This window comes from Ulvibacter sp. 2305UL32-6, from assembly GCF_058148545.1.
Genome location: NZ_JBYVKA010000006.1, coordinates 1 through 110,586 on the forward strand (window position 1 = coordinate 1; position 110,586 = coordinate 110,586).

A 110,586-nucleotide genomic window follows, 5' to 3' on the forward strand; every position below is an offset into this window, starting at 1 on the left:
TTTGCAGTAAAGATCCATGTCTCAAGTACGTCTAATAATCCGTCGTTATTATCATCACCAGAAACAAAGTCGATTGAAACAACTGGGTTTGGTGCTAATAATAATGGATCGTTGATCAAAATTGTGCTTAGCGGCACATTACCTTCATTGGTTACTGTGAAAGTGTATTCGATAATTTCATCTACATCAGCACATTGATCATTATTCCCATCAATAAACAAGCCTTCCTTAACAATTGCAATTGCTGGATTCTGACATAATTCAATTAACGTTGGGTCATTTTCAACTACTGAAGATTCATCAGAAAGATCGCTTACGCCTGTTTCAGAAGTCTCACCATTGACAGTAGCTTGATTTGTAATAGTTCCTAGTGTGATATCGTCTTGAACAATAACATAACTAGCTGTATAAATCCATACCTCATCTACTTGTAAAATTGTATCTAAGTTAACATCACCAGAAACATAGTCAATTGAAACAACTGGATTTGGAGCTTCCAATAATGGATCACTCAACATCACATTGGTTATATCAACATTCCCTTCGTTTGTTACCGTAAATGTATATGTAATAGCCTCATCTACATTTGCACATTGATCATTGTTTGCATCAACAAAAACTCCTGTTTTCACCAAAGCGATACAACTATTAGCAATAAAGATTGAAATACTTTCAGTACAGCCATTCGCATCTGTAACAATGATCGTATAGTCACCTTCGGCTAAGTCTGTATATGTTCCTGATGCTTGAGGCATCCCGCCATCTAAACTATACAAGTAAGGTGTTGTTCCTCCAGCAGCTGCCACAGTAACTGAGCCTAAACCTGTACATTCAATGTTTGTTTGTGCTGTAATATTAAGTGACAATGCATCATCAGGTTGGTCAACAGTGATTGTTTCAGTTAGAGTACAACCATTAGCATCTGTTATGATTACTGTATAATCTCCCGCTAATAATCCACTAATATCTTGTGTTGTGGCACCATTGCTCCATGCATATGTATACGGACTTGTTCCGCCCAGAACCGATAAGTTGATTGCTCCTGTACTATTTCCGAAGCAATCCACATCTGTTACGGTGTGGGTTTCAGACAATGGGTTATCTGGTTCTTCAATTTCGAAACCTTCTATTTTAGTACATCCGTTTGCATCGGTTACCGTTACAGTATAAACACCAAATGACAAACCACTAATATCTTGAGTGATCGCACCGTTACTCCATAAGTAAGTATATCCCGGTGTACCTCCAACAACTGTAATGTCGATTGATCCTGTACTGTTTCCGAAGCAATCAACATCTGTCTCAATACCTGTGATATCAATTCCAGCAGCTGGTTGACCTACTTCAATAAGTACAGTGATCTCACAATCGTTAGCATCTATAATAGTTACAGCATATGTCCCCGCAGCTAAACCACTAATATCTTGGGTAGTTTCCTGCGTACTCCAATCATAGGTGTATGGTGGCGTTCCACCTGATGGTGTTAGATCGATCGCTCCATCGCTCCCACCATAACATGATGCAGGAGTTACAACGTTAGTTTGAGCAAGCCCACCCGCTGGTTGTCCAACAGTAATAGTTTCAATTAAAGTACAACCATTGGCATCCGTTATTGTTACCATATAATCACCTGCGGCAAGATTACCAATATCTTGAGTGGTTGCGCCGTTGCTCCATACATATGTATAGGCCGGGGTTCCTCCCATCACTGTTAGATCAATTGCACCTGTCCCACTTCCATAACAATCTGCGCTTGACACTACATTCGTTTGTGATAAACCTGCAGCAGGCTGCTCAACGGTAATAGTTTCAATCAACGTACATCCGCTAGCATCAGTAACTGTAACTGTATAATCTCCAGCTGCAAGTCCGTTGAGATCTTGAGTGGTTGCACCGTTACTCCAAGCATATGTATATGCTGGTGTTCCGCCTGAAACGGTTAAGTCGATCGCTCCCGTTGAAGTTCCGAAGCAATCTACATCGGTAACCAAATTCGTTTGTGATAAACCAGCTAGAGGTTGTTCAACTGTAATAGTTTCAATTAACGTACATCCGTTAGCATCAGTAACTGTAACTGTATAATCGCCAGCTGCAAGTCCGTTAAGATCTTCTGTTGTAGCACCGTTACTCCAAACATATGTATATGCTGGTGTTCCTCCTGAAATAGTTAAATCGATAGCTCCCGTTGAAGTTCCGAAGCAATCTACATCGGTAACCAAATTCGTTTGTGATAAACCAGCTGTAGGCTGGTCAACCGTAATGGTTTCAATCAACGTACATCCGTTAGCATCCGTTACGGTTACTGTATAATCACCAGCTGCAAGTCCGTTGAGATCTTCTGTTGTAGCGCCGTTACTCCAAGCATATGTATATGCTGGTGTTCCGCCTGAAATAGTTAAATCGATAGCTCCCGTTGAAGTTCCGAAGCAATCTACATCGGTAACCAAATTCGTTTGTGATAAACCAGCTGTAGGCTGCTCAACCGTAATGGTTTCAATTAGAGTACATCCGCTAGCATCAGTAACTGTAACTGTATAATCTCCAGCTGCAAGTCCGTTAAGATCTTGAGTGGTTGCGCCATTACTCCAAGCATATGTATATGCTGGTGTTCCGCCTGAAATAGTTAAATCAATCGCTCCTGTTGAAGTTCCGAAGCAATCTACATCGGTTACAACATTCGTTTGTGATAAACCAGCTAAAGGTTGCTCAACTGTAATAGTTTCAATTAAAGTACATCCGTTAGCATCAGTAACTGTAACGGTATAATCTCCAGCTGCAAGTCCGTTAAGATCTTGAGTGGTTGCACCGTTACTCCAAGCATATGTATATGCTGGTGTTCCTCCTGAAATAGTCAAGTCGATAGCTCCCGTTGAAGTTCCGAAGCAATCTACATCGGTAACCAAATTCGTTTGTGATAAACCAGATGTAGGCTGTTCAACCGTAATGGTTTCAATTAACGTACAATTGTTCGCATCGGTTACAGTAATTGTATAGTCACCTTGAGAAAGACCACTGATATCTTCTGTAGTAGCACCGTTACTCCATAAATAGCTATATGGAATTGTTCCGCCTGAAATAGTTAGGTCGATAGCTCCCGTTGTATTTCCGAAGCAATCTACATTGGTTACTACATGTGTTTCAGACAAAGCCGCTGCAGGTTGACCTACAGTTGCGCTGTCATTCGCAACACACCCATTGGCATCTGTAATGATAACACTATATGTTCCGGCCATGACACCGATCAAATCTTCTGTGGTCGCGCCATTACTCCAAGCGAAGGTATATGGCTGTGTTCCTCCTGTTACAGTTAGATCTAATGACCCTGTTGCGTCTCCAAAACAGCTAACGTCTGAAGTAGCAATTCCTGGATCTAAAACATTTGGCTCATTAACTGTTGTTGTTGACATTACAGTACAAGCTGTAACACCGTCGGTTACCGTTACGGAGTAACTTCCTCCTGGCAATCCTGAAATAAAAGCTGTTGTTGCGCCAGTATTCCATAAGTACGTAACATTTCCGGAACCTCCTGTTACAGTCACCGTTGCTGTACCATCACTATCGGCATTACAAGTAACTGGTGTTGAAGATGCAAAAGCGGATAGGTTAAGACATGTTCCCGGGTTTACCGTTACGGTTCCTTGTTTTACACAACCATTAGCATCGGTTACTGTTACGGTATATACACCTGCACTTAAACCTGTGATTGTTTCGGTTGTTTCTCCTCCTGGACTCCATAAGTACTGATATGGTGGTGTTCCGCCACTTGCGTTAGCAGTTGCCGTACCATCTCCTGTTGTTGGTCCGCTTTCATCTGTAGATGTCACAGAAACATTTAGTACATTTGCAGGTTCTGTAATCGTTACACTTTGTTCAACAGCTGAACAAACAGTTCCGTTGATAGTAACACTAACAGTATATACGCCCGCTTCAAGATCACTTAAAGTACTTGAAGTTCCAGTTGTAATTGTTGGTGGTGTGGTATCCCAGCTAAAAGTAAAAACAGCACCAGGATTGGCCACAGAGCTTGCGCTTACTGTTGCAGCTCCCGAATCATCTCCCGTACATAGAATATCAGTAATATTGTTAATTGCTATAATAGCATCACATGTTTCTGAACAGTTAATCACAACGCTTTGTACTGAAGTACAACCTAGTGAATCTGTAATTGTCACCTCATGTGTTCCCGTAGGTAAGTTCGTAGCAGTTGCCGTAGTTTGACTACCTGCGCTAGCACTCCAAGCATAACTGTATGGAGCGGTTCCGCCTGTAACTGTAGCGGTAGCTTCTCCATCTGAACATCCTTGACCTGAAGTTGCATTTTCTTTTGAAATCACAATATTGATGATCTCTGGTTCAGAAAGGGTTATTCCTGTTTGGAATGTTTTTGTACAGCCATTTGCATCGGTAACAGTAACATTATAAACACCTGCTGGCACTCCAGTAAGATCCTCAGTTGTTGCTCCATTACTCCAAGCATACGTATACGCTGGTGTTCCGCCTGAAACGGTTAAGTCGATCGATCCTGTTGACTGACCAAAACATTCAATGTCTGTTGATATTTGTGAAAGTGAAATAATAGTAGGTTGATGTACTGTAAAAGTTTCAGTTAAAGTACATCCGTTAGCATCAGTAACTGTAACTGTATAATCACCAACTGCAAGTCCGTTAAGATCTTGAGTGGTTGCACCGTTACTCCAAGCATATGTATATGCTGGTGTTCCTCCTGAAATAGTTAAATCGATCGCACCTGTTGAAGTTCCGAAGCAATCTACATCGGTAACCAAATTCGTTTGTGATAAACCTGCTAAAGGTTGCTCAACTGTAATAGTTTCAATTAACGTACATCCGTTAGCATCTGTAACTGTAACCGTATAATCGCCAGCTGCAAGTCCGTTAAGATCTTGAGTGGTTGCACCGTTACTCCAAGCATATGTATATACTGGTGTTCCTCCTGAAATAGTTAAATCGATCGCACCTGTTGAAGTTCCGAAGCAATCTACATCGGTAACCAAATTCGTTTGTGATAAACCAGCTAAAGGTTGTTCAACCGTAATGGTTTCAATTAGAGTACATCCGTTAGCATCAGTAACCGTAACTGTATAATCGCCAGCTGCAAGTCCGTTAAGATCTTGAGTTGTTGCACCGTTACTCCAAGCATATGTATATGCTGGTGTTCCGCCTGAAATAGTTAAATCGATAGCTCCTGTTAAAGTTCCGAAGCAATCTACATCGGTCACTACATTCGTTTGTGATAAACCAGCTAAAGGTTGTTCAACTGTAATAGTTTCAATCAACGTACATCCGTTAGCATCAGTAACTGTAACTGTATAATCGCCAGCTGCAAGTCCGTTAAGATCTTGAGTGGTTGCACCGTTACTCCATGCATATGTATATGCTGGTGTTCCTCCTGAAACGGTTAAGTCAATCGCACCTGTTGAAGTTCCGAAGCAATCTACATCGGTAGCCAAATTCGTTTGTGATAAACCAGCTAGAGGTTGTTCAACTGTAATAGTTTCAATTAACGTACATCCGTTAGCATCAGTAACTGTAACTGTATAATCGCCAGCTGCAAGTCCGCTGAGATCTTGAGTGGTTGCACCGTTACTCCAAGCATATGTATATGCTGGTGTTCCGCCTGAAATTGTTAAGTCAATAGCTCCTGTTGAAGTTCCGAAGCAATCTACATCGGTAACCAAATTCGTTTGTGATAAAGCTGCAGTAGGTTGTTCTATGGTTATAATTTCAGTCACTGTACAACTATTTGCATCTGTAACTGTAACTCTATATGTACCACTTGTAAGACCTGACTGATCTTGAGAAGTCGGATTTAAACCACTACCATTAATCGTTGTCCAAGCATAAGTATACTGTGGAACTCCCCCAGTAACTGTTAAATCAATTGAACCATCTGCTCCGTTAAAACACGAGACATTTTCCGAAGAATTACTTGAATCTAAATCTGAATTTGACAACACCAAGGTTGCAACTGGTGAAAAACAAGAATAGGTTGGATTGTAATAAAACGCATACCATGTTCCTGGAGGCGTTACTGTTGGATTTAATGGTAAATGCGCTGATGTTACCGTAGGATCTGGATCAGTACTCCAGGTTAGAACAGAACCTGTTGGAGGTGTTGTTGTTGCATAATCATCCAAGCTTACTGGACTATTAGTACAAAACGACTCATTATCGGTAGTTAAGACAGGTGCATTTGCATATCCCTCGAGACTCAATCTTAATCCGTCTACTAAAACCACAGATCTACCAGGATTTCCAGTTTTGTAAAATACATTAACGGTACCTGAATTATCTGTAAGAAATGTTATACATACATTTTCCCAAAAAGGATCAATTAACGTATATCCTCCTGGGTGTTGATCGCCGTTATTTCCGCTCGTTGCATTTGAGAGGCGGAAAGGAAAATCACCAACTGGATGAACGTTTAAATCGTTATGTGTATAAGTTAGAGGATCTGAAATTTGAATTCCTCCAGAACCAATCCCAAAGTTTAAGTTTGGATCAAATTCATCTACAGTTCCACTGTTACTACCATTACTTATATCTCTATAACGCGGTATTACGGCAATTTCAAAGCATACCTCGTATACCGTATTTGGCAATACGGTTATATTTTGACCAATAGCTTCGTTCTGATAAGAAAAAATTGCAAATCCACCGCCATCTAATGTAGATTGCTGAATTAAACCAGGAGTTCTAACGTTCGCTTGGCTATCTGAATATGAGATATATTGCCCTTCTGAATAGTCTACAGTACCACTATCAGTCCAACAATCATAAGCAACATTGGCACCATAGCGGCTTCCATCAACACCTATTTTAACCCCACCCCAAGATGATCCAGGAGAACTAAAAGTAACTTCGTCATATAAAAAAGACCCACAGCTAATAAGGTTACAAGACCCAATTGGCATCCTGCTATTTACAACGTTAGTTCGTAAAGCTTGACTTGCCTTATATGAAATAGCTCTTTTTTCTAATTTAGAATTATAAGCTTCAATATATTCTTTGCTATAATTATCTGAAGTAGACCAATAGTCAGACTCATCGATAACTCCATTTCCATTTCTATCAATTACCTCTTGTGAAGAAACATTCGTGCTGAATAAAAAGGACATCAATATTACAACCGAAAAGATTGCTCTCTTTAAAAGAGAAAAAAAAGTAATTCTATACATACCCCTATGATTTTTGACTGTTAGTGTATCTAAAATAAATTATACGCTTTTTTGAGTTTTATCATTTTAATACGAATCAAATATACTATGGTACGCTTGTTTAATTCCTACAAAAATCATGTTTTAGTTGAAACGTTATATAATCTCGCCCAACTGCAAGAATTCATGTGATTTCATTTATTTTTTTGTAGGAATAGTATGTACGTGTTTATACGTATATCCTTAGTTTTATTGACCTTACTGAAAAAAAATATGTAAGAACAAGTGAGTTTAATTGCTAAAAAAAATGAGTTTTTTAAATAAATTTTTTCTTTATATTTTGTTAAACAGGCATCAAATTTTATCGATAAAACACTCGTTTAACCGTGTGCGATTTCCAAAAATTCGAACGAATTTGTAGGAATTTTTTTGATCAATTGACAGCTCAAAACCCACTCGATAAGCACTTTCATTAAAATAAGTTGAAATTAAAAGCATCACACAGGTTTTTTTTCGCCTATTACAAGACGTATATTTGCATTTATATATTAGCAAGTCAATGTCATTACAATCTGAAATAAATCGTCGTAAAACCTTCGGAATTATCTCGCACCCAGATGCAGGAAAAACTACACTTACTGAAAAATTACTTCTTTTCGGAGGAGCAATTCAAGAAGCGGGTGCCGTTAAAAGCAATAAAATCAAAAAAGGAGCTACCTCAGATTTTATGGAGATCGAAAGACAACGTGGAATCTCCGTTGCTACATCGGTTTTAGCATTTGAGTATGAAGGAATTAAAATAAACATCTTGGATACTCCTGGACACAAGGATTTTGCTGAAGACACTTTTAGAACCCTCACCGCCGTAGATAGTGTAATTGTTGTTATTGACGTTGCAAAAGGGGTTGAAGAACAAACTGAAAAACTAGTTGAAGTATGTAGAATGCGAAACATCCCTATGATCGTTTTTATCAATAAATTAGATCGCGAAGGGAAAGATGCTTTCGAACTTTTGGATGAAGTTGAACAAAAGCTAAATTTACAGGTTACCCCATTAAGTTTTCCTATAGGAATGGGGTATGATTTTAAAGGTATCTATAATATCTGGGAAAAAAATATCAATCTATTTAGTGGCGATAGTAGAAAAAATATTGAAGAAACGATTGAAATTGACGATGTATCTAACCCTGAGTTAGACACTCTTGTGGGAAAGAAGGCGGCAGATGAGCTTCGGGAGGAACTTGAATTGGTGTATGAAGTTTACCCAGAATTCGATCGAGAAGCCTATTTAAAAGCCGAACTGCAACCCGTATTTTTTGGTTCTGCGTTGAATAATTTTGGTGTTCGTGAACTTTTAGACTGTTTTATTGAGATAGCACCCAAACCGAGACCGAAAGAAAGTAACACACGCCTCGTAAAACCTGAAGAAAAAGACTTTTCTGGATTTGTTTTTAAGATTCATGCAAATATGGATCCCAAACACCGTGATCGTCTTGCGTTTGTAAAGATCGTCTCTGGTACTTTTGAACGCAATGAAGCCTATCTTCATGTTCGGAATGGTAAAAAAATGAAGTTTTCTAGTCCGAATGCCTTTTTTGCCGAGAAAAAACAGATTGTTGACATCTCCTATCCTGGAGATATAGTAGGCCTTCACGATACGGGCAGTTTTAAAATTGGTGATACTCTTACGCAGGGAGAAGAAATGCAATATAAAGGTATTCCTAGCTTTTCACCTGAACATTTTAAATATATCAATAATGCAGACCCCATGAAAAGCAAGCAGCTTGAAAAAGGGATCGATCAGCTTATGGATGAAGGTGTTGCTCAATTATTTACTTTAGAATTGAACGGAAGAAAAGTAATTGGTACTGTTGGGGCGCTACAGTTTGAAGTAATACAATATCGTTTAGAACATGAATACGGAGCTAGTTGTCGATATGAGAACTTAAATGTTTATAAAGCTTGCTGGGTAGAAGCCAAAGACCGAAAAAGCGCAGAATTTGCTGATTTTAAACGTGTTAAATCAAAATTTTTAGCAAAAGACAAAAGAGATCAGTTGGTGTTTTTTGCTGATTCAGCTTTTACCTTACAAATGACTCAGTCTAAATATCCGAATGTAAAATTACATTTTGTAAGTGAATTTGAAAGTGCTAAATAAAGTAATTAAATAAGACTCTTATAAATAAATTACACTAACATCTAAGCGATCGGTATCTCCAAAAAGAACTCTAAATGCCGCGTCTGGTGTAATATTTCCTCCATACACAGCTCCATTCAAATGTATACTATGAGTCCCTGGCTCTAAAACGATGGTAGTAGACCTTGAGTTATAAACATAACCAGTGGCAGTATCACAATTCCAGTTAGAATATACCGAGCTTGTCATTCCGTAGGTTTTAGATGTATTAGCTGTGCTTCCGTCTCCTAAATAAAAATAATTATGAGCTACTTTGGCACGTCCATCGTCTAAGTTTGTTAATCCGTCGTAGCTTTTAAACTCCATAGATACATAATAAGTGACAACCACGAGGGCACGTTGTGTTAGCGTAAAATCCTTCGAATATAATTCGGCTGAATTCAAACCAGAGTTTGCAGTGGTTTGTATAGAAATTGCTGAAGCGATATTAGATTCCGATACAATTTCGCTAGATACATTTCCTAGAGTAAGATCTCCAGATGCATCTACCATGACATTATACATAGAACTTCCACCTAAGTTTTTGACATTATTGGCACTATTCAAACCGTCTACGCGAATTGTACTGCTGCTTCCAGCAATATGCAAAGCTGCTTCTGGCGACGTAGTTCCTATTCCCACCTGAGCGGTACTAATGATAGTAAACAAAAAACTGAAGACAAAAAAAGTAATTTTATTTTTCATGATAAATATTTATAGGTAAAATGAATTGTAAGGAGGATTTTTGGTTGTATTAATTTTGTAACATGGGGCCATCTGCGTTTCCGGAGGAGCAATCACAATCGGCAGAATAATCAAGCGTAACAGTTGCTGAATCACAAACTCCTGCATTTGGTGCTGGTAAACAAACTTCGTATTCAAACACCACATTACCATTATAACCTGGAGTAGGACGATAAATATAGCTTCCATCTGGATTAAAAGTAAAAGATTGACCTGCAGGAATAGGCCCTGAAACTAGAGAAAATGTTGAACCAACAGGAACATTATTGGTTCCACCAACGGTACCTTCATATTCTTTATCAATACATCCAATTTCAATTTTAGGCACTGCATATTCTTGTAAAATAAAGGCTTTACCATCTCCATGATCAACGGTTGCAGCCATAAGGTTTACCTGTGTAATTACAGAACCTATTGGCGCTAAAGCATCTAATACAAATAAAGCGATCCCTATTGTTCCGTTATTTTCAACTACACGACCCGAATTCCAATAGTCAACACCAGTAGGAGGAGCATTAAAAAGAGATCCCCACTGTGTGGTATTTGGGCGAACAAAAGTATCTCCCAAGAATTGTTCTGGACCTCCACCTGCGGGTGTTCCATATACAGAAATATAATAGCAGTTATTTGCATTACGTTCAGTGACCGCTAATAGACCACCATCATTAGACGGAATACCAGGATTATAATATAAAGACTGAACTTGGGCGAGACTTGAGCCTACAGCTCCAAAATCACCGCATTGACTAACTCCATTAAAATTTGATTCGAAATAATGATTTAGATTTTTATCCTTGAAAGCTCTAAGAGCATCCGTGTTCCAATCAGTGTTACTACTATTATTATTTACTGTGGTTCCGTTTTCAAGAATGGAATTTTTATCATGACCATTTGGTCCTACTTGCGTCATAGCATAGGAGGTAGGAACAGCAAACGCTCTATAGATTTTACTATCAACGGTAACTGAGCGAATCGTAGCGGGATCACTATTGTTTGTTTGAGTATTCTCCCATTGAAATGTAACTCCTGTATTTATAGATGGAGCTTGTGTTTGTGCCGAAAGAGCACTGGGAAAGCATAAAATAACAAAGGTCAATACATTTAAGAACACGACACTTTGTTTCCAAGTAGGTTTGGATAATTGCATAAGTTCAATTTGGTTAGTAACGTAAGAATTAAAGTTAATTAATTGGGACACTTACGATTGGCACAAAGATATATGGATTGAAGATTTTTCTTACACGTATTGTAAACTATTCGATATTATGCTGTTTTTTTACGTTCAAATGCTTAAAATCGAGAAAACCCATGAGGTTTATAGTCAATCTATTTTCGGTTTTGAGCCCAAAAATTGAACATTTTACATTAGGTAGCTATTCTGCAGTAAGGTCTTATTTCTTAAGGTACTAAATAAAAAATCCAGCGATTTGCTGGATTTTTATTTTATTATGCTTCTCCTGTTGGACCAAAATTAATTGGAATTGGAGGTTGCTGATAATCTTTGATCTCCCCATGAGCCTTCTCAAAACGATTTACATTATCATGTAAGGCTTTTAAAAATCTTTTAGCGTGCTGTGGAGTCAAAATAATTCTAGACTTAACCTTACTCTTCGGAACTCCAGGCATTATAGTGACAAAGTCTACTACAAATTCTGACTTAGAGTGATTTATTATTGCCAGATTACTATATATCCCTTCAGCTACAGTAGCATCGAGCTCTATGTTTATCTGACCTTGTTTCGGTTTTTTTTCTTCTGCCATAGCAAATTTATTTACGCTTCCGTAAGTACGAAAACTTGTTAATACTAATTTCTAATAAAACAAAATCCCATGAAAGATGTCACGGGATTTTGCTGTAATAATTAGGTTATGACTGCCTTTAACAGACAAGATAAATTAAATTACCTCGTTGACTGTTAATTGTAGTTTACCTCTTGTTTCTCTTGGGTCATTTCCTCAAGTTCTTCCTTAGAGCCAACAATGATAGTATCATATTTACGCATACCGGTACCGGCTGGGATTCTATGACCTACAATTACATTCTCTTTAAGACCTTCTAATGTATCAACCTTACCAGCTACTGCCGCTTCGTTCAATACTTTTGTAGTCTCTTGGAAGGAAGCCGCTGAGATAAACGATTTGGTCTGTAATGACGCTCTCGTGATTCCTTGTAGTATAGGTGTTGCGGTCGCATTGATCGCTTCACGTCCTTCTACTAGGGTTTTGTCAGCTCTTCGTAAGATAGAGTTTTCATCACGTAGCTCACGCGCCGTAACAATTTGTCCTTCTTTTAAGTTCTGACTCTCACCTGCATTTACAACTACTTTCATTCCGAAGATCTTATCGTTTTCTTCAATAAAATCGTCTTTATGAACCAATTGATTTTCTAGGAAGGTTGTATCACCACTATCAACAATACGTACTTTACGCATCATTTGACGAACAACTACTTCAAAATGCTTATCGTTAATCTTCACCCCTTGCAGACGGTATACTTCTTGAACTTCGTTCACAAGATATTGCTGTACTGCTGAAGGCCCTTTGATACGTAAGATATCTTCTGGCGTAATAGAACCATCAGAAAGTGGCATTCCAGCACGAACATAATCGTTTTCCTGAACAAGAATCTGGTTACTTAATTTCACCAAGTACTTTTTCACTTCGCCTAATTTAGACTCAACAATGATCTCGCGGTTACCACGTTTGATTTTTCCGAAGGAAACAACACCGTCAATCTCGCTTACAACAGCTGGATTAGAAGGGTTACGCGCTTCAAATAATTCAGTTACACGTGGAAGACCCCCTGTAATATCACCCGCTTTCGCAGATTTACGAGGAATCTTTACCAGAATTTTACCAATTTTGATCTTATCACCATCATCTACTGAGATCAAAGCTCCTACTGGTAAGTTATACGAACGAATTACTTCGTCCTTCTTCCCAATAATTTGAAGTGTAGGAATTTTTTTCTTATCTCTCGATTCAGTAATTACTTTCTCTTGGAAACCAGTCTGCTCATCAATCTCAACTGCATATGTGATCCCTTGTTCGATATTCTCGTACTTGATCTTACCAGCAAATTCTGAAATAATAACTCCGTTATATGGATCCCAAGAACAAACCACATCACCAGCTTTTAGTTCATCACCATCTTTTACAAAGATGCTTGAACCGTAAGGAATGTTGTTTGTACTTAACGTAATTCCGGTCTTTTTATCGATTAATTTGATTTCCGAAGTACGTGAGATCACGATATCGGTAGTTTTACCTTCAGCATCTTCACCTTTTACAGTTTTAAGATCCTCAATTTCGGCTTTACCATCAAATTTAACGCTTAATTTGTTTTCTTCGGAAATGTTACCTGCAATACCACCCACGTGGAATGTACGCAACGTAAGCTGTGTACCTGGTTCCCCAATAGATTGTGCTGCAACAACACCAACGGCCTCACCTCGCTGAACCATTTTATTGGTCGCTAAGTTTCTTCCGTAACACTGTGAACAAATACCTTTCTTCGCCTCACATGTCAATGCCGAACGAACTTCAACACTTTCAATAGGTGAAGCTTCAATTATCGCTGCCTGATTTTCATAAATATGCTCACCAGACTTTACTAAGACTTCCTTAGTAAGCGGGTTAACAATATCATTTAATGAAGTTCTACCAACAATACGAGCACCAAGAGTTTCTACAACTTCTTCGTTCTTCTTTAAAGCAGAAACTTCAATTCCTCGAAGGGTTCCACAGTCTTCAGTATTTACAATAACATCTTGTGAAACATCCACCAAACGACGTGTAAGGTATCCTGCATCGGCCGTTTTCAAGGCTGTATCTGCAAGTCCTTTACGTGCACCGTGTGTGGAGATAAAGTATTCAAGAATTGAAAGACCTTCCTTAAAGTTAGAAAGAATTGGGTTTTCAATAATTTCACCTCCACCACTATTCGATTTCTTCGGCTTTGCCATCAAACCACGCATCCCTGTAAGCTGGCGAATCTGTTCTTTAGATCCACGTGCTCCAGAATCAAGCATCATATACACTGAGTTAAACCCTTGTTGATCCTCACGGATACGTTTCATGGATAATTCAGTTAATTCAGCATTCGTAGCAGTCCAAATATCAATTACTTGGTTATAACGTTCGTTATTTGTAATAAGACCCATGTTATAGTTTCCTACAATGGCGTCTACTTGCCTGTTTGCGCTATCGATCATTCCTTGCTTTTCAGCTGGAATAATAATATCTCCCAAACTAAAAGACAATCCACCTTCAAAGGCAAACTTATACCCTAAGGTTTTGATCTCGTCTAAGAATGCAGCAGTTGTTGGCACACTCGTTTTAGCTAAAATACCACCAATAATATCACGTAATGACTTTTTAGTAAGTACTTCGTTAATATATCCTGCAGCTTCTGGTACTTGTTCGTTAAAGATCACTCTACCTAGGGTAGTTGTAATGATCTGTAACTTCAATTCACCATTCTCATCAAAATCTTTTGTGCGGATCTTGATCTCAGCATTTAAATCTACTTGCTTTTCGTTGTAAGCAATGATAGCCTCTTCAGCAGAATAGAAGGTTAATCCTTCACCAATAACTTTTACATCTTTTGTTGACTTGCGCAACTTGGTCATATAGTACAGACCCAATACCATATCCTGAGATGGTACCGCCACTGGCGAACCGTTTGCAGGGTTTAAGATATTGTGAGAAGCAAGCATCAACAATTGTGATTCTAAGATTGCTTCCGGTCCTAATGGAAGGTGTACCGCCATCTGGTCACCATCGAAATCGGCGTTAAATGCCGTACATACCAATGGGTGTAACTGGATCGCTTTCCCTTCAATTAATTTCGGTTGAAATGCCTGAATACCAAGTCTGTGCAAGGTAGGCGCACGGTTTAGCAATACTGGATGTCCTTTAAGAACGTTTTCCAAAATATCCCAAACTACAGGCTCCTTCTTGTCTATGATCTTTTTCGCAGACTTTACAGTCTTAACGATACCTCTTTCGATCAACTTACGGATCACGAACGGCTTATATAGTTCGGCTGCCATTCCCTTCGGAATACCACATTCGAACAATTTCAATTCTGGTCCAACAACAATTACCGAACGTGCTGAATAATCTACACGCTTACCAAGTAAGTTTTGACGGAAACGTCCTTGCTTACCTTTCAATGAATCTGAAAGCGATTTCAACGGACGGTTACTATCGGTTTTTACTGCAGAAGATTTACGGGTATTGTCAAAAAGTGAATCTACAGATTCCTGTAGCATACGCTTTTCGTTACGTAAAATTACCTCAGGAGCTTTAATTTCCATCAATCGCTTTAAACGATTGTTTCTGATAATTACTCTTCGGTATAAGTCATTTAAATCTGAAGTCGCAAAACGACCACCATCCAACGGCACTAACGGACGTAATTCTGGTGGGATCACAGGTACCACTTTCATGATCATCCAAGAAGCACGGTTTTCACGATTCTTGTTTGCATCACGTAAAGCCTCTACAACTTGAAGACGCTTTAAAGCTTCCGTTTTACGTTGTTTAGACGTCTCGTTATTTGCTTTGTGACGTAATTCAAAAGATAGCGCGTTTAAGTCGATACGATCTAAAAGATCGATCAAACATTCAGCACCCATCTTTGCGATGAATTTATTTGGATCTGTATCATCTAGATATAAATTTTCCTGCGGAAGGGTATCTAGAATATTTAAGTATTCTTCTTCCGTAAGGAAATCCATTTTCTGTAATGGTTCACCTTCTTCGTTATTTGCAATACCTGGTTGGATCACTACATAACGTTCGTAATAAATGATCATATCTAACTTCTTAGAAGGTAATCCTAAGAGGTATCCAATTTTATTTGGTAAGCTACGGAAGTACCAAATGTGTGCAACAGGAACTACCAAATTGATATGCCCTACGCGATCACGACGTACTTTTTTCTCTGTAACTTCAACACCACATCGGTCACATACGATCCCTTTGTAGCGAATTCTTTTATATTTACCACAGGCACATTCATAATCCTTGACAGGACCAAAAATACGCTCACAGAAAAGCCCGTCACGCTCTGGTTTGTGCGTACGGTAGTTAATTGTTTCTGGTTTTAGCACTTCCCCGCGAGACTCTCCTAAGATAGATTCTGGTGAGGCTAAACCAATAGAAATCTTGTTAAATTTCTGAACTGTGTTTTCTTTATTTCTTGCCATAATGCTTTAAAATAATCTATGTTGTTTTTGAAATGACCGAATAAATCGGCCCGAGAAAAATCTTGAATTCCCCCGCCGAAGCGGGGATCTTCACTATTCTTCTAATCTGATGTCAAGTCCAAGACCTTTCAATTCGTGCATTAACACGTTGAACGATTCTGGCAATCCTGGTTCTGGCATACTTTCACCTTTTACGATACTCTCGTAGGTTTTAGCACGACCAATAACATCATCAGACTTTACCGTCAAAATTTCACGAAGCGTCGCTGAAGCACCATATGCTTCTAACGCCCAAACTTCCATCTCTCCAAAACGCTGACCACCAAACTGAGCTTTACCACCCAATGGTTGTTGTGTAATTAATGAGTATGGTCCTATAGAACGTGCGTGCATCTTATCATCAACCATGTGTCCTAGTTTCAGCATATAAATCACCCCAACTGTTGCTGGTTGATCGAAACGCTGTCCTGTTCCACCATCGTATAGATATGTATGCCCATAACGTGGAATACCTGCTTCATCGGTATATTCATTGATCTGGTCAATGGTTGCTCCATCAAAAATAGGTGTAGCGTACTTGCGACCTAATTTTTGACCAGCCCAACCAAGAACTGTTTCATATATCTGTCCAATATTCATACGTGATGGCACCCCAAGTGGGTTCAACACGATATCAACTGGAGTTCCATCTTCTAAGAAAGGCATATCTTCCTCACGTACAATACGTGCAACAATACCTTTGTTTCCGTGACGTCCCGCCATTTTATCCCCAACTTTCAGTTTACGTTTTTTAGCAACATAAATTTTAGCAAGTTTTAAAATACCAGAAGGAAGTTCATCTCCAACGGAGATCGTAAACTTCTCACGACGCAAGTTTCCTTGAAGATCGTTTTCTTTGATCTTGTAGTTGTGCATTAAATCGGCAACCATAACATTGGTTTCGTCATCAGTTGTCCATGTACCCGTTGTCAAGTGCGTATAGTCATCTACAGCATTTAACATTTTAAGGGTATACTTTTTACCTTTCGGAAATACAATCTCACCCAAGTCGTTAGAAACACCTTGAGCTGTTTTACCACCAACAATAGCAAATAGTTTTTCAATTAAAACTTCTTGTAATGCATCAAATTTAGCATCATATTTCACTTCAAGTTCGGCGATATCTTCTTTGTCTTTTGCTCTTTTACGCTTGTCTTTAATAGCGCGTGCAAACAACTTTTTATCGATAACTACACCGTGAAGTGATGGAGAAGCTTTTAAAGAAGCATCTTTTACATCACCCGCTTTGTCTCCAAAGATGGCGCGTAATAATTTTTCTTCTGGTGTAGGATCACTTTCTCCTTTCGGAGTGATCTTACCAATAAGAATATCTCCTGGCTTTACTTCTGCACCAACGCGAATCATTCCGTGTTCATCAAGGTCTTTAGTAGCCTCTTCAGAAACGTTTGGAATGTCATTGGTTAATTCTTCGTTACCTAATTTGGTATCTCGAACTTCCAATGAATATTCGTCAATATGAATTGAAGTAAAAATATCTTCTCGCACTACTTTTTCAGAAATCACGATCGCATCCTCAAAGTTATACCCTTTCCAAGGCATAAAGGCTACTTTCATGTTACGTCCCAGTGCGAGCTCCCCTTTTTCGGTAGCATACCCTTGACATAAAACCTGTCCCTTTTTAACACGGTCGCCTTTTTTAACAATAGGCTTTAAGTTAATAGAAGTACTCTGGTTTGTTTTTCTGAATTTTACAAGCTGATATGTTTTGTTGTCTCCATCAAAACTTACCATACGCTCATTCTCAGTACGGTCGTATTTAATTGTGATCTCACGAGCATCAACATACTCTACAACACCATCTCCTTCTGCGTTAATCAATACACGAGAATCTGAAGCTACTTGTTGCTCTAATCCTGTTCCTACAATAGGAGAATCTGCAATCAATAAAGGTACCGCCTGACGCATCATGTTAGATCCCATCAATGCACGGTTTGCATCATCATGTTCTAGGAAAGGAATTAATGAAGCCGAAATAGAAGCAATCTGGTTTGGTGCAACATCGGCATAATTTACCATGCTTGGATCCACAACTGGGAAGTCACCTTCCATACGTGCAATTACCTTATCGCTATCAATAGTTCCATCTTTTTTCAACGGAATATTGGCTTGAGCAATTAATTTTGCCTCTTCTTCTTCCGCAGAAAGATAAATAGGTTCATTTTTAAAATCGATCTTTCCGTTCTCTACCTTTCGGTACGGTGTCTCAATAAACCCAAGATTATTCACTTTTGCATAAACAGAAAGTGAAGAGATCAAACCAATGTTTGGTCCTTCAGGAGTTTCAATAGGACAAAGTCTTCCGTAGTGTGTATAGTGAACATCACGAACCTCAAAACCTGCTCTTTCACGTGATAAACCTCCTGGCCCAAGTGCAGAAAGACGACGCTTATGCGTGATCTCTGCCAGTGGGTTGGTCTGGTCCATAAATTGCGATAATTGGTTTGTTCCGAAGAAAGAATTAATCACCGAAGAAAGTGTCTTGGCGTTAATTAGATCTATAGGAGTAAACACTTCATTATCACGTACATTCATACGCTCACGAATAGTTCTTGCCATACGCGCAAGACCTACACCAAACTGAGAAGACAGTTGCTCACCAACAGTACGTACACGACGATTTGATAAGTGATCAATATCATCAATCTCAGCTTTCGAGTTAATCAACTCGATCAAGTATTTAACGATGGTAATGATATCTTCTTTGGTAAGCACTTGCTTGTCCATTGCGATATCAAGACCTAATTTTTTATTCATTCTATAACGACCTACTTCACCAAGGTTATAACGTTGGTCTGAAAAGAACAACTTGTTGATGATACCACGAGCCGTTTCCTCATCTGGCGGTTCGGCGTTACGTAATTGTCTATAGATATGCTCTACCGCTTCCTTTTCAGAGTTGGTAGGATCCTTTTGTAATGTATTGTGGATAATGGCATAATCGGCCAAGTGGTTATCCTCTTTGTGCAACAAAATGGTTTTAGAACCAGATTCCATGATCTCTTCAATGTGCTCTTTTTCAAGAACCGTATCACGATCAAGAACGATCTCATTACGTTCAATAGATACAACTTCACCTGTATCTTCATCTACGAAATCTTCATGCCATGTTTTCAATACACGAGCGGCCAATTTACGACCTAAAAATTTCTTTAATCCTGTTTTAGACGCCTTTACTTCTTCAGCAAGGTCGAAGATCTCAAGAATATCTTTATCTCTTTCAAAACCGATTGCACGGAATAAGGTTGTTACAGGTAATTTTTTCTTTCTATCGATATAGGCGTACATAACGCTGTTAATATCGGTAGCGAATTCAATCCATGAACCTTTAAAAGGAATTACACGGGCTGAATAAAGTTTAGTACCATTTGCGTGAAATGACTGACCGAAGAAAACACCAGGTGAACGGTGCAATTGTGAAACAACAACACGTTCAGCACCGTTGATACAGAACGTACCACTTGGTGTCATGTAAGGAATAGTACCTAAGTACACATCCTGAACGATAGTTTCGAAATCTTCGTGTTCTGCATCTGTACAGTATAACTTAAGACGTGCCTTTAAAGGTACGCTATAGGTTAAACCGCGCTCAATACACTCTTGGATAGAGTATCTTGGTGGATCTACGAAATAGTCTAAAAATTCTAATACAAACTGGTTGCGTGTATCGGTAATAGGAAAGTTCTCGAGGAAGGTCTTATATAGCCCTTCTTGACCTCTTTCATCTGATTTTGTTTCCAACTGGAAAAAATCCTGGAAGGATTTGATCTGAATATCCAAAAAATCCGGGTATTCCGGTTTATTTTGAACAGAGGAAAAATTCAATCTTTCAGTTTTTGTTGCTGACATCTATGGACGGAATTTGAATTAAAAAAACTGTGTGTGCGTACACTATAATTTGCTAACCTTTATATACGCAAAATGGTTTAGGCCTTTCCGCGGGATGCGGAAGACCTAAACCTTAAGGTTTGAAGTAGTGTGAGCTTACTTAAGCTCAACCTCTGCTCCGGCTTCTTCTAACTGAGCTTTTAATGCTTCAGCTTCATCTTTAGCGATACCTTCTTTAATTGGAGAAGGAGCATTATCAACTAATTCTTTTGCGTCTTTAAGACCAGCTCCGGTTAATTCTTTTACCAGTTTTACAACTGCTAATTTAGAAGCACCAGCTGCTTTAAGGATAACATCGAATTCTGATTGCTCTTCAGCAGCGTCACCACCACCTGCAGCACCACCAGCAGCAACAGCAACAGCTGCAGCAGCAGGCTCGATACCATACTCGTCTTTTAATATTGTAGCCAACTCATTTACTTCTTTAACAGTAAGGTTAACCAATTGTTCTGCGAAATCTTTTAAATCTGCCATTTTCTATCGTTTTAAAATTGTAATTTATTATTGTAATTTAATTAGTGCTATGTGTATTATCCTTCTCTTTCAGAAAGTGTTTTTACAAGACCTGAAAGCGTATTTCCTCCACTCTTAAGTGCAGAGATAACATTCTTAGCAGGTGATTGAAGTAAGCCGATGATATCACCGATAACCTCTTCTTTAGATTTGATACTAACCAGATTATCTAGTTGATCATCTCCTACGTAGACCGCTTCTTCAATATATGCTCCTTTAAGCAAAGGCTTATCAGATTTTTTTCTGAATTCCTTAATTACTTTTGCAGGCGCATTTCCTGTTTCTGAAAATAATAAAGATGTATTTCCTTTCAAGGTTCCGGCTAAAGCGCCAAATTCCTTGTCTGAATTTTCCATTGCTTTTGCGAGCAATGTATTTTTAACTACAGCCAACTTGATTCCTGCTTTGTGACATGCACGACGCAAATTTGAAGTTGCCCCAGCATTAAGTCCTGAGATATCCGCTAAATAAATAATAGGGTTCTCGGTAAGCTGCGTAGTTAAATTTTCAATTACTTGTGATTTTTCTTCTCTTGTCATAATTTCTAAATTTTACTACTCAGTGAAACGCTTCGTGTCAATCTGCACGCTTGGGCTCATTGTTGAAGACATAAAAATGCTCTTCATATAAACTCCTTTAGCAGCCTGAGGCTTCAACTTCATGAGGGTAGTTAATAATTCTCTTGCGTTTCCAGCAATTTTTTCAGCATCAAAAGACGCTTTTCCAATTGCAGCATGTACGATACCAGTTTTATCAACTTTAAAGTCGATCTTACCAGCTTTAACATCAGAAACAGCTTTAGCAACATCCATTGTTACAGTACCTGTCTTTGGGTTAGGCATTAATCCACGAGGTCCTAAAACACGTCCTAGAGGCCCTAATTTACCCATTACACTCGGCATTGTTACAATTACGTCAACATCTGTCCAACCTCCTTTAATCTTATCGAGGTACTCGTCTAATCCAACGTAATCTGCACCGGCTTCTTTCGCTTCAGCTTCCTTGTCTGGAGTAACTAAAGCCAACACCTTTACATCTTTACCTGTACCGTGAGGTAAGGTAACAACACCTCTAACCATTTGGTTTGCTTTACGTGGATCCACGTTAAGACGAACCGCTAGGTCTACTGAGGGGTCAAAATTTACATTGGAGATTTCTTTTATTAAAGCAGAAGCTTCAGCAACAGTATAGGTTCTATCCTCTACTTTAGCCGTCGTTTCCTTTTGCTTTTTTGTTAATCTTGCCATTTTATAGATTCTTTTTGATTAAAAAGGTGCAGCACCTTTTATTTTCACTCCCATTGATCTTGCAGTACCTGCTACCATTTTCATAGCAGACTCTACGGTAAATGCATTAAGATCGGGCATTTTGTCTTCTGCAATCGCTCTAACTTGATCCCAAGAGATCGTAGCTACCTTTTTGATGTGCGGCTCACCAGACCCTTTTTTGGTCTTAGCAGCTTCTAAGATCTGTACTGCAGCAGGTGGGGTTTTAATAACAAAGTCGAAAGACTTGTCCTTATAAACCGTAATCTGCACAGGCAATACTTTTCCTTGCTTATCTTGAGTTCTAGCATTAAACTGCTTACAGAACTCCATGATGTTCACACCGGCAGCACCTAAAGCGGGTCCAACTGGTGGAGACGGGTTAGCGGCTCCTCCACGAACTTGCAATTTTACTACTTTACTGACTTCTTTTGCCATTCTCTAAATTTTAAAAATTTGATTTTTTCCGAAGTGGAAGCCTAAGAAAAAATCTATTATATAGCGTGTAACAATTATACTTTTTCAACTTGCATATAGCTCAGTTCTAGTGGTGTTTTTCTTCCGAAAATCTTTACCATAACCTCAAGCTTACGCTTTTCTTCATTAATCTTTTCAACCGTACCGTTAAATCCGTTAAACGGCCCGTCAATCACTTTTACAGTCTCTCCAATCACGTAAGGAATATTCACATTATCGTCCTTAATAGACAATTCATCAACCTTACCTAGCATCCTATTCACTTCAGACTGTCTCAACGGCACAGGATCACCGCCTTTAGTTTCACCCAAAAACCCGATAACTCCGTTGATAGACTTAATAATGTGAGGTACTTCGCCAGCCAAACTTGCTTGAATCATAATATATCCCGGAAAGTAAACACGTTCTTTGTTTATTTTCTTTCCGTTGCGAATTTGAATTACCTTTTCAGTAGGAACTAAGACTTGTTCAATATAGTCTTCCAAGTTCAAGCGCGTAATTTCAGATTCGATATACGCTTTGATCTTGTTTTCCTGTCCACTTACTGAACGGACAACGTACCATTTTTTTGTGCTTTTCGTTTCAGTCATGTTTACGACTTGATCCATTTAAAATATTGCTCTATAACTCCGCTAAAAACGGTGTCTACGCCAAATACAGCTAAGGCAAGTATCACAGAAAACACAGCAACAATAACAGTAAGACGTTGCGCCTCACTCCATGGTGTCCATGTTACGTGATTCTTTAGTTCGTTATATGACTCTTTAAGATAATTTACCATGTTACTTGGTGTTAATTGTATTTTCTTCGGAAAAGCCTTTTCAAACTTTTCAACTTGCACGGGTTGAGAGACTCGAACTCACGACACCTGGTTTTGGAGACCAGTGCTCTACCAACTGAGCTAAACCCGTATTTGGTTTACTCGATCATCTCGACAACTATCGAAATAAGCTAAACCCGTTATAAAAGTCAAGGCGTCCCGCATTTAGCGAGACACCTTTCCTTATTATTTTCTGACTAATAATTAGTCTAAAATCTCAGTAACCTGACCTGCACCTACTGTTCTACCACCTTCACGGATAGCAAAACGTAAACCTAGGTTCAATGCGATAGGCTGAATAAGATCAACTGTAATAGTTAAGTTATCACCTGGCATTACCATCTCAACGCCATCAGGAAGATTAATGTTTCCTGTTACGTCAGTTGTACGTACGTAAAACTGTGGACGGTAGTTATTATGGAATGGAGTGTGACGTCCACCTTCTTCTTTTTTCAATACGTAAACCTCAGCTTTAAACTTAGCGTGTGGAGTTACAGATCCTGGCTTAGTAATTACCATACCTCTTGAGATCTGAGATTTTTCAATACCTCTTAATAAGATACCTGCATTATCTCCAGCCTCACCTCTATCAAGGATCTGACGGAACATCTCAATACCAGTAATAGTAGAAGTCAATTTCTGAGCTCCCATACCAATGATCTCTACAGGATCTCCAGTGTTAGCGATACCAGTCTCAATACGACCAGTTGCTACAGTACCACGACCTGTAATAGAGAATACATCTTCGATTGGCATCAAGAAAGGCTTATCAACCTCACGTAATGGCTCTTCGATCCAAGTATCAACAGCTTCCATAAGCTCCAATACAGTATCAACCCATTTCTGCTCACCATTTAAGGCACCCAATGCAGAACCAGCAATTACAGGACCATTATCACCATCATACTCGTAGAAAGAAAGAAGATCTCTTACTTCCATTTCAACTAATTCTAATAATTCTTCATCATCAACCATATCCACTTTATTCATGAATACAACGATACGAGGAATACCTACCTGACGTCCTAAAAGGATGTGCTCACGTGTTTGTGGCATTGGACCATCTGTAGCAGCAACTACCAAGATAGCACCATCCATCTGAGCAGCACCAGTAACCATGTTCTTTACATAATCGGCGTGACCTGGACAGTCAACGTGTGCATAGTGACGGTTAGCTGTTGCGTATTCAACGTGTGAAGAGTTGATAGTAATACCTCTTTCTTTTTCTTCAGGGGCATTATCAATTTGATCAAAAGCAGAAGCTTCTGAATAACCAGCATCTGCCAATACTTTTGTAATTGCAGCAGTCAATGTTGTTTTACCGTGATCTACGTGTCCAATAGTACCTACGTTTAGGTGGGGTTTCGAACGATCATATGTTTCTTTTGCCATCTTGTATTAATTTAATCTTAGTTATATAATAGTGTTTAATCGTAATATGTTTTTGAGCCAATGACGAGAATTGAACTCGTGACCTCTTCCTTACCAAGGAAACGCTCTACCCCTGAGCTACACCGGCGTAAAGTTTTTAATCTTCTCCTTAGCGACAAGGAAAGAGATTCCTGCCTTCACAGGAACATTATAGAGCGGGAGACCAGGTTCGAACTGGCGACATTCAGCTTGGAAGGCTGACGCTCTACCAACTGAGCTACTCCCGCTTTTCATTCTGAATAAAATCAAAATGCAATTCAATATTTCAAATCAAGCTATTTCAAACTTGCAATTTAGAAATCCCTGCCTTTGCAAAGATTTTTGTGGGGAGAGCAGGATTCGAACCTGCGAAGACGTAGTCAGCAGATTTACAGTCTGCCCTCGTTGGCCGCTTGAGTATCTCCCCGAGCTAATTTTGAATCTAAAAAATCAAATTCAAAATTATTGCAATTTCAAAATTTCAAGAGCCGATGGAGGGACTCGAACCCACGACCTGCTGATTACAAATCAGCTGCTCTAGCCAGCTGAGCTACATCGGCTTTTAAGCCTTTTTTACACCTCAAAATGAAACATAAAAAAGTCCGCTATTTCTAACGGACTGCAAATGTATATAAATAATTATCTTTTAAAAAACTTTTTTCAAAAAAAAATGCTACAAATGTGCTCTTTGTTTTTGTTTTCTTTTTTTAAGCTGCCTCTCTAACGATCGGAGACACTCGTCTGTCGCTTCCTCAAATGTTTTTGCATCCTTTTTAACCATTAAATCTCCTCCAGGGATACTCAGTAATATTTCTACATTCTTATTCTGCTTCTCACTCGTCTTTTGAACTTTCAGAAACACGTCAGCAAAAATAATCTTATCGTAAAACTGCTCTAATTTATCTAAACGTCTCTCAATAAAATCAATGAGTTCAGCATCAGCTGCAAAATTAGGGGCTTGCACATTAACTCTCATACGCGTTTCAATTATTAAGTAATGCTATTTTCTTTAAACGAATTATCTTTCTTGAAAGATCGTAATTCAGATAGCTTAAGCATCGCTGGTTAGTATTAATCTTTTTTATTTCGAGGATGTGAGCTTAAATAGACCTGCTTTAATTGCGCAATACTATTATGGGTGTAAACTTGTGTTGAAGCCAAACTCGAATGTCCTAACAATTCTTTCACCGCATTTAAATCAGCACCCTCATTTAAGAGATGTGTTGCAAAAGAGTGACGTAAAATATGCGGACTCTTCTTTACTTTCGCAGATGTCTTACTAAAATATGAATTTATCACGCGGTAAACAAGCGTATCATAAACTTTAACGCCTCTAGCGCTTAACAGAAGATACTCCTTATCCTGAATAAACTGTAAACTATCTCGTTCTGCAAAATAAATTGTTAGTGTTTTAATCACACTAGGAAGCAGTGGAATTATCCTTTCTTTATTTCTTTTCCCCAACACCTTGATCGTTTGTTGTGACCTAGAAACATCTTTTATCTTAAGATTGATCAGTTCGGCTCTACGCATTCCCGTTGAATAAAAAAGCTCAACAATCAATTTATTGCGCACCGCTTCAAATCCTTCTGCGTCCTCCATTAGCCCCAATACCTCAACTATTTCTTTTTCTGAAAAAGGCACTTGTAATTTTTTACTGGTCTTTAAAGCCTTGTGCTTGGCCAATGGGTTCTCTTCAATTTGCTTGGTCTTTAGAAGAAATTTGTAATAGGTCTTTAATGAAGAGATTTTACGATTGACACTTCGATTAGATATATCAGCCTCTACGAGAGAAACTATCCAGCTTCGAATAATACTGTACGGAACGTTCTCAACACTTTTATAGTCATATTCTAGCTCGGCAAAATCGTGAAAGGATTGTAAATCATTACGATATGCCTTTACGGTGTGGTTTGAGTAATTTTTCTCTAACACCAGGTAGTCGATAAACTTAGAGAACGGCATATAGGAACTAACTTTGTGGATTGATGAATACTTAACACATAAAGATACGAAACATGAGGAGAACCTAAGTAATCCATAAATACATCCTTCCGAAGTAAAACAAAAAAATCCGCTATTCAATTAAATGAACAGCGGATCTATATATTTCTAAGGATTTAACTACTAAATTTCTTCAGCGTCTCTAAGTCCTTGAATGTATTCTGCTTTTTGGATCTGTGCTCTACGCACTACCGACGGCTTTGAAAAAGCTTGTCTTTTTCGTAGCTGACGCATTGTCCCTGTACGATCGAACTTACGCTTGAAACGCTTTAATGCTCTATCGATATTTTCTCCGTCTTTAACTGGTATAATTAACATAGTGTCTTAACCTCCTCTCTTTAGGTCGGCAAAATTATGAAATAGTTTTGATTTATCAGGAATCAATCACGATTTTTTTTAAGGAAATATTTATTCCTCTCAAACCTGCTTTCTTTTTGGCCTTTTACTGCTGAAACAAAGACGCTCTCTTACTTAGATCTCTAATAAGCTGCTCCTCTTCTTCGCTCTCCAATAACACATTGTAGTTCTTCCAGAATGCTTCGTTATATGGGCGGATTTTAAAAATATCTTCAGACCATTCCTGCTGCAAAGCATCATTCACCAACTCAGGGTCCTGAATGATTTCCGTAAAGATAATTTCTTGTACGGTATTGTAATAGAAATCGTTTTTATCTTGTGTAGCCTTTCCGTCTTTATCGGTTTGGTCTGATGATCGGTCACCAGCATTCACCAATTTTGGCGTTTCATAATAGATATAATTAGGATACATTTTGTCTTGATACTCCTTATAAGTGATCACAAGCTTATGATTGACTTGTGTTCCGAAGAGACTCTTACTCCGTCTTTTTTGGGCATCAGAAGCCGCCACCAATTCGTATTCAAGTTTTTTAACCGCATAGTTGTCCCAATAGATATACATCCATCCACGCGCTTCATAACCTTCGTTATAAACATTTTTGGTATCGAGACCTACAAAGTCTTTGCTCTTGGTAATTTCAATTTTGTATAATTTTCGGTCGTTATCAACCAAAACAGTATCGAGTCTAAACTGATGCGTATTCAGCATATTCTCTCCTAATAAAGCTTTAGACGCATTTGCATTACGCATCATATTGAGCTTCCCTTTAAATAAGTTCTCTAACCCATTAACTCGGCTATCATTCCATTTTATCGCTTTAATAAGCGAAGCCGTCGCTATGGTATCCCGTCGTAGATTTTTAGAACGCAGCGCCTTATTGTTTGTTCGATTTTTAAGATACGCCGTATATGCAAATAGACTGTCAACATCACGTAAATCATAACTTTTACGATTTTCGTCAACATTGATCTTTAAATTCTTTTTTGCTGCGGAAGCATAACTGGAATCATACAATGTAATTGCGCTCTCAATAAGCCATTTGTATTCTTTCGTATTGCGTTCTTTGTGACGTAAAAATCCTTTTTGCAGATAAGGTTCTTCAGGCATATTTCTTGGTAAACGCTCTAATGCACGTAATACAATATCATTACCTGTCTTGGGTCGCGGATCACCCACCAAGACGATCTCATCGAGGGAGGCAATATCTTCTTCAAGAAAAATATCTGCTGTACCATCAAATTCACCTACAGTTGTTTTAAAACTACGGAAACCTATAGACGAAATAACCAAGGTGTCATTTTTAAACTTCTCAGGAACTAAAAGAACAAACTTTCCATCGGCATTAGTTACTGTACCCACCGTAGTTTTATCTACATAAATACTAGCACTCTCAATGGGACCAAAGGTTGCAAAATCAACCACTTTTCCTTTTAGTTCGGTTTGACCAAAGGCGTTGAAACTAAATAAAATAACTACTAGTCTGAGCAGGGATTTAAAAAATTGATATTTCATACGAATTATATAATGATTACACCATAATCGATGCAAATACAAGACCAAAAATTAATCTCAGTATTAAACCGTTAGGTGGCAGGCTTATATTCAATTTGGTCAATAGTCATTTTCGCAATTATTTCACGAAGTATCTCTGAAGTTCCTCCACCAATAGGTCCTAATCTGCTATCGCGAAAAAGACGCGCCAACGGATAGTCTTCCATATAACCATAACCTCCTAAAAGCTGTAAACACTCATAAGCCACCTCATCGGCAACTTTAGTAGCTATTAGCTTAGACATGGTCGCCTCTTTAACCACATATTCACCATCATTTAAGCGCTTAGCTGTAACATAATTAAAGGTTTTTACAACCTCCACTTCACTACTTAACTGTGCTACTTTATGTCGTAAGGCCTGAAACTTCGAAATTGACTTTCCAAAGGCCATACGGTCTTTCATATATTGTATTGTATATTCTAATGCAAACTCGCTTCGCGCATGTGCATTTACACCCATAATTAGTCGCTCTAGAGCAAAGTGCTGCATAATATAAGGAAACCCTTTGTTTTCTTCACCCATAAGATTGGCAGCTGGAATAACAACGTTATCAAAAGCAATCTCACCAGTATCACTAGCTCGCCAACCCAATTTATCGAGTTTGGTTGCCGAAATACCAGGCATATCGCGATCTAAGACAAAAATACTAATACCTTTATTCCCAAGTTCGGGCGCTGTTTTTGCAGCAACCACCAAGTAATCACTATAAACACCATTAGTTATAAAGGTTTTTGAGCCGTTGATCACATAGGTATCTCCTTTTTTTACGGCGGTAGTACGCATTCCTCCAACATCACTTCCACCAAAAGGTTCGGTAATACAAAGGCATCCAATTTTTTCACCGGTAATACTTGGAGCTAGATACTTTTCTCGTTGTTCGTGATTTCCTTCTTTATTGATATGCGTCATAGCCAGATACGCATGCGCCCACATAGCCGCTGCAAATCCGCCGGAGTTCAATTTTTGGAGCTCCTCTAAAAAGATCACTGTATAAAACAGATCCAGATTCATACCACCATATTGCTCTGGGTAGTTAATGCCAAAGTATCCCATTTCTCCAAATTTTTCCCAAATAAAACGCTCTATATGGCCTGTTTCTTCCCACTTATTTATATGGGGAGCAACTTCTTTTTGTAAGAAATCACTAAAACTCTTTCTAAAAAAATCATGCTCTTCTGTAAAATACATACTCATAAAATCTGGAATATAATGGTTTGTTTTGATTCTGAAAAAAAGTGCAGCTAGCGAGAATTCAAGCTATTAAAACCGCACTATTCAGTGGTCAAATATACGCTAATTAGCTGTAATTTGGTAGCGCTGAGGGCTTCTATTTTATTCAAGTCTGAAAGGGATTCGATCTGCTCGCGAAGCACTCTAAACTCCCAAATTGATTTTGCCAACTCAAAAGAGACCCCTGGAATGGTGGCTATATCTGAGGCAGAAGCGGTATTTATATTTATTTTCTGAATTTCCTTTGGCGTTTTTACTGTAAATTGTTTTAACAACCTATCTACAACCGATGCATTAAGCCCCCAAACACCGTACAATTGCACGTCATTTGTAAAACCTCCAAGCTTTTCACGGTATGCCACAATTCGCTTACTAAAAGCTTCGCCAATACCATAGACTGCTCGTAGTTGTTCTTCGGAAGCGGTATTAAGATCTATTTTTTCTGAAAAGCTTTTTTCTGAATCAAAAGTAGCATACTGCTTCTTTTTTGGTTTCGGGTTTGTGACCCAATCTGGAAATTTGAACCACGGACTTAAGTCAGCTAGTAGCGAATCTGAAACACCCGTGACCCGTTTAAAGTCGGTTGCCGAATTGATCCATTTTCCGTCATCCCGAAAATTCTTTAAACGATCGTAGGCTTCGGGAGACATTCCGAGCGCATAAGCTTTATAATCGGTTATGAAATTTGGATTAAAAGGATACCGTTTCGGTTTGCGGCGTTCTAGTTCCGAAGCCCGCGACGAATCTAATTGGTTTTGCAGTAATACGACTTCCGCAGAAGAAATATCAAAGCGTTCCGTTTCCGAAGGCTCCACAAAGAAATAGAGACTCAGTAGCGTTGTGATTATGATCAACAAAGATAAAATCCCAAATCGTTGTTGCGCATTGAACAGGAGTTGGGATTTTATAAAATGCATAACTTTAGGCTTTAGCCGGGGAGTTAAGCACTTTTAAATATATAAAAAATTATTCTATTTTTCGTCTTTAAGGGCTTTAATTGCACTCAAGTATTTATTGAGCTCATCACGCACTTTCGGCGCTAAGATTACCAGACCGATCATGTTGGGAACCATCATAGCAAAGATCATGGCATCAGAGAAGCCGATCACCGATCCGAGACTTGCCGCAGCACCAATTACCACGAAAATACAGAATAGGATCTTATAAGTATACTCCATCTTCTTTGTTCTTCCGAAGAGATATGCCCAACCTTGAAAACCGTAATAAGACCATGAGATCATAGTACTAAAAGCAAATAGGATCACTGCTATAGTTAACACATAAGGGAACCAAGAAATAACAGATTCAAATGCTCCAGAAGTCAATAAGATAGCCTGTGCATCATTTAAACTAGCATTTTCTGCCGTAACATTTCCTGTGATAATTAACACAAGAGCTGTCATTGTACAAACGATCACCGTATCGATAAAAGGCTCTAGCAAAGCAACCATACCTTCGGAAGCCGCATATTTTGTTTTTACCGCTGAGTGCGCAATCGATGCTGAACCAACACCCGCCTCATTTGAAAAAGCTGCACGTCTAAATCCTTGAACCAATACACCAACAGCACCACCGGCAACACCCATCGGACTAAAAGCTCCATTGATAATTTGCATAAACGCATCACCGATCATATCGTACTTAGCGATTAAAACAAACAAAGACGCTCCAACATAGATCACTACCATAAAAGGAACGATCTTGTCGGTCACTTTCGCAATCTTTTTAATCCCACCAATAATTACAATACCAACAAAGACAGCCATGACTATACCAAATAACCATCCTTTTTCGTGTAAGAAAGAATTTTCTCCACCTGTGATATTTTCAACGAGTTGAAAAGCTTGATTCACTTGAAACATGTTTCCACCACCAAATGACCCACCAATTACGAATATGGCAAATAGCGCAGCTAAAACTTTACCAAGCCCGCCCATACCTTTTGATTTCAATCCTTTGGTCAAATAATACATCGGACCACCATACACGGTGCCATCTGCGGCGATGTCACGATATTTTACCCCTAAGGTACATTCTACAAATTTTGATGCCATTCCTATTAGTCCGGCAACGATCATCCAAAATGTTGCTCCTGCACCACCAATAGAGACTGCAATAGCAACACCAGCTATGTTTCCAAGCCCTACCGTTGCCGATAAAGCCGCTGTTAACGCTTGAAAGTGTGAAACTTCTCCTTCATGACCTTCCACACGTATTGTGTCTGGATTATCACCCTCTCCGGTTTTGTGAACACCTTCTGAAACTTCGATCGCATGATGACCTTTCCCTTCTACATCATCATATTTACCTCGAACAATATTGAGTGATTTCCCAAAGGCCGTAAAATTGATAAATTTGAAATAAAACGTAAAATAGAGCGCTCCTAATATTAACGGAAATAAAACCCAATAGACACTTACCTCGTCTGTAAATGGGATCTGATAAAAAATAAAGCTCACAAACCACCCCGTTGCATTTCCAAACGCCTTGTCGATTTGTTCGTCGAGACCCATTTCGGTCGCTGTTTGCGCGAAGGTTAATAATGGTGTTAGTACTGCAAGTACGGAAAGAAGAAATTTCTTCATGGATAGGTTTTTTAGTGAAACTTTTGTTTTTTCAGCTAAGCAAGATGCTAAAAAAAAAGACCGAATTCAAATTTTTGCTCGGGAATTTATTAAACAACGACTATACGTCATAAACTTCTTTAAGCCGCTCTATTTGATTAGGCCGACCAATAAGAATAAGCTTTGATTCTTTTTGAAGGATCAAAGAAGGTTCAGGATTAACGATGTATTCTCCTTGGGGAGATTTGTAACCAATTATAGAACAGCCTGTTTTCTTCCGAACATCAAGGTCTTTGATGGCTCGAGGTTCCCCTGAAGTACAGATCTTATCAAATGGAATTTGCTCCACATTCATACTGTCTTCCTCGCCAGAAACAGATAAATTGTCTAAAAATTCTACAAGATCGGGAACGACAACTAAAGACGCCATATGATCTCCACCAATCTTATCTGGCATAATTACGTGGTCTGCGCCTGCTAATTTTAACTTTGAATAACTTGTTTCTTCGGTGGCCCGACTAATAATTTTAAGGTCTTTGTTCATTTGTCTTGCAGAAAGAACAATGAATAAATTATCAGCATCGCTTGGCAAAGCGCAAATAAGGGTGCTTGCTTTATGTATTCCCGCTTGTTCTAAATATTCGTCTTCAATAGCATTTCCGTGCACAAAAAGAATACCTTCTTCAGCAAAACGCTCTACTACTTCGTCGCTATGTTCTACAACAACATATGGCTTGTGGTATGCCTTTAGTTTTTGAACCGCCTGTTTTCCGTTTCTTCCGAAGCCACAAACGATCACGTGGTCTTGCAAGGATTTGATTGTATTTTCCACTTTTTTCTGTCTTAAATTTCCAATATTATTCTTGCTTAAAATATATTCTGAAATTACCTTAATAGCATAACCCGCAATAAAAACGCTTGTTAGTATTAGAATCGAGGTAAAGATCTTCTCCGCTGGGTTCATGGGGTGAATAGCTCCAAACCCAACCGTAGATACCGTAATGACCGTCATATAAACAGCATCAACCAAAGTATAGTCAAAGAATAAGGCATATCCTATAACCCCCGCTAAAAAAACCAATAGCAATAGTAGTAAGGCACCCGCGATCTTTGATTGTAATAGCCTGATCATAAGTCAAATACCGACGTTCGTTTAGTGTACACCAGATCCTTTAGCTTTAACCAAAAGGCCAGAGTCAAATAAATAGCAAACCACAGCCCTAAAGTTGCGAATGAAACATAGATAAAGAACAAACGCACACTTTTAGCGCGCATCCCGAGCCGATCTGCCAGCCGGGAGCTTACGTAAAAACCACGCTTTTCTAAATAATGCCGTATTTTATAAACTACTTGTAGCACGCGTCTAAATTACACTTTTTAGTTGGAAATTTTAGTTTCAAGTTCTGTTTAAGACGGTATTTCCTATCATACATTGTAAGCACTTTTGTTTATTACAGTATTGATTCTTTAATTGTAGCAACCCCTGCGAATCCATAGCATTTTGAGCCGTAGGTTGTAAGGTGTCGAATTTTGAGATCACATTATTCCTTTCTTTAGGAATCGACGAAGCTAGTTCTATTAGTGATTCGGAAATTTTTATACCCCGATATTTTGCATAGCAGAATTTAATAGGGATCACAGTATTGACCAATAATAAATCTATAAAGGTTGGAGTGATGGTCTTCTTTCTATTTGCCGATATTACTCCAAAATTATAATGCGTATCCCAATATGTACTCGCTGAAGCTTTAAATAGCTCATGCAGCTCTTCCCTACTTTCGGCCTTGATCATTTTAGAGAATAAATGTGTATGCCCTGTCCATACCGCCGCAAATTGCGAGAGTCTGATCGTTGGGAAATTTGGCGGACGCAATCTAAAATATTTCGGTGCGATCACGCCTGTCTGGGTTAAGTGATGCTTTCGTTTTAAATAAGCGTAATCTTCCTTTAACTGTACATAGTAATGATCATGGTTTACGCCATCCAAAAAACCTGCTTGTCCGAAAAGAATACATTCTAATTCCTTTACCTGTTGAGAATACTTTGAGATTACTCTAAAATCGACACTTTCAGCAATACTTTTAAATGCCTCCACGTTCACTTTGAGTCCGAAGTTAGCTCCCAAAGTCACAAAAAACAATGCCTCCCAATGATTATTTAGAATCTCTAAACGTTCTAATATTTGCTTGCTCCTTTCTTCCAAGCGCTCAAAAAAGAGCCGGCCAAGCCAGTGCTTTAATAGAAAGGGATCCACCAAAGGATAATAAGACTCACAAGGAATCCATTGAATTGGATTTGCAAATAGCTTTCGGTAAGAACGGGTTAGTGCAGGAAACACTCGATCTTTAAGCTCTAACGTGGGGATTTGTTCCTCGTTTTTTCGAAATATTGGAATATCGTACTCCCAAACTACATGGAGTATCACCGAGTCGTAGGCTGGGTCTACTTCGTGATGATGCGCATACCAATGGGATGACTTTATATGAATTTCTACATTTCCAGCCCAATGCTGTTTATTGATTCTAAGTTGTGCGTTAAAAAAGTCCGGCCCCGAATTAACGTTTTGTTGTCCCGCAGAAACCACCTCAACCACTTCCCCTGCTATCGTTTTTAAATGCTGTGTGTCAAGTTTTTGAAACTTCCACACATAATGCAGAAAATCTTCTTTCATCACTTTTTTCTTAGCGAGGGAGCTATGCAAAAAGAGTACTAAAGGTATTAAAAAGAACACAAGTTTCAAATTATCCCATTCAAAAAGACCCTACACGGCCTTATTGATTTTAATAGAATCAAAAAAAAAGCGTTCTTTGAGGTTTTCAATTAGAATCGCGCTATCCTTTGCCCAAAAAATTAACATACATATTCCTCTTCGTTATTAGCAGTATGTTCGCGCAGCAGCCCGATGATGTCGCTCCGTTTTCTCGCTTTATTCGTACTGAATATCTCTACGGAAATCCAATTCCACCCACAGAGTTTTTCCCTGAAACCCAACCCGGTAAGGCATATTTTCTCCATTTGGGTAGGTTTTACGACACAAACGATCCAGAATGGGCTTATCGCACAGGTTTTACTAGAACAGGTATAAGCTTGGGTTTTACAGATTTCGGAAATCCTGAAAAAGTTGGGTTTGCATATACCCTGATGCCTTTTATGGAATTTAATCTCTTCGGAACAAAGAGGTTAAAAGCACACGCTGGAATTGGTGGATCCTATTTTACGGAAAAATATGAACCCCTCAAGAACCCCCATAATGACGCCATATCAACGCAGTATACCTGGTCATTTCGCTTATTCTTACAAGCTTCAGTATTGCGAAGCGAAGGTTTTGAATGGGCAATAGGTGCTGGATATTTTCATCATTCAAACGGACATACAAAATTGCCCAATTTAGGACTCAACTCTTTACTTGCAAGCACTACCCTTCAATTCAACTATCGAAAAAATGAGCCCGCAGCTGTATTGCTCGCAGGTGATCCCGCTCCTGAAAAGAAAACATATAAACGTACCGTTGAAAATTATTTCTCTTTTCGACAAGGATTCGGGCTCAATGCTTTATCAGAAGAATTTAACGGCAAAAAATTGATCTCGACCACACATATTAACTTCGGAAAGATCTACAACCGAACGTATAAATTTGGTGTGGGATTCTTTTATCGAAATTACGATCACTATTACGACTATATTGTTAACAACGAAGCGCTAATTCGTGAGTTGTATCCATATTTTTTAGAAAATCCGAAGGCTTACGCTAAAAACTACGGAGTTTCTTTCCATGCTGAAATTCTAATGAATCATATAGGCATAGAATGTAACGTCGGTTTCAACATATACAAACCATTTTATAAGATTGATAAAATGGTAAGTAGCTCGTATACCTATTATATTGAAACACCCGAAGGCTTTGTGCCTATTTTTGAATATGGTAAACTAGATGGTGAATATGAATTGAAACGAAGTATCGCAACGCGACTCGGACTTAAATACTATCTCTTACCAACCAAAGAAATGCCTAAATACAATATGTTCTTTGCGTCGACCATCAACGCGAACGCCGGACAAGCAGATTTTAGTGAATTTAGTGTTGGTTTTGTTTACAATTATAATTTTAAGGAAAGACCTGATCCTGAAATTGAATGATGTATAAAATGCGAATGATTATGGTTAATGGAAACTGTATATTAGCTAGATTAAACTTCCTTTATTTAAACTCAATTCATGAAAAGCTTTAAATATATCCCTATTGGTTTACTTTTTTTTAATTCATGTATAAGTGAGCAATCTTCCGAAGAACACATAGCACAAACCCCTACTAAGGATTACACCCAGTATGTAAATCCGTTTATTGGTACAAGTAAAATGGGTCATGTCTTTCCGGGTGCCACGGCACCTTTTGGTATGGTTCAACTAAGTCCGCAAACCAATTTTGAGGTAATGTTTGATCCTGACGGAACTTACAATAGTGAAACCTATGCATACTGTGCAGGATATCAGCATAAGGATTCTACCATAATTGGCTTTGCTCACACTAATTTTAGCGGTACTGGGCATTCAGATCTGGGCGATTTTTTAGTAATGCCAACAACTGGCAATTTGAAACTTGAACCTTTAGAAACAAAAGATGGGGAGAAAGGTTTTTACTCTTCGTTCTCTCACGATACTGAAGAAGCCTCTCCAGGCTATTACAAGGTAGATCTAGATAGTTATACTATAAAGGCAGAATTAACTGCGAGCGAACGTGTTGGTTTTCATCAATATACTTTTCCAGAATCAAGCGAAGCTCACATCATTCTAGATATGGTTTACAATGTCTATCATCACGAAAATAAAAACGTTTGGACATTTATTCGGGTGGAAAATGATTCACTGATAACAGGATATAGACAAACAAAGGGTTGGGCTAGAACAAAAAAGGTGTTTTTCGCTATGCAGTTTTCAAAACCATTCAAAAGTTATGGACATAAGAAGTATGACGAAGTAATTTACGATGGATTTTACAGACGTTTTGATCAGGAAAAGAACTTCCCTGAAATGGCCGGAAAAGATATAAGAGCCTATTTCAACTTTGATACCAAAAGCGATGAACAAATCAAAATTAAATTTGCACTATCTCCCGTAAGCACAGCTGGTGCGCTTAATAATTTAAATGTAGAAGTTCCGCATTGGGACTTTGACCAAGTAAAAAATGAAACAAAGGCTAAGTGGAATAAAGAACTCGCTAAAATAGAGATCACACCGCTTTCCCAGGAGGATCAAATCAACTTCTATACAGCTATGTATCACACAAACTTGTCCCCCATTCTATATGAAGATGTTGACGGACAATATCGAGGTTTAGATCAAAACATACATCAGTCTGAAGGTTTCACCAACTATAGTATCTTTTCCCTCTGGGATACTTATCGAGCCTTACATCCTTTATTTAATATCACACAGCCACAACGCAACAATGACATGATCAAATCGATGCTTGCACATCATGATGAAAGTGTACACAACATGCTCCCTATTTGGTCGCATTATGCAAATGAAAATTGGTGTATGATAGGGTATCACGCCACATCGGTTATAGCAGATGCGATGGCCAAAGACGTTGGTGATTTTGACCGAAGCCGAGCGCTCGATGCCTCAGTGAACACTGCAAACGTGCGATACTTTGATGGTATCGGCGATTATATAGATTACAAATATGTACCAGATGATAAAAGTCATTCTTCGGTTTCTAAAACCCTAGAATATGCCTATAACGATTGGTGTATTTCACAAATTGCTAAGGAAGTCGGAAATTCTTCGGAAGAGGCAACTTTTACAGAACGCGCTGGATATTATAAGAATGTATATGATGAAAAAATTGGCTATATGCGTCCAAAACTAGCTAATGGTACTTTTAGAAAAGATTTTGACCCCATGGACACTCATGGCCAAGGTTTTATTGAAGGAAACGCATGGAATTACGGACTCTACGTGCCTCACGATATTGAACAAATGGTGAGCATGATGGGCGGCAAAGAGCGCTTTTCGCAACATTTAGATTCTCTTTTTACTATGGAAATAGATGAAAAATTTATCGCAAAGCATGAAGATATTACCCGTGATGGTATCATTGGAAATTATGTCCACGGAAATGAGCCCGGACATCATATCCCCTATTTATACAATTGGACGGGGCATCCTGAAAAAACACAAGAACGCGTTCGAATGATCATGGAGACCATGTATGCTCCAACCGTAGAGGGCCTCTGCGGAAATGATGATGCCGGCCAAATGAGTGCTTGGTACGTTTTTAGTAGTCTCGGGTTTTATCCGGTAACACCAGGATCAACAGACTATGCGCTTGGCAGTCCATTGGTAAAAGAGGCGATTTTACATCTTGAAAATGGCAAAACGCTCACCATTAAGGCAAATAATCAAAGCAAAGAAAATGTATATGTCAAAAGTGTTACCGTTAATGGCGGATTACTAGAGGGTAACCTATTATCTCATAAGGACATTATGGGTGGCGGCGAAATCGTATTTGAAATGTCTAGTGTATATATAAAATAGTTAACCCCTAAATACATATAGGCTTAGAACCTAAAGCTTATTAATCAATATAACCCATCTTTCGCATCCAGTCATCGTTGTACATTTTACCAACATATCTGCTTCCATGATCATGAAAAAGTACTACAACCACATCATCTTTGGTAAAATGTTCCTTTAGCTGAATAAGTCCCTTCATTGCTGCACCGGCTGAATTCCCTAAGAACATCCCTTCGGTTTTGGAAAGCTTTTGTGTCCAAACCGCCGCATCTTTGTCGGTTACCTTAGTAAAACCATCAATAACGCTGAAATCTACATTCTTTGGAAGAATATCTTCGCCGATACCTTCAGTAACATAAGGATAGATCTCCTTTTCGTCAAAGATACCTGTCTCATGATATTTCTTAAAAACACTTCCGTAGGTATCGATTCCCCAGATCTTAATATTTGGGTTTTGCTCTTTTAAATATTTCCCTACGCCACTTATGGTTCCGCCAGTACCCACACCTGCTACAAAATGCGTCACTTTGCCATCGGTTTGTTTCCAGATCTCTGGTCCGGTACTTTCGTAGTGCGCTTTGGCGTTACTTGGGTTATCATACTGATTAACATACCAGCTATTTGGCGTTTCTTCAGCAAGTCGTTTTGAGGTAGAATAATACGAGCGAGGGTCTGTGGGTTCAACATCTGTTGGACAAACCACTACTTCACTGCCAACGGCACGTAAGATGTCCATTTTTTCTTTGGATTGTTTGTCGCTGATCACGCAGATCATTTTATAGCCTTTTATGATCGCAGCTAGGGCTAGACCCATGCCAGTATTGCCTGAGGTACCTTCAATAATGGTCCCACCTGGTTTTAATTTACCTTCGGCTTCTGCATCTTCGATCATCTTAACCGCCATTCGGTCTTTTGCCGAGTTGCCTGGGTTAAACGTTTCGTATTTAGCAAGCACCAATGCTGGAATTTCTTCAGCCAGTTTGTTGATCTTTACTAGTGGTGTATTGCCAATAGTTCCTAATATATTTTCTGCGTATTCCATCTATTCTTTTCGTGTTTCTGAAAGTTCAAAACCATTTTACTTTCGGGCTGCAAAGGTATGAATTTTAGTCGGTAGAAAGCACTTAGCAACAACATTCACATAACTGTAACATTTGAAACGCAGCCATGTCTATACTGTAACACCATAAAAACTAACCTAATGAAAAACTATTTTGCTTCTATACTATTCTTGTTCCTCTTAATTTCATGTAATCAACAAAATATAAAACCCGAATTAACATCCCCAACACCAACGGCGATAAACACTTTTGAATACGCAGATGAATTTATAGGAGATAAAAAAGCCAAGGCAATGATACTCGGTGTTTTTCATTTTTCAAGTCCGAATCTAGACGCCTACAAAGAAAAATTCAACATCGATATCTTTTCAAAAGAAAAGCAGAACGAACTAGATCACCTTATATCAGACTTGGCTAAATTTAAACCTACTAAGATTTTAGTAGAGCGCAATCGGAATACAATGGACAGTACCATAAACGATAAATTTCAAAAGTATTTAAAAGGGGAATTTAATATCGATGATAAGAGCAACGAGGTCTATCAAATTGGTTTTCGACTTGCAAAAAAATTAGGACATCAAAGAATATATGCATCTGACGCTACTTCCGATTGGTTTGGAGCCGATTTAGACTAGGAAAATTATAATGAGGATGACTATATGAAATCCAGAGATCAATACGATAAAGCAACAAGATATGATTATAATGCGCTTTGGGCCATCGAAGATTCATTAAAGACTGTGCAAACCTTGACGGAACACTTTCGTTTCCTGAACAATCCAAAGAGCACATTAAAATCTCATCAGCAATATTTAACGAATAATGCTCTAACGGGAGCAGGAGATCTATATCTTGGTGCGGATGGAGTAGCACGATGGTACCGAAGAAATTTAAGGATTTTTTCTAATGCTTATGACATTACTGACTTTTCAAGTGAAGACCGCATACTTTTAATTTACGGCCAAGGCCACGTTTGGCAATTGAGACAATTTTTTACCGATTCTCCAGACTACGATTATATAGAAGTAAATGACGTTCTAACCGAATAGAAACGACTGTCATTGCCAATTTTTATGCTAGGTTGTATTGAGTGTACTGAGCCCGCGTTAGGGATTGAGGCGAGCATCCCCCGCCCAAGGAACGAGCGGCGGGGATAAAGCCGAAAGCACGACCGCGCCGATGGCGTGGTAACGCCTAAAAAATTATTCGTAACGAATAGCTTTGACCGGTGAAATTTTTGAAATAATATAGGAAGGGATTAAAAGCATCAACAAACACAGTAGAAAAGTACCTACATTTAAGATCAAGATATAGCCAATATTTAAATAAACGGGCGCTTCGGTCACATAATAGGTATCGGGATTAAGCGGAAAGATCTTCCCATATTTTTGCAGTAATAGGAGTCCGATGCCAATAAGGTTACCCCAAAAGAGCCCAACACCAATAAGATACATGGCATTGTACAAAAATACTTTACGTACACTCCAATCACTGCTTCCAAGCGCTTTAAGAATACCGATCATCTGGCTCCTTTCGAGGATAAGCACAAGTAGCGCGGTGATCATATTGATACCTGCAACGAGGATCATAATTCCGATAATAAGCGCAATGTTGAAATCGAATAAATCTAGCCATTCGAAGATGGAATAATATTTTTCACGAACCGTCTGGGTATCAAGCGTGCTTCCTGTTTCGTTGTAAATTGCGAGTCCGGTAGCCCCTACTTGGTCAAAATCGGTTACAAAGACCTCAAAGGCACCAATTTCATCGTCATTCCATTTGTTGAGACGTTGAATATGGCGAATATCGGCCAGAACATATTGTTCATCGAATTGTTGAAAGCCACTGTTATAGATCCCTTTGATGACAAACGGACGCACTCTTGGTGCCTTGGAACTGTCGTTATTTAAGAAAAATGTTTCAACTTTATCGCCCAGTGTAAGTCCCAAACGATTTGCCAAATACGATGATAATAAAATATCTGTATTGAGTTTTGAGGTATAGTCTGGCAGTTCCCCTTCGAGCAAGAAATCCTGAAAGGCCGTCCAATCATAATCGTTACCTACGCCTTTTACAATAACCCCTTCAAAATCGGTTGGAGTTCTGATCACGCCTCCCTTAGTTGCAGTTACCTGAATATGGCGAATTCCTTCAACGGTTTTAAATTTCGGGTAAAAATCTTGATCTTTTGAAATAGGAATCTGTGAATCGTTGGAAGCATTGGTGTCGAAGTTGGTAATAATGATGTCACCATTAAATGCCGAGACCTTTTCACGTACTTTTTTTTGGAGTCCGACGCCCGTGGCTATTGAGATCAGCATCATAATAATTCCGAGGGCGATAGCAGTAATGGCGATTTTTATTATTGGTGCCGAAATACTACTTTTATAATCCTTGGAGGCAATGATGCGCCGGGCGATAAAAAATTCGAAATTCACGTGTTTTAATGCAATTGATCAGTTTCAAAAATACAATAATAATCGCGCTTTTGACTTGTTTTTCTTGTGGAAATACTACGGAAAGCCAAAGTCAGATTACAGGTAATAGCACTGTGGCAGTTGCGTCAGAAACGCCGATTATAGCAGAAGGTGCAAGGAAGATCATTGTAGGTGCAAACCGTCTACAGAAATACCTTCCGCTTCTCAAAGGTAAAAGTGTAGGTGTTGTTGCAAACCAGACCTCAGTGATCCAATCAAATACGGTTTATTATAAAGACGGACAAGAAGTCTTTGCCTTTACCGAAGATCACCTTGTTGATAACTTGCTGTCAAATAAAATTAACGTTACAAAGGTATTTGCACCAGAACACGGATTTCGCGGTACCGCCGATGCAGGTGAACTTGTCAAAGACGGGATCGACACCAAGACTGGCGTAGCTATTACTTCGCTTTATGGAAAGAACAAAAAACCATCACCCGAACAACTACACGGGCTAGATATAGTTGTTTTTGACATTCAAGATGTGGGCGCTCGTTTTTACACCTATATTTCGAGTCTGCATTATGTGATGGAAGCCTGTGCCGAAGCTGGAATTCCTGTGATGGTTCTAGATCGTCCAAACCCAAATGGCCATTATATTGACGGACCAATTCTGGAACCTGAGCACAAAAGTTTTGTTGGCATGCATCCCATACCCGTTGTTCACGGTATGACCATGGGAGAATATGCCCAAATGATCAATGGTGAAAAATGGTTGACAAGTGGCATACAATGTGAACTCACAGTGATTCCTATGGAAAATTACACTCATGACATGCCCTACTCAGTGCCTATAAAACCGTCACCCAATATGCCGAACGACATAGCGATTAATCTATACCCAAGTTTGTGTTTTTTTGAAGGTACCCCAATAAGTGCTGGACGTGGAACCGGCAAGCAATTTCAAATTTTTGGAGCGCCTAGTTTGCCTTCGGAGATGTACTCGTATACCTTTACTCCGCAATCAAACGAAGGCGCAAAGTACCCTAAATTTAAAGGAGAAAAATGCTACGGAAAAGACCTTTCAGCTATTAAAAGATTAAGTGAAATAAATTTAGAATGGCTTATTGAAGGCTATACTGCTTACGGTAAAAAAACATCATATTTCACCGATTTCTTTACTACTCTAGCAGGAACCAGAAAGCTACAAGCACAAATAATTCAAGGCCTTAGCCCTGATGAGATTAGAGAGTCCTGGCAAGACGGATTGAAACAATTTAACGCTATGCGTTCAAAATATTTGCTCTATAAATAATTAGGGTCGCTTGGGCGGTTGGTACTTTAATGCAACACGATCCTTCATGGCTTCCACGATATTAAATGCCGCTGGACAAATTTCCACATTTTTTAAAGTAAGATTTCCGTAGCGCTCAAAACGCTTAGCGTTTGTGTGTGGATATTCGGCGCAGGCTTTAGGTCGAACGTCATAAATACTACAGTAATTATCGGCTCCCAGAAACGGGCATGGCAAACTATTTACTACAAAATCATTATCTTCATCTATACGTAAATAGGTTTCGATAAATTTTTGTTCTTTCATTCTAAAATGCTTCGAAATACGCGCAATATCCTTATCGGTAATTAATGGACCCGTCGTTTTACAACAGTTAGCACAGCTTAGGCAGTCGGTTTTGGCAAATTCTTTATCGTGCAGGTCTTGCATGATCACATCTAGATCTTTCGGCGTTTTCTTCCGAAGATTAAAGAAGAATTTTTTATTCTCTTTATACTTATCTTTGGCGGCGGCTGGCAGATTTTTAAGTATTTCATCCATGGCGCGAAGGTAGGAAAAAGGGATTATAGTAAATAGTGATTGGTGATTGGTGAATCGTGAACAGTCAACATTGTTTTATTTATCCAAAATACTAAAACACCACTATTCAAAAATACGAATAGACCATCATTGCGTTATAATTGCCTTAGAGAGTTAATAATTCATTCAAACACTAATTCATTGAACAATCTTGATATCCTCGGAAATGCATTATTAGATTATCACTTCGGAAAATACACCGAAGATATTATTACGGAGACTAATATCAGTGATGCCGATGAACTACCGCTCCCCTATCTTTTCCGCAGTTATTCTGAAATGCCCAAATTAGAGCAAACCGCTCTAAAGCTTTGCCATGGAACTATTCTGGACGTGGGGTGTGGCGCTGGAAGTCACGCCTTATATCTACAAGAAAAAGGTTTAAATGTTACAGCTATTGACACTTCCGAAGGTGCGGTAAAGGTGGCGAAATTACGCGGACTGCATCATGTTTTTACGGAAGCATTCCTAAACTATAAAGCAGGAAAGTATGACACCATTTTATTACTTATGAATGGTACGGGTATTTTTGAACGGGTTTCGGCTGTGCCTGATTATCTTCAGCATTTAAAAACCTTATTAAATGAAAACGGACAAATACTGATTGATTCTAGCGATCTACAGTATATGTATCCCGAAAACGAAGATGGAAGTATTTGGGTGCCAGCGAACCATTACTATGGCGAATTACAGTTTACTATGTCTTACAAAGGAGAAAAAACCACCGAATTTTCTTGGCTATATCTAGGTGAAAGTCTTTTTGAGGAACTCGCTACTAGCAACGGATTTCAATTTGAAGTTATAACCCGAGGTCAAAATTTTGATTATTTAGCCCGCCTTACTGTTGCGGAACATAACCCGCTTTAACCAATTGACCCATTTTCTTAGCGAAAAGATCCCGACTCCAATACTCAGAGATCTGAGAAATGTCGGCACTTAGGACGTCAGATTTGGATTTAATTTTAAGCCCTAATTCACTCGAATAAAAAGCATTAACCGCATCAATTGATTCTTGATTAGGTTTTACCGTATCATCAATGAGTTGTTTTCCCGCATCCGATTGATAAAAAGCGGCCATTTTACTAATGTCATCTGCCGTAAAATGATTGCGATATGCAAAAGAGAGATTAGTAACGATCTCTTCAAGGTCTTCTTTTTTATCTGCTTTTAGCTCTTCCCAGAAACTTTCTGGAACATTTGCCGTTTGAAATTGCTGGCGAATCACCTGAAACATTTCCTCATAAGCAAAACTATATTGATCACTTGTTCCGTTACTATTTAGATAAGATACGATCTCTTCTTGAAATTTATCGGTTTGTGAAATACCCGAAAAACAAATTAAAGAAAAAACCGTTAAAAAAAAGATTCTCATTTTCATAATGCTCATTTATACGTTATGTTTGTTAAAAGTACAAAAATATGCTATTGAAACTTCCGTACACTAAATTATTCATTTTTTTCCTTGCGATCTCCGTTTTAACAAGCTGTAAAAAGGATGACGACAAAGATTCAGTAGATCAAAGCAAAGCAGAAAACCTGAAACAACTGGGGCTTTCGGCCGAAGATTTACTATCAGAAGATATATATCAAAAACTGCGCCTAGAAATTCTTTACGTTGCAGGATACCAACCTTTACCTGCCAGTATTACCAGTTTAGAGAACTTTTTAAACGCACGTTTAAACAAACCCGGTGGAATTGTTATTACGCAGCGCGCCATTCAAAGTCCGGGAAATTCACCCCTAGACACCGATGAAATTAGAGACATCGAGGACGAATTTAGAGCAGAATATACAGAAGGTGATGACATAGCTGTATATATTTTGTTTGTAGATGGAAAATCATCAAACGACACAAATTCTTCTGTAACTTTGGGTACGGCCTATAGAAATACTTCTATGGTTATCTACGAAGAAACCTTAAGAAACCTCAGTGCTATGAATAACGGACCAGATCTATTTTTGTTGGAAGCTACAACACTGCACCACGAATTTGGTCATCTTTTGGGCTTAGTTGGCATTCAAGATGATGATATCCACACAGATCATGTTGATGTAAATCATGCAAAACATTGTAAAGTAGAAGAGTGTTTAATGTATTTTGAAAGTAGTTTACCAACCCGTATCATGACGCGCAGCATCAATAATGAAGTGACAACATTGGACCCGCTCTGTATCGCCGATCTACAGGCGAAAGGTGGAAAATAAAATCTACTAGCTGAACTAAATATTTTCTGTATTTTATTCTTGCGAGTAAACCTCCTCACCATTCACAAACGTTGAAATAACTTTCACGTTAGGAATACTATCGGCTGGAATGGTCATAATATCTTGATCTAGTATGGTGAAATCGGCAAACTTTCCAACTTCAATACTGCCTTTTTCAGCTTCTTCAAAGTTTGAGTATGCAGCCCAAATGGTCATTCCTTTTAGCGCTTCCTCCCGTGTCAATGCTTCTTCCATTCTGTAGCCATCTTCAGGGAAATTTTTGAGATCTTTTCTCGCTACCGCTGCATAAAAAGTATACATTGGATTTACCTTTTCAACAGGAAAATCAGTTCCCAAAGCGATTATTCCAGCTTGATCTAAAAGAGTTTTATAGGCATACGCACCTTTTATTCTTTCTGAACCTACTCGGTCTTCAGCCCAATACATGTCGCTGGTAGCATGCGTTGGCTGCACCGACGGGATGATATTCTTTGAAAATTTGTCGAATTCCGAAACACTTAAAATTTGAGCATGTTCTACCTTCCAACGTGCATCTGTCTTACCTTTCAAGGCCTCCTGATACGCACGAATCACTGCAACATTCGCAGAATCTCCAATCGCATGGGTATTCATTTGATAGCCAGCCGCAGCAATACGCTTAGCAAGCTTCATTAATGAGTCTTGCGGGGTGATCATTGCACCAAAATGATTTTCTTGATCTGAATACGGAGCACGCAATGCGGCTCCGCGCGAGCCAAGAGCACCATCGGCGTACACTTTTACCGAACGCACATTAAGACGATCTGTTTTTATAATTCCTTTTTTGAGGTAATAATCTAAGTTGTTTTTTGAATTACTTACCATCGCATATACCCGAATTGCTAAAGAACCATCGGCTTGCATTGTATCAATCAACTCAATGGTCTTTTTGCCTAGCCCGGCGTCATTAACCGTTGTTAATCCTAATTCAAAACAAATTTTTTGGGCATCGATAAGCGCTTGTCGTGCTACTTCGGGGGTCATATTCGGGATAACATTCCACACTAAGCTCATGGGTGTATCCACGAGCAATCCCGTAGGTTCACCATTGCTTACAATTACTTCTCCTCCATCCATTTTCGTTTCCGAAGTAATTCCAGCCATTTCAAGGGCTTTACTATTCGTGATCATGGCATGACCATCAATTCGGGTGAGCGCCACTGGGGTTTCGGGAAAAAGTGAGTCAAGTTCTTTTTTCGTTGGAAATTCCTTGATCTCCCAATCGTTCTGATCCCAACCCCGTCCAAGAATAAATGCTACATTTTTTTCTTTCTGAAAGTCACTCACTCTTTCTAATACCTCAGCATAACTCTGCGTATCAACGAGATCAACATTTTGAAGTTTGGCGCCCAGGTTAAACAAATGAGCATGTGCGTCTATAAGTCCGGGAATCACTGTTCTACCCTTTGCATCATAGGTTTTTGCAATGTTGTATTTAAGTTCTAATTCAGGTTTGAGTCCGATTTCCAGAATTTTTCCATCTTTTATGACCAGCGCATCTGCGGTATCAAAGTCTTTATTTACCGTATAAATAGTGCCATTTTTAATAAGCAGATCTGCGGGTTGCTTTTCTGGTGCACAAGAAATAATAAAAAGTAATAGAAAGAGACTTAAAATAGATTTCATCGGATTGGCGTTTCAGTAAAAATAAAAAAAGCATTCCACAAAACCGGAATGCTCTTTAATTATTCTTTTTCCACTAAAAAACTACCGCGCTAGCGTGTACAGATAGCCATCATTTCCACCTCCCGTGGGAAGTTTATTGGTATCTATAAAAAGTTGGTCATTAGCAAGTGAAAATTTCCCGAAATCCTGACCATTCATTGTAAGATATGTTAAGCCCTGAACGGTTACTACCTCATACGAATGTGTCACTGGATCACCTGGCGACCCCAAAAAGGCATCAATTATGGTGACTTCATCTTGTGTAAAGATCCATACAATTTCATCGCGTTCTGGATATTCATCAACACCACCAATCCCTCCCGTAAGATGAACTACGTGCCATTCTCCAATCAATGAGGATTCTTGAGCATTCTTGTCATCATCAGAACTACAACTCATTGTTACCGTCAATATTCCTAAAAGTATTGCTATAATTTGTTTTTTCATCATGCTTGTTTCTAGTATGACCTACAAATTATTAAAGGTTGCGTCTCTACCAATCAAATTTATAGGTAGCTCCTGCCAAACCTTGAATTGACTGGACTGGGAAGCCATACCATTTCTCATAATTATCACCAATCAAGTTACTTCCTTTTACAAAGAAAGAAAGTCTATCGCTAAATCGATAACCTAAATGCGCGTTTGCATCTACGTAACCATCTAAGGTTACCGTTGTAGGAAACGGATCTATTGAAGAGCCTACAGCGATCTCTTGATCTTTGCGTTCGCCAACATAAAATAGTGAAGCCCCTCCGTATAGCTTTTCAGTAATATTAAAGTTGGAAAACAAGGTAGCTTTCAACTCGGGCTTATTCCAAGCTTCCGTTTGAAAGTCGGTGTTATAACTAAAGAAACTAGCATTGGCTCCTATGCTGAAATTTTCTGAAATCGCAGCCGTAAGCTCTCCGAATATTTCTAGCGTATTCAGATCGTCATAAACGACACCGAAAGAATTGCCGTATTCATAAACTTCAGTTACTTCCGAAGGATCCACAAAGACGTTATTTCTGAAAAATGCGTGATTATCATCTTTTCCGTAGGAACCGCGAACATTATACCCGATTTCGTTAGACAATTTTCCTTTAATTCCTCCAAAGCCTTCGTAAACATGACTTGTTGGCGCCACAAAAAGTGTTGGAGAAACAAACGGATTTTCACTTTTAAAACCGTAATAACTATTTTGATCTAAACCGCCATCAGCTCCACCATATACAATTAGTAATTCATCTACCAAACGATATGAAACGTTGATCTTCGGGTAGATAAAGATATCTGACTGGCTATTTTTTGTGTCCAAGCCAACATAGGCCGCTGCTCCAAGCGAAAGCGTTAGATCTTCGTTTACATAAACAATGGAAGGCGCTATTCCTGCATTGAGATAACTGTATTCAAAACCGGGTCCGTCGAGAAAAGCACGATCAAAAGAACCATTTAAGAAATCGATGTCACCATCAATCTTTAGCGTTAGGTCATTCAGCGGAAAAGAAAATTCTGGCTTTGCAAGCACATTAATTTCCGAAGATCCAAAGGCGTCACCTGTATAGCGTAATTTAGCCGAAAGTTTTTCAAAAAGCGATTCATCAAAAGTCATATTACCCCCTACATATCCACTAAAATAGGTCTGTTGAATATCTTCAGCTTGCTGATTCGCTTCAAAAGTTTCAAAATATTGATCGTCAATTCCGTACCAATTAAAAACCTGATGTTCTACACCAGCCTCTAAACGATACGATGCGTCTCGTTGTCTACTTGCGTAATGTGCATCTAGTTGCGTATCATAAAATTTGTTATCGCCATTGGCATTGTCAAAATCTGTTCCTTGCGACAAATTATGTCTAAAAAAGAAGCCTGCATTATCGGTTCTACTTATTTGAAAATTGCTGAACAATTCTCCAAGAATACTCGTATAATTTCCGAAGCCAAGCGTTGCATAATTATCGTACAATTTAACGGGCTTCGCTTTTTCAACTGTAGCCGCTTTCCCTTTAGCGGGAGTAAATGTAGAAGCTACGGGCACCGAAAAGATATTGTATTCAACAGGTTGCTTTTGGGTTGAAACAGAATCGTTAAGCACAGGTGTTTCTTTCACTTTAAAAGCATCGGAGATCGTTGGTGTGTAGGGTTTCACAATATTAACCACTTCGGTGCCAAGGTCGTCATCTTGGGCAAAAGCATGTGTGGTACAAAAAGTGAACAAGAGTAGCAACACACTAGAAACGAAAGTGGATTTAAAATATAAATTTGCTATGATTTTCATAGATAGATTTTTTTGTTTTGAGAGATTTGGAGACTAGTTTCCGTCTGTTTCAACAGACGAGTTTGTTTTCGATTCGGCAGCTTTGATCTTAGCCAGCTCAACTTTGGCTTCTTCAACCACATCGGGGTAATCGGTAAAATTGGTGATCACGCTTTCAAGAATATAAGTCGCCTGGTACGCGTCTTTTAGCGCATAAAAATTCTTCGCCATAAGCAGTAAGCCTTTGGCTCCATAGAATTTAAAGCCACTAAAATCTTTTGCTAATTTCTGTATCGCTGCGTTTGAACTTTCAAAACTTCCAGCCTTGTGTTTAAAGTATGCGTCGTAGTAAAGTGCTTCGGCAGCCAGTGCTCCTGTTGCAATTTTTGACACCTCAGCATAGGCTGTTTTGGCTTTGCCTTCGTCGCCGGTTTTCATAGCAGAACGCGCAATGATCACTTGTGCATCGCTTTTTATATTGTTGTCTATTTTTGAATTCTGAAGGACTTTTTCAGCAAAATTAACGGCTTTAGCGTAGTTTTTCAATTCGTAGCTCGCCTTCATTAAGTTTGTTTGCGCAAAGATGATATTCTGCGGGAAGTCGGCTTCCAACTCCAATCGGGCGAGATAGGTATACGCATTTTGATATTCTTTTTTAGTAAGATACAATTCAGAAATACGTGCTAGCGCTTGTTCGGTAAACTCGCTGCGCTCTTTGTCAACCACGAATTTAAAATGGCCAATCGCCTTTTCCGAAGCATTCTTCGCAAAATATAATTGTCCGAGATAAAAATGAGCCTGTAAAGCATGCTGCCCATTTGGAAACTGCTGTAAATAGGCTTCAAAACGTGTTGTTGCTTGTTCGGTCTTATTTTCCAAATACGGTTGTTCAGCAGCCTGATAAGTTGCATCGTCTAATTCGGCGTCAGCCACATCGACAAAATCTAAGGTATTTACCCAATTGGCATATTCATCAACACGCCCTTGATCGATATAGATCAGCTTTGCAGAAGATACGGCTTGCATTGCTTCAGGTGTAGAAGGGTAATCATTTGCAACACGCTTAAACAAGCTTAGCGCATCATTACTTTTTCCGGCATTGTCAAAAAGCAGTGCTTTTTTCAATAACGCTTTAGACACATAACTACTTGTTGGCACTTCGCGAATTAAGCGATCATAGGTTTTTAGTGCCTCGGCCGAATTATTCTGAGAAACATAGGTATTTCCCAATTCGTATAAAGCGTCATCTTTGTAAACCGATTTAGGATACTTTCTTGAAAATGCATTGAGCTCTTCCAGTTTCGTTTCGGTTCTATCTACAAAGCCGTAACTGATTGCCTTCTGAAAAGCGGCATAATCGGCATCTGGCGTACCAAGTTCAATGGCCTTGTTATAATTTTCCATGGCTGGCCAGTATTTGCTTGTTACAAAATGACTATCGCCTAAGCGTAAATAAGCATCTTTTTTACGTGCCGCTTCGCTATTAGTCGCCGAAACATAGGTAGTAAAGTTGGAAATTGCATCTTCATATTGCTTGAGCTTAAATTGGTTGTAGGCCAAGTTATAGCTGCTGTTTGCATATTCTGGGGTTGTAGTAGATGCAGGTAATTGTTTAAACTGCTTATAACCAATAAGTGCTTCCTCAAAATTTGACAACTGATAATCGCTTTCTGCTTTCCAATAGGTGGCTCGAGCAGTAAAACTAGCATCACGAGGCTCTTTTAAGGATTTATTGAATAACGAAATGGCTTCTTGATAGTTACCTTCATTGTATAATTCAACCCCTCTAAAGAAAGCCACTTTTTGATACGCCAGCTTGTTTTCAAACGATTTATTGTTTTCCAACAATTCCATCGCAGCTTTGTAATTTTTGGAGGTGATATACGAATCGATCAAAAGATCCTTTAGGGCGGCTCCATTTTTATTCTTCGGGTATTTTTCTATAAAATTTAAGATCACTTGCGGAACACTTTGGTAGCTATTCCCTATCTCGTAGCTCAATTTGGCATAATTAAGCGTTGCATCTTCTTGAATTTCCAAAGAAAAATCCATTTCCGAAGCATTTTTAAAAGCATTCAGTGCTTGTTGCTTTTGATCTAGTTTCAAATAGCTTTCGGCCAAATGATAATACGCATTTTGCGCTACACTGTTGCGGCCGTCAATAATTTTATTAAACTCCCCAATGGCGTTTTCATACTGTCCTTGCTTGTAATAAGCATACCCAAGTTGGTAGTAATCTGTGTTATTCCAACGGCCACTTTTTCCTTTGTATTCTTTAAGAAATGGAATTGCCTGGTCGTATTGCTCTAAATTAAAATAGCTTTCGCCAATGATCTTTGCTAGTTCACTGCGTTCCTTTGGGTTTGAGCTGTCGTATTTCTCGGTTCCCATATCGATCGCTTTCTGAAACTTCCCGAGTTTAAAGTTCATATCGGCTTGATAATAGCTTAATCCTTCTGCGTAGCGCTCTTCATCTTTCACCTCTTCAAAAAGTTCGTTGGCTTCGGTATAGTCATCACCTTCATAAGCGATAAAGCCCAGATAATATTTTGCCTGCGAGCCATATTTAGCCGATGTACTTACGCGATTAAAATATTTTTTAGCTTCGTTGTAGCGCTTGCTTTTAAAATAGGCATATCCTTTATTAAAGTTATAGCGGTCATTTTCGCTACGCGGAATACTAGCATCATCCACTTTATCATACCATTTTAAGGCATAGGAATATTTTCCATTTTCAAAATAGTAATTAGCCACATTGATATAGGCGTCATTTCGCTTGATGCTTGTGGGATAATCACTTACAAAGGATTCCATCAATTGATCGGCATCCTGCTGATTTAAGCGTACAGCACAATTTGCGATATAATAGGCGCAATCACCTTGAATTGATTCGTCTGCCACTTGCTCTTTTACATTCGTAAAAAGATTCTGTGCGGCTAGAAATTGATTGTTCTTGTAAAGTTCAATCGCCTTGTTGAAATCAGCTAGTTCATTTGTAAAAACAGCTGTTTGTTGGGTATAGGCTGTAAGGAAAAAGCACGCGAATAGCATGCTTAACATGAGGTTTTTTGTCATTGCACTGTAGGTTTATTTTGAACGTATAAAGATACATTTTGTGCTAGAAGTCTAAATAGTTGACAGGTGAAATTTTTAACATTTAACCAAACAGGCTTAAACCTTTGTATTAAAGCTCTTTATTTAAATCTTTCTGAATTCTGTCATATGCTACGAACTTCTAACATCTCTAATAACGGCGGAAACGATCGATAATTATATTCACGCTAAGTTTATTGAACAAATAAAAACCGAGACTAAAGAGTCCCGGTTTTTCAATATAGCTAGTTTTAGGAAACCTAAGGTTAATTCTTGATAACCTTTTTTGTAAAAATTTCTTGATCATTAAGATCGTAGCCTTTTATTAGGTAAACACCTGTAGAGAATCTTGACAGGTCAACTTCAACTTGATATTCATTTATATTTTCAATGGTTAACATTTCAATTCCTATCATATTAAATACTCTTATCGAAACAATTTTATCTCCATCCTTATTTTCTTTGGAAATAGTTGTTAAATCATAAACGATGTTAGGTGCTAAAATATAGGTTTCTAATTCTTCTACTTTCTCACTATTTTTTTCGTCAGAAGTTAAAGGAGAGGTAGCACAACCAGTTGTATCAATAACCAAGGTGGAGTCTATTTCGAAAATTGCAAAGCCATTTGAGTTTGGTTCTAAAAAAGTTCCGTCTTCCAAAATAATTTCATTCTTAGCAGTAACAGTTACGGTTGATTCATCTGTAAACTCCTGATCTTCCATAACTATACTTTCAGAAACCCCATTAAAGATAAAATCCCACCGAGAAAACCTTTGGTTTCTTAAATACGCTATTGAGTCTGACCTCAATAAATTATTAGTTAATTGAACGGCACGGCCAGTATGTAGCGTTCCAGAACCATAATAGCCTGCAGCAATTTGATTTGCTGGGATATCATCAATGTTAGTAGAAGTTATTTTCAATATGGAAACAACTTCATTAAAAGGCAAACAATCATTTAGTGCCTTCATTAACCCAACGGTTCCCGTCACCAAAGGCGCTGTAGGAGACGTCCATAAATCTGTGTCTGATATATATTCGATTGTACCATTCATTACCGATTGATAATGCCGATAGTGACCAGAACCAGGGGCTACAATATCAACTTTGGCATTTAAAGTTGGTGTTTTGCCTAAATCGAGACTAACTTGGTTTTCAAGAGGCTGATTACAGTCATAATTTGCCACAAGCCTTGTTCTTCCTGTTAAATAATTTTTCACATTTGGAATATAACTACCTGAGCCATCACTAGCAATATTATTGCAATCCAAGTCGTTTCCACTTCCAACTGCCGAGACTGAAATAACATTGTCAAATGATGCGGGATAAAGCTCGTTTCTGGGCAAACTTCCAGTTTTTTGATTCCCCGCTGCTGCAATAATTACTATGCCATATTCAGTCAATTCATCTATAGCATGTTGACGGCTCTCTGAATAGCCCAGACCTACCCAGCTACAATTTATTACTCTAGCACCAGCCTCAGCTAACTCTATAATCCGTTCAAAACTACTCCCAGGAAATCCAGGCACAGATCTGTAGCCATTTTTGAGAACGCTACAATCAAAACATACTCCTGTACCAGAATACGCATTGTCACCTTGCGCAGCGGCGATTGCAGTAACATTATTTCCATGGGAAGTACCGTTAGGGTCAGTGTCTTCTGTGGCTAACACCGTAGTTTTATTAGCAAATTCGAGATCCGTGGCATCCAAAGGCCCACCGTCTGATATCCCAATATCTATATCTAAGCTACCCGTGGTATAATCCCATGCTTGAGGCATTCCAATAAAGTCCAAATATCTTAAATTGGCATTAGCTCCTTGATTTGAACCACCTGTGATTCCATAATCATTCGGAAAATACAGCAATTCTGGATCCTCGATCCCTAAATACTCTCCATATTCAAAGATTGAAGGTGCTTTTTGAAGAAATTCTTTAAGGGAGGTAGCAGAATTTGTTTGAACATAAAAAGTTCTTTGCAAATCTGATCGCTTAGAAAAGTTAAATTCCTTCTCAAAAACATAAATTGTGTTATTATTAAAAAGGGCTTGTAAAGCCAAATCCCTACCTGAATATTTTAGAGATGTACCGTCAAAATATAGTGACGGATTAAAGTCGTGACTACTTGCACGTACATAGTAGCCATAAACTTGCGCTTCAGTATATGTTGTACTAGCCAACAAAAACACTATGAAGAGCAAGATAAGTTGCATATTTTTCATAGTTCCTCTATTTATCATTGTTAATAGCTTCGAGTCTTTCTACCGCTAAATTCAATTTTTCCATTTGCTTGTCTTTCTCTATAAGATATAAAGTAAGCTCTTCAATCTTTTGCAATAGCAATTTGTTCATTTCTCCTAACTCGATTCCATTTTTTTCAACTTCTTTCGCACTAGGAATATTTTCCAAATGCCCAAAAGCGTTTATATGCTCTTCTACTTCCTTTAATGTTGGTAATTTGTAGTCATCTTCAAAAACGAAATCGGCCCAAGTAGTATAGACCTTAACAGAGTGGGCGCGTACTTTTCCATCGACAGAAAGTTTATAAAGATCACTCCCGTCCTGATAGGATGCTGTTCCAATTGAAACATAAGAATTTGCCTTTGGTAAATTTAAAAATACATTTCCTGCGCCGTCTTCACTCAGACTGTAAAATACCGTTTGATTTTTATCATAGTACAGTTGCTCGCTCGATCCTCCAGTATTCGCAAAAAATCTAAATCTGCTCTTGTAGTTTCGATCTTCGATACCCAAAAAAGATTGCGCTTGAGGGTTTAAATTTGATTGAGGGAAATCAAGGAAATTAAATAGGCTCCCTGTGCTGGACAAGGTTGTTCCAGCTCTCAAAACATTACACGCTAAATTTCGAGCCTCTCCATTGACGTAAAACCCACCATTGGGAAGATTTGAAACAAATTTTCCTTTTTGCCCAAGTATATTTCCTGTTACATCAAGTTTCTCAGTTGGAGCAGTATTGCCAATTCCAACATTTCCGTCTCTATACAAATCACCAACATATTGAGTAGAACCACCCCAAGGATGAGCAGGCGTGGGCCCCACGTCTTGTGCAATTAGAAAATTTACAAAAAGAACACTACAAATAAATAGAATATTTTTTTTCATAATAAAAGAGTTTAGATGAATATTAAATACAATGAAAACGATCTGAAAAACACCATGGACTTGTCTTCAAAACACTTAAATCTATAGATTAATAAACTGTGTATCAATACTAAATACATAAGTGCATTTGTCTAATGTATAAGCGTGACCTAATAAATGAAATGTGTAAATCGTTTAACCTATTTTCACTTCTGCTAAAGAAAAATCTGTACTTTTAAAGCTGAAACATTACAGCACAATCATGAAATACATCCTCTTATTTTGTTTTGCACTAGTTGTTACAACCAATGGGTTTTCGCAAAAACTCAAAAATGTAACTGAAAAGAATGGAAAGATCGGAATTGGCACCAAGCAACCCGATGAAATGCTAACGGTTAAAGGGAAAATTCATACTCAGGAAGTTTTGGTCGATCTTAACGGCGCGGTTGCACCAGATTATGTATTTGAAACCTATTTTACAGGCACCTCGCAATTAAATCCTACTTATACAATGCCTAGCTTGAAAGAAGTTTCGGCGTATATAGAAACAAATCATCATTTACCAGGTATACCTTCGGCAGCTGAAATGACTTCGGAAGGACTTTCGCTAAAAGCTATGAATCTTATCTTGCTCCAAAAAATAGAAGAGCTTACCCTCTATACACTTCAGCAGCAACAAGAACTAGATAACTTAAAAGAAAAACTTTCTGAAATCGAAGATTAAGGCTACTTTTGAGGACGCATTCAGAAACAATTAAAAGCAACCCTATTCATGTCGCAACCTGTTTTATTTTTAAAGAACGCCTCTATATTTCAACGCGAGAATCTCATCCTTTCGGATGTAACGGTCTCGGTTGAAAAAGGTGAATTTGTATACCTAATTGGGAAAACAGGAACAGGGAAAAGTAGTTTTATGAAAACCTTGTACGGCGACCTCCCCTTAAATAAGGGCGAAGGTGAAATTGTAGGTTACGATCTTGCTACGCTTCAAGAAAAAGACATTCCTTTTCTACGCAGAAAACTTGGAGTTGTGTTTCAAGATTTTAAACTGCTCAATGATCGCACGGTTAAAGACAATTTAATGTTTGTTTTAAATGCAACCGGCTGGAAAGAAAAACCCGCCATGGAAACGCGAATAGATAAAGTTTTAGATAAGGTAGATATGAAAACCAAAGCGTTTAAATATCCTTATCAACTTTCTGGCGGCGAACAACAACGGGTGGCTATTGCACGAGCTCTTCTCAATGACCCCGAGCTTATTTTAGCCGATGAACCTACAGGAAATCTTGATCCGCAAACAAGCGTCGAAGTGATGGAAGTACTCCAAGAGATCAATAAAAACGGAAATACTATTTTAATGGCAACACATGATTATGCTCTGCTTCTTAAATATCCTTCTAAAACCTTAAAATGTGATGAAAATCAGATCTTTGAGGTGGTTCAAAAAACGGTCTAACGACACTATCAACCAAACTATAGCTTAGCAAATGAGTTCCAGAAATTCCAAGCGAATCGATATTGTTTTTCAGGGACTGTTCTATCTGTTATGTGTATTCTATCTCGTTTTCTATATGCCGTATGGCTTTGAAGATACCGATACCGGATATATTTTTGGATCTTCTTGGAACGTTTATAACGGTCAAATACCACATCGTGATTTTATTTATACACGCCCAGCCATTCCGGCGTTTCTGCACACTATTTTTTTGTTTATTTCTGAAACCTATGGGTACTTATTAGACCGATCATTTTTCTACATTCAAATATTTCTCTATTCCCTATTAGGAACTAAATTGCTCTTTGAGCATTTTGAAATACGATCAAAAACCAGCTTGTATTTTATTGCATCATTGGCCGCGATCACCACAATTCACAACTACCCACCAATGGGCTGGAATACAATTGATGGCGTCTTATTCTGTGTTTTGGCTTTTTATTTTATTCTGAAGAAAAACACTTCGGTACTTTATATCTTGTTAGGATCCTTCTGCTTGATGCTAGGAGTCTTCTCTAAACAATCTTTCTATTTTATTCCTATCTTTTTATTTGCCTATTTGGTGTTGCAAAAAGATTGGTTCCGACTTAAATATTTTGTGATCTTCGGATTTTTATCGTTGATAAGCTACCTTGGTTTTAAATTGACCAATGGTTCCTTAGCTCCTTTCTGGGAACAAACCTTCCAACGTACATCAAGTTCGGCTCTTGTTGAGGCCGGTATCAAAACATATTATTTAGCAGTAAAGTTTCACTTTTTACATGTTCTGGGAGTTTTGGCTTTGGCTATACTCGCCGTGAAATTCAGAAAAAATACTTTGGGCTACCTAATAACCAATTTGATCATCATTGGCTATATAGCTGTATCATTTTGGAATAACTCGGGAGATTGGTCGGTGATCAAGATTGTAATGCAGTTTTTATTTATGGCTGCTACAGCCTATGCCTTCTGGATGGTATTAAAAGACAGACGATACCTCCTTCTTTTACTATTGCTCACCTTAAGTTGGAGTGCCTCCATTAGCAATGGGTTTAGAACCCCAATTCATTTTGCTCTGCCTATGGTTTTTACGCTGTATTTTTTCTTTTATCACAATAGAAATCAATCCTTATCTATTCCCGTGGCGACCATCGTACTTGTTGGATATCTAATCACCTTCGGAATTGGATATCAATACATTTATCGTGACTCTCCACGAAAAGAACTTACGTACAACATGGGCGAGGTATTTCCTCAATTAGCTACGATCAAAAGTGATAAATCAACCTATGAAAAATATACAGAACTAAAACAACTTTCTACCAAATACCCTAAGTTTACAGCCATACCTTCTATGCCCTTGGCAAATTATCTTACTAGAACAGTAAATCCTATTGGAACCGATTGGCCACTTGACGTTGAAATTAATGATGAAGCGTTATTACTCGTTCAACAACTTTCAGAAAAAAACACAACTGTGCTTTTAGAAAAGTTAACGCTTACTCCTTACGAAGCAGACGGATATGATATCATTCCGTTGATAAAAAATACGTGGACTCTAATAGAGGAAGGAAGATACTTTGATGTATATCAATCGAAATGATCACTGCGGAATGCTAGGATCACGCAAAACAAGGTCGCAAGGCTTTTGAAGTGTTGGATCAATCTTTAACGAGATACTCCCCTTCTTATTTGGACGTAATACCGTATTCTGACCAATAACAATTTGGTGCTTAGCCTTCAGATCAAAACGTGCAGCTTCAGTGAATTTCTGATTTTTTATTGTAACCTGATTTGAGTAGGATGTTAGTTTTAAATTCCAGCGGGAAAATTGCTGATTTTCTATCATTACATTCCCTTGTTTAGCAAACATATTATAAACCATTTTAACAGCTCTTCCCGTATTTAACATTCCTGCACCATAATTTCCAGCATACGGCTTGTTTGCTTCAATATGGTCAATATTGGTAGCAGTTAATTTAATCACAGTTTCTACTTCTTCAGCAGGAAAACAAGGCGCCATCGAAAAAATAAGACCCACAGTACCTGAAACAAATGGAGAGGCGCCAGATGTTGTTGAAAAATGATTGTACTCGAGGTCTCCTGTAAAAGTATATGGGGCAAAATTAACAATATCGACTGTTGGCGTAAGTATATCTATCATCGGGTTTAGGGTGCGTACGCTAACAGGATAAATCTTGGGTGCTTTGGTAGTATCATTATCAACAAATCCACCCGTTCGCCCCACGTAGCCACGAATATTGGCAAAGGCCGGTGAGTTGTCTTTTGGGATAATCACAGTATTTTCAGAGACATCTGCATATTTATGCATGACCGACGATACAGCGATCACCTTATCATAACCTGCGGGATACATGGTTACCTTCCCTTTGGTGTCTTCCCACTTTTTATTTCCTCCAGAAGCCACGACCACAGTTCCGTTTTTTAAAAGCTCTTCTATCACTGCCTTCCCAGAATCGTGATACGCATTTGCAGCCCAACTACAATTCACTACGCGAGCACCAAGCTCGGCCAAGCCTTGAACTTCCGAGTAGTTTTTAACATCACCATAGATAGTTCCATAAACACTGCAATCATAACAAACCCCCGCGATTCCATAACCATTGTCTCCTTGGGCCGCAGCATTGGCAGAGATCGCTATCCCGTGGCCTTTTGAAAGCGTCGATCCTCTAATTTGTTTCGACTTACCTGCAAATTCAGGATTCAAGGTATCTAAACGACCATCTGAGATCCCAATAATCGTATTTCTATCGCCCGTTGTGTAATACCATGCTTCGGGCAAACCGAGTACATCTAAGTAATCTAAATTTGCCTGCAAACCTATATTCGCACCAATAGTGCTAGTTAATCCGTAATCATTGGGTTCGTATATTTTTTTGTCTTCGGAAGGAATCACATCTCCAGATTCGAACATATCGGGCACATTAGCCAACAGATCAGGCAAGAGTTGCTCGCTATTTGCCATAACAAAAAAAGTGCGTTTGAGATACTTTCTACGCGCCTTCCGATAGGTTTTTTTGAATTCGTAGATCTCGTATGTGTCAAGAACCTGCTTTAGCTTACTATCATTGCCTGTATATTTTAATTGATCCTTTACTTTTTTAAACTGCGGCAGGATCAAAGTATCTGTGGCCCGAAGGTAAAACCAAGCTTTTTCTTGCGCCTGAAGTTCTTTGGGTGCAATCACAAATAATAATAACAAGAAAAGGCAGTTCTTCATTTTATAAAGCTACATAATTTTTCGGTTCCCTATTAAAACTTAGGTTCGCAAAAACTAAAAACCTTCTTCAGATATTGTAAATTAGCCTCGTACAACCATGCTTTCCATCCTTATCCCAACATACAACGTAAGTTCGCTGTCTTTGGTTACCGCCATTCACAGTCAGGCAGAACAAACTCAAATTCCGTTTGAGATCCTTGTTTTTGATGATGGGTCGCCAAACCCTTCCGAAGAAAACAAACAGATCAATGAACTAAAGTTTGCTAGCTATACCAAAAGAACCAAAAATATTGGTCGAAGTGCAATTAGGAACCTGCTAGCGGAAAAAGCACGCTTTAAAACATTGTTGTTTTTAGATGCCGACGTGCTCCCCAAACGACACGATTTTATTCAAAATTATGTCTCACGCCTCCAAGAAGCTGTTGATGTAATAGCAGGAGGAATTGTTTATGCGGAAGAAAAACCACCTAAAAAAAGCATGCTTCGCTATTGCTACGGAAAAGCCCGTGAATCGCGATCTGTTGCACAACGGAACCAGCAAGCCCATATCGTAGTTTCTGCTAATTTATGTATTAAAAAGACCTTATTTCTGAAGATCAACACACTCGAAGAAAATAGTTACGGCGATGATCTTGTGCTTTCGCAACAATTAAAAAACCTCCAAATTAATGTATTGCATATCGATAATCCTGTGATCCATCTAGGCTTAGAAACTTCCGAAGTATTTATAAATAAATCCTTTGAAGCACTTGAAACAATTGTCCATCTTGAGGAAAAAGGAGAACTCGAAAATAATACAACCACACTACAACAGGCATATCTCAGAGCCAAGAAAAAAGGAGTATTACCATTGATTCGTGTACTTGTATTTTTAATAAACCCTATCATTAAAGTCAACTTGGGCAGTGCACATCCTTCATTGTTTTTATTCGACCTGTACCGTTTAAATCACTATATCAAACTTAAAAAACATGCCTAAATTTTCGGTTGTCATAGCGGTTTATAACAAAGCGAAGTATCTCAAAAAGACACTCGATAGTGTCTTAAGTCAGAGCTATAACAATTTTGAGATCATCATTGTCAATGATGGGTCTACTGACGAGAGTGAAAGCATCATTAAAGAGTATGCAGACTCTCGCATCTCCTACTTTAAACAAACCAATCAAGGTGCTGCAGCGGCCCGAAATACAGCCATAAAACATGCCAATGAACCATGGATCGCTTTGTTGGATGCAGATGATTATTGGTATGATAAGCATTTGGAAGAATTAAACCGATTGATTGAACAATATCCAAAAGAACAGGTATTTACAACAGCTTCGGAAGTGGAGCGCAATGGAACCATCTTTCCATCGCATTACCAACTTACAATGGACGAAAACGAGCAAGATGCTCTTCTCGATTATTTTCCGAATAGCTACAGCAGCTCCTTACTGCATAGTTCAACTACAGTTTTACACAAAGATGTTTTTGAAAAAGTAGGTTATTACGACAATAATATAAAAAGCGGACAAGACACAGATCTATACATACGAATCGCCTTAAAGTATCGAGTAGTTTTCAGCAAAAAAATAACGGCGCGATATATTTTACTTGCTGATGGTTTGTTTAGCACTACTACAAACACGAGTCATAAGGCCAACCTAGACCGTTATGATCCATTTATAAATACTCACAAGGGGCTTCGGAAGTTTTTAAGTCTGAATCGCTACTCGATCGCCCTATTTGCTAGACTAAATGGCGATACAGAAAGTTTCCGAAGGCTTCGATCAAAAATTCACCTTGACGATCTAAACAACAAACAGCGGTTTCTTCTGAAAGCACCATTATTTTTGGTCAAAATTCTTCTGTGGTTTAAAAAAAGTATGGAAAAAAGAGGTCGGTATTTATCGGCTTACAAATGATTTAAAGTCGTTATAATCACGAATATAATCTTCTTCATCGTAAACCTCACTTACTAACGAAAGGCACACAGCTCCAGCCGAAAAATTTTCTAGCTCACGCCATATTCCACAAGGGATCAAGACGCCTTTATTTGGACGATTAAGTGTGATAGTACGGCGTTCAACACCATCATCGAGCACCACGTCAAAACTTCCACTTAAAGCAATTAAAAATTGTTGTAACTGCTTATGCGCATGACCTCCACGCGTAGAATCGCTGGGCACATCGTATAAATAGTACACCCGCTTGATATCATAAGGAAGCAGCTCTTTTTCAATAACAGAAAGATTACCGCGACCGTCTTCGGCCGATATTTTGGGAATATCGCGCAATACTATTTTTTGAAGTTCCGTTTTACTCATGATTAATTACTTCTTGCCATTGTTTGGCTATTTCTCTTGGAGCAAAACGCTCCACCGAAGTCTTTGCATTGGTCTTACATCGCTCATATAGCGTATTATCATCATACATACGCACAAGACTTTCGGAAAATAAAGGTACTTCTCTTTTTGCGATTAGCAAACCATTTTCGCCATGGACCACAATTTCACTTGGACCCGAAACAATATCAAGCGAAACAACTGGTGTCCCCAATGATAATGATTCAACCAACACCATAGGAAAACCTTCATATTGACTGGTTAAGGTAACATAACGCGCATTCTTAATGATCCCAAAAGGTTCACTTGTAAATGGTAAAAAAAGGATCTGTGCGCCCCCAGAAAGTGTTTTTGCCTTTTCCTGAAGCATTTCCTTATCTATGCCATCTCCCATGATGATCAAATGAATTCCACGCTCCCAAAGTTTTGAAGCAGAAAACGACTGCATCAGAAATTGAAAATCTTTTATAGAATCGTTTAATCTACCGTATGACAACAGATAATCTATATTTCTAAGTTCTTCTGGAAGAGAGTCGCTTTGCTTTTCCCAGGCAGGATCAAAAGTATTGTAGATCGTCTTGGTATTTTGAACGCCCGCCGTTTGCAAAATATTTTGTTCAATGTAATGAGAGACAGCGACATTCGCTTTATTTTTATTACACAGCTTGACAAATTTCTTCGGATTTTCAGTGAGATAGGTTGCTAGCTTCGAACTATGCGTCACATAGATCTTCGCAATATCTTTATAAATATAATGGTCATAAAAAAGCTCCCGAAAGTATTGGTTTTTCGGTCTGTGATCAATTATTAGATTGATGTTGTTCTTCTGAAGATACTTACGAAAATGACGAAATCGAGAATAGCGATTCATAAGTGAATCTTCTTCTTTTTTTAAGGTTCCTAAATTGAGAAGCGTTCCTGCGTAAGGAAAATCTATCTCATCGTTTAGGATTGCGAGATGAACTTCATAGCCAAGCTCATCCAACATTTGAGAGAGCATAGCCGCAGATCGTTCAGCACCACCTTTTCCCAATGAAATAGCGGTAATACAAATTTTATTATTGTTATTTTGCAAGTCAGAAGTTTGCCTAAAAGTAGGACAAATAATTTACAGCATGAAAATTTTATTGGTAGGCGAATATAGCAACCTCCATAAATCACTCAAAGAGGGGTTGGTTCATTTAGGTCATGAAGTGACCGTCGTAGGCTTGGGCGATGGTTTTAAGCAGATCACGACCGATATAAACCTAAGCGAACGCTATACTTCTGGTTTTCCTTTATTTATTAAAAAGGTCATCTACAAACTTTTTAAAACAGATATCACTTCACTTTCGATCAGGAAACAATTTTTTGCGCAGCAGAATAATTTTACAAACTATGATGTTGTTCAGCTGATCAATGAAAATGCTTTTAAATGTATTCCGAAGATAGAAAAACAGTTATTGCAATTTATATTCGATCACAATAAAAATGTATTTCTTCTTTCCTGCGGAACCGATCATTTAAGCGTTAAATACGCGTTTGAAAAGAAATTTCGATACTCCATTCTTACACCCTATTTTGAAAAGAAAGGAAGCGAAAAACTTTTTATGCCAGCAACCAAATATCTTACGCCAGCATACGAAGAGCTACATAAATTTATCTACCAACAGATTCGAGGAATTATTGCTTCAGATCTTGATTATCATATTCCTCTTATTGGCAATGATAAATATCTGGGCATGATACCCAACCCTGTAAATGCGACAAAAATTCCGTTTATTCCAATGACTTCCGAAGAGAAGATCGTCATCTTCCACGGAATTAATACAAATAATTATTACAAAAAAGGGAACGATATTTTTGAAGATGCGCTCGCCATTGTACAAGAAAAATTTCCGAAGAAGGTAGAAGTCATCACAACCCGAAGTGTTCCATATGCTGTTTATATCGAATCGTACAATCGCGCACATATTTTGCTTGATCAGATATTTGCGTATGATCAAGGTTTTAATGCCTTAGAAGCTATGAGTAAAGGAAAAGTAGTCTTTACAGGTGCCGAAAAAGAATGGTGCGATTACTATGGTTTAACCGAAGACACGGTCGCTATAAATGCCCTTCCCGACGCAAATGCTATTGCCGAAAAGATCATTTGGCTCATTGAAAATCCGTCAAAAATTATAGAAATTGGTAAAGCAGCTCGCGCTTTTGTTGAAAAAGAACACGATTATATAAAATCTGCAAAATCGTATGTTGCAAAATGGACATCAGAGATACAAACCGACTCAGATATTGAAATTACAGATTAGGATCTTCAAGCTTCTCTCTGGTGTTTCTTCGATTAGCAAAATAGCGCCAAATTAAGAAAGTAACCACCGCTGCGTAAATCACATACCGAATAAAATGGGCAATTACTACACCTTCCACCCCATAATCTTGAACGAGAAAGTATGAGAGTCCGGAGAAAAGTGATAACGAAAGAATTTCAGTAAAGATAAAATTACGCACCATCTTTTTAGCCAAAAACTGATGCGCTAGCACCAAACTCGCCAAGCGAATAAAATCTCCAAATAGTTGCCATTTAAAGAGCGGCTCCATCTCAACAAGGCCTGGATACAACAATTCTATGATGACATTCCGAAGTAAATAAACAAGGATCATACCTACTCCAAAAATGGGTAGTAATGTTTTATAGATGGAGAAAACTTCCTTTTTAAATGCTGAACCCGTATAGATTCCAGCGAATTTTGGAATCACGTAGAGTGTAAACAACGAACTAGCAAACACCATATAATTACTTGAAATAAAAGAAACATTGGTCCAAACTCCTGCATCTTTTTCGGTCATTTTTTCAGCAAGCATAGAACGAACGTCGATCTCCACAAAATGTAATAAGACCGTTGAAACAAACGACATCAGTGCAAAGGCCAATAATCCTTTGGCGAAGGGAGCTTTAAAAGAAAGTTTAGAAAACTGAATATACTCGCGCAAGATCTTAAAAAAGATAATGAGCATTACGCTCACTTGAATCACCGGAGCAAGCACAATGGCGATAAGCGCACCATCTATATTGTACTGGAACAGAAAAAATACTAATAAAGCTGCGCTCACAATGTAACTCGCTAGTTCAATTTTTGCAAATTGTTTATATTCAGATAGACCGTTAACAACACCATTAAAGACACGCTGTACGCCAATAAAAGGAACCAAGACCGCGATTAATTTTACTAAATAGGCAAAATGAATTGTTTTGAACAGATATTCACTTATTGGTTCGGCAAATAGAAATAATGCAAGCCCAGAAGCGAGTGATCCAAAAACAATAAATACAAAAACAGAGGAAAATAATTTCTGCAACTGCTCTTTGTCTTCTTTGTATTCGGCTAAATATTTTACTACTCCGTTAAAGACGCCCAAAGAGGCTATTGAAGTTAGTAGTTGTGTTAAACTTCGTAATTGACCAATTTTAAAAAGCCCTTCTGCTCCAATATGATCGAACAACAAACGCTGAATAACCGCAGAGATAACCAACCGAATACTCACAACCACCGCATTGAGCGAGGTCATCTTAAGAAGCAAATTGGATTGTATAAAGGCAGGTAATTTCAAAAATAGTTTTTGGTTTTTATTCGTTTGTCAAACTTAAAAATATATAGTTCTAATAAAGATTGAGAACCCGAATTACTTCGTCAACTTCTTCATCGCTCATTACAGGACTCATAGGAATACTAACCACATGCTCATGAATTTTTTCTGAAATAGGAAAATGCAACTCAGCGTACTCTTTTAATGCTTGCTGTTGGTGTGGAGCAATAGGATAATGTTGTAGCGAACCTATATTATTTTCAACTAGGTAGGCCGTAAAATTTGGTCGGTCCTCAGCCTGAATCACAAACAAATGGAATACGTGATGTTTACCACCATCATATGTAGGTAGTCTCAATTTTGAATTCTGAATTTCAGCTATATAGCGCATTGCGATCTCCCTTCGTTTTTGATTATCAGCATCCAACAAGGGCAACTTAACAGCTAAGAACGCAGCTTGAATTTCATCGAGACGAGAATTAAACCCCACTACTTCATTTACGTATTTTGAACTCGTTCCATAATTTCTAAGTTTCCTAATGGCTTCGGCAAGGGCGTCATCATTAGTAGTAACCGCTCCTGCATCACCAAGAGCTCCTAAATTTTTAGTTGGATAAAAACTAAAACCGGCGGCATCGCCTAAATTTCCAGCGAGTTTACCGTCACTACCTTTTGCGCCGTGGGCTTGCGCAGCATCCTCAATAATTAATAGGTCGTGTTTCTTCGCTATTTCAGCAAGAGAAGCCATAGGCGCTAACTGCCCATAAAGATGAACTGGCATAATGGCTTTTGTCCTTGAAGTAATCGATTTTTTAAGCGCGTCCAAGTCAAAATTAAAGGAACTAGCTTCCGCTTCAACCAAAACTGGCGTTAAACCAGCCTGCTTGATGGCTAGAATGGTCGCGATAAAGGTATTCGACGCGACAAGCACCTCATCGCCTTGTTTTAGCTTCTTTAAAAGCTTATAGCCCTCTATGATCATCCGAAGTGCATCAAGACCATTACCGGTGCCTATACAATGTTTGGTTCCGCAATAATCTGCAAAAGCCGACTCAAACTGTGTCACCTGGTTTCCCAAAATATAATAGCCCGAATCTAAAAATGCCTGAAACTGCGCTTTAAACTGCGATTCAAATCGGGCGTTTATCTTGTGAATATCTAAAAAAGAGATCATATAAAAACGGAATCTAATTGGCTGTGATGCGCTGTTTGTACGGTATAAAAAGACTGCGCAATGCTGCGCGCTCCAAAGCATTCTTTCCAATAAAGGAGTCCTTTATTTACATTTCGGCCTGCATTTTCATTAGACACACCGAAATCAAAATAGCGCTTATTAGCATATTTTTCAGTGATCAACTGATGAAATAAGAAATCAAGACTTCCCAATTGCTGTTTGTTGGCATTCGCCGAAATATACTGTACATGAGCAAGATGTTCGGTTTCAAAAATGGTTGCTCCTGCTACTATGGTTTCGCCTTGGTATACATTGTATTGTTTGATGTTCTTCGGAAAGGATCGTGCTAACTGTGTGATCTCATCAATAGAATGAACAGGTTTCGCGGCGTGCTGTTTTTTTAGATTGGGAACTAATATTTCTTCCCAGAAAGAATGAAATTCAGTTACTTCGGAAATAATCAGGTTTTGCTTTATTGCTTTTTTAACGCCTTCGGTTCTATTACTTTGAATCTTTAACGGGTTGCCAAGATCAATCGTACTTGAAAGATCTACCCGTGTCTGTTGCGCTTCGGTTAAAAAAAGTAAATAATCGATCTCGTCTGATGGCTGCGAACAATATATTTTTGGAATAGGCTTGAGATGTAATTTGTTGATGCCTTCCGAAGATAAAAAAACAAGGACTGCTTTATAAGAATTCAAAACCTCTGTAAATTTTGTTTTCGGACTCAATACAAAACCACCATACGTAAGACCTTGATGTGAAAACACTTCGTTTTCAACAACATTGGCTGGCAAGATGCTAATTAATTTTCCCTTATTGAACACAAGCAAAGAAAAATCCTTAAACCTATCGCTGTGATACTCCATAAAATCACGTTCAAACAAAAAGGTCGCGTTCTTTGCCTGCTTGACAAAGGTGTCCCAAAGATGCTTGTGTGATGCACTGTATTTTTCAACGGTGAGCTTGGTATCCATACGGTTGATTGGTTCAATAACGAACCATTTTAAGTTCGCTGCTGTAAAACTAAAATTATTTTTACTTTTAACACGCGTTTTATAACGCTTAAAAAAAGGTAAAATTGGGTATAAAATCAGCTTTCAGCGGTAAAAACAGATCAGAAAATTCAATATTACTTGCCATTTTTGCGATCGTTTTCGTCATTTTTATCTTGCAACCTCCGCTCTACTCACCAGACACCTATAGTTACCTACGTGCCGATATATCACGCTTTCCTGGCTATATTTTGTTTTTGCGCAGTCTTCAATTTCTGTTTAAAAGCTCTTTTGATGTTGTAGCAGTAGCTGTCCATTTGATCTTCTCATTTATTGCCATCATTGTCTTTTATAAAAAAATGGTTGGTTTATTATTTCTGAAGGTCTTTTCTAAAATAGCGTTGCTTGCGGTCTTGATCCTTCCTTTTTTTCCGCCTTTTGAAATTGCAAATAATCTAACTTCTGAAGGTTTAGCATATCCGTTATATCTCTTGCTCATCGCTTTTGCCAGCGAATTGATCTTTATTGGGGATCGAAAAAAAGTACTACACGTCTCACTAATCTTTTTTGCTTTGGCGCTTACACGCGGACAATTTATTGTAGTGGGTCCTATCATTGCTTTTATGCTCCTCCTAAAACTAAAGAAAGCTACTTTCCGCAGAGGAAACATCCTACTAATCGCTCTGCTTTTATTGCTTCCTGTGTTTTCTGGGCTATTAGATAGTAGTTACCGCAAATTATTTTACGGCCATTTTATCAAAACGCCCTACAGTTATGTCAATGCTATTACATTGCCCTTGTTTGTTTCTGAAGCAGACAACATCAATTTGATCGCTTCCAAAGCACATAAAGACATCTTTAAAATGTCTTATGAGCGCATTGACAGCCTTAAACTCTTAAGCAGTAAGGTAAATGGGAGTTATAACGCAAAATATATGGTATTTCACGAGCATTTTCCGCAGATCTGCAATCAGAATATTCATGCGCAGGGAAAGGCCTATTATTACGCCTTAGACCAAACACCACATCTCAACTCCATAAGAACCGAAGAAGCCTGTAAGGCGATGTTTCCTGTGTTACTGAAGGCCAATTTTAAGGAATGGGCAGCCATTTATTTTGCTGGAATAGTCCACGGGTTTCAGTCGGTTTTTGTGCTGTTCTTTATGATCGTGTTGGCTATTCTCAGTCTTTGGAAGGTACTTCGAAAGTTTTCAAGGAATAATGGGTTTATTCTATTTTCAACATTACTTTTACTTTCAAATGCAATGATCGTAGCAGTAGCGTCGCACTCAATACAGCGCTATTTATTTTACAATTATGCACTCGCATTGCTTATAATATTGATACTTTTGAAAAAACTAAAATCGCGCTATGAATCCTGAGTTATCTGTTGTAATGCCTTGCCTTAATGAAGCCGAAACGCTCGCTATTTGTATTCAAAAAGCACAGTCGTTTTTTGAACGGGAGCACATTAATGGAGAAGTGGTTATAGCCGATAATGGTAGTACCGACGGATCTCAGAAGATCGCAACAGATCTTAACGCCCGTGTGATCGATGTGCCTCAAAAGGGCTATGGAAATGCATTGATGGGTGGCTTTAATGCCGCACACGGAAAGTATATCATTATGGGTGACGCAGATGATAGTTACGATTTTAGTAACATGATGCCTTATGTTGATAAATTGAGAGAAGGCTATGATCTTGTAATGGGAAATCGTTTTAAAGGCGGTATCAAAAAAGGAGCTATGCCTTTTTTACATCGTTATTTAGGAAATCCTGTTTTATCTTTTATTGGCCGTTTATTTTTTAATTCAAAGATCGGTGACTTTCACTGCGGATTACGCGGGTTTAGCAAAGAGGCCTTTTATAAAATGGATCTAAAGACCACGGGGATGGAATTTGCGAGTGAGATGATCGTAAAATCATCGCTCAAAAACTTAAGCATTGCTGAAGTTCCTACCATTCTTTCTCCCGACGGCCGTACACGGCCACCACACCTCAATACTTGGAGCGACGGTTGGAGACATTTACGCTTTTTAATGCTTTATAGTCCGAAGTGGCTATTCCTTATTCCAGGGCTTATTTTAATGATCTTTGGGATGATAACTTCAGGGATTCTGATCGCTGGTCCGTTGAAACTTGGGGACATCACTTTTGACGTACACACTTTGCTTTTTACGTCAGTTTTAGTACTTATTGGGTTTCAATTCTTGCTTTTTTACGGTTTAACAAAGGTATATACTGTAGAAAATGAACTCCTTCCGAAGTCCAAAAAATATGATTCGCTTTTCAAGTTTATCAATCTTGAAAAAGGACTCATTGTAGGATTTCTTTTAGTAATTCTAGGAATTGTATTAAGCTTTATAGCCTATCATAATTGGCAGGAGCTTCACTTCGGAAATATTAATGGCTCCAATATATTGCGCGTTGTCATTCCGGCGGTTACCACCCTTCTTTTGGGCGTACAAATTATACTATTCAGTTTATTCTTTAGTATTCTTGGCTTAAAGAAGTAGTTTATTTTAGTTGTCTTTTATAGAAGAAACTGGCTTACATGAGATATTTCCGAAGTTATCAATATACTGGTAGATTCCGTGTTCAACCCCTTCCTTTAAGATAATATAACTGCTATTGTCTTGCAGATGATCAAGGTATTTTGGCTCTTCAGAAAGATAACTGATAAGCATTCTAAAAAGATTGACCGAAGAACCAGTTTCCGTCGCAAAGCTCGGGTTGTCGTCATTGGGCCAATGAATTGCTAAAACGTTACTGAAGATACTGTGTACCAAGTCTCGATCTGTTGATTTTGTATAGGCCATTTGTCCGTGATCCATGCCTACGTAGCCACCATGATCTGCCATCATCACAATTAATGCTTCCTTATCATTCTCCAAAATTATGTCTATGATCTGCTGCATTTTAGCATTCGAATCATAGAGTCGGTCGCGATACATCTCTCGTTCCTTCTCTTTTCCGGCAGAACCAATCTCTCGGGTGTGAATATGCCAAGGTTCGAGGTATTGTATAAAGAAAAACGAAGGGCGCTCGTCATTGGTTATTCGCAATCTTTTAAAATCTTCTAGTACATTGGCGCGTTGGTCGCGAATTCCATTATCAATAAAGGAGACATCCCAGAAGCCATAATTAGTTGCATCATACTTCATCTTTGGTCTATTAGAAAGGAGGTATGGCGTATCAGTTATATAGTTGGTGGTGTAATTGTTCTTTTTAAGTATTTCTAAAACAGGGTTTGTGTTAAAAATAATATCGCGGGCAAATTGCACCTCTTCACTTTTCAGATCTTTATTAAAAAAATGGTGCTTCATAGAAAAAAAAGATGCGTTTGAAGCCAAAGTAGTAGGATAATTACTTCGGAAATTAGGATAAGCAACAAACCCTCGCTGATCGAGATATTGTTCAAATTCTTTATTTTCAATTTTGTAGAATCCTTTGTTTAGCTCTGAAAAATTTACATACCCATCAGGCTCAATAAAGTAAATATTAGGTTTCTTTTTAAAGACAGCATCTTCGATGTTATCTTCTTGTTGCATCCATGTTGTTGAATATGAATTTCGCAACTGTACCGCTTTGTAAATTAGCGGAAGTGTAAGTATCGCCAATATAAGTTGTAAAAGAATGATCTTCGCAATATGTTTCCAAAGAAAATGGGCAATTATAAAGCCCAATACGATTGCCAGTAATGTTAGCTTTTTATGATGTTGCGTAAAAAGTATTAATTGTAAAAAGAAAAAAAACAATGAGACACTAAAGAACGTATGAATTTTGTCTTTAACCAATGATTTTTTAAACGGAATCCATTTCTGGATCACCAAAAAGATAATTATCGGAATGGCAATAAATGTAACGCCAAAAAAAGCATAATGACTCCATGATGTTAAAATATCGGGCTTCCTAGAAAAAAAATAAAGTGTTGGATAAAGACCTACTCCTAATCCCGAGAGCAGGATCTTGAGGACTTGATTATCGTTTATTTGGCTTACCAAATTTTTATTGTTTTTGTCTTTCATCACTCAAATCTCTCAAAGGTGACATCTCCTTTGCCGTCAATTACTTTATACACACCTTTGGGGGCGCCGTTTTTAATGATAGTAAAGCTACCATCATCTTGTAAATTTTCCAAATATTGTGTGTTCTCACCCAAATATGAAAACAGAATCCTAAACACATTGACGCCGCTTTTAAAATTGTGATCAAAGTTTGGAGGTTCATGGCCCGGCCAATGTATTGCTAAATTGGTACTAAAAGCCGAGTAAAGCTTATCTCGATCCTGTGATTTCGAACGAATTTCCATCATATGATCCCAACCTAAGTAACCACCATGATCGGCCATGATCATGATCAATGCATTGGGATCATACACCAAAATTGTGTCAATTATTTCTTCTTGTTGTTTGTTCGATATTTCTAAATTTTGTAACCATCGTTTTTTATTGGCAACTTCTCCTTTAGATTCCTCGGGCATTGATGGCACATGGCCTGGCTTAAAGATCTGGATAAAGAAGAATTTCTTTTTATTGGGATCTTCTTTTAAATAGCGCTGTAATGAATCAAGAACATTTTGTTTTCTGTCGAAGCCTTTTGTAATATAATTTATATTTCTTTTATTGAAGTTACTTCGGTCGTAACCAATCTTAGGCTTGTTGGCCATTAAATAAGGTGTTTCACTAACAAAATGAGTTTTATAGCCATTCTTTTTAAAAATATCGATCACTGGGTTTTCTCCCATCACGATTTGCCGACCATTAGTGATTTCAGTAAAATTAAAACCATAGTTATAATAATGGTGCTTCATCATAAACGTAGCAGCATTTGATATGACCGTAGATGTGTAATTACTTCGTATGTTTGGGTAGTGTGTAAATTCGTTTTCCTCCAAATAAGATTGTAAGGGATTTGGCTCCAAATTATAATATCCTTTATACTGTTCCGAAAAATTTAAATATCCATCGGGCTGAATATAATATACGTTAGGGGTCTTTTTAAAAACAACAGATTCAATATCGTCTGGTTGTTGTGTCCATGAATCATTGTAATTAAGCTGCTCAAAGATGGTAGGCACCAACCAAAATAAATTAACTGCTGCTAAGACTAATTGCAAAAGCACAATTTTTTTTAGGAATTTACTTAGAAACAAAGCTGCAAGTACACCTACCGCCACGGCACCAAAAACAAGGCCCCACTTAATATCGGCATATAAACAAAGCGCTATAAAGTTTAAAAAAGCGGTAATATTAAAAAAAGTAAAGACCTTCTCACGCACTGACCTCAGTTTTTCTATTCTGAATATAAAATGACAGATCAGAAAAAACACCACAGGTGATACTAAAAAGAACACGATAAAAAATCCTAGATGATTCCAAGAATTGATGAGCGCATAATTGTTGGAATAGTAAAAAAACAACGGATACAATCCTGCGCCAAGACCTGTTATTACAGCAGATTTAGCAGTAATTTCCTTGATATTACTTTCCATAAGGTCTTGTGATTATTTTTTCTGAAATAAATATAGCACCCTTTGGGTTCCAGGAACCATTTCCTTCTTTTCAAGCGTAAAATATTGAAGATAACCCGTCTCAAAATTGGCTTCATTGTAAAAATCGAAGTGATTAATAAATTCGCGTTTTCTTACTAGTAGTGATTCAGCCCAAGAATCTTGGCGTTTAGGGAACTCAATGATGAGACGTTTTGAAAAGGTAGCGAAAAATTCAGCCGACTTCTCAAAAGGGACGTTGCCAGAAAGTGTGATATGATGAATAAGTGCTAATGCCATTGTTACATCGGGTGCATATTCTTTTAAACGATCTATCAGCGAACTTCTTTCCGTATTGTTAAAGCCAATTCCTGGAGCAGGTTGCAATACATCGCAAACAAAACCAAGCATATTGGTCTCCTTGTTTTCTTTGATCTGTTTATAGTTATGATCAACGGCATTGGCATCAATGTCAGTCGCAATCACATGCGGCACTAGATCGATGATGGTTCGCACAAAGGTTCCATCGTTTCCTCCAACATCTATAAGTCTTTGAGCCTTTAGAGGTTCAACCCAATTGCGTATTAATTTTTTCTTGCCTTCAAAAGCCGCCGCTTCATAATTAGTTTTGCTGTAATAATCACCCCATTCGGTAGCTTCGTTAAGCTCTAAATTTTTAATATAATTAAAGAGACTCTCTAAAATATTGTTTTGCGCCTTTTTTGAAAGTTTTGCAACCTTGGTTTCAGCTTTATAGTCTTCACTGTGCTTACTCTCCATTTTAGCGAGTAAGTGAATATTGGTATAAAGCGTAGAACTCAATTTTGTTTTGCTTGGCAGCATTGAAGCGATCATCTTTACCGGAATCCCGTCTATATGCGTCTGCATCATTTTAAAGACATCGGTGCCGTGGTATTTGGCAAGGATCAACGGACCAAAGAAATGCGTTATAAACTGTTTGTAAGCACGCCAAGGTGTGTTTTCTTCGTAGAAATCGAATGAAAGCGTATCGATAAACACTGGTTTCCCTTTATAAAAGGTCACATTGTAAGCCGAGGCATCTTTCAAAATAAAGCCTTTAGACAAGGCGTATTTCTGGATCATTAATGTATGTAGCGCAGCATGTCTATACTGCTCGAAACTCCATTCATACGGATTTGTAATAAATGGTATAGGCTCAGGAGTGATAACGATCTTTTCTTCGGAAACTGAAGTCTCGGTATGCCCTATTAACAGTCCTTTTTTGATCAAGGTGGCAAAAAAACCACTTTCGGTCAATTTCTTATATTGTGGAAAATAAATAGGATTGATGGCGCGACGTAGCGTCACACCATCATAAAACATATATCCAGAAGGATCACGAAAGGAAGCTTCGTGTATATTAGTTTTTGTTGCCATCGGTTTCGGTGTCTTTGTCATCAATGTCAATTGAATCATACGTATCATCTTCCTCCTTTAAGAGACCGAAAAACGCCTTCACCTTATACCATGCATTTTTGGAAAACAATAGGATCCCAGCTGCCGCAGCAACTAGCCCCTGTACAATCATGGCTCCCAATCCCGGGTCGAAATACAAAAAATTCATTCGCTATACTGCTTTATTTGTAAATTAACTTAGAATTTACAATGAGTTAACAAAGAAACTAAAAAACATAGAGTTTAAGTAACATCTACGCCCTTTTTTTAACTCGATCCCTGTTTTTTTCAGAAACAGAAAATCCGCTAACTTACATGCGCTATGCGTTGTAAACTGCGGATTCTTTGTTTATTCACTTCGGAAATTGAACTGGTCCATTCCGAAGTTATTTTTAGATCTTAGATCTTATTGCGCTTTCTGTCTACTTCTTTTAGGTAGATCTTACGTAATCGAAGGTGATTTGGCGTCACCTCAACATACTCGTCTTTCTGAATATATTCTAACGCTTCTTCCAACGAAAACTTGATCGCAGGAACAATCTTTGCTTTATCATCTGCTCCAGAAGAACGTACGTTACTCATCTTTTTAGTTTTGGTGATATTCACAGTCATATCATCCTGACGTGTATTCTCACCAATTACTTGTCCTTCGTAAATATTCTCATTCGGATTTACAAAGAAACGTCCTCTATCTTGTAATTTATCGATTGAGTAAGGAATCGCAGAACCATTTTCCATAGAAACTAAACTTCCGTTTTGACGTTCTGGAATACCTCCTTTAAGCGGTTGATATTCTAAGAAGCGGTGTGTCATGATCGCTTCACCAGCCGTAGCCGTTAGCAATTGGTTACGCATCCCAATAATACCACGTGATGGAATGATAAACTTACAGATCATACGATCTCCTTTAGCTTCCATACTCACCATCTCACCTTTTCTAATAGTAACCATATTTACAGCAGTACCGCTCACATGCTCAGGTAAATCGATAGTCATTTCTTCCATTGGTTCGCATTTAACACCATCAATCTCTCTAATGATCACTTGCGGCTGTCCAATTTGTAGTTCATAACCTTCACGACGCATTGTCTCAATTAAAACCGATAAATGCAGTACCCCACGACCAAATACCATAAACTTATCGGCACTATCTGTAGGTTCCATGCGTAAGGCAAGGTTCTTTTCCAATTCGCGCTCTAAACGCTCTTTAATATGACGTGAGGTTACAAATTTTCCATCTTTTCCGAAGAAAGGAGAATCATTAATTGTAAACAACATGCTCATTGTAGGTTCATCGATGGCGATGGTTTTCATCCCCTCTGGGTTTTCAAGATCGGCAACGGTGTCGCCAATTTCAAAACCATCTAATCCAACAATAGCACAAATATCACCGGCTTGCACCGAATCCACTTTTTTACGGCCTAAACCTTCAAAAGTGTGTACTTCTTTAATTTTTGTCTTCTGTATTGAACCATCACGTTTTACCAAACTCACTTGCATATTTGGCTTTAACTCGCCACGCATAAGGCGTCCAATAGCGATACGTCCTGTAAACGATGAAAAATCGAGTGATGTGATCAACAATTGTGTTGTACCTTCTTGAATTTTTGGTGTTGGAATATGTTCCAAAACCATATCGAGAAGTGGTTCGATGTTTTCAGTTTCGTTTTTCCAATCATCGCTCATCCAGTTGTTCTTCGCACTTCCGTAAACGGTAGGAAAATCAAGCTGCCATTCTTCGGCGCCTAATTCAAACATTAAGTCAAAAACCGACTCGTGAACTTCGTCTGGAGTACAGTTTTCTTTATCTACTTTATTGATCACCACACATGGTTTTAAACCAAGGTCGATCGCTTTCTGTAATACAAAACGTGTTTGTGGCATAGGCCCTTCAAAGGCATCTACCAACAATAAAACGCCGTCTGCCATATTTAATACACGCTCTACTTCACCACCGAAATCGGCGTGACCAGGGGTATCAATGATATTGATCTTGGTATCTTTATAGACAACCGAAACATTCTTTGAAGTGATCGTGATACCGCGTTCTCTCTCAAGATCGTTGTTATCGAGAATAAGCTCTCCTGTGTTTTCGTTTTCACGAAACAGACTACAGTGGTGCATGATCTTATCAACAAGAGTCGTTTTACCGTGGTCAACGTGGGCAATAATAGCTATGTTTTTAGTATTCATTTTCAAAATCCGATACGACGGATAACTATTTAATTAATAGAATTTTACAGTATACAAAAGCATCCTATAAAGTAGCTTTTATTTACAGGCTGCAAAAGTACTGTTATTTAATGAATTATTTTATGGTTCATGGATATATTTAACATGTGGGTTTTTGGGCGCTTCCCAGACCCTCCTTTCTTTCGGGCTGGGTCGGGTCATTCGCTATATTCCCGCCACTCGTTCCTCTGGCGTGAGATGCCGCTACTACCCCTAGCGCGGTCTTAGACTAAAACGCAGCCTAGCTTGGTTGAATAATAAACACGTCATTCATGAAATACGATATCATAATATACACTACATCATTTCCTTAAAAGAAAATCACTATATTTAATCAACCAACCCTGTAAACCATTATGAAAGCTATTATTCTTGTTCTTCTTAGTTGTTTTTTAACAATACCCCTTGCAGCTCAGTTTGGTCCACAACATATTATTACTACCGAACTGGATCTGGCAGATTCTTCTATTGCAACCGACATCAATGATAATGGTTTTATGGATGTTATAGCTTTTGGCTACTACGGAGAAAAAATTGTATGGTTTCAAAACATGGATGGGTTGGGAAATTTTGGGGCTGAACAACTAATTCAAGACGGAATCATTGGTTGTACAGGTGTTCAACTTTTCGATCTCGATGGAGACGGTGATGATGATGTTATATATTCCTCTAATGGTGATGGTATTCGTTGGTTAGAAAACCTTAGTGGTCCAGCGAACTATAGCACGCCTAAGATAATTGATGAAAGCTCAGTCCCATATGCTATGACCGCTGGAGACTTAGATAATGATGGTGATCTAGAGGTGATAGCCGATCTGTATAATCTAGGACTGGTCTGGTTTGAAAATTTAAATGGCACTGATGATTTTAGCACTGCGCATCTGTTGGATAATAATTTTTTGACTGATTTCTCAGCCCTTAGAATTTTAGACTTTGATAATGATGGTGACAATGATATTTTAACTGCTTCTTGGGATCTCTCACCTGGGAAAATTATTTGGTATGAAAATAACCAAGGTGCCTTTGAGTCTCAACAAACGGTCTACCAATTTCAATTTCTTTCAGATGCAACGAGCATCGATGATATTTTTCTTTCTGATCTTAATGGTGATGACATGGTAGATTTACTTATAAGAACACAACATGATGAACTTAATGATTATATTTATTGGCTTGAGCGTTTAGACGCAATGGGTAATTTCAGTGAGCCAAAATTTGTTTATTTTGATACAAATTTCTCTGGTTCGCTTCAAAGTCACGATGTTGATAATGACGGAGATAAAGATATCCTCATGTCAATCTACGATGAAAATGAAATTGTTTGGTTTGAGAATTTGGACGGTCAAGGTAATTTTAGCTCAAAGAAAATAATTTCGAGCGAAGTAGATAGACCAAGAGGAGCCACAGCAGCCGACCTAAATGGAGATGGCGACCTAGATATAATTTCTACATCTTCCTTTGATAATACTATAGCTTGGTATGAATTTGATGAAATCTTTGGTGTTGATGAAAATAAGGCTAATCTGGTAACCATCTACCCAAACCCGGTTACAAATGTGATCAACATTCAAAGTGCAGCACCTATTGCTCAACTCTCACTTTTAAATTCTCTTGGGCAAATCATACCGTGTGAAAGAATTGACAATGCCATAAATATTTCAACAATAGCTGCCGGTATTTATTATCTGAAGATTGAAGGCACAAATGGCGCTTTTGAAACTTTCCGAGTAATCAAGAAATAAGGTAAATGACTTAACTGCTTCTTCCGAAGTCAGGCTTGTTCTTTAAACGTTCGACCAACGATTTTAATTAAGCCGAGATCGCTAGACAAAGACAATGGTAGCCGCACAATTTATAAGGCGTTAAAATTTCCAAAGCACAAAAAAAAACTATTACACATAGTTAGAACATGGTGTAGATCGTTGTCACGATCCTCCCTTTAAAATTATTTGAAGTAATAGACAACACTTCGTTAGCGTCTTTCACCTTTAAGTGAAAGGGAGGAGCCAACAAGTCTAAACCACTTTGTTTTTTGAGTCGAGTTCCTTGTCCGGAAATAATATCTTTATTAGGAATAAAATCGCCTTCTGGAAGATGCTCGGTCAAGACAACATATTTAAAATTAGGCAACTTCGCTACAAGGCGTTGAATTTCGGCATTCGATAAATGTTGTAGTACTTGTCTTAGAATAGCGCAATTGGCAGAGGGTAGTTGATCTGAGGTGATATCCAGACAATGAAATTCTAAATTTTCTTCAACATACTGTGCTTTATTATGCGCTATAAGATCTGTGACAATGTCTAGAGCGATATATTTCTCAGCAAATTTCACTAATTGCTTTCCTACGTTGAAATCCCCACAGCCCAGGTCGCATACAACAAGCGGGGTTTTAAAAGTAGTCAAAAATGATTTTAGAGCAGCTATATAAGGATTTATGATCTCAGGATGATGCGAACCTATACCCGAATAAAAGGTTGATTTAGTATCTCCCCAAAGTTTTAGGGCATAAACCTGTTCCATGGCATCTTTTGTTGGCCAAGGTCTTTTAGATATATCGTCTTTCTTCGGGTTCTTCATAATTCGCTTTGGCAAAGTTTAAAATATAATATGAAAGTTAAAAGACTAAGAAGAACTTCTTATTTTAAAAGAATAAGGCTTTCTAAGAATTTTAGTTCAATTTGTTTATTACCTATCTTTGCGCTTCAAATTAGCACTACAATGAACTTAGAACTTATACCGAATTTAAAACATATACAAAGCAATAATTTTTTTCTATTAGCTGGGCCGTGCGCTATCGAAGGAGAAGAAATGGCTATGCATATTGCGGAGAAGATTTTGACGATCACGAATGCTTTAGAAATTCCGTTTATTTTTAAAGGAAGTTTTAAAAAGGCGAATCGGAGTCGGATAGACAGTTTTACAGGTATTGGTGACATTCAAGCGCTTGAAATTCTCAAAAAAGTTTCTGAACGATTTGATGTACCTACGGTAACAGACATTCATGAAGTTAGCGATGCGGCTATGGCTGCAAAGTATGTAGATGTGCTTCAAATTCCGGCATTTTTGGTGCGTCAAACCGATTTGGTGGTTGCTGCGGCAAAAACGGGTAAGGTTGTTAATTTGAAGAAAGGCCAGTTTATGAGTCCGGAAAGCATGCAACACGCCGCTAAAAAAGTCACTGATTCTGGTAACGAACAAGTACTGATCACCGACCGAGGAACCATGTTTGGATATCAGGATATGATTGTTGATTTTAGAGGAATTCCTACCATGAAACAATATGCGCCAGTGGTTTTGGATGTCACGCATAGTTTACAACAACCCAATCAAAGTATTGGTGTAACAGGAGGTCGTCCGGAAATGATTTCAACAATTGCAAGAGCTGGGATTGCTTCAGGGGTTGACGGAATTTTTATTGAAACCCATTTTGATCCTGCCAATGCGAAAAGCGATGGTGCTAATATGTTGGATCTAAAAAATCTTGAAAAATTGTTAACCGATTTGGTTGCGATTCGGAAGACGATCAATCAACTATAAAATTTTATATCTCTTAGCGAGTACGCTTCTTCGAGTACCGCTTTTAGGATCTTATCATTGATGTCTTCAAGCTTGAAGTAGCGAAGTGATCTTATTTTCTTTCTTTTTTCTGAAACGAGGAGCTCGGTGTGTTTTGTAAAGTGAGAAGCATTCCAAAAACCTATGTCAACGTAGTCTTTCGACTGATTAAAATAGCAAAACATTTTTTTGCCGTTTAAATAATAGCACGGTAATCGCCACTTATAAACTAATTGAGCTTCAGGTATGGTTTGTTCGATAACTATTTGAAGATGCAACAAGATGGAACGAAAAGGTTCCTTTTGACTTAGTATATAGTTTTCGGCGGGATTCATTAAAACGAAGATAAAAAAAAGGATCGCCTCCTCAAACGATCCTTTTAAACTAAAAAGCTAAATCAATTCCCCAATTAATTTATTACTACAAAGATGGGCTCAAAGTGGTTCCTACACAAGAGGTAAATACCTGTTTTTTAGTTGGGGGTTTTTCCGATAGAACAAAAAAAAGCCGCCCTAAAAAGGACGGCCATTAACGAAATCATTAGTATCAACTCCCCAATCGATACCAAGATGATTAAGAGTCAGGGACTTACAAACCTAAGAATGTAATCCTGATATTATCAAAGAGGCGATGAAAGGATACACCGAACAAGAGGGTTTTTCCCCTATTTAATAAAGGGGTTTTTCCTTATTTGTTAAATATTTTAAAAAAACTCCCTCTAACTTAAAATAATACATTTACTTTGTTTTTCAAAGTACTTTAGCTATGAGTGAACAAGATTATTTAAAAGACATTAGTGAAATAAAGAACATGATGAATCGTTCGTCCCGATTTATCTCTTTAAGTGGTCTCTCTGGAATTTTTGCCGGTATGTATGCCCTAATTGGCGCAGCAATTGCGTATTTTTTTTTACTGCCTTCAGGCGAATATGTAGTACTGCATAGTTGGAATTTTAAAATGTTAATCGGACTCCTTATAGGAGTGGCCGTTTTAAGCGTTATAACTGCCTATTTACTTACCACTCAAAAAGCAAAACGTCATAACGTAAAGATATGGGACACAACCACTAAAAGACTACTTCTTAACTTTCTGATCCCTTTGGTTACTGGAGGAATTTATATTCTTATTAAACTAAACAGTCAGCATTATGGATTAACGGCCTCCCTTATGCTTATTTTTTATGGCTTAGCGCTGGTAAACGCTTCTAAATATACTATTGGAAATGTAAAGTATCTAGGGTATATTGAGATCATTGCAGGGCTAATATGCGCAGCGCTTCCTGGCTACGGATTTTGGTTTTGGATCTTAGGATTTGGAGTCATGCATATCATTTATGGAAGCCTAATGTATATGCAAGAGAAAAAATAAGAACGGTGGGCATAATAGACAACATAAATAAAATATTCGATCATCGTATCCGTCTGGGCATCATGTCAATTTTGGTGGTAAATGATGAAGCCGATTTCAATCGCCTTAAAGAACTGCTCGATGTAACCGATGGAAACCTTGCGAGCCACATAAAAGCTTTAGAAAAAGAGGCATATATCAACGTGGAAAAACAATTTATAGGCAGAAAACCTAACACCAGCTATAGCGCCACTCCCCTAGGGAAAAATGAATTTCAAAAACATATTAATGCACTTGAAAAATTGATAAAAAAACAATAACATCCTTTTTTTTATCAATCTACTTTGAAAAACAAAGTACTTTAAAAAATGAATTATAGAAAATATCTTATCGAAAAGTTGTTTGAGATCTCTCAAAAGGCCTATCTGTATTTTAAAAAGAAGCAGCCCTGGGAGATCACTAATGATCAACTGATGGCCATGCCCTCAAACACCTTTGGCCATCAATTAGGGAAATTTCTCCACGACCAAGGGTTTCAGCTCATTCCTAAAGTGGAGCGACATGATGCCTATCATTTACTTACTGGTTTCTCAACATCTGTACAAGACGAGATCGCCTTGCAATATGTATGCTTCGGAAATGGAAAGCGAACGCCCTATTTGTTAGGTGTTTTAATTCTTGGAACCCTCTTACTTCCGGAATATGCTTCTTACTACAAACAAGCTTATTTCTTCGGAAAACAAAGCAACCGATTTCATCATTTCGATTTTAAAAAGCTACTTCTCATTGACTATAAGCTTTTCCGAAGCACCATTTTTTCCGAAGCTATTCAAAAGAGCCTGCAAAACCTACAAAAACAGTACAATCAAAAATTAACCCAAATACAAACATTTTAAAACATACAATTATGGAACAGAAAAGAAGCAAATTTGGAAATTGGTTACGCAACTCGATCACAGCTCGTATGCTGGTGGTTGGATTTTTATTGTTGGTATTACTTATCCCCTTACAATTTGTAAAAATGCTCATTAGCGAGCGAGCGTACCGTCAAACAGAAGTAATTCGAGAGATCAACAGCAAATGGGGAAATGAAGTGTTACTCTCAGGTCCTATTTTAAAGGTTCCATATAAAACATATAAGGAAGAGCGGATCTATAATGAAAAGACGAAAACGTTTCAAACCAATACCGAAACCATCGTCAAAACTGCTTATCTCCTACCCGACTCGCTTCAAATTGATTCGGATGTAAAATACATTGAACGTGGCCGCACCATTTACGAGTCGGTTGTTTATACCGCAAATAATACGCTTTCAGGAAACTTTCCGAAGATCGATTTTAGCGACCAAGACATTAAACCTAAAGATATTTTATGGGATCGCATTTCCGTAGAAATTAGAACCTCAAATTTAAAAGGAATTCGGAATAGCGTAGCTGTGACATTGGGTGATGAGACTTTAGCGATGACTCCAAAATACAACCAAAGCTATCTCAACATTATTGAGAGTAGTTTTGTAAAAAATTATTCCGAAGAAAACAATGATCCTGTGTCATTTACATTCGATCTAATCATTAACGGAAGTGAAAGTTTAAAATTTATTCCTCTGGGAAAAGAAACCGCCGTGACCATGGATTCAAATTGGCATTCTCCAAGTTTTGACGGGAGTCCGTTACCCAACGAAGAAACCAAGCGTATTGAAGACACTGGGTTTCACGCAGATTGGCAGGCTTTCCAGATAAACAGGCAATTTCAGCAGCAATTTTTTTCTGAAATACCAGACCTTTCAAAGTTTGCTTTTGGGACAAATTTCGTGGTTCCCGTTGATGAATATCAAAAGAGCGAACGTACAGCTAAATACGGTTTTATGGTCATTGGGCTTACCCTTTTGGTCTTTCTGTTAATTCAAATTGCCAGTAAGATTTATATCCATCCATTTCAATATGTAATGATCGGACTTGCACTTGTGATGTTCTACACGCTTCTTATCTCCATTAGTGAACACAGTTCGTTCTTTAAAGCTTATGTGATCGCTGCCGCAGCCGTATTGGGCCTTATCACGATTTATTCTCGCGCCATACTTAAAGGATTCAAATTTCCTTTATTAGTTTGTGCTTCGTTAGCATCACTATACGGATTTATTTATGTGATCATACAATTAGAAAATTATGCCTTGTTGGTAGGTAGTGTTGGTCTTTTTGTGATTCTTGCCGTAGTTATGTTTGCTTCCAGACGAATTGATTGGGGCAATGATTAAATGCTAACTAGAAGACCGAAGTGACTCAGATGATACATCTGCGCTTCGGTCTTTAACATATCAATTTATGAAACGATATTTCACGATTTTTTGCTTGATTTTGGTTACCGAAATCGCCATTGCCTATTTTCACTTTCACGATCTAGTTCGTGGTTTTTTAGGGGATGTGTTGGTCATACCCTTGTGCTATACCTTGCTAAGGTCTTTCACAAAACTTACTATAAAAAAAGCTATCATTTTTGTACTTCTCTTTGCCTTTGCAGTAGAATTTGCGCAGCTCTTTAAAATAGCGACCGTGCTTAACATTCAAAACAGAATTGCTCAAATAATGGTGGGAAGCACCTTTGACCCATTAGACCTCTTGGCTTATGTGATTGGGGTCATTCCTATTTTATTCATTGAAAAATACTTCTCACATGGAAAAGATTAAAACATTTATAATACAGAGGTTCAATGTGTTGTTCTACTTGTTCGGCGTAAGCTTGATAAGTATGTTCCTCCTGATGCTACGTTTAAAGATAACGCAATCGTTCTTCTTTCTATTTTTAGTATGGAACTTGTTTTTAGCAGTTATCCCAATTGTTATAACACTTTATCTCTCCCAGAAAAAGCAGTTAAAACTTTGGCAGTTTTGCCTCTCGTTTGCCTTTTGGCTGCTCTTTTTACCCAATGCGCCTTATATGATAACAGATGCAATTCATTTGCAATTAAGCAGTGGACACCTACTCATTTTTGACACTATTTTGGTTGGTTTTTTCGCCCTAAGTGGTTTGATCTATTACACTGTTTCGGTCAACGATATGGAAAATATTTTATTGATCTATTTTCCGAAAACAACCAAATACATTCTATTTGTAATACCCTTTGCTGTTGGCTTCGATATTTATTTAGGACGTTTTTTACGATGGAATTCTTGGGATCTTTTAAGCAAACCTCAGCACTTAATACATTCCGTTTGGGATATGATCAGCATGCCTTCGGAACATATTTTGGCATGGATCATTACCTTTAGCTTTGGTATATTCCTATCTTTCTGTCAGTTGGTTTTCCGTAGGATAAAAACAAATAAAGATCATACTTTTCACATTTTATGATGTCGAGATTTTAATGTATTTTTCACGATTATCCTTGTAAACATATACGTATGGTCCGAATTCACTTAACTTTTGTTCTAATTATCTTCTTCTTTCTTCAAACGGTAGCCGCCCAAGACAAACAACGTGTGGTTTCTACTTTTGGAAAACCCTCGCAATTTGAAATCAGTATGAAAAATTATCCGGAAGCCCCTTTGGCTTCGGGTGTTGTTCTATTTGAAAAAGGAACATATTTTACAGAAATGATCAATGGTTCTTTAAAGCTTGTCAAGGAAGTTTACGTAAAGACAAAAGTGATTGATGCCAAACGCTTTGATCAGACCGAAGTTTTTATTCCCATGCAGCGAAATGGTAATAGCGGAGAAAAAATCACAAAACTAAAGGCTATTACTCATAATGGCATTAATCAAACCTATGTACCAAGTGATGCTGTATACGAAACCGATATCAATCAGTATTGGAAAAGAAAACAGTTTGCTTTTCCCAATGTGCAGGACGGAAGTATCTTAGAATATACGTATCGTATAGAATCGCCTTACTTTTTTGGGCTAAGTGGTTGGGTCTTTCAAGGCTCGTTACCGGTTTTATATAGTGAGTTAGAAACAAAAATACCTGGAAATTTCACCTATAAAAGAGAACTTGTTGGCTCACTGCCTTTGGATATCAAAATATCAACACTTTTAAAGAACTGTTTACATATAGATGGTCTTTTACAAAGTGCCGACTGTGATCACGCTATTTATGCAATGTTCAATATTCCTGCTTTTAAAGAAGAATCGTATATGCTCGCGTCGGAAAATTATAAGGCGAGTATAAAATACGAACTTCAAAAAACCATCGGTTTTGATGGGAGTCGGAGTATCTTTTCAAAAACATGGAAAGATGTTGACAATGAATTTGAGAGTGATAAAAATATGGGCGGCCAGCTTAATAATAAAAACTTTTTTAAAGGAAAATTGCCTGAAGAGATCATACAAATACAAGACGATCTTGAACGAGCCAAAGCTGTTTATTCGTTTATTCAAAATTATTATACTTGGAATGGGAACACACGTATCTTTTCTGATATTCGCGTTCGAGATGCATTTTCAGAAGGAAAAGGAAATAGTAGTGAGATTAATATTTCACTAATCAACGCACTAAAAGCGACTAATTTAGATGCCAAAATTATGTTGCTTTCTACACGTGAGTATGCACTTCCATCTCGTGCCTATCCTATTTTGACCGATTTTAATTATGCAATTGCAATACTCAAAATAGGGAAACAAGAGTATTTACTGGATGCAACGAACAAAAATGCTCCGTTTGGGATTTTACCGTTTCGACTTTTAAATATTTTTGGTCGTGTCATGGATTTTAAAAACGGTAGCTATTGGCAAAACATTACACCAAATGCAAAAAATTTACAATTTGTCAATGTACAATTAAAAGCTGAAGAAAATGATGCGTTTAAGGGAAGCGTACAAGAAGTTACAACCGGTTATATGGCCCTCCAAGAAAGAAATCAAATAGATGAAGAAACCGAAACTAAATATTTCGCCAATAAAGAAAAAAATAATGAAAGCCTAACCATAGAAAACGGAGACATAGTAAATAGAATCAAGCTCGATGAACCTCTTAAGATCAATTATTCGGTCAATATAACGAATGAAGTCATCGACAATAAGATCTATCTAAATCCATATTTCTTTGAGACCTTCTTTAAGGAAAACCCCTTTACCCTAGAACATCGCAGTTATCCTATCGATTTTGGTTTTCCAATTACCACAACTTATTTGATTGCTATTGACTTGAATGAAAAGTATTCGGTGTCAGCATTACCTGAAAACAAATCGATAAAATTGGCCGATGGAGCCTTATGTACTGTTGTTTATTCTGAAGCGAATGGCAATATTCAAATGCGCTATAACTTTAAATTGAATCCTTATTATAAAGCAGAAGCTTACGAATTTTTAAAAACATTTTTCGAAAGTATTATTAAAATCCAAACTCAAGATCTTATTGTATTAGAAAAGAGGTAATATCTTAAAATAGACAATTGCTAAGCGTTCTTATTTTAGCTATATTAGCAATACATACAACATATCACTCTTGAGAACTCTTGTTATTATCATTCTTTTGTCTCTTTACAGCGGCTGTTTTATTACAGCGCAAAACAACGTAGGAGTGACCAACGACAGTGTTCAAAAAACCGTAACTCAAATAAAATGGGAACGTGTTGACACATTAGTTCGCTTTACACGGAAACAGTTTTACCGCAACAATTTTGATAAAACTATCGAAATTGGCGAACAAGCACGAGTGCTAGCCAAAGAAGTAGAAGACTATAAATCGTACTTCCGACTTAGCAGTTTATTAGGAAATGCATTTTTAAAAATTGAAGATACTTTACAGGCAAAAAAGATCTTTTCAAAAGCTGTCGAAGAAGCTGAGCAGATCCAAATGGCCCGTATGGCAATTGACACTATTTCTGAAGACTTAAAATATATCGACGCCCGTAGTGTGATTACTGCAGAAATTGATCTGGGTAATTTCTATGCGTTACAAGAAAAAGAGAAACCCGCTATTGCTATTTATAAGAAGGCATTACCTCTAGCACAAACACTTGCTGACACAACACATCTTTATATCCTCAACTATAATATTGCAGAATTAAATTTAAATGCCGAACGAAAAACAGACGCACAATACTTTCTCGATCAAACCAAAAGATATGTCACTGATCAAACAGCGAAACCATATGTTGCGGGAGTTAACCTTTTAGAAGGCCGATTAGCTCATTCAAACAATAATCCGAAGAAAGCCATTACTTTTTTATCCAAGAGTATTCAGCTTTTTGAGGAATCTGGATATACCGAAGGTGTTATTCAAGGAAATGAATATTTGGCTGAAGCTTATGAAAAAGCCAACGATTACAAAACAGCATATAATCTTATAAAGAAAACCGATTCGCTCAAGGCTGAAAAATATAAAACCGACAAAATACAAGCCATTGAAACAGTGACAGCTAAGTTTAAATTGGATCAATACAAACAAGAACTGAGTGCACAAGAGCTTCAAAATGAATTCAATAAAGAAGCCGCTAGAAAAGAAACTACCATCTTATGGATCAAAATTGCTTCTGGAATTTTATTAGCAGCGGCGATCATCCTATTTATTTCCTATCGAAAACGAAGAAAATTATTTTTTGACGTTATTGATAAGAATAAAAAATACTTGGCAGCCAAAGAACGTAGTGAAGAGTTAGCCGAAGCAAGAAATGTCTTATTTTCAAACATTACGCATGAACTGCGAACACCTATGTATGGTATTATTGGTATCTCCTCCATTTTAATGAAAGATGAAAATCTTAAAGGACATAATGAAAATTTAAATTCTTTAAAATTTTCAGCCAATTACCTGCTCTCTTTGATCAACAATGTGCTGCAGCTTACAAATGTTGGATCCCAAAATCAGGAATCATTAAAAAAATCGAAGTTTAATCTGCATACCTTAATTGAAAATATTACAAAAACCTCGCGTTTTATTAATACCGATAATCCAAATAAATACATTGTTTCAATTGACGAGAAAATACCTAAGCAACTTGTTGGAGATAATGTAAAACTATCTCAAATTCTAATTAATTTGCTTAGTAATGCCTCCAAGTTCACCAATGATGGAACTATTAAAGTCACGGTTACTGAAGTGGATCGTACTTCAGAAAAAATTACGCTTCAATTTGAAATAGAAGATGATGGAATAGGTATTTCAGAAGAAAAAAAGCAATACATTTTTGATGCCTTTTCAAGAGCAAACACACGAGAAGCAAAACAAGGAACGGGACTCGGACTCCCTATCGTAAAAAAACTGTTAGATTTACATCAAAGTGTAATTCACTTAGAAAGTACCCTAGGCAAGGGAACAAAAGTTGGCTTTTTAATAAATTACGACTTAGCGCCATCAACTTCAAAAGGAACGTCACTTCAATCTGCTCCAACAAAATCAGCCCTAAAAGACAAAACAATTCTTGTTGTTGATGACAATAGGATCAATCAATTGGTTACTAAAAAAATTCTAGAGATCTACAGTGCAAAAACTATTGTGGCAGGAAGTGGAGCGGAAGCGATAGAAATTACAAAACGTGAAACTCTAGACCTTATTTTGATGGATATTAACATGCCAGAAATGAATGGATTTGAAGCCACTGAAGCTATTCGTGAATTCAACGATTCTATTCCTATTCTAGCTCTTACCGCTGTAGAACTAGAAAAGATCACAGGAGAGCACGCACACAGCCTTATGAACGATTTTATTATTAAGCCCTACACTAACGAGATCTTTATCGCCATCTTACAAAAGCACCTAAAATTATAAGTATTGCCCTGATCTTTAAAAATGAATCCAGTATGGAAATCATTAAAAAAATAAAAAGTGGTTATATGATTTCAACAGACAAAGAAATGTTGGACATAGTAGTTATTTATAACTTTTTGACCAACGAATCTGGCTGGAGCAATGGTATCACGTATGAAAAGGTTGAAAAGTCTATTAATAATTCCCTAAATTTTGGTGTTTACTTAGATCAAAAACTAATTGGCTACGCCAGAGTGATATCCGATTTTTCTACAATCGCATATCTTGGCGATATTTTTATTTTAAAAGAATACCGTGGACTTGGCCTGAGTAAATGGCTTATGCAGGTAATCTTGGAACATAAAGAATTACAAAATTTGAGACGATGGATTTTATTGACTAGCACTGCGGACTGGCTTTATAAAAAATACGGATTTACAAAATTGACGAAACCTGAAATTTATATGGAGAAGTTTAATCCAAATGTCTACAAAACTTTAAAATAGCATACAATAAGGGCATATGGGCTAATTGTTGAGATCACCAAGGCATCATAATTTCTACTTGACCCTTATATCATTACTTGAGTATTAGTTATTAGATACGGATCAATAATAAGTCTGATAATGTAACCCTTGTGCTGCTGTAGTCAAAAAAAAATGCGCCTAACAAAGGCGCATTTTTTTGGCTAGTTTATATTGAATTATTTCGACTTAACAACCCATTTATTAAAAGTACCATCATACATCAATTGAATCATTTCATATCTCTTAACTACTATGACTGTGTTGGTGTCACTTAAAATTTGACTTGAAAGTAACGAAAGTATACTATTTGGGTAAATATATAGATCACCATCAGTTGGGTACAACGAGATCACTTGACCCGGTTGCCCTGCAACAATTCCCGTAATAGCCGTATCACCTAATAAACTTGTAATTCGTATTACTGATTTGTCGTCATTGGGTTCCCCTGGCCATATTATTAAGTTAACATTACTTATAAGAGGAACATTGATCGGGAACGGATCACTAATCTTTTCCTTGTTATTAATAGCATATAATTGATTGTTTTCAAGAATGATATTATCGGCCACATCAACTTCTACCATGTTGCCTTCATCATCTATACCTACGATCCTAATGGCTTCTGGGCCATTAAGATTATCTTGGGAAGACTTGATACCACGAACACGTAATGTTCCGTTAATATCGAGTGTTTGAGTTGGTTCGGTGGTATTTATACCTACTTGAGCAAACGTAGAAATACTTAAAAATAGGCAAACGAGAAAAGGGGCTAATTTCTTCATAAGGTATTTGGCTAGTAAATAAATGTAGGTTATTACTTACTAAAATCATAACCTATATAGCTTAAAATCAGATATTTTCGATAAAACGTAATTAAATTCGATTAAAATCAATTTTCATCGATAAATCGCTTGCGCACAGGTTGTTGAAGCCTTTTTACACCTTTTACTTTTTAAAGAGCATAAATAAATGGTAATACAAGGCGAATATGAAAGCAGCCTAAACGCTTATGAGAAATAATAGTGATTCTTGTCGTTAAAGCAATTACTAACCTACATTTAAATAAATTAACCTATAAATTTTTAATTATGTCGTATGTATTTTATTTATTACTAACGTTTTTTTCTAGTCCGACTGAAGATCTAATCGCCTTACCCAGCGCGCAAAATCACAGTAAAATTATTAAACATGATGATTATACAAGAGGTGGAGATGCGCTTATTTTACCAGGAGAGCCTAACGAGGATTATTAATGATAAATTAGCGGTTTCGTCAATATTGTGGTAACAAGCTAAATCTTGTTATCTATACAGTTTGATGTATTAAAAAAGCAGAACAATACTAGTATTGTTCTGCTTTTCATATTCCAAATATATTTTACAATCCCTTATTACCTAATCAGTTTTGGAAAGAGATCATGATGATCCAGCTTAGTCTTCGCCATTGACATAATCCTGTAAATAGGCATAACGAGCGGTAAGTGTTCCCTGCTTGGTGGTCATCTGTGCGCGTGCTAAAATACCGTCTTTATCGCCATTAAAGAAAGCGGGAATAACATTGTTGATAAACATGGTTCCAAAACCTTTACTTGCATCATTAGGCAATTCGCACGGAAGATTATCTACCGCCATAACAGCAATCGAATTTGGCGTGCCAAACGGAACTTCGCTTTCTGTTTTTGGGTCATACCCATAAAAAGGATCGGCTATCGTGGAAGCACGGAGTGTACTTGCCACCGGTCCGTCAACATCGCACGAAATATCTGCGATCAAATTGATATTAAAATCGGGACGTTTAGCATCATCTCGTGTAAATAGGTATGGAGCACCATTTCCGTAGAAATGGCCTGCGATAAAATAATCACTCACTTTGGCGTATTTCATAAAATCACTTTCATGACCTGAAGGATCCTTATAAAATGCCATCTTATCCATAGGCTTGCCATCTCTACGTTTGTTATACTCAGTCACATCAATAAGGCAATATACTGGTTCATCAAAGGTTTGGTTCAAGTAAGCTTCATCGGTCACCTCACGAATTTTGAGATGCTCCAAGATTTCATGCGCTCCCTTGGCCACCTTTCCAGTTCCAGACAATATGATTCTTAGGTTCTTCGGAAGGGTTATTTTATCAAGTTCAGCTTTTACGGCTTTGAGGTCAGATAAGGTTTCTACCTTCGGAAGGTTAAACAATCCATCTCGAATCCCCATCGCTCTAAAGCCATTGTATGCCCCTACGAGTCCGGCATACCGACCAAAACCGATGAGTCTCGCATTGTTCTTTTTTACGATCGTTTCATGATCGTACATCTCAATTTTTTTATCGAGAATTGCCTTCAACAACTTTCTATTATAGGGTTGTTTTTTAATGGTGTGACTAAAGAAAAAGTATTTTTTATGCGGAATAAGCGAATCGATAGGCACTTCTTTTACACCAAGCATGACTTCCGCTTCGGAAACATCTGTTTTTACTTCCAATCCGGCGCTTTTATATGCTTCATCTGGAAAGATGCGGATATCGGAAGATTCTACCACAATTCGTGCTTCTGGAAATTCGTTTAAGACTTCTTGGCACTTTTGAGGTGAAAAAACGACACGACGATCTGGCGGATTCTTACGTTCTTTGATGATAGCAAAGGTTACTGACATTTGGTACGGATTTTGTGATTCTATTGGGTGTTAAAGATACTATTATTCTTGTATCTTTGCCTACACTTTCTATGGCGAATGCCTTAGAAAGTGCCATGCTCCAGCGCTTTTGCGATGGAGCGCGTTAAGGATAGAAGTGGAAATCCTGCAAAGCAGATTGAAACGGATAGCCTGACCACGCTAAAAGCGTGGGAACGCCCAAAAAATGATCATGGGTATTTGATCATAGTTCATTGAAATGGGGCCGACTGGTTTTGACAGCGGGTCTAATGGTATTGTAAGCATGTCGAGCGCTGGGAAACAGCTCGTAAATCTCATTTTTCACACTTTTTAAACGGCGAGAATAACTACGCCCTAGCTGCATAATCCGAATTATAGTAGGATAATGCCTCGGCCTACAAGGTAGGCAAGCAGGAAGTCACTCAAACACCTTGGTTTACGGTTTTTGATATAGTGACTTCGTAAAAGTAAACCTAGCTCGCGCAGGGCTTTGATGCGCTTGCGAAACCCAAATTGAAGTTAAGGGGTGCGTTGGTAGTTTTCGACCGGCAATCTCACGAAAATCTAAATGAAAACTAAACATGTAGAAGGCAATATTATTGCTTGTTTGGACGAGGGTTCGAATCCCTCCGGCTCCACGACACTCAAGGAACCACACCGTTAAGGTGTGGTTTTTTTGTTTTACAAAAAACCGAGCTCGCTCAAGGTTTTAAAGTAAAATAAAATAGTAGCAGCGACGGCTGCGTGGTTCCTTATTTGCAACATTGGAAAGGCGGGCTCACCGAAGGTAATCCCTCCGGCTCCACGACACTCAGAAAGCCGTGCCTAAAGGCGCGGTTTTATTGTTTTATGAAGATTTAAAGCTTGCTTTAATTTCGGAATAAAATAATGAAACGAGGATGCAATCCGAGGCTTTCTATTTGCAACATTGGAAAGGTGGGATCACCGAAGGTAATCCCGCCTCTTGTTTTTCTTATTCATTTTCTTATTGAACACAGAAATCGAAGATGCACAAAAACCGATTGCTTAAATTAAAAGATAGTAATTATAAGTACGGTTCGTTTCTACATGATATAATAAAAAACATGATCCTATTTCCTTAGAAACTCACAAACGTGATAATATTTACTTGGTCTCTCCCGTCAGTTTCAAAAAATTGATTCATATAACCGGCTTCAATACGAATCGCAGCGCTAAGTCGGTAGCCTAAACCACCATACAACCTATTACGATCAAATATTGCTGTTTCGGTATTTAGGAAGATCTCGTTGTAAGCCGAAAGATACCATTTCGATGGTGATTCCTGTTTCTGTCCTAAAGGAAGCTGAACTCCCAAAAAGTAGCGAAATCGCATCTTAAAATCGTCTTCAACAAACCGTTGCTCGAAGCGATAGCGGTGTTGCAAGGTTAAAAGACCAAGATCTTGTTTGCTAATAAATTGTTGAAAAATACGATGCTCATTTACCGAGATCTTCTCTTCGGTGTCTCCAACATAATTTTCAGAAAGAATATATCCGTAACCCAGCAGCAGATTCCCCTTATTCTCATTAAAAGTATAGCCTATACCTGTTCGTAGGAGCAACTGTTCAAGATCCCCAATAGCATTATAATTTCGATATTGAACTTCGTGATGAAGATTCCATTTGGTGTCTAATTTCTTATTACCAATATAAATAAGCCAGTTTCCTAAGTTACTATCCTGCGCAATACTGGATATTGGTAAAACTGTCATTAGAAGAAGTAACAAAAAGTATTTTTTAAATTTCATGTCAATAAATTTCAATTATTTTAAGAGCTCCTCATAGTACGAGCTGATTAGCAAAACATACATGCTCACAGCTCTGAATATAAAGGAACCTTCTATTCACTGATGGTCTTTAGTACCAGGTCGGTGTAAAATGTGACAACTGTATTTTTTCCTTTCTCTGCGTCGGTTAATGAGGGTAAGTGGGTTGCGTAATAACGCTGATGATGTGCTCCTTCAATCACAGTAGAGATCAGCATATGTGGAAATTTAAATTTTGGATTTACCGCTAAAACCATATCACTAGCGCGCTGTACTACTCGCTTATATATTTTGAAGTAGCCCTTTTTATTTTCGGTATCCACGTCCTTTGTATAGTAAGCTTTAGAAGATTCGGAAATAATAATATTATGAAGCAACACCTCATTAATATTAGAAAATGCCTGATCTTCAGTTACATTTTCTGTTACTATTCTAATAGCTTCTCTTAATCTTTCTTCGGGAGTCGCCATATTGGTTGTTGCAAATACTAATTTGTATTCAACCCAACTCCAATACCAACTAATTAGGTATATAAGAAGTGCATGTTTACTGCTGAAATATCTATATATCGAACTTTCGTTAGACCCTATAACAACGCCCAACTTCTTAAATGTAAACGACTCATAACCCAACTCGTTGATCATTTCAATACTTTTTGAAATAATATTTCGCCCTAGATCAGAAGACTCAGGATCTTTAGTATACAAAGCATCGCTTATAACAATATGTACTGAAAGTTTATCCATTGTTTCACAAATATAAAAGTATTACTGTTAATAAAAAAAGTATTGCTGCTGCATTTTAATTTCTAAATTTTTAGACAAAAAAAACCGCCCAAAGGCGGTCTATTGATTCTCAAAGTTAATTCCTACGCGCTTCGTTGTTCGTTATCGCAAGGTTCAGATACATGATTATAATGAAACAGCATAGAGCGATAAAAATGTATTTGCTGCTCGCCAGATTCTAGGCAACCCTTTAAAGTTTCCTCTAAGCTTGTATACGATATTTTTCGTCCTTTGACTTCAGAAAGTTCATATACATCTCCCCTACCAACATTTTCTGAATGCCATAAGGTCATTGTGCATGAATCATAATTGATGGTTACATCTGCAACACCAAAATAGAATTTTAATAGCGATCTGTGAAAACGGTAATAACTACTTCCTGAAACAGGTACCGTAATGCAACTACGGGCTATTAATTTACGCATCTCTTCCTGTACTATTTGTGCTTCGTTTTTCATGATACTCTTATTACTTACATAAAGATACAGAGGCTATTTCTGAAAATATAAATAGAAAAGAAAGTTTGGCTTGTATTTAACTATATATAAATCAATCTGTTAATTTCATTAATAAAAAAAGCTATCCGAAGATAGCCTTTAACATTTTTATTAAGACAACCATTTTATTCAACAGAAAGTCCAGCACTTTTCCATGAGGTAATTCCTCCTTTAAGGTCATACATTTCAACAAAACCCATTTCTTCCATGGCGTTGCAAGCACGAGCACTTCGAGCGCCACTTTTGCAGTAAATATAAATAGGTTCTGTCTTATCCAGTTTGCTTATTTGAGATTCAAAATCACCATCCGTGATAGAGATGTTTATGGCATTTGCCAAATGACCCGATTCAAACTCTGAAGCTGTTCGTACATCTACCAACTGTACATTTGGGCTTTCAGCAAGAACGCTTTTAAGCTTTTCCGAAGAAATTATTTCACGTTTTGTTTTTTGCTGTACCGTTGTGACCGTTGCTGTGTCATTGACAACTTGCTTTTTAGTGTCATTGCATCCCGATAATGAGATCACTATCATTCCTAAGGCTAAAAATACGGTTTGTATATTCATAATTATTCTGTTACTTCTCCATTCCAAGTTGAAAATCCACCCATAAGATTATAGGTCGTTTTAAAACCTAGGGAGTTTAAAATCGCACATGCTTGAGCACTTCTACCACCAGCTTTACAATACACATAATAGTTTTTTGAAGTATCAAGTTGCTTCGCCTTTTCTATAAACTGAGCCCCATTCATGATATCTAGATGCATTGCATTTGGGATATACCCTTCGGCGATCTCGTATGAGGTACGCACATCCATTATTACTGCATTGTCATCTTCAGCGAGTTTTTCACGCCATTGGTCTTGATTTATATCCATATTTTAAAGATTTTTCGTAAAAATAGTAAAAAACCGATGCTTCCATTACGGAACCCATCGGTTTTCTATAATAAAAAAAATTGTTTATACCTTGATCGAACAGCCTATCGCTTTCGTTTCTTTAACCTCAACCTCTTTACCATTCAATAAAGAATCAATTGCATTTGCTAAAAATTGCTCTTTTACAGCATCTCCATTTCGTACATTGTCATCAATAGCTCCAATGTACTTCACAATATTGAGTCCTTTTTCTTTTTTCAGCAAATAAACATGAGGTGTCTTTGTTGCACCATATGCCGCGTAAACTTTATCATTTGCATCATATAGGTATGGAAAAGTAAAACCTTTATCTGCTGCTTTTTCTTGCATCAGCTCATAAGTATCGTCGGGTTGAACTTTAGGATCATTTGGATTTATAGCAATTACCGGATAGCCTTTCTCTTTGTATTTAGCATCTAGAGCTATGATACGATCTTCGCTCGCAACAGCAAACGGACACGTATTGCAAGTGAATATCACAATAAATCCTTGGGCTTCTTTATAATCACTTAAAGAGACCATTTTGCCATCGACATCTTTTAATTTAAAATCGGTTGCCACATCACCAATACCGTAACCTACAGCTGTTGCACTTCTAGTTTGCTTCACCGCCATATCTTTAGGAGCCGCTTCCTGCATCGGCTCTTTTTCGTTGGTTTCATTTTTACAACTCACTAAAAGAAAGGTAACCGCAAATATCATGGCAAGCGATTGATAGATTTTTGAAATTTTCATAGTACAATAATATTTAAAGGATTGTTTTTAAATAGGTTTCAAGGTCGGAATAACTCATAGAGCCTTCTACAAATTTTTTGTTTGTATTTTTATAAATAACCGTAGCCGGAATAGCGCCACTCCAAGTCGAATCTACTTTAGGGATCCAACTATTGGCATCTGCATCGTCCAGTAATAAAACTTCACTTTTCAGTTTGTGCTCCTCAAGAAAAGGAATGACACGCTTTTCAAGCTGTTCGGGAAAATCTAAACTCACTAAAATAACTTTTACTTTTTCTTTGGAATACGTTTCAGTTACTTTTTCAAAATAAGGCAATTCCTTTACACAAGGCTTGCACCATGTCGCCCAAAAATTGATTACATAGGTGGTGTCATTGTGTTTGTTCAGAAGGGGTTCTAATTCCGAAAAATTATAGATCGGAATAGGACTTTTCTTTACTTCGGAAGCCGCCACAGCAGTTGTGCTCATCTGCTTTTCAGCAATATCCGTTGTTCTTTCTTTACAACTCATCAATGCGACTAAACAAAATAAAATTCCGAAGGTCTTCATGGCTTAAAAATAATAAGCCCAATTCATAACATAAGCTTCTTTAACACATATTTGGCTATCCTCTCAAGCCTGCACCGCTCAACACAATTAAAAAAACGTTAAAAATCAATTCAGATATAAAAATTCGTATACATTTGTACCTACAAATATTGTAGAAACAACAATGGATATAGATTCGGTCATCAAGTCAACACAAAAAATGGATTTAACCACTAAAACGGTGATCAATCTTATGTATACAGCTCGTGTTTTAGAAGAAACATTTTTAGCGATTATCAAGCCGTACGACCTGACCAGTCCGCAGTATAATGTACTTCGAATCTTAAGAGGGCAAAATGGCAAACCTGCCAATTTATCAACTATTCAAGAACGAATGATTGATCGCAATAGCAATACCACGCGACTTGTAGATAAACTAATAAAGAAAGGTTGGGCCGAGCGTAGAGTTTGCCCGCAAAATCGCCGTAAGGTTGAGATCTCCATCACCCAAGACGGTTTAACATTATTAAAAGAACTAGATCCAATAACAGACCAAAACAATAAAAAAACATTGAGCAACTTGTCTGAAGAACAACTTATTAACCTCAATCATTTGCTCGATACTTTACGAACATTTAACACATAAATAAACTTAAAAAAAGAAAACATGAAAAAAATGAAATTAGTAGTTCTGGCCGCTGTTTTAGTAGCCACTTCCGCATTTACAATTAGCAATTCAAAACAGGTTGATATTAAAACATCGTCTATTAAATGGACGGGGACAAAGGTTTTGGGGTCGCATCACGGTACCATCAATCTAAGCAAAGGTTATCTAGAAATGGAAGATGGTGAACTTATTGGAGGGATGTTTGTAGCCGACATGAGCTCGATTACAGTAAACGACCTAAAAGCTGGTGAAGGAAAGGAAAAATTAGAAGGGCATTTAAAAAGTGATGATTTCTTCGGAACAGCAAATCACCCAACTGCCACCCTGACCATTACGAGTACAGAAGCTACAGATGACGGGTATTTGGTAACGGCAGACCTTACAATAAAAGGGATCACTAAATCAATTGAATTTGATATGGAAGTGGATGATACCATGGCCACGGCAAATGTAACTATAGATCGTACAGAATTTGGTGTACGTTATGGTTCAGGTAGTTTTTTCGACAACTTAGGAGATAAAACGATCAGCGATGATTTTGAACTTGAAGTTACGTTAAACTATTAATCAGCCCACTTAGTTAGAAAAAAGCCGCGTAATGCGGCTTTTTTTATATCACATGAATAGGAGCCACACTTTCAGAAAGTATTTTTTCATTAGAAACTTCAAGCCAATTATTCAAAATATTAGCATATATACTTCTAAAATCTACCTCATACGGAATATCGCCGTTTAAATCTAAATTGGTTAAACTGGGAGCATTATTAAACAAACCTGGCTTTTTAAGCTTACTTCCAATGACAAAAACATTATTAGCCGCGCCATGATCTGTACCTAATCCGGCATTTTCCGCCACGCGCCTACCGAATTCAGAAAAAGTAAGAATAATTGTATCCTTAAATGTATCATTCGCTTTAAGATCTTCAACCAAAACACTCACTGCCTGAGCGTATGTTTTTAAGAGCTTGTCTTGCCTACCACTTTGACTAGCGTGAGTATCAAAACCACCCATAGACGCGTAATAAACCTTAGTGTCTATGCCACTGTTAATAAATTCGGCCATAGTTTTTAACTGTTTTCCAAAAGCCGATTTTCCATAATCACGATATGACGTTTTGGTTTTCGATTTCTCATAAATATAGTTAGCCGATTGTTTTCCATCAATAAGCGTTTGATACAAATAGCCCATATTATGTTCACTCAAATGAGGATCGCGATATGACGTTACTATTTTATTAAAAAACGGATCATCAGCAATGGCATGCAGATCCTTGGCGCTTTTTGTAACTACTGCATTATTAGTATCTCCTTTCATAAGTAGTGAAAGTGATTTGCCAATTTCTATGGCATCATAAGGCTTGTTGCCGAAGGTATCTAAATAACGTCCAATCCAACCACTGTGCAAAACCTCCTGCGAAGCACTTCCCGTTTGCCAAATATCTGAAGATCTAAAATGTGATCGATTGGGATTGGGATATCCAACATTATTAATAATACTAAGCTCTCCCGCGTTAAACAACTTCCGTAAGGGCTTTAAATTTTTATTAAGTCCAAGCTCATCATTGAGTTTAAGTACATTCGATTTTTTTATTGCAAGCGTTGGCCGGCTCTTATAATAAATGTCGTTGCGATAAGGAATCACAGTGTTGAGCCCATCGTTTCCTCCGTGCAATTGAATCAACACAAGTCGTTTACGACCCAATGTAGTAAACAAAGTATCGTCCATAGCGCTCACAAAGCTAGGCACCATAAACAGACTACTAGCCAAGGCTGAATTCTTTAAAAAGCTTCTTCTCTTCATAACGCTTATGTTAGTTGAAATTCTGGGATTGACATTAATTGCAAGCAACGTTCTGCTTCCGAAACAGCTTCCAAATTAGCTATCATTTTTCTTGTATTTTCAATTAATTTGGTTGCAAAAAGGGCTTCTATCATCAGTGCATCATCTGCACCTTCATATGCCTCTTGAAATTGCTGCCACCCTACTCTCACTTTTATATGATCTGCAAATGGCTTTCGTTTAGCATCAAATCTTCCTTTCGAAAATGGAATATATCCATCTCCTAATAAAACACTAGGTAATTTTAAGCGTAGTAACATGGTATTTGTATCTATCCAGTTTTTTCCTCCTTGCCAACCTGCTACATTGGGAGGACGCAACAAAACCTGACCCAATAACTCCTGTACGTAAATACCATCGTTGTCTTCTACGATCTTATACGGCACCATCTTATAAATGGAAGCAAACAGGTCAATCGGAGATTTTATCTTTGTACCAATATTTGTAGACTCATAAAACCACGGTGCCTTCAACATAAAACGCATCACATCTTTTATCATATAAGACGGATAAAAAACTGAGACCATTTCAGAGATATGCTCTTCCTGAGGCTTTTCATTGACGAAATAGCGATACATTTTTGTGCAAATAAAACGTGCGCACTGCTCTTGCTGAGCTATGATATCGATCACAGTATCTCCATCCATTGGCCCTTTAAATCCGAAAAAGTTTTTATCGGCTGTATCACGTGCTCCTTCTCGAAATTTAAACCTCCCATCAAGATGATATGCATAACCGGTAAAGGCCCGTGCAGCTTCCTTTATATCTCTTTCGGTATAATGCCCTTCTCCCAACATAAACAGCTCCATTAACTCACGAGCAAAATTTTCGTTGGGCATTTTTTTACTATTCTTAGAAATATCCAAATACCGGATCATTGCAGGCTCTCTAGAAACTGCTTTCGTCAATTCCTTAAAATCTCCCAAAGCATTTTTCCTGAGCACATTATTAAAGGTTTGTATATAGCTAACGGTCTCATCCTCACAACTAAATATGTTAGCCCAAAATAAAGTCATTCGTTCATTCAAAGCTTCGGTTGGATCGCAAATTCGTTGAACCCACTCGCTATTGAAAGTTCTTAATAAATGATTACAAGACTTTACAAATTGCCTAAATTCTGGATACTTTGGCTCGGGATTCTCTTTAAAATATCGGTCATAAATAGTAAGATCAAGTTCTAAAAGTGTTGGATTTTCAGAAGCCATCAAAAGATCATCCACAACAGCATCAAGAGTCAAATGTTGCAGTGCATCAACCTCCTCTGGGCGTATTCCAAAACCCGCTCTTCGATATAAATGATAAATATGTTCACGTTTCATATCGCTATAGGAATAAAAATTGTGCCAAAACTTTGTTTCGTTGTTTTACTTCGGAAATGATTTGTCATTTTCAATTACATGCGTATCTTTGACCCCAGCATATGAAAACATTAAAATTACATACTTGGTGGTGGAAAACCTTACGTCGATCGTCGTGAGCGAAGTCACTTTGGTATATAATCATATAAAAGGCTTGTCTAACACGACAAGCCTTTTTTTTGTTTTAAAAACAAGCAAAATATGTTCGAATTTTTTTCTGAATTATGAAGTACAACTTAAAAACCTATTCTAAAAAATTACTAGCCGATACGCTAACACCAGTATCTGTCTATTTGCGGTTACGTGATAAATTCCCGAATAGCTTACTTCTAGAGAGTAGTGATTATCATGCCAATGACAATAGCTTCAGCTATATCTGCTGCAACCCCATTGCAAGTATTGAAATAGCCAATGAGCTTGTAACTCAAAAGTTCCCAGATGGACAAATTACCACAACAAACCTTGAAACAAATGAGTTAAACCAAAAGCATTCTGTCCCCGAGATTTTAACAAATTTCGCTAGCTCTTTTTCAGCAGAAACTTCAGCATTAAAATTCATCAACAACGGACTCTTTGGCTATATTTCGTACGATGCCGTTCGGTATTTTGAAGATATTACCATTTCAAAAGCGAAGGCCACGTTACAAATTCCAGACATTTATTACGCAGTTTATCAAAATATTATTGCCATCAATCACTTTAATAATGAAGCATATATTTTTGCGCATTGTTTTGAGTCGGAAAATAATATAGCGGACATCGAACAACTATTAAGATCTAAAAATTTCGCTGAATATCCTTTTCTTCGGAAGGGAGAACGCAAAACGAATCTAGACGATCAGGCCTTTAAAGAACTCGTCAAAAAATGTAAAACACACTGTCAGCGAGGTGATGTTTTTCAAATGGTGCCTAGTAAACGTTTTATGCAAGATTTTTCAGGCGATGATTTTAATGTATATCGAGCACTTCGCAGCGTAAACCCTTCACCCTATTTGTTTTATTTCGACTACGGAAATTTTAAGATCTTCGGAAGCTCACCAGAAGCACAACTTGTGATAAAAGGAGATCAGGCAGAGATCCATCCCATTGCAGGAACTTTTAAACGTACTGGAAATGATGAAGAAGACGCCATTCTCGCCAAAAAACTTTCGGCCGATGCCAAAGAAAATAGTGAACACGTGATGTTGGTTGACCTCGCTCGTAATGATCTGAGCAGACACGGAACAAATGTAACTGTAGAAACCTATCGAGAAATACAGTTTTTCTCACATGTTATCCATCTCGTAAGCAAAGTAACCGCGACCAAAAACAAAGAAACCTCTACCCTACAGATCGTTGCTGATACTTTTCCGGCGGGGACTTTGAGTGGGGCCCCAAAACACCGCGCTTTACAACTATTGGAGGAATATGAGAATATCAATCGTGAGTTTTATGGTGGGGCAATTGGGTTTATGGATTTCACCGGAAACTTTAATCATGCCATTATTATTCGCTCCTTTGTAAGCAAAGATCATACGCTGCATTACCAAGCCGGGGCAGGTGTGGTCTCAAATAGTGATGAAGACAACGAATTAGAAGAAGTATATAACAAACTAGGCGCCCTAACAAAAGCGCTCGAATTGGCCGAAGAAATATGAAAATATTAGTTATTGATAATTACGACAGCTTTGTGTACAATTTGGTACACTATATTGAAGCCTTTGACTGTACAGTTCATGTAGTGCGAAACAATCAGTTTGAACTTGAACTCTGTGAAGAGTACGACAAGATTCTCCTTTCGCCAGGCCCAGGTATTCCTGAGGAAGCAGGATTATTAAAAGCTGTTATCAAAAAATACGCGGGTAAAAAGCCAATCTTAGGTGTTTGTCTCGGACAGCAAGCTATAGCCGAAGTCTTTGGAGGCTCGCTCATTAATTTAAAGGAAGTTTTTCATGGAGTGGCAACTACTACACAGATCTTAGTTGATGATGAGCCGCTTTTTAAAGATCTCGAAAAAGAAATCGAGGTGGGTCGTTATCATTCGTGGGTGGTTTCTTCGGAAGGTTTCCCAGAAGCACTTGAAATTACTTCTGTAGATGAAAACGGACAAATAATGTCATTGCGCCATCGCGAATACGACCTTCGTGGAGTACAATTTCATCCCGAAAGTGTACTTACGCCAAACGGGAAAAAGATGATCCAAAATTGGATCAAGAGTTAAATCACGCTGATAACGCAAAGAATATTGCAAAATGAAACTAGTTTTAAACAGATTGATCAATCATGAAACGCTTTCGAAAAAGGAGGCGAATTCTATCGTGGTGAGCATTTCTGAAGGTATATATAATCACAGTCAGATCGCTGCTTTCTTAACAGTCTATATGATGCGCTCGGTAAGCCTTGAAGAACTTGAAGGCTTTAGAGATGCACTACTTGAATTGTGCTTGGCCGTTGATCTTAATGACTTTAACACCATCGATCTCTGCGGAACAGGTGGTGACGGAAAAAACACTTTTAATATCTCAACTCTCGCTTCCTTTGTGACAGCCGGTGCGGGCGTGCAGGTAACAAAACATGGAAATTATGGGGTATCTTCAGTAAGTGGAAGTAGTAATGTTCTAGAGCAGCTTGGCATCAAATTTAGCAACGAAACCGATTTTTTGAAGCGTTGTTTAGACGAAGCTGGAATCTGCATTCTCCACGCTCCTCTATTTCATCCTGCTATGAAACATGTTGCTCCTATTCGGCGCGACTTAGGCGTAAAGACCTTTTTTAATATGCTCGGACCCATGGTTAACCCAGCTTTTCCGAAGAATCAATTGGTGGGTATTTTCAATTTAGAACTAGCGCGATTGTACGGTTATCTCTATCAAAAAAGCGAAAAAAACTATACGATAATTCATGCTATGGATGGTTATGATGAGATCTCGCTTACCGGTGCTGCCAAGATGATCTCAAAACAGAGCGAAAAAGAGTTAAACCCAATCGATTTTGGATGTAAAAAGATCACCGCTCCTGAAATCTTTGGCGGAGATACAATCCCTGAGGCTGCTTCTATCTTTATGAATATTTTACAAGGGAAAGCGACAGAAGCACAAAAAAATGTAGTTTGTGCGAATGCAGCCCTTGCCATACATACTGTTGAGCAGTGCGGTATTCAGGAAGGCTTTGAACGGGCACAGGCATCACTAGCCGATGGTCGGGCGCTACAAAGTTTAAACAAATTAAAGCAATTGAGTCTATAAAATTTCCGAAGAAAAATTCAACTTAAAAATAAACCCTGCATCGTGAACATTCTAGATCAAATAACCGCATATAAACAAAACGAGATCGCCTTACGTAAAGCCGTATTTCCAGTTTCATTATTAAAACAAGCTCCTTGGTTTGAACGTGATTGTTATTCGATGACCCACTCACTGCAAGCTTCCTCAAACGGTATAATCGCCGAACACAAACGGCGCTCTCCCAGCAGATCGATCATTAATGAAAACATAGATTTAACTGAAGTTGTGCTGGGCTATGAAGAAGCCGAGGTAGCCGCAATATCAGTTTTAACAGATAAAAAATTCTTTGGTGGATCATTAGATGACCTTGCGTCGGCAAGACGATTAGTCTCAGTCCCTTTACTTCGGAAAGAGTTTATTATTGATACCTATCAGATCTATGAAGCAAAGGCTTATGGCGCTGATGCGATCTTGTTAATAGCGGCCTGTTTATCACCTTTAGAATTGAAAGAATTTTCAACACTCGCAAAATCATTAGGATTAGATGTGCTTTTGGAAGTTCACAATGAGTTAGAATTAGAAAAATCATTGCATTCCTCGGTAGATATGATTGGTGTAAACAATCGCGATCTAAAAACTTTTTCAGTTTCCCTGGAAACGAGCAAAAAGCTTTCAGAAAAGATTCCATCCGATTTTGTAAAAGTTTCTGAAAGTGGAATTAGCAGTATTGAAGCGATCAAAGAATTAAGATCCTACGGATATCAAGGATTTCTTATAGGTGAACATTTTATGAAAAGCACCCAGCCAGGGGAGATCGCGAAAAACTTTATAGCAGCCTTGTAATGAAATTAAAGCTAAAAATCTGTGGCATAAAATATAATTTGATGGAAGTAGCAGCGCTCCAACCAGATTACTTGGGCTTTATATTTTACCAGGGGAGTCCGCGATATTTTTCTGAAGAAATACCCATTCTGCCAAACAAGATCAAAAAAGTTGGGGTTTTTGTTAACGCTACGATCGAAGATATCATTGAAAAAACACATCACTATGCACTCGATGTGGTACAATTACACGGACAAGAAGACGCGAATTTTTGCCAGCAACTAAAACAAACCGATATTTTCATCTCTTCTAAAATTGAACTTTGGAAAGTCTTTGGTATGGATAACGACACATTTGATTTTTCAAATTTGTCCCCCTTTGAAACCATCGTTGATAAATATTTATTTGACACCAAAGGAGAAAAATACGGTGGAAATGGCTACACTTTTAATTGGGATATTCTCAAAAATTATCCCTATCAAACACCTTTTGTGTTAAGCGGCGGCATTGGAATTGAAGAAACTGTAAAAATCAAAGCGTTGCTTCGCTTTAATCTACCTATTTTTTCTATTGATGTGAATAGTAAGTTTGAGCGACAGCCCGGATTTAAGGAAATAGAAAAGTTAAAAAAGTTTATGCTCCAACTTGAGCAATAATAAAAACACTTAAAATATAATAACTCATTAAATTATTAAATCAACGAGCATGTACCACGCAAACGAACAAGGCTATTACGGTGAATTTGGAGGAGCCTATATACCAGAAATGCTCTATCCCAATGTTGAGGAACTCCGCAAGAACTATATCGAGATCATGCAGCAGCCAGACTTTCAAAAAGAGTTCAGAGACTTGCTTAAAGATTATGTAGGCCGACCAACACCCCTGTATTTTGCAAAACGGCTTTCAGAAAAATACAAAACGAAGATCTACTTAAAACGCGAAGATCTCTGTCATACAGGTGCGCACAAAGTCAACAACACCATTGGTCAGATTCTAATGGCCAAACGCCTCAAAAAGCATCGTATCATAGCAGAAACCGGAGCCGGACAACACGGGGTGGCAACGGCCACGGTCTGCGCGCTTATGGGACTCGAATGTATTGTTTATATGGGAGCGATCGATATTGAGCGTCAGGCGCCTAATGTAGCCCGTATGAAAATGCTTGGTGCAACGGTAATTCCAGCAACAAGCGGAAGCAAAACACTTAAGGATGCAACTAATGAGGCAATTCGTGATTGGATCAATAATCCAACAGACACCCATTACATAATTGGAAGCGTGGTTGGTCCTCACCCATATCCCGACATGGTGGCAAGGTTTCAAAGTGTTATTTCCGAAGAAATCAAAACGCAACTTTTAGAAAAGGAAGGTCGTAAAAATCCAGATTATGTGGTGGCTTGCGTTGGTGGTGGAAGCAATGCAGCAGGTGCCTATTATCATTATCTCAATAATACAGATGTTGGTATCATCGCGGTTGAAGCTGCTGGAAAAGGCATTTATAGCGGTGAAAGTGCAGCAACTTCAGCCTTGGGTCAGGTGGGTATCATCCACGGAAGCAAGACGCTGCTCATGCAAACGCCAGACGGACAAATCACAGAACCGTATTCAATCTCCGCCGGACTCGATTATCCGGGTGTAGGACCCATGCATGCGCATTTGTTTACTAGCGGTCGTGGCGAATTTATTTCAATCACAGATACGCAAGCAATGCAAGCCGGACTTGCGCTCTGCAAACTAGAAGGCATCATTCCCGCCATAGAAACGAGTCATGCCCTAGCCATTTTTGAAAACCGAAAATTTAAACCGGAAGATGTGGTCGTTGTCAATCTAAGCGGTCGCGGGGACAAAGATCTAAATACATATATCGACTATTTTAATTTATAAGAGGGCGTTACCGCGCCAAAGGCGCGGTCAGGCTTTCGTAACTCGCTTCACGCATTTGGCGTGAGAGCTCAAACAAATTACTCAATCCTTAACGCGAAGCTAGGAAAATGAATAGAATTAAGAACAGACTCAAAGACAGTAAAAAAGTACTATCTATATACTTTACCGCTGGCTATCCAGATCTTGACGATACCATGTCTATCTTAGAAGCATTACAACAAAGTGGTGTTGACATGGTTGAAATAGGACTCCCATTTAGCGATCCGCTAGCCGACGGACCCACCATACAAGCGAGTTCAACCAAGGCACTCCAAAATGGCATGACCACTCAAAAACTATTTGACCAACTTGAAAACGTTCGTGAAACCATAACGATTCCCTTGATCATCATGGGCTATTTTAATCCTGTTTTACAATACGGAGTGGAAGCATTCTGTAAACGCTGTGCAACTATCGGGATCGACGGACTCATACTACCGGACCTTCCGCTTGCGGAATATAAAGAGCACTATAAAGCTATTTTCGATAAATACGGATTGACGAATATCTTTTTGATCACCCCGCAAACTTCCGAAACTCGAATTCGAGAAATTGATGCTGCATCAAATGGCTTTATTTATATGGTAAGTAGTGCAAGTGTCACGGGATCACAACTAGGTTTTGGCGAAATGCAACAAAGTTACTTTCAACGTATCGCAGCTATGAAACTTCAGAATCCACAAATTGTAGGCTTTGGAATTTATGATAAAAATACATTTAAACAAGCTACAGAAAATACAAAAGGTGCGATCATAGGTAGTGCCTTTATCAAAACAATAACAACCAATGGAGTAGCCGGTATTAAAGATTTTATAAGAAGCATTCGTTAACATTAACCTGAGTTTAGTAGTTCCTTAATACTTATTATGATTTAAAAACCTTAGTTTAAGACTTAATTTAAAAGGAAATAATATGAAAAGGAAATTTGAAAGAAAGACAGAACAAACGCATCCAACCAACCCTACTGGAAATATCAATCAAATCACAAACAAGGTAGATTTTGACTCTAAAACTATTAAGGAACAACAGAACAAAAAATAATGGGAAAAGGAGATAAGAAAACTAAAAGAGGAAAGATCATATTAGGAACATTTGGTAAGTTGCGTCCAAAGCGGAGAAAGTTTACCCTTCGTTCCAAGCCATTAAAAGGTGGTAGATTAAAAGATCAATAATCCTTCCTAAATAAATATAAA

94 protein-coding genes, 5 tRNA genes, 1 other RNA gene and 1 pseudogene are annotated in these 110,586 nt (G+C 38.0%); 39 read left to right on the plus strand and 62 right to left on the minus strand.

Going from position 1 to position 110,586, the window contains the following annotated elements:
* On the minus strand, positions 1-7,196 hold a 7,196-nt coding region (locus ACY2RU_RS16045; protein ID WP_490139502.1), incomplete at its 3' end, for a beta strand repeat-containing protein.
* Positions 7,197-7,734: 538 nt separating this feature from the next.
* On the opposite strand from ACY2RU_RS16045, the gene ACY2RU_RS16050 reads away from it, so the two are divergent.
* Positions 7,735-9,333 (plus strand): peptide chain release factor 3, encoded by a 1,599-nt coding sequence (locus ACY2RU_RS16050; protein WP_490139503.1) that lies wholly within the window; start codon positions 7,735-7,737, stop codon positions 9,331-9,333.
* Between the two features lie 18 nt (positions 9,334-9,351).
* On the opposite strand, the gene ACY2RU_RS16055 is transcribed toward ACY2RU_RS16050, so the two are convergent.
* The 27 genes from ACY2RU_RS16055 to ACY2RU_RS16185 all read right to left on the minus strand — a co-directional run bounded on the left by ACY2RU_RS16055 (position 9,352) and on the right by ACY2RU_RS16185 (position 35,120).
* Positions 9,352-10,056, minus strand: a complete 705-nt coding sequence (locus tag ACY2RU_RS16055) for a hypothetical protein (protein ID WP_490139504.1) — start codon at positions 10,054-10,056, stop codon at positions 9,352-9,354.
* Positions 10,057-10,105: 49 nt separating this feature from the next.
* The gene (locus ACY2RU_RS16060; protein WP_490139505.1) at positions 10,106-11,242 is read right to left on the minus strand and encodes an Ig-like domain-containing protein; all 1,137 of its coding nucleotides are present in this window, start codon (positions 11,240-11,242) and stop codon (positions 10,106-10,108) included.
* Positions 11,243-11,541: 299 nt separating this feature from the next.
* Positions 11,542-11,856: a DUF3467 domain-containing protein gene (locus ACY2RU_RS16065; protein ID WP_490139506.1), complete on the minus strand. Its 315-nt coding sequence runs from the start codon at positions 11,854-11,856 to the stop codon at positions 11,542-11,544.
* A 155-nt stretch (positions 11,857-12,011) separates the two neighbouring features.
* A complete protein-coding gene (rpoC, locus tag ACY2RU_RS16070) occupies positions 12,012-16,310 on the minus strand; it encodes a DNA-directed RNA polymerase subunit beta' (RefSeq protein WP_490139507.1) in 4,299 nt (1,432 codons plus the stop codon).
* A 93-nt stretch (positions 16,311-16,403) separates the two neighbouring features.
* The gene (gene rpoB / locus ACY2RU_RS16075; RefSeq protein WP_490139508.1) at positions 16,404-20,216 is read right to left on the minus strand and encodes a DNA-directed RNA polymerase subunit beta; all 3,813 of its coding nucleotides are present in this window, start codon (positions 20,214-20,216) and stop codon (positions 16,404-16,406) included.
* Positions 20,217-20,351: 135 nt separating this feature from the next.
* The gene (rplL, locus tag ACY2RU_RS16080; protein WP_490139509.1) at positions 20,352-20,729 is read right to left on the minus strand and encodes a 50S ribosomal protein L7/L12; all 378 of its coding nucleotides are present in this window, start codon (positions 20,727-20,729) and stop codon (positions 20,352-20,354) included.
* Between the two features lie 56 nt (positions 20,730-20,785).
* Positions 20,786-21,307 (minus strand): 50S ribosomal protein L10, encoded by a 522-nt coding sequence (gene rplJ, locus ACY2RU_RS16085; protein WP_490139510.1) that lies wholly within the window; start codon positions 21,305-21,307, stop codon positions 20,786-20,788.
* A 15-nt stretch (positions 21,308-21,322) separates the two neighbouring features.
* The gene (gene rplA / locus ACY2RU_RS16090; RefSeq protein ID WP_490139511.1) at positions 21,323-22,015 is read right to left on the minus strand and encodes a 50S ribosomal protein L1; all 693 of its coding nucleotides are present in this window, start codon (positions 22,013-22,015) and stop codon (positions 21,323-21,325) included.
* 18 nt (positions 22,016-22,033) lie between these two features.
* Positions 22,034-22,471, minus strand: a complete 438-nt coding sequence (rplK, locus tag ACY2RU_RS16095; protein WP_490139512.1) for a 50S ribosomal protein L11 — start codon at positions 22,469-22,471, stop codon at positions 22,034-22,036.
* Between the two features lie 74 nt (positions 22,472-22,545).
* The gene (nusG, locus tag ACY2RU_RS16100; RefSeq protein ID WP_490139513.1) at positions 22,546-23,100 is read right to left on the minus strand and encodes a transcription termination/antitermination protein NusG; all 555 of its coding nucleotides are present in this window, start codon (positions 23,098-23,100) and stop codon (positions 22,546-22,548) included.
* A gap of 2 nt (positions 23,101-23,102) precedes the next feature.
* Positions 23,103-23,291, minus strand: coding sequence for a preprotein translocase subunit SecE (secE, locus tag ACY2RU_RS16105; RefSeq protein WP_490139592.1), 189 nt, complete (start codon positions 23,289-23,291; stop codon positions 23,103-23,105).
* 57 nt (positions 23,292-23,348) lie between these two features.
* Positions 23,349-23,421, minus strand: a tRNA-Trp gene (locus tag ACY2RU_RS16110).
* A gap of 113 nt (positions 23,422-23,534) precedes the next feature.
* Complete coding sequence (gene tuf, locus ACY2RU_RS16115) at positions 23,535-24,722, minus strand: elongation factor Tu (RefSeq protein ID WP_490139514.1); 1,188 nt, start codon at positions 24,720-24,722, stop codon at positions 23,535-23,537.
* 55 nt (positions 24,723-24,777) lie between these two features.
* Positions 24,778-24,849 (minus strand) — tRNA-Thr (locus ACY2RU_RS16120).
* A 66-nt stretch (positions 24,850-24,915) separates the two neighbouring features.
* Positions 24,916-24,988 (minus strand) — tRNA-Gly (locus ACY2RU_RS16125).
* Between the two features lie 97 nt (positions 24,989-25,085).
* Positions 25,086-25,167: transfer RNA gene (locus tag ACY2RU_RS16130), tRNA-Tyr, on the minus strand.
* A gap of 59 nt (positions 25,168-25,226) precedes the next feature.
* A tRNA-Thr gene (locus ACY2RU_RS16135) sits at positions 25,227-25,300 on the minus strand.
* Between the two features lie 113 nt (positions 25,301-25,413).
* A complete protein-coding gene (gene hpf / locus ACY2RU_RS16140) occupies positions 25,414-25,716 on the minus strand; it encodes a ribosome hibernation-promoting factor, HPF/YfiA family (protein WP_490139515.1) in 303 nt (100 codons plus the stop codon).
* A 95-nt stretch (positions 25,717-25,811) separates the two neighbouring features.
* Positions 25,812-26,705 (minus strand): tyrosine-type recombinase/integrase, encoded by an 894-nt coding sequence (locus tag ACY2RU_RS16145; RefSeq protein WP_490139516.1) that lies wholly within the window; start codon positions 26,703-26,705, stop codon positions 25,812-25,814.
* Between the two features lie 162 nt (positions 26,706-26,867).
* Positions 26,868-27,062 (minus strand): 30S ribosomal protein S21, encoded by a 195-nt coding sequence (rpsU, locus tag ACY2RU_RS16150; RefSeq protein ID WP_490139517.1) that lies wholly within the window; start codon positions 27,060-27,062, stop codon positions 26,868-26,870.
* A gap of 124 nt (positions 27,063-27,186) precedes the next feature.
* Positions 27,187-28,614, minus strand: coding sequence for a carboxypeptidase-like regulatory domain-containing protein (locus ACY2RU_RS16155; RefSeq protein WP_490139518.1), 1,428 nt, complete (start codon positions 28,612-28,614; stop codon positions 27,187-27,189).
* A gap of 71 nt (positions 28,615-28,685) precedes the next feature.
* A complete protein-coding gene (locus ACY2RU_RS16160; RefSeq protein WP_490139519.1) occupies positions 28,686-29,849 on the minus strand; it encodes an acyl-CoA dehydrogenase family protein in 1,164 nt (387 codons plus the stop codon).
* Between the two features lie 77 nt (positions 29,850-29,926).
* Positions 29,927-30,802 carry a ComEA family DNA-binding protein gene (locus ACY2RU_RS16165; protein WP_490139520.1) on the minus strand — a complete coding sequence of 292 codons (876 nt, stop codon included), beginning with the start codon at positions 30,800-30,802 and terminating at the stop codon, positions 29,927-29,929.
* Positions 30,803-30,856: 54 nt separating this feature from the next.
* Entirely contained in the window at positions 30,857-32,470 is a 1,614-nt protein-coding gene (locus tag ACY2RU_RS16170; RefSeq protein ID WP_490139521.1) for an alanine/glycine:cation symporter family protein, read from the minus strand.
* Between the two features lie 100 nt (positions 32,471-32,570).
* Positions 32,571-33,581 (minus strand): potassium channel family protein, encoded by a 1,011-nt coding sequence (locus ACY2RU_RS16175; protein ID WP_490139522.1) that lies wholly within the window; start codon positions 33,579-33,581, stop codon positions 32,571-32,573.
* Positions 33,578-33,808, minus strand: coding sequence for a PspC domain-containing protein (locus ACY2RU_RS16180; protein WP_490139523.1), 231 nt, complete (start codon positions 33,806-33,808; stop codon positions 33,578-33,580). The genes ACY2RU_RS16175 and ACY2RU_RS16180 overlap by 4 nt, the downstream gene beginning before the upstream one ends.
* 37 nt (positions 33,809-33,845) lie before the next feature.
* Positions 33,846-35,120, minus strand: a complete 1,275-nt coding sequence (locus ACY2RU_RS16185) for a DUF2851 family protein (RefSeq protein ID WP_490139524.1) — start codon at positions 35,118-35,120, stop codon at positions 33,846-33,848.
* A 212-nt stretch (positions 35,121-35,332) separates the two neighbouring features.
* Between ACY2RU_RS16185 and ACY2RU_RS16190 the strand changes: the two genes are divergently transcribed.
* Together ACY2RU_RS16190 and ACY2RU_RS16195 are read left to right on the plus strand one after the other, a co-directional pair.
* Complete coding sequence (locus ACY2RU_RS16190; protein ID WP_490139525.1) at positions 35,333-36,586, plus strand: acyloxyacyl hydrolase; 1,254 nt, start codon at positions 35,333-35,335, stop codon at positions 36,584-36,586.
* 78 nt (positions 36,587-36,664) lie between these two features.
* Positions 36,665-38,989: a GH92 family glycosyl hydrolase gene (locus ACY2RU_RS16195; protein WP_490139526.1), complete on the plus strand. Its 2,325-nt coding sequence runs from the start codon at positions 36,665-36,667 to the stop codon at positions 38,987-38,989.
* A gap of 40 nt (positions 38,990-39,029) precedes the next feature.
* On the opposite strand, the gene ACY2RU_RS16200 is transcribed toward ACY2RU_RS16195, so the two are convergent.
* Positions 39,030-40,010 (minus strand): PLP-dependent cysteine synthase family protein, encoded by a 981-nt coding sequence (locus ACY2RU_RS16200; RefSeq protein WP_490139527.1) that lies wholly within the window; start codon positions 40,008-40,010, stop codon positions 39,030-39,032.
* Positions 40,011-40,322: 312 nt separating this feature from the next.
* Between ACY2RU_RS16200 and ACY2RU_RS16205 the strand changes: the two are divergent.
* Positions 40,323-41,078, plus strand: a pseudogene (locus ACY2RU_RS16205) (DUF5694 domain-containing protein).
* A 153-nt stretch (positions 41,079-41,231) separates the two neighbouring features.
* Here the strand turns inward: ACY2RU_RS16205 and ACY2RU_RS16210 are convergent.
* A complete protein-coding gene (locus ACY2RU_RS16210; protein ID WP_490139528.1) occupies positions 41,232-42,467 on the minus strand; it encodes an ABC transporter permease in 1,236 nt (411 codons plus the stop codon).
* An 8-nt stretch (positions 42,468-42,475) separates the two neighbouring features.
* Between ACY2RU_RS16210 and ACY2RU_RS16215 the strand changes: the two genes are divergently transcribed.
* Entirely contained in the window at positions 42,476-43,762 is a 1,287-nt protein-coding gene (locus ACY2RU_RS16215; protein WP_490139529.1) for an exo-beta-N-acetylmuramidase NamZ family protein, read from the plus strand.
* Here the strand turns inward: ACY2RU_RS16215 and ACY2RU_RS16220 are convergent, their stop codons facing one another.
* Complete coding sequence (locus tag ACY2RU_RS16220) at positions 43,763-44,281, minus strand: YkgJ family cysteine cluster protein (protein ID WP_490139530.1); 519 nt, start codon at positions 44,279-44,281, stop codon at positions 43,763-43,765.
* Between the two features lie 180 nt (positions 44,282-44,461).
* Between ACY2RU_RS16220 and ACY2RU_RS16225 the strand changes: the two genes are divergently transcribed.
* A complete protein-coding gene (locus ACY2RU_RS16225; protein ID WP_490139531.1) occupies positions 44,462-45,187 on the plus strand; it encodes a class I SAM-dependent methyltransferase in 726 nt (241 codons plus the stop codon).
* On the opposite strand, the gene ACY2RU_RS16230 is transcribed toward ACY2RU_RS16225, so the two are convergent.
* A complete protein-coding gene (locus ACY2RU_RS16230; protein WP_490139532.1) occupies positions 45,159-45,698 on the minus strand; it encodes a DUF2059 domain-containing protein in 540 nt (179 codons plus the stop codon). The genes ACY2RU_RS16225 and ACY2RU_RS16230 overlap by 29 nt on opposite strands.
* 41 nt (positions 45,699-45,739) lie before the next feature.
* Between ACY2RU_RS16230 and ACY2RU_RS16235 the strand changes: the two genes are divergently transcribed.
* Complete coding sequence (locus tag ACY2RU_RS16235; protein ID WP_490139533.1) at positions 45,740-46,525, plus strand: membrane metalloprotease; 786 nt, start codon at positions 45,740-45,742, stop codon at positions 46,523-46,525.
* Between the two features lie 33 nt (positions 46,526-46,558).
* On the opposite strand, the gene ACY2RU_RS16240 is transcribed toward ACY2RU_RS16235, so the two are convergent.
* The 6 genes from ACY2RU_RS16240 to ACY2RU_RS16265 form a co-directional block, all read right to left on the minus strand.
* Positions 46,559-48,190, minus strand: coding sequence for an amidohydrolase (locus tag ACY2RU_RS16240; protein ID WP_490139534.1), 1,632 nt, complete (start codon positions 48,188-48,190; stop codon positions 46,559-46,561).
* Between the two features lie 81 nt (positions 48,191-48,271).
* A complete protein-coding gene (locus tag ACY2RU_RS16245; RefSeq protein ID WP_490139535.1) occupies positions 48,272-48,676 on the minus strand; it encodes a hypothetical protein in 405 nt (134 codons plus the stop codon).
* 46 nt (positions 48,677-48,722) lie between these two features.
* Positions 48,723-50,486 (minus strand): TonB-dependent receptor, encoded by a 1,764-nt coding sequence (locus ACY2RU_RS16250; protein WP_490139536.1) that lies wholly within the window; start codon positions 50,484-50,486, stop codon positions 48,723-48,725.
* A 33-nt stretch (positions 50,487-50,519) separates the two neighbouring features.
* Positions 50,520-53,540 (minus strand): tetratricopeptide repeat protein, encoded by a 3,021-nt coding sequence (locus ACY2RU_RS16255; RefSeq protein WP_490139537.1) that lies wholly within the window; start codon positions 53,538-53,540, stop codon positions 50,520-50,522.
* Positions 53,541-53,824: 284 nt separating this feature from the next.
* On the minus strand, positions 53,825-55,780 hold the full coding sequence (locus ACY2RU_RS16260; RefSeq protein WP_490139538.1) for a S8 family serine peptidase: 1,956 nt from the start codon (positions 55,778-55,780) through the stop codon (positions 53,825-53,827).
* A gap of 7 nt (positions 55,781-55,787) precedes the next feature.
* Positions 55,788-56,681, minus strand: coding sequence for a hypothetical protein (locus tag ACY2RU_RS16265; protein WP_490139539.1), 894 nt, complete (start codon positions 56,679-56,681; stop codon positions 55,788-55,790).
* A gap of 241 nt (positions 56,682-56,922) precedes the next feature.
* On the opposite strand from ACY2RU_RS16265, the gene ACY2RU_RS16270 reads away from it, so the two are divergent.
* Genes ACY2RU_RS16270 through ACY2RU_RS16280 form a run of 3 tightly spaced genes read left to right on the plus strand, consistent with a single transcriptional unit; the run spans position 56,923 to position 59,737 of the window.
* Positions 56,923-57,384: a hypothetical protein gene (locus ACY2RU_RS16270; RefSeq protein WP_490139540.1), complete on the plus strand. Its 462-nt coding sequence runs from the start codon at positions 56,923-56,925 to the stop codon at positions 57,382-57,384.
* A 48-nt stretch (positions 57,385-57,432) separates the two neighbouring features.
* On the plus strand, positions 57,433-58,116 hold the full coding sequence (locus tag ACY2RU_RS16275) for a cell division ATP-binding protein FtsE (protein ID WP_490139541.1): 684 nt from the start codon (positions 57,433-57,435) through the stop codon (positions 58,114-58,116).
* 31 nt (positions 58,117-58,147) lie between these two features.
* A complete protein-coding gene (locus ACY2RU_RS16280) occupies positions 58,148-59,737 on the plus strand; it encodes a hypothetical protein (RefSeq protein WP_490139542.1) in 1,590 nt (529 codons plus the stop codon).
* On the opposite strand, the gene ACY2RU_RS16285 is transcribed toward ACY2RU_RS16280, so the two are convergent.
* On the minus strand, positions 59,738-61,375 hold the full coding sequence (locus ACY2RU_RS16285; RefSeq protein ID WP_490139543.1) for a S8 family peptidase: 1,638 nt from the start codon (positions 61,373-61,375) through the stop codon (positions 59,738-59,740). It lies immediately after the preceding gene.
* Between the two features lie 97 nt (positions 61,376-61,472).
* Here ACY2RU_RS16285 and ACY2RU_RS16290 point away from each other — a divergent pair, with 97 nt between their 5' ends.
* Together ACY2RU_RS16290 and ACY2RU_RS16295 are read left to right on the plus strand one after the other, a co-directional pair.
* Positions 61,473-62,354 carry a glycosyltransferase family 2 protein gene (locus tag ACY2RU_RS16290; protein ID WP_490139544.1) on the plus strand — a complete coding sequence of 294 codons (882 nt, stop codon included), beginning with the start codon at positions 61,473-61,475 and terminating at the stop codon, positions 62,352-62,354.
* Positions 62,347-63,279: a glycosyltransferase family 2 protein gene (locus ACY2RU_RS16295; RefSeq protein WP_490139545.1), complete on the plus strand. Its 933-nt coding sequence runs from the start codon at positions 62,347-62,349 to the stop codon at positions 63,277-63,279. Before ACY2RU_RS16290 ends, ACY2RU_RS16295 begins: the two co-directional genes overlap by 8 nt.
* Here ACY2RU_RS16295 and ACY2RU_RS16300 read toward each other — a convergent pair.
* Positions 63,262-63,681, minus strand: a complete 420-nt coding sequence (locus ACY2RU_RS16300; protein WP_490139546.1) for a sugar 3,4-ketoisomerase — start codon at positions 63,679-63,681, stop codon at positions 63,262-63,264. The two genes, ACY2RU_RS16295 and ACY2RU_RS16300, sit on opposite strands and share 18 nt — an antisense overlap.
* On the minus strand, positions 63,674-64,774 hold the full coding sequence (locus ACY2RU_RS16305) for a glycosyltransferase (RefSeq protein ID WP_490139547.1): 1,101 nt from the start codon (positions 64,772-64,774) through the stop codon (positions 63,674-63,676). The genes ACY2RU_RS16300 and ACY2RU_RS16305 overlap by 8 nt, the downstream gene beginning before the upstream one ends.
* A gap of 40 nt (positions 64,775-64,814) precedes the next feature.
* On the opposite strand from ACY2RU_RS16305, the gene ACY2RU_RS16310 reads away from it, so the two are divergent.
* Positions 64,815-65,987: a glycosyltransferase gene (locus ACY2RU_RS16310; RefSeq protein WP_490139548.1), complete on the plus strand. Its 1,173-nt coding sequence runs from the start codon at positions 64,815-64,817 to the stop codon at positions 65,985-65,987.
* Here the strand turns inward: ACY2RU_RS16310 and ACY2RU_RS16315 are convergent.
* Genes ACY2RU_RS16315 through ACY2RU_RS16325 form a run of 3 tightly spaced genes read right to left on the minus strand, consistent with a single transcriptional unit; the run spans position 65,977 to position 69,414 of the window.
* Positions 65,977-67,287 carry an O-antigen translocase gene (locus ACY2RU_RS16315; protein WP_490139549.1) on the minus strand — a complete coding sequence of 437 codons (1,311 nt, stop codon included), beginning with the start codon at positions 67,285-67,287 and terminating at the stop codon, positions 65,977-65,979. The genes ACY2RU_RS16310 and ACY2RU_RS16315 overlap by 11 nt on opposite strands.
* Positions 67,288-67,336: 49 nt before the next feature.
* The gene (locus tag ACY2RU_RS16320) at positions 67,337-68,437 is read right to left on the minus strand and encodes a DegT/DnrJ/EryC1/StrS family aminotransferase (RefSeq protein ID WP_490139550.1); all 1,101 of its coding nucleotides are present in this window, start codon (positions 68,435-68,437) and stop codon (positions 67,337-67,339) included.
* Positions 68,434-69,414, minus strand: coding sequence for a GNAT family N-acetyltransferase (locus ACY2RU_RS16325; protein WP_490139551.1), 981 nt, complete (start codon positions 69,412-69,414; stop codon positions 68,434-68,436). The genes ACY2RU_RS16320 and ACY2RU_RS16325 overlap by 4 nt, the downstream gene beginning before the upstream one ends.
* A gap of 104 nt (positions 69,415-69,518) precedes the next feature.
* Here ACY2RU_RS16325 and ACY2RU_RS16330 point away from each other — a divergent pair, with 104 nt between their 5' ends.
* Together ACY2RU_RS16330 and ACY2RU_RS16335 are read left to right on the plus strand one after the other, a co-directional pair.
* The gene (locus ACY2RU_RS16330; protein WP_490139552.1) at positions 69,519-70,814 is read left to right on the plus strand and encodes a hypothetical protein; all 1,296 of its coding nucleotides are present in this window, start codon (positions 69,519-69,521) and stop codon (positions 70,812-70,814) included.
* A complete protein-coding gene (locus tag ACY2RU_RS16335; protein ID WP_490139553.1) occupies positions 70,804-71,949 on the plus strand; it encodes a glycosyltransferase family 2 protein in 1,146 nt (381 codons plus the stop codon). The genes ACY2RU_RS16330 and ACY2RU_RS16335 overlap by 11 nt, the downstream gene beginning before the upstream one ends.
* Positions 71,950-71,955: 6 nt before the next feature.
* Here the strand turns inward: ACY2RU_RS16335 and ACY2RU_RS16340 are convergent, their stop codons facing one another.
* From ACY2RU_RS16340 to typA, 5 genes are all read right to left on the minus strand, one after another.
* Positions 71,956-73,461 (minus strand): alkaline phosphatase family protein, encoded by a 1,506-nt coding sequence (locus tag ACY2RU_RS16340; RefSeq protein ID WP_490139554.1) that lies wholly within the window; start codon positions 73,459-73,461, stop codon positions 71,956-71,958.
* A complete protein-coding gene (locus tag ACY2RU_RS16345) occupies positions 73,461-74,927 on the minus strand; it encodes a sulfatase-like hydrolase/transferase (protein ID WP_490139555.1) in 1,467 nt (488 codons plus the stop codon). Before ACY2RU_RS16345 ends, ACY2RU_RS16340 begins: the two co-directional genes overlap by 1 nt.
* 12 nt (positions 74,928-74,939) lie before the next feature.
* Positions 74,940-76,322, minus strand: coding sequence for a class I SAM-dependent methyltransferase (locus ACY2RU_RS16350; RefSeq protein ID WP_490139556.1), 1,383 nt, complete (start codon positions 76,320-76,322; stop codon positions 74,940-74,942).
* Complete coding sequence (locus ACY2RU_RS16355; protein WP_490139557.1) at positions 76,306-76,509, minus strand: hypothetical protein; 204 nt, start codon at positions 76,507-76,509, stop codon at positions 76,306-76,308. The genes ACY2RU_RS16350 and ACY2RU_RS16355 overlap by 17 nt, the downstream gene beginning before the upstream one ends.
* Positions 76,510-76,739: 230 nt before the next feature.
* Positions 76,740-78,533 (minus strand): translational GTPase TypA, encoded by a 1,794-nt coding sequence (gene typA, locus ACY2RU_RS16360; protein WP_490139558.1) that lies wholly within the window; start codon positions 78,531-78,533, stop codon positions 76,740-76,742.
* Positions 78,534-78,928: 395 nt separating this feature from the next.
* Here typA and ACY2RU_RS16365 point away from each other — a divergent pair, with 395 nt between their 5' ends.
* Entirely contained in the window at positions 78,929-80,314 is a 1,386-nt protein-coding gene (locus ACY2RU_RS16365; protein WP_490139559.1) for a T9SS type A sorting domain-containing protein, read from the plus strand.
* Between the two features lie 160 nt (positions 80,315-80,474).
* On the opposite strand, the gene ACY2RU_RS16370 is transcribed toward ACY2RU_RS16365, so the two are convergent.
* A complete protein-coding gene (locus ACY2RU_RS16370) occupies positions 80,475-81,149 on the minus strand; it encodes a class I SAM-dependent methyltransferase (RefSeq protein WP_490139593.1) in 675 nt (224 codons plus the stop codon).
* 141 nt (positions 81,150-81,290) lie between these two features.
* On the opposite strand from ACY2RU_RS16370, the gene kdsA reads away from it, so the two are divergent.
* Complete coding sequence (gene kdsA, locus ACY2RU_RS16375) at positions 81,291-82,109, plus strand: 3-deoxy-8-phosphooctulonate synthase (protein ID WP_490139560.1); 819 nt, start codon at positions 81,291-81,293, stop codon at positions 82,107-82,109.
* Here kdsA and ACY2RU_RS16380 read toward each other — a convergent pair.
* Positions 82,100-82,462 carry a DUF1801 domain-containing protein gene (locus tag ACY2RU_RS16380; RefSeq protein ID WP_490139561.1) on the minus strand — a complete coding sequence of 121 codons (363 nt, stop codon included), beginning with the start codon at positions 82,460-82,462 and terminating at the stop codon, positions 82,100-82,102. The genes kdsA and ACY2RU_RS16380 overlap by 10 nt on opposite strands.
* Before the next feature lie 430 nt (positions 82,463-82,892).
* Here ACY2RU_RS16380 and ACY2RU_RS16385 point away from each other — a divergent pair, with 430 nt between their 5' ends.
* The 9 genes from ACY2RU_RS16385 (at position 82,893) to ACY2RU_RS16425 (ending at position 91,663) form a co-directional block, all read left to right on the plus strand.
* Complete coding sequence (locus tag ACY2RU_RS16385; RefSeq protein ID WP_490139562.1) at positions 82,893-83,495, plus strand: hypothetical protein; 603 nt, start codon at positions 82,893-82,895, stop codon at positions 83,493-83,495.
* A gap of 5 nt (positions 83,496-83,500) precedes the next feature.
* Complete coding sequence (locus ACY2RU_RS16390; RefSeq protein ID WP_490139563.1) at positions 83,501-83,794, plus strand: winged helix-turn-helix domain-containing protein; 294 nt, start codon at positions 83,501-83,503, stop codon at positions 83,792-83,794.
* Between the two features lie 48 nt (positions 83,795-83,842).
* A complete protein-coding gene (locus ACY2RU_RS16395) occupies positions 83,843-84,370 on the plus strand; it encodes a hypothetical protein (RefSeq protein ID WP_490139564.1) in 528 nt (175 codons plus the stop codon).
* Positions 84,371-84,381: 11 nt separating this feature from the next.
* Positions 84,382-85,728 (plus strand): cell envelope integrity protein CreD, encoded by a 1,347-nt coding sequence (gene creD / locus ACY2RU_RS16400; protein ID WP_490139565.1) that lies wholly within the window; start codon positions 84,382-84,384, stop codon positions 85,726-85,728.
* Between the two features lie 67 nt (positions 85,729-85,795).
* Complete coding sequence (locus ACY2RU_RS16405) at positions 85,796-86,158, plus strand: ribosomal maturation YjgA family protein (RefSeq protein WP_490139566.1); 363 nt, start codon at positions 85,796-85,798, stop codon at positions 86,156-86,158.
* 73 nt (positions 86,159-86,231) lie between these two features.
* Positions 86,232-86,822 carry a DUF1361 domain-containing protein gene (locus tag ACY2RU_RS16410; protein WP_490139594.1) on the plus strand — a complete coding sequence of 197 codons (591 nt, stop codon included), beginning with the start codon at positions 86,232-86,234 and terminating at the stop codon, positions 86,820-86,822.
* A 50-nt stretch (positions 86,823-86,872) separates the two neighbouring features.
* Positions 86,873-88,843 carry a DUF3858 domain-containing protein gene (locus ACY2RU_RS16415; RefSeq protein WP_490139567.1) on the plus strand — a complete coding sequence of 657 codons (1,971 nt, stop codon included), beginning with the start codon at positions 86,873-86,875 and terminating at the stop codon, positions 88,841-88,843.
* Between the two features lie 70 nt (positions 88,844-88,913).
* Positions 88,914-91,178: an ATP-binding protein gene (locus tag ACY2RU_RS16420; RefSeq protein WP_490139568.1), complete on the plus strand. Its 2,265-nt coding sequence runs from the start codon at positions 88,914-88,916 to the stop codon at positions 91,176-91,178.
* Positions 91,179-91,210: 32 nt separating this feature from the next.
* Entirely contained in the window at positions 91,211-91,663 is a 453-nt protein-coding gene (locus tag ACY2RU_RS16425; protein WP_490139569.1) for a GNAT family N-acetyltransferase, read from the plus strand.
* A 197-nt stretch (positions 91,664-91,860) separates the two neighbouring features.
* On the opposite strand, the gene ACY2RU_RS16430 is transcribed toward ACY2RU_RS16425, so the two are convergent.
* Entirely contained in the window at positions 91,861-92,466 is a 606-nt protein-coding gene (locus ACY2RU_RS16430) for a hypothetical protein (protein ID WP_490139570.1), read from the minus strand.
* Positions 92,467-92,772: 306 nt separating this feature from the next.
* Here ACY2RU_RS16430 and ACY2RU_RS16435 point away from each other — a divergent pair, with 306 nt between their 5' ends.
* Entirely contained in the window at positions 92,773-92,937 is a 165-nt protein-coding gene (locus tag ACY2RU_RS16435; RefSeq protein ID WP_490139571.1) for a hypothetical protein, read from the plus strand.
* 177 nt (positions 92,938-93,114) lie between these two features.
* Here ACY2RU_RS16435 and ACY2RU_RS16440 read toward each other — a convergent pair whose 3' ends face one another.
* Complete coding sequence (locus tag ACY2RU_RS16440) at positions 93,115-94,332, minus strand: NAD(P)-dependent oxidoreductase (protein ID WP_490139572.1); 1,218 nt, start codon at positions 94,330-94,332, stop codon at positions 93,115-93,117.
* Positions 94,333-94,572: 240 nt separating this feature from the next.
* On the opposite strand from ACY2RU_RS16440, the gene ssrA reads away from it, so the two are divergent.
* Positions 94,573-94,973: a transfer-messenger RNA gene (gene ssrA, locus ACY2RU_RS16445) on the plus strand.
* 458 nt (positions 94,974-95,431) lie between these two features.
* Here ssrA and ACY2RU_RS16450 read toward each other — a convergent pair.
* The 7 genes from ACY2RU_RS16450 to ACY2RU_RS16480 form a co-directional block, all read right to left on the minus strand.
* Positions 95,432-96,100, minus strand: a complete 669-nt coding sequence (locus ACY2RU_RS16450; RefSeq protein ID WP_490139573.1) for a DUF2490 domain-containing protein — start codon at positions 96,098-96,100, stop codon at positions 95,432-95,434.
* A 92-nt stretch (positions 96,101-96,192) separates the two neighbouring features.
* A complete protein-coding gene (locus ACY2RU_RS16455) occupies positions 96,193-96,864 on the minus strand; it encodes a TetR/AcrR family transcriptional regulator (RefSeq protein WP_490139574.1) in 672 nt (223 codons plus the stop codon).
* Between the two features lie 122 nt (positions 96,865-96,986).
* Positions 96,987-97,361, minus strand: coding sequence for a hypothetical protein (locus tag ACY2RU_RS16460; RefSeq protein WP_490139575.1), 375 nt, complete (start codon positions 97,359-97,361; stop codon positions 96,987-96,989).
* 164 nt (positions 97,362-97,525) lie between these two features.
* Positions 97,526-97,966 (minus strand): rhodanese-like domain-containing protein, encoded by a 441-nt coding sequence (locus ACY2RU_RS16465; protein WP_490139576.1) that lies wholly within the window; start codon positions 97,964-97,966, stop codon positions 97,526-97,528.
* A 2-nt stretch (positions 97,967-97,968) separates the two neighbouring features.
* A complete protein-coding gene (locus ACY2RU_RS16470; RefSeq protein WP_490139577.1) occupies positions 97,969-98,277 on the minus strand; it encodes a rhodanese-like domain-containing protein in 309 nt (102 codons plus the stop codon).
* A gap of 84 nt (positions 98,278-98,361) precedes the next feature.
* Positions 98,362-98,955 carry a thioredoxin family protein gene (locus tag ACY2RU_RS16475; RefSeq protein WP_490139595.1) on the minus strand — a complete coding sequence of 198 codons (594 nt, stop codon included), beginning with the start codon at positions 98,953-98,955 and terminating at the stop codon, positions 98,362-98,364.
* 109 nt (positions 98,956-99,064) lie between these two features.
* Complete coding sequence (locus ACY2RU_RS16480) at positions 99,065-99,601, minus strand: TlpA family protein disulfide reductase (protein ID WP_490139578.1); 537 nt, start codon at positions 99,599-99,601, stop codon at positions 99,065-99,067.
* 163 nt (positions 99,602-99,764) lie between these two features.
* Here ACY2RU_RS16480 and ACY2RU_RS16485 point away from each other — a divergent pair, with 163 nt between their 5' ends.
* Together ACY2RU_RS16485 and ACY2RU_RS16490 are read left to right on the plus strand one after the other, a co-directional pair.
* A complete protein-coding gene (locus ACY2RU_RS16485) occupies positions 99,765-100,226 on the plus strand; it encodes a MarR family winged helix-turn-helix transcriptional regulator (protein WP_490139579.1) in 462 nt (153 codons plus the stop codon).
* A 30-nt stretch (positions 100,227-100,256) separates the two neighbouring features.
* On the plus strand, positions 100,257-100,814 hold the full coding sequence (locus tag ACY2RU_RS16490; protein WP_490139580.1) for a YceI family protein: 558 nt from the start codon (positions 100,257-100,259) through the stop codon (positions 100,812-100,814).
* 43 nt (positions 100,815-100,857) lie between these two features.
* Here ACY2RU_RS16490 and ACY2RU_RS16495 read toward each other — a convergent pair whose 3' ends face one another.
* Both ACY2RU_RS16495 and ACY2RU_RS16500 read right to left on the minus strand, forming a co-directional pair.
* A complete protein-coding gene (locus ACY2RU_RS16495; RefSeq protein ID WP_490139581.1) occupies positions 100,858-102,048 on the minus strand; it encodes a DUF1501 domain-containing protein in 1,191 nt (396 codons plus the stop codon).
* 5 nt (positions 102,049-102,053) lie between these two features.
* A complete protein-coding gene (locus ACY2RU_RS16500) occupies positions 102,054-103,406 on the minus strand; it encodes a DUF1800 domain-containing protein (protein WP_490139582.1) in 1,353 nt (450 codons plus the stop codon).
* A 263-nt stretch (positions 103,407-103,669) separates the two neighbouring features.
* On the opposite strand from ACY2RU_RS16500, the gene ACY2RU_RS16505 reads away from it, so the two are divergent.
* From ACY2RU_RS16505 to ACY2RU_RS16545, 9 genes are all read left to right on the plus strand, one after another.
* Positions 103,670-105,082, plus strand: a complete 1,413-nt coding sequence (locus tag ACY2RU_RS16505; RefSeq protein WP_490139583.1) for an anthranilate synthase component I family protein — start codon at positions 103,670-103,672, stop codon at positions 105,080-105,082.
* A complete protein-coding gene (locus ACY2RU_RS16510) occupies positions 105,079-105,645 on the plus strand; it encodes an anthranilate synthase component II (RefSeq protein ID WP_490139584.1) in 567 nt (188 codons plus the stop codon). Before ACY2RU_RS16505 ends, ACY2RU_RS16510 begins: the two co-directional genes overlap by 4 nt.
* A gap of 31 nt (positions 105,646-105,676) precedes the next feature.
* Entirely contained in the window at positions 105,677-106,669 is a 993-nt protein-coding gene (gene trpD, locus ACY2RU_RS16515; protein ID WP_490139585.1) for an anthranilate phosphoribosyltransferase, read from the plus strand.
* A gap of 42 nt (positions 106,670-106,711) precedes the next feature.
* A complete protein-coding gene (gene trpC / locus ACY2RU_RS16520; RefSeq protein ID WP_490139586.1) occupies positions 106,712-107,491 on the plus strand; it encodes an indole-3-glycerol phosphate synthase TrpC in 780 nt (259 codons plus the stop codon).
* A 41-nt stretch (positions 107,492-107,532) separates the two neighbouring features.
* Complete coding sequence (locus ACY2RU_RS16525; protein ID WP_490139587.1) at positions 107,533-108,126, plus strand: phosphoribosylanthranilate isomerase; 594 nt, start codon at positions 107,533-107,535, stop codon at positions 108,124-108,126.
* 49 nt (positions 108,127-108,175) lie between these two features.
* Positions 108,176-109,354, plus strand: coding sequence for a tryptophan synthase subunit beta (gene trpB, locus ACY2RU_RS16530; RefSeq protein ID WP_490139588.1), 1,179 nt, complete (start codon positions 108,176-108,178; stop codon positions 109,352-109,354).
* Between the two features lie 107 nt (positions 109,355-109,461).
* A complete protein-coding gene (gene trpA / locus ACY2RU_RS16535) occupies positions 109,462-110,223 on the plus strand; it encodes a tryptophan synthase subunit alpha (protein ID WP_490139589.1) in 762 nt (253 codons plus the stop codon).
* 82 nt (positions 110,224-110,305) lie between these two features.
* Positions 110,306-110,434 carry a hypothetical protein gene (locus tag ACY2RU_RS16540; protein ID WP_490139590.1) on the plus strand — a complete coding sequence of 43 codons (129 nt, stop codon included), beginning with the start codon at positions 110,306-110,308 and terminating at the stop codon, positions 110,432-110,434.
* Entirely contained in the window at positions 110,434-110,565 is a 132-nt protein-coding gene (locus ACY2RU_RS16545; protein ID WP_490139591.1) for a 30S ribosomal protein THX, read from the plus strand. The genes ACY2RU_RS16540 and ACY2RU_RS16545 overlap by 1 nt, the downstream gene beginning before the upstream one ends.
* Positions 110,566-110,586 lie beyond the last annotated feature (21 nt).

Coding starts and splice junctions, on each gene's coding strand:
- ACY2RU_RS16050 (WP_490139503.1), top strand. CDS start 7,735: ATGTCATTACAATCTGAAATAAATCGTCGTAAAACCTTCGGAATTATC.
- ACY2RU_RS16055 (WP_490139504.1), bottom strand. CDS start 10,056: ATGAAAAATAAAATTACTTTTTTTGTCTTCAGTTTTTTGTTTACTATC.
- ACY2RU_RS16060 (WP_490139505.1), bottom strand. CDS start 11,242: ATGCAATTATCCAAACCTACTTGGAAACAAAGTGTCGTGTTCTTAAAT.
- ACY2RU_RS16065 (WP_490139506.1), bottom strand. CDS start 11,856: ATGGCAGAAGAAAAAAAACCGAAACAAGGTCAGATAAACATAGAGCTC.
- rpoC (WP_490139507.1), bottom strand. CDS start 16,310: ATGGCAAGAAATAAAGAAAACACAGTTCAGAAATTTAACAAGATTTCT.
- rpoB (WP_490139508.1), bottom strand. CDS start 20,216: ATGTCAGCAACAAAAACTGAAAGATTGAATTTTTCCTCTGTTCAAAAT.
- rplL (WP_490139509.1), bottom strand. CDS start 20,729: ATGGCAGATTTAAAAGATTTCGCAGAACAATTGGTTAACCTTACTGTT.
- rplJ (WP_490139510.1), bottom strand. CDS start 21,307: ATGACAAGAGAAGAAAAATCACAAGTAATTGAAAATTTAACTACGCAG.
- rplA (WP_490139511.1), bottom strand. CDS start 22,015: ATGGCAAGATTAACAAAAAAGCAAAAGGAAACGACGGCTAAAGTAGAG.
- rplK (WP_490139512.1), bottom strand. CDS start 22,471: ATGGCAAAAGAAGTCAGTAAAGTAGTAAAATTGCAAGTTCGTGGAGGA.
- nusG (WP_490139513.1), bottom strand. CDS start 23,100: ATGACTGAAACGAAAAGCACAAAAAAATGGTACGTTGTCCGTTCAGTA.
- secE (WP_490139592.1), bottom strand. CDS start 23,291: ATGGTAAATTATCTTAAAGAGTCATATAACGAACTAAAGAATCACGTA.
- tuf (WP_490139514.1), bottom strand. CDS start 24,722: ATGGCAAAAGAAACATATGATCGTTCGAAACCCCACCTAAACGTAGGT.
- hpf (WP_490139515.1), bottom strand. CDS start 25,716: ATGAGAGTTAATGTGCAAGCCCCTAATTTTGCAGCTGATGCTGAACTC.
- ACY2RU_RS16145 (WP_490139516.1), bottom strand. CDS start 26,705: ATGCCGTTCTCTAAGTTTATCGACTACCTGGTGTTAGAGAAAAATTAC.
- rpsU (WP_490139517.1), bottom strand. CDS start 27,062: ATGTTAATTATACCAGTTAAAGACGGAGAAAATATCGATAGAGCATTA.
- ACY2RU_RS16155 (WP_490139518.1), bottom strand. CDS start 28,614: ATGAAATATCAATTTTTTAAATCCCTGCTCAGACTAGTAGTTATTTTA.
- ACY2RU_RS16160 (WP_490139519.1), bottom strand. CDS start 29,849: ATGAGTATGTATTTTACAGAAGAGCATGATTTTTTTAGAAAGAGTTTT.
- ACY2RU_RS16165 (WP_490139520.1), bottom strand. CDS start 30,802: ATGCATTTTATAAAATCCCAACTCCTGTTCAATGCGCAACAACGATTT.
- ACY2RU_RS16170 (WP_490139521.1), bottom strand. CDS start 32,470: ATGAAGAAATTTCTTCTTTCCGTACTTGCAGTACTAACACCATTATTA.
- ACY2RU_RS16175 (WP_490139522.1), bottom strand. CDS start 33,581: ATGATCAGGCTATTACAATCAAAGATCGCGGGTGCCTTACTACTATTG.
- ACY2RU_RS16185 (WP_490139524.1), bottom strand. CDS start 35,120: ATGAAAGAAGATTTTCTGCATTATGTGTGGAAGTTTCAAAAACTTGAC.
- ACY2RU_RS16190 (WP_490139525.1), top strand. CDS start 35,333: ATGTTCGCGCAGCAGCCCGATGATGTCGCTCCGTTTTCTCGCTTTATT.
- ACY2RU_RS16195 (WP_490139526.1), top strand. CDS start 36,665: ATGAAAAGCTTTAAATATATCCCTATTGGTTTACTTTTTTTTAATTCA.
- ACY2RU_RS16200 (WP_490139527.1), bottom strand. CDS start 40,010: ATGGAATACGCAGAAAATATATTAGGAACTATTGGCAATACACCACTA.
- ACY2RU_RS16215 (WP_490139529.1), top strand. CDS start 42,476: ATGCAATTGATCAGTTTCAAAAATACAATAATAATCGCGCTTTTGACT.
- ACY2RU_RS16220 (WP_490139530.1), bottom strand. CDS start 44,281: ATGGATGAAATACTTAAAAATCTGCCAGCCGCCGCCAAAGATAAGTAT.
- ACY2RU_RS16230 (WP_490139532.1), bottom strand. CDS start 45,698: ATGAAAATGAGAATCTTTTTTTTAACGGTTTTTTCTTTAATTTGTTTT.
- ACY2RU_RS16235 (WP_490139533.1), top strand. CDS start 45,740: ATGCTATTGAAACTTCCGTACACTAAATTATTCATTTTTTTCCTTGCG.
- ACY2RU_RS16240 (WP_490139534.1), bottom strand. CDS start 48,190: ATGAAATCTATTTTAAGTCTCTTTCTATTACTTTTTATTATTTCTTGT.
- ACY2RU_RS16245 (WP_490139535.1), bottom strand. CDS start 48,676: ATGAAAAAACAAATTATAGCAATACTTTTAGGAATATTGACGGTAACA.
- ACY2RU_RS16250 (WP_490139536.1), bottom strand. CDS start 50,486: ATGAAAATCATAGCAAATTTATATTTTAAATCCACTTTCGTTTCTAGT.
- ACY2RU_RS16255 (WP_490139537.1), bottom strand. CDS start 53,540: ATGACAAAAAACCTCATGTTAAGCATGCTATTCGCGTGCTTTTTCCTT.
- ACY2RU_RS16260 (WP_490139538.1), bottom strand. CDS start 55,780: ATGAAAAATATGCAACTTATCTTGCTCTTCATAGTGTTTTTGTTGGCT.
- ACY2RU_RS16265 (WP_490139539.1), bottom strand. CDS start 56,681: ATGAAAAAAAATATTCTATTTATTTGTAGTGTTCTTTTTGTAAATTTT.
- ACY2RU_RS16270 (WP_490139540.1), top strand. CDS start 56,923: ATGAAATACATCCTCTTATTTTGTTTTGCACTAGTTGTTACAACCAAT.
- ACY2RU_RS16275 (WP_490139541.1), top strand. CDS start 57,433: ATGTCGCAACCTGTTTTATTTTTAAAGAACGCCTCTATATTTCAACGC.
- ACY2RU_RS16280 (WP_490139542.1), top strand. CDS start 58,148: ATGAGTTCCAGAAATTCCAAGCGAATCGATATTGTTTTTCAGGGACTG.
- ACY2RU_RS16285 (WP_490139543.1), bottom strand. CDS start 61,375: ATGAAGAACTGCCTTTTCTTGTTATTATTATTTGTGATTGCACCCAAA.
- ACY2RU_RS16290 (WP_490139544.1), top strand. CDS start 61,473: ATGCTTTCCATCCTTATCCCAACATACAACGTAAGTTCGCTGTCTTTG.
- ACY2RU_RS16295 (WP_490139545.1), top strand. CDS start 62,347: ATGCCTAAATTTTCGGTTGTCATAGCGGTTTATAACAAAGCGAAGTAT.
- ACY2RU_RS16300 (WP_490139546.1), bottom strand. CDS start 63,681: ATGAGTAAAACGGAACTTCAAAAAATAGTATTGCGCGATATTCCCAAA.
- ACY2RU_RS16310 (WP_490139548.1), top strand. CDS start 64,815: ATGAAAATTTTATTGGTAGGCGAATATAGCAACCTCCATAAATCACTC.
- ACY2RU_RS16320 (WP_490139550.1), bottom strand. CDS start 68,437: ATGATCTCTTTTTTAGATATTCACAAGATAAACGCCCGATTTGAATCG.
- ACY2RU_RS16325 (WP_490139551.1), bottom strand. CDS start 69,414: ATGGATACCAAGCTCACCGTTGAAAAATACAGTGCATCACACAAGCAT.
- ACY2RU_RS16335 (WP_490139553.1), top strand. CDS start 70,804: ATGAATCCTGAGTTATCTGTTGTAATGCCTTGCCTTAATGAAGCCGAA.
- ACY2RU_RS16340 (WP_490139554.1), bottom strand. CDS start 73,461: ATGAAAGACAAAAACAATAAAAATTTGGTAAGCCAAATAAACGATAAT.
- ACY2RU_RS16345 (WP_490139555.1), bottom strand. CDS start 74,927: ATGGAAAGTAATATCAAGGAAATTACTGCTAAATCTGCTGTAATAACA.
- ACY2RU_RS16350 (WP_490139556.1), bottom strand. CDS start 76,322: ATGGCAACAAAAACTAATATACACGAAGCTTCCTTTCGTGATCCTTCT.
- ACY2RU_RS16355 (WP_490139557.1), bottom strand. CDS start 76,509: ATGAATTTTTTGTATTTCGACCCGGGATTGGGAGCCATGATTGTACAG.
- typA (WP_490139558.1), bottom strand. CDS start 78,533: ATGAATACTAAAAACATAGCTATTATTGCCCACGTTGACCACGGTAAA.
- ACY2RU_RS16365 (WP_490139559.1), top strand. CDS start 78,929: ATGAAAGCTATTATTCTTGTTCTTCTTAGTTGTTTTTTAACAATACCC.
- ACY2RU_RS16370 (WP_490139593.1), bottom strand. CDS start 81,149: ATGAAGAACCCGAAGAAAGACGATATATCTAAAAGACCTTGGCCAACA.
- kdsA (WP_490139560.1), top strand. CDS start 81,291: ATGAACTTAGAACTTATACCGAATTTAAAACATATACAAAGCAATAAT.
- ACY2RU_RS16380 (WP_490139561.1), bottom strand. CDS start 82,462: ATGAATCCCGCCGAAAACTATATACTAAGTCAAAAGGAACCTTTTCGT.
- ACY2RU_RS16385 (WP_490139562.1), top strand. CDS start 82,893: ATGAGTGAACAAGATTATTTAAAAGACATTAGTGAAATAAAGAACATG.
- ACY2RU_RS16395 (WP_490139564.1), top strand. CDS start 83,843: ATGAATTATAGAAAATATCTTATCGAAAAGTTGTTTGAGATCTCTCAA.
- creD (WP_490139565.1), top strand. CDS start 84,382: ATGGAACAGAAAAGAAGCAAATTTGGAAATTGGTTACGCAACTCGATC.
- ACY2RU_RS16405 (WP_490139566.1), top strand. CDS start 85,796: ATGAAACGATATTTCACGATTTTTTGCTTGATTTTGGTTACCGAAATC.
- ACY2RU_RS16410 (WP_490139594.1), top strand. CDS start 86,232: ATGCTACGTTTAAAGATAACGCAATCGTTCTTCTTTCTATTTTTAGTA.
- ACY2RU_RS16415 (WP_490139567.1), top strand. CDS start 86,873: ATGGTCCGAATTCACTTAACTTTTGTTCTAATTATCTTCTTCTTTCTT.
- ACY2RU_RS16425 (WP_490139569.1), top strand. CDS start 91,211: ATGGAAATCATTAAAAAAATAAAAAGTGGTTATATGATTTCAACAGAC.
- ACY2RU_RS16430 (WP_490139570.1), bottom strand. CDS start 92,466: ATGAAGAAATTAGCCCCTTTTCTCGTTTGCCTATTTTTAAGTATTTCT.
- ACY2RU_RS16435 (WP_490139571.1), top strand. CDS start 92,773: ATGTCGTATGTATTTTATTTATTACTAACGTTTTTTTCTAGTCCGACT.
- ACY2RU_RS16440 (WP_490139572.1), bottom strand. CDS start 94,332: ATGTCAGTAACCTTTGCTATCATCAAAGAACGTAAGAATCCGCCAGAT.
- ACY2RU_RS16450 (WP_490139573.1), bottom strand. CDS start 96,100: ATGAAATTTAAAAAATACTTTTTGTTACTTCTTCTAATGACAGTTTTA.
- ACY2RU_RS16455 (WP_490139574.1), bottom strand. CDS start 96,864: ATGGATAAACTTTCAGTACATATTGTTATAAGCGATGCTTTGTATACT.
- ACY2RU_RS16460 (WP_490139575.1), bottom strand. CDS start 97,361: ATGAAAAACGAAGCACAAATAGTACAGGAAGAGATGCGTAAATTAATA.
- ACY2RU_RS16465 (WP_490139576.1), bottom strand. CDS start 97,966: ATGAATATACAAACCGTATTTTTAGCCTTAGGAATGATAGTGATCTCA.
- ACY2RU_RS16470 (WP_490139577.1), bottom strand. CDS start 98,277: ATGGATATAAATCAAGACCAATGGCGTGAAAAACTCGCTGAAGATGAC.
- ACY2RU_RS16475 (WP_490139595.1), bottom strand. CDS start 98,955: ATGCAGGAAGCGGCTCCTAAAGATATGGCGGTGAAGCAAACTAGAAGT.
- ACY2RU_RS16480 (WP_490139578.1), bottom strand. CDS start 99,601: ATGAAGACCTTCGGAATTTTATTTTGTTTAGTCGCATTGATGAGTTGT.
- ACY2RU_RS16485 (WP_490139579.1), top strand. CDS start 99,765: ATGGATATAGATTCGGTCATCAAGTCAACACAAAAAATGGATTTAACC.
- ACY2RU_RS16490 (WP_490139580.1), top strand. CDS start 100,257: ATGAAATTAGTAGTTCTGGCCGCTGTTTTAGTAGCCACTTCCGCATTT.
- ACY2RU_RS16495 (WP_490139581.1), bottom strand. CDS start 102,048: ATGAAGAGAAGAAGCTTTTTAAAGAATTCAGCCTTGGCTAGTAGTCTG.
- ACY2RU_RS16500 (WP_490139582.1), bottom strand. CDS start 103,406: ATGAAACGTGAACATATTTATCATTTATATCGAAGAGCGGGTTTTGGA.
- ACY2RU_RS16505 (WP_490139583.1), top strand. CDS start 103,670: ATGAAGTACAACTTAAAAACCTATTCTAAAAAATTACTAGCCGATACG.
- ACY2RU_RS16510 (WP_490139584.1), top strand. CDS start 105,079: ATGAAAATATTAGTTATTGATAATTACGACAGCTTTGTGTACAATTTG.
- trpD (WP_490139585.1), top strand. CDS start 105,677: ATGAAACTAGTTTTAAACAGATTGATCAATCATGAAACGCTTTCGAAA.
- ACY2RU_RS16525 (WP_490139587.1), top strand. CDS start 107,533: ATGGAAGTAGCAGCGCTCCAACCAGATTACTTGGGCTTTATATTTTAC.
- trpB (WP_490139588.1), top strand. CDS start 108,176: ATGTACCACGCAAACGAACAAGGCTATTACGGTGAATTTGGAGGAGCC.
- trpA (WP_490139589.1), top strand. CDS start 109,462: ATGAATAGAATTAAGAACAGACTCAAAGACAGTAAAAAAGTACTATCT.
- ACY2RU_RS16540 (WP_490139590.1), top strand. CDS start 110,306: ATGAAAAGGAAATTTGAAAGAAAGACAGAACAAACGCATCCAACCAAC.
- ACY2RU_RS16545 (WP_490139591.1), top strand. CDS start 110,434: ATGGGAAAAGGAGATAAGAAAACTAAAAGAGGAAAGATCATATTAGGA.